Below are 115,343 nucleotides of genomic sequence, written 5' to 3'. Positions count from 1 at the left end.
CCCGCCGCTTCCACCAGCGTGTAGCCGAACCCCTGGTAGCGGAACATCACCTCGACGATCACGACGCCGGTGAGCAGCCACGGGAATTGCAGCATGATTACGGTGAACGGCGCGATCAGCGCGTTGCGCAGTGCGTGCTTGACGACGACGCTGCTGAAGGAGAGCCCCTTGAGGCGGGCAGTGCGGATATATTGCTGCGTCATCACCTCGACCATCGAGGCGCGTGTCATGCGCGCTATGTAGCCGGTGCCGTAGATGGCCAGCGTCATCACCGGCAGGGTGAAATTATAGAAGGTGAGGCCTTGGCTTGCCGAGGCCGCCGAGCCGTTCAGCCAGCCGAGCCACGAGGCGAAGATGACGGTGAAGATGACGCCCGATACATATTCAGGCGTCGCCGTCGAGGCGATCGAGGCGACCGACAGCGTGCGGTCGGTGCGCGAGCCCTCGCGCATGCCGGCGAGTATCCCGACAAGCAGCGAGATCGGCACCATCACCGCCAGCACCCAGAACATCAGCAGCCCCGTGGCGCCGAGCGCCGGGAACAGCTTCGCGCCGACCGTCGTCTTGAATTTGGTCGAGCAGCCGAAATCACCCTGCAGCACGCCGGAGAATTTCGGCTCCACCGGATCGTTGCAGAAGGAGAAGCGCTGCGCCGGCTTGCCCGTCGCCGGATCGGTGATCGGCTGCTTGGGCAGGATCCCCAGCCACTGACCATAGCGGACGAAGAAATTCTGCCGGTAGCCATGGTTGACCAGCCAATCCTCGAGCTGCTCGGCCGAGGTGTGCATTTCGGTCTGGCTGATCGCCAGCTTCTTCAGGTTCGGGTTGAGATTGATCAGAAAGAAAACGACCAATGTCAGGCACAGCATCGTCAATGCCATCGTGCCAAGGCGTCTGAGGATGAAGGATAGCATGGCGGCCCCTGCCGGTCTGGTTGGGGGTTGGAGCCTGTCTAAAATCAACCCGGCCGTTAGCGTCCAGGCTGATTGTCGACGGACCCTCGGATGCGATCAACCCTGTTTGTTACATGCCGTTGCCGAAAAATCCGCGCGCTCTTGGAGCGGCGGCTTCCGGTTCCAGCATTGTGTATGGGAGTGAGGGGAAGGGGCAAGAGCCCCTTCCCGATCGGCTCCAATCACGCCTGGTCGAGCCAGACCTTGCCGTAATCGCGTTCGAAGGTCGGATGCATTTTGTAGTTCTGCACCGCCTTGACCGAGTGGCTGTAGAGCTTGCGCCAGTAAGGCTGGATGATAATACCGGAATCCTGCAGGATCTGCTCGATGTCCTTCATCATCTCCTTGCGCTTGGCGGCGTCGGCGACGGCCAGCGCGGCGTTGAGCTTGGCATCCCAGTCGGGATTCGACCAGGCGGTCTCGTTCCATGCTTCGCCGGTGCGGTAGCCGATCGCAAGAACCTGCACGCCAAGCGGACGCATGTTCCAGTTGGTCGTGGACAAAGGATATTTGGTCCAGTCGTTCCAGAAGGTCGAGCCCGGCAGCACCGTGCGCTTCACCTTGATGCCGGCGTCGCGCATCTGCGCGGCGATCGCGTCGCCGGTGTTCTTGTGCCAGTCCTCGTCGACCGTGATCAGCTCATGCTCGAAGTCGGCCTGGCCGGCTTCCGCCAGCAGCGCCTTTGCCTTGGCAGGATCGCGAGCGACCTTGGCCAGTTCGTAGTATTCCGGGTGAATCTGGCATACGTGATGGTTCTCGGCCACCGTGCCGGCATTGCCGTAGCCGAGTTGCAGGACGACACTGTTGTCGACCGCGAGCTGCAGCGCGTTGCGGACCTTCTGGTTGTCATACGGCTTGTTGTTGACATTGGTCCGGCACACGATCGTCGAGGCCGTTACCACTTCCGACTTCACAAGGTCCATGCCGTCGAGGATCGACACATAGTCGGCCGACGTCTCGAAATTGGTGTGGACTTCGCCAGCCTCGAAGGCGCTGACCATCGCTCCCGGGTCGGTGCCGTAGTCGATGAACTCGATGCCGTCGAGGAACACCTCGCCGTCCCACCATTTGTTGTCTTCGCGGCGCTTGTAGACCACCTTCTGGCCGACGTCGTAGGAGACGAGCTCGAACGGGCCGGTGCCGATCGGGCAGGCTTTGAAATCGCCGCCCTTCTCGTCGAAGCTCTTGTGAACGATCAGGCCCGGATAGTCGCACATGTTCGGGATCAGCGCGATGTCGGGCTTGCCGAGTTTCAGCTTGATAGTCATGTCGTCGACCTTGGTCACGGCGCTCTCGTCGAGCTTGTCGTCCTTGACCAGCGTGCCAAGACGGCCGGGCATCGAATTGCCCTCGGCCTTCTTGTCGGCCCAGCGCTTGAGGTTGAAGATGACGTCATCGGCAGTAAAGGTATCGCCGTTCGACCAGGTCACGCCCTTGCGCACATGCAGGGTGTATTCGGTGGCGTCATCGTTCACGTCCCAGCTTTCCAGCAGATAGGGGCGGAAGGTGTATTCGGTTGTGTACTTGACCAGCGGCTCGAGCGCCTGGCGCTCGGCATTGGCGATTTCCGACCAGTCGGACTTGCGCGGATCCTTCGGATCCTTGATCCATTGCGCGACCTTCAGCGTGCCGCCCTTCTTGCCCTGAACGTCCTCGGCTCTCGCCGGGGTCGGGTCAGCGAGACCGAGCAGGCCGTAAGCCATCGCCGTGGACGCTCCGAAGACGCTGGCCAGAGCCAGGAATTCGCGGCGGTCGACGTTTCCTGCCTTGGCTTCTTCGGCCAAGGCCAGGATGTGATCCGGAACGCGGTCGCTGTTGCTTTTGTAGATTGCCATAACTGACTCCCATTGTTGGCTTTCTGCCTTTTAACATTCCGCATCCAGACCATCATGTCAAAGAGGGTATTGGAATGGGAACATGTTAGGGAATGTGCAACTTTGGAATGAGGCCGGTTCGCGCGATAGCGACAGTCTTGACGCAAATTTGTTAGTGCACCGCACATTTCCGAAAAATCGACAGACGATTAAATCAAGACATTTTAGGTGGATAAGGGCCGTGCGCGCGCCGTAAAAGCTCCCTTGGCTCCGCCCGAGGCGAGTGCCAAGTCATCAGTACTCGCGCTCGTAGAAGACGCCGCCTTTGGCTTCGCCGGCGTCGTTGGCCTCGCCGCGCAGCTTGACGCCGCGCCCGACATTGAGGTCGATCGTCGCCTTGCCGGAGCCCGGTTTGTCGCCCTTCTGGATCGTCACATAGGTGCGGTCGTTGAGGTATTTGCCGGCGGAAACCGCGGTGCCGCCCTTCTCGTCCGTCGTCACGTCGAGATCGTCGACGCCGATGGCGCTGCGCAGATTGTCGAGCAGCGATGTCGAGCCGCCGGCGCCCGCCAATTGCGCGGCGGCATCGGCAAGCTGGGCGATCTGCAGCGGCGAGAGGTTCGACATCGAGCGGCCGAAGATGAGCTGCGCCAGCACCTCGTCCTCGGGGAGCGCCGGCACCGAGGAGAAGTTGAATTTGGGATTTGTCGCCTCTCCGGAGACAACAATCGTGACGGTGGCGCTGCTCGTCGTCGTGGTCGCCGTCATGTTGAGGTAAGGCACCAGCGACCCCTGGAACCCGACCGTGCCCTCGGTGAAGGTCAGCCGCTTGGCGAGGATCGTCAGCCGCCCCCGCTGCAGCGTGAAGGTGCCGACCGCCTGCGGCGAGGACGCCGGGCCGGTCAGCTTCAGCGATCCGCCGAGTTCGGCGTCCAGGCCCCTGCCCTGGATGAATATCTGGTTCGGCGCGTTGACCTTCACGTCGAGGACAAGACCGCTGCCGCCATTGCCGCCGCCGGATGTCGGCGGGTTCAGCGCTCTGTCCTGCGCCCGCACGGCGCGCGGCGCATTCTTGTGCTTGACGTCGAGTGCCGAAAGCGAGCCCGGCAGCTTTTCCGGAACGGTGATGACGGTCTTGGCCAGATTGATGGTGCCGGCGATCACCGGCGCCGAGACCAGCGGACCCTTGATGGTCAGGTCGCCGCCGAGATTGGCGGTCACCACCCTGCCGTCGGTATAGCGGCCGTCGGTCAGCTTGATCGAAAGGTCGGCCGGAAAACCTTGCGCCGGGTTGATGCCGACCGTGCCGCTGGCCGAAAGGCTGCCGCGCGTCGACAATGTGCCGGTCAGGCGATTGATCCTGGCGACGCCGCTGCCGATCGAGACATCGGCCGCGATGTCGTTGACGGCAAGCCCGGAGCGCGCGTCGACGAGGCGCGCGCCCGAGGTGGTCACCGTGCCTCCGATGACCGGCGAGGACGCCGGGCCGCGCACCTGCACGTTCACATTGGCCGTGCCGGTAAGCCCCAGGCCTTGCGCCGCGAGCTTGGCGGCGAGGAAGGAAAACGGCACCTTGCCGTTGAAGTCGAGCGCCAGGGCCGGCGTGCCCGCGGTCGTAACCGTGCCGCCGCCCTTCAGGCCAAGACCGGCGCCGTCGCTGATGTTGGCCTCGAAGGCGAGCTTGTTGCCGGCAAAGGTTCCCGACGACGATACGTTCATGCCGCCGAGCCCGGCGCCGCGCGTCTGCGAGGTCTGCACGCCGGAAGCGTCCACGTTGAAGGCGACCGACGGGCTCGCCGGCGCGCCGCTAACCTTGACCGTGCCCGAGATCGAGCCGGCCGCATCGAGGCCGGGCGAAAAACTGTTGGCGAGCGACATCGGCACCCTGGCCAGATTGGCATTGATGTCCAGCGCTTGCCCGACCTTGCCCGTCACCGTCGCCGTGCCGCCGCCGAGATTGAGCACCAGCTTGTCCAGCGTCGTCGCGCCGTTGGCGATGGTCACGGTCGAGGCCTGCGCGATCGCCGCCTTGATGCCCTGCACCGTCGCCTGGCCGGACGACAGCTCGATGGTTGTCGTGCCGTTCGCCACTTTCACCCGGCCGGCCGCTTTTGCCGGAATGTTCTTGACCGTGGCGCCGCCGGAGAACCCGGTCCAGTCGCCGTCGCGCTTCAGGTCGACATCGATGCCGGTGACGGTGGTTCCGCCCGATATCACATTGTCGGCGCGGATCTTGCCGGCTATGACAGGCGCGGCCAGATAGTTGGCGATCTGCGCATCGATGGCGACGTTCTTGGCCGAGAGATCGCCGCGCTTGATTGCCGCCGTGCTTGCCTTGACGGCAACGTTCGGTCCATTGCCGGCCTTCGAGAACGCGATCGTGCCGCGCACGTCGCCTTCCGCCTTTTCCAGCGCCAGCGCCGCCAGCGGTCCGATGTCGGGCAAGTCGAGCGACACGGTGCCGACCGGAACGAATGCCTCGTCGAGCGCGAGATCGCCGGAGATCTTGTTCTGACCCAGCGACAGCAAAAGCCCGTTGATCGCGCTCTTGCCATTGGTGGTGGCAAGCACCGCACTGCCCTGCAGCGGCTGCCCGGCGACATTGCCGGTCAGTTGCACATTGGCCGCCGGATTGGCGGCATCCGCCTTGCCGGTCGCGGTCAGCTTGAGGCCCGTGATCTCGCGCGCCGCCACCGAAAGCCGGTCGCTGTTCACGGTGAGCGAAAGATCCGGCGCCGCGGCGGCGCCCTGCGCGTCGAGCGCGAAGGTGATGGCGCCCTTGGCATCCTTGGACAGCAGCGAAATGTTCGCCAACGCGCCTTTGATGGCAGCGTTAAGCGTGTTGTCGGCGATGCTTGCCTGCCCGTCGGCGGTGAACGCGCCCGATGCGACCTTCACCGGCCCGACGCTGACATTGCCCTTGGCGTCACGCTGCGTCGTGGCGCTGAATTGCGTGCGCTCGGCAAGCACGCCGCGCGCTGCCGCCGGCAACGCCGCCGAAAGCACATCGGCCTTGACGGTGAAGTCGACGGAACCGTCGGCAAACGACACCCGGCCGTTGAAGGCGCCATCCACCGCGCCGCTGGTCGCCGAGCCGCTGTTGATGGTGAGGGCGTCAGGGGCAAGGCTGCCGGCGACCTTGGCCGTGACCTTGCCGGCGACGAGCGGCGCAACCGTGGGATTGTCGAGATCGATCTTGTCGGCCGCGACCGTGCCGGAGACCGGTCCGGTCCGGCTCTTGACGTCGAAGCCGTCCGAATGCAGCGCGAGCGCCAGGCCTTCCACCTTGATGTGGTTGGCCGTGGCGGAGGGCAGCGTGGCCGAGATGTCGAGCCGCGGCGTCGCGCCCTGCCCGGCGGCCTTCATCGACAAAGTCTGCATTTCCAGCTCGACCGGGCTTTCGGCGGTGCCGAATTTGAGCGGCAGGCTCGGCCCGTTCGAGGCGAGATCGAGCGAGAAATCGCTGGCGCCGTTCGGATTGATGGTGCCGGCGGCCTTGCCCGAGATCTTGTCGCCGGAAAGCGTCGCCTGATCGATGACGAGGCCGCCCGCCGTCGAAGCGCTGCCGGCGACATCGAGATTGAGCGGGCCAAGGCCCGCCTGGCGTGTCTGGCTGGTTTCCGCGCCGGCGAGTTTGGCGTTGAACCGCACATCGGGGTTGGACGATGGACCCGTGACATGCGCCGTGCCTTCCAGCGTTCCAGCTGCATCGAGGCCAGGCACGAAATCATTGGCGAGCGCCGCCGGCAGCTTGGCGAAATTGGCCGTCAGGTCGAGGGTTTGGCCAGCGTTGCCCGAAAGAGCCACCGAACCACCGCCGAGATCGAGCGCGAGTTTCTCGACGGTAGTGATGCCGCCGGCGATCGAAAGGCTCGAAGGCTCCGCGATCGCCGCCTTGATGCCACGCACGGTCGCTTCGCCTGACGCGATCTCGACGCTGGTCTTGCCGCCGGCAATCTTCACGCGTCCGGTCGCGGTGGCCGGAATGCCCGACGCCGTCGCGCCGCCGGAAAAATTGGTCCAGTCGCCATCGCGCTTCAAATCGATGCCGATGCCGCTGACCACGGTAGCGCCGGAAGTCACGCTGTCGGCCTTGATCGTGCCCGAGATCGCCGGCCCCTTGAGATAGTTGGCGATCAGCGCGTTGACGGTGATGGTCTTCGCGGCCAGGTCGCCGCGCGCGATCGAGGTGCTCGCCGCATTGACGGTGACGGTCGGAGCCTCGCCATCCTTGGCGAAGGCGATCGTGCCGTTTATGTCGCCGGTCGCGTTTTGCCCGCCGAGAGCCGCCAGCGGCGCGATGTCGGAAACGGCCAGCGTCAGGGTGCCGAGCGGCAGGAGCCGATCGTCGAGCGCGAGATCGCCCGAAACCTTGTTGTCGCCGAGCGCCAGGCTGAGCCCCCTGATCGAACGCTTGCCGTCGGCGGTGACCAGCGAAGCCCCGATGTCGAGCGGCTGCTCCTCGACGCTGCCCGTCAGCGAAACATCGGCCTGCGGGTTGGCGATGTCGGCCTTGCCCTTGGCCGAGAGCTTGATGTCCTTCACCGTGCGGCCGGCCGCCGTCAGGCTGGCGCTGTCGGCCGACACCGAAAAGTCCGGCGCCCAGCGCGGGCCGCTCGCGGTCAGCGCGAAATTGACCCCGCCGGCAAGCGGCGTGCCGGCGAGCGACGACAGCGCCGAGACATCGCCCAGCGTGCCTTTCACATTGGCCTGGATATCCGAGCCTTGCGCGCTGGCGGTGCCGCTGGCGCTGAGCGAGCCGGAGGTGAGTTCCAGCGAATTGGCAGCGAAGGCGCCTTGCGGATCGCGGGTCGCGGTGGCCGAGAATTTCACCCGTTCGCCAAGCAGCGAGCTGATCTGCGGCGGCAAAGCCTTGGACACGGCGTCGGCATTCATCTTCAGCGTCATCGACAGATCGGCGAGCGAGACACCGGCCGTCAGCGCAGCATTGAGCGCGTCGCTGCGCAGCGTGCCCTTGTCGATGGTGACGTTATCGCGGCTGATCGAACCGGAAAGATCGGCCGCCAGCGTGCCCGTCACCAACGGCGCCAGCGTCGCCACGTCGGTCTTCAGGCCAGCGGCGGCGAGCTTCACGCTGACCGGGCCGCTGCGATTCTCGACATCGAAGCCGTCGGAATGGATTTGTCCCGTCACATTGTTGAGCTGCGTGCCGCCGACGGCGATCGAGGCCAGCGACGTGCCGATATCGACCATCGGCGCCTTGCCGTCGCCAAAGGCGCGGGCGGTCGCCTTCTCGACCGCGACCAGGATCGGCACCGCGCTGTTGCCGACATCGATCGTGACAGGCTTGTCCTTGGCCGAAAGCTCGACGGCGAGGTCGCTGGCGCCCTTCGGGTCGACATTGCCGGTGGCCGTGCCATGCACGGCGCCGCTCTCTATGGTGGCATGCTCGATATCGACCCCGCCAGCGTTGGTGGCGGTGCCGGCGACGTCGAAGCTCGTCTTGCCTGCAAAGAGCGACTTGAACTTTTCCGGCAGGAAGCGCTCGAATTCGCCGTCGCCCTTGGCTTCTATATAGTGCCCCTTGTCGCTCAACTGGTGGCGACCGGTAAGCTGGGTGACGATCTTGCGGTCGACGACGAAGGTGCCGACGCCGTTCCAATTGGCGAGTGGCCCGGTTCCGGAAACGACGATGTCGACGGGTGGCGCATCAGGCAGCTTGAGCAGGTTGGCGATGATGCCGCCCGCTGGCTCCGACGCCTTGAGATCGAGGTCGAGCTTGTTGTCGGCCGGCGCGAAATGGATCTTGGCGTCGACATTGCCCTGCTTGCCGTCGTGGCGGGCGACGTTGAGCACAGTCTCGACCGCCAGCGGCGATGGGTCGGCCTTGAGCGAGCCCTTGGCGGCAAGTTCGGCAATGCCGCTGCCCGCGAGCTGCTGCCCGAGCGCGATCTCCGGCAGGTCGATCTCTCTGACGTCGATCGAGACCGGCAGGCTGGTCGAGCCGCCTTGCGACGGCTGTTGGCTGGCTTGCGGCAGCCGCGCCAGCTCGATGCGCTCGGCTCCGATGCGGTCGGCGTTGAAATTGCGTGACAAGAGCGCCGTCGGCGACCAGTCGAGCGCCACCTTGCGCGCCACCAGCCAAGGCCCGGCGCGATCCTCCAGCACGACGTGATCCAGCCGCAGCGCGCCGGACCAGATGCCTTCGATGCCGCTGACGGTGACCTTGCGATCCTCGGTCGAGGCCATTTTTGAAATCAGGCCGGCGAGATTTTGCCGGCCGCCTTCAGTGCCGGTCAACACGACGAGCGCGCCAATCACCGCCACCAGCAGCAGGAGCAGCGCGTAGAGGCAAATGCGAAGGATGCGCCAGAAGATCTTCATCGTCAGAACGCCTGGCCGATGCCGGCATAGATGCCGAAATGCGGATCGCTCGGATCGCGGTTGAGCGGCACGGCGGCATCGATGCGCAGCGGTCCGAATGGCGTAAGATAGCGCAAGCCGACGCCGGCGCCGACCTTGACGTCCGAGAAATCGGGAAAGGATTTCGTCGAGACCGTGCCGGCATCGACGAAAGGCACGATGCCGATCGTGTCGGTGATGGCAATGCGCATCTCGACCGAGGTCTCGAAGAAGGACAGGCCGCCGATCGGCTGGCCGTCGATGTCCTTCGGGCCGATGCCCTGATAGGCATAGCCGCGCACCGAGCCGCCGCCGCCGGAATAGAAGCGCCGGTCGGCCGGGACATTCTGCAGGCCGGTGCCGACGATGGACCCGAGCGTGGCGCGTTCGGCGAGAACGAATTTGCTCGCCGTGTCGAGCGACTGGTAGGCGGAGCCTTCGCCTTTCAGCTTGAGGAAGGTCGCACCGTTCAGGATATCGTAGCTTGGCTCGGCATAGGCCAGCGCCCGGAAACCCCTGGTCGGATTGAGCTTGTTGTCGCGGCTGTCATAGACATATTGCAGCGGAACACTGGCGATCAGATAGGTGTGCTTGCCGAAGGTGTCGGTGATCCGCGAATAGTCGAGCGCGAACTCCGCCGAGACCCTCTGCCTCTTGTCGAGGTCGTAGGAGACGCCGATGTTGCCCTTGACCGAGAAATGGTCATAGGCATCAGGGTGTTCGAACACCGTCTTGATGCCGGTGAAGAACTTCGATGTCGGCCCGAGCACGCCCGGTTTCTCGAACATGACGCCGGCATTGTAGTTCAGCGCGGAAAAGCTGTTGCTGCCGATGCCGCTGATGGAGCCGTCGATGCGCAGCTTCTCCGCCTGGCCGAATAGGTTGCGATGGCCCCAATAGCCTTCGAGCCCCAGCCCTTCCGTATTGGAAAATGTCCCGCCAATGCCGAAAAAGCGCGGCTTGCGCTCGCTGACCTGCACGTCGATCGGAATATTGCCCTGGCCATCGAGGCTGTCGCCTTCCTTGATGGTCACGCTGTTGAAAACCTCGAGCCCGAGCAGCCGATCACGAGCATCGTCAATCTCTTGCGGCGAATATTGCTGACCCCGCTTGAGACCGGTCATGTATTCGGTGAAGTCGCGATCGACCTTCTCCGTGCCCTCGACAATGGTGTCGCCATAGCCGGCGACAGGGCCGGCCGCCACGGTCAGCGTGACGTCGAGCGTCGAGGTTGCGTGATCGGCGACGATCTCGCGATCCGTCACCTTGGCGAGCGGCCTGCCCTCTTCCTTAAGCGCCCGTACGATTGCCGCCTCACCCTTGAGCACGGCTCCCGATCCGGCATCACCGCCCGCGATCAAGCCGAAATCGGCGCTCGCCAGGCCGGCCGCGTCGCCTTTCAGCCTGATGTCGCCCAGCGTGAATTTCGGCCCGGCGGCGATGCTGACCACCACCGGGATGGGCTGCGGCCCCGTGAATTCGGCGTCCGGCGGCAGTTCGTCTATGGACTTGCCCTGGATGGTGATGGTGACGACGCCTTCGTAGCGGGCGTCGGCGTAAAGGGCGGCAACGAGCTGCTCGCGGTCGCTGCGCGCCTTTGCCATCAGGCCGAGCGACCCCGACACCGGATGTTCCTCGTCGTTTTTGAGCGCCGAGGCGTTCTCGAGCTTCTCGACCAGATCCTTGTCGGCGTCCGGCGCATCGATGGTCACCGAATAGCGCAGCGGATCGACGATATCTGCGTCCTCGTCCTTGGATGAACCCCAGAGCTTGATGCCGAATATCTCGAAGGCGGCCGCCGGCCGGGCTCCGCCGGCGAGCATGGCCGAGCAGAAAAACGCCAAAAGCAGGACGCGCGGAAGCCCGCGCCCTGGCGCGATCCCTCCTGACATCTGCGTTTCACACGCCGGCATTAACTCAACCTAGTCGACAAAACTAAAATTGGAATGAAGTTCTGAAACGCTCGTAAAGGGGCCACAATCCAATTGTCTGAAATGGACCGGGCTTGGAATTCACACCTTTTGCACCTTCGCAAGAATGTGTGATCCATCTCATAGAGGTTCTGTCGAAATACCGGCCTTTGGCCGGAATGGAAACCGTTGGCCGGTTGAAAACCTGCCGCGTTCCGGCGTTGACAAGCCCGCTTGATGCTTGATCATGCCCGGACGCTGCAATGTCGGGAGGGTGATATGGCAATGCGCGCGGCTCGTGGTCTCTCTTTCCTTCTCCTTATCTTTTTCGCCCCCATCTTCCTCGCATCGGGCGGCGCGGCACTTGCGGCCGAAGCCCGGCGAATCGTGACGACCGACAATTCCGACTATTTCGGCTTCGACCTGAGGTCGGACCAGAATGTCAGCCTCGACCAGTGCAAGACTACATGCCTCGGCGACCCTGCCTGCCGCGCCTTCACCTACAACACCAAGGCCAAATGGTGCTTTCTCAAATCCGACTATAACCAGTTGAAACCGTTCAGCGGCGCCGTCGCCGGCAAGATCGCCAATGTCGATGGCGACCCCGATATCGGCGCCCCGCCTGCGCTTGCCTTCTTCCCCAACTGGATGGCCGACCAGGCCCAGCAGTTCCGCAACAAGCTGACCGATCCGGCCTATGACAAGCCCACTGAAGGGCTGGCAGCGCTCCAGGCCGCGGCCGAGCAGGCGGCGCTGACCGGCGACCATCGTCTCGCCATGCAGAAATACCAGGCCGCGCTGTCCGTCCTGCCGGACGACGGCGCGCTCTGGCTGGCGCTGGCGCGCGAAACGCTCGGCGTGCAGCCGGCTTCGAACACCTCGGAGCCATCGACCTTGCCGGCAAACGTCACCTCGGCCGCCTTCAACGCCTATAAGCTGGTGCGCACCGCAAAGACCCGCGCCGAGGCGCTGGCCCTGCTTGCCGCCGGCCTCGACAAGCGCGACCTCTTCCGGCCGGCCATCCAGGCCTATGAGGCAAGCCTTGCGCTGGTGAACTCGCCCGCCGTGCAGGCCGACTATGCCGACCTCAAGGCGCGAAAGGGTTTCCGCGTTATCGAACACACGGTTGATGCCGATTCCTCTTCGCCGCGCATCTGCGCCCAGTTTTCCGAGGAACTGGTCAAGACCGGCGTCGACTATTCGCAGTTCGTCACCGTCGACAATGCCGCGCCCAAGGCCGTCGAGGCCAAGGACAAGCAGATCTGCGTCGAAGGACTGGAACACGGCCAGCATTATGACGTGACCTTCCGTGCCGGCCTGCCGGCCGCGATCGGCGAGACCATCGCCGCCCCGGTCGTGCTGTCGATCTATGTCCAGGACCGCGCCCCGTCCGCCCGTTTCACCGGCGACAGCTTCGTGCTGCCGGCCGGCGCCCGCCGCGGCATTCCGGTCGTCACCGTCAACATGAACGCCGCCAAGATGAAGCTCTATCGCATCGGCGACCGGTCGCTGGCGCAGCTTCTGTCCGGCTATCAGTTCCTGCATCAGCTCGACGGCTATGACATTTCCACCATTTCCGACCAGATGGGCGAGCCCGTCTGGGAAGGCACGCTGGACATCGCCAACGACCTCAACAAGGAGGTCACCACCTCCTTCCCGGTGGACGAGGCGATCCCGCAGCGCAAGCCTGGCGTCTATGTGCTGACCGCGCAGCCGGTCGACGACAAGAGCGACGACTACAACTCACGCGCCACCCAGTGGTTCGTCGTTTCCGACATCGGCTTGTCCACCTACACCGGCCAGGACGGCCTCAACGTGTTTGCCCGTTCGCTCGGCTCCGCCAAGCCGATCGCCGGCGCCGAACTGACGCTGCTTGCAAAGAACAACGAGATCCTCGGCACGGCGACATCCGACGCCGAGGGCCACGCGGTCTTCAACCCTGGCCTCACCCGCGGCGAAGGTGGCATGGTGCCGGCCGTGCTGATGGCCAAGCAGGGCGACAACGACTTCGTCTTCCTCGACATGGGCCGCGCCGGCTTCGACCTGTCGGACCGCGGCGTTGCGGGGCGCGCCGCGCCCGGCGCGCTCGACGTCTATGCCTGGACCGAGCGCGGCATCTACCGCGCCGGCGAGGATGTGCATGTCGCCGCCCTTGCCCGCGACGGCGCCGCCAAGGCGGTCGAGAACCTGCCGCTGACCTTCATCTTCACCCGTCCCGACGGCGTCGAGAACCGCCGCGTCGTCAGCGACGGCACCTCCGCCGGCGGCCATGCGGTGGACCTGCCGCTCGAGCCCAACGCCATGCGCGGCACCTGGACGGTGTCGATCTTTACCGACCCCAAGCAGGCGCCGGTGGCGAGCCAGATGTTCCTGGTCGAGGATTTCGTGCCGGATCGCATCGAGTTCGACCTGACGGCCGACAAGAAGGAGATCGCCCAGGACGAGACCGCCAATGTCAGCGTCGACGGCCGTTTCCTCTACGGCGCGCCGGCCGCCGGCCTCGCGCTCGAAGGCGAGATGACGTTGTCGACCACGAGCAGTTGGGACCGGTTCAAGGACTTCACCTTCGGCCTCGCAGACGAGCAGTCGGCCGAACCGACGGTGACGCCTTTAGCCAACCTTCCCCTTGTCGGCGACGACGGCAAGGCGACCTTCCCGGTTTCGATCGACCAACTGCCCTCGACCACCAAGCTGGTCAACGCCAAGGTCACCGTGCGCATGCGCGAAGCCGGAGGCCGCGCCGTCGAGCGCTCGCTCGACATCGCCGTCCATCCTGAGAAGGACATGATCGGCATCCGCCCTGATTTCGAAGGCGGCGAGGTGCCGCAAGGCGGAACGGCGAAGTTCAGCATCATCGCCGTCGATCCGAACGGCAAGCGCGAGGAACTGAAAGGCGCGCAGTGGTCGCTGGTCAAGGTCGAGCGCAATTACCAATGGTACCGCTCCAACAATTCCTGGAACTATGAAGCGGTGAACCTCACCAAGGCCGTCGCCAACGGCCAGATCGACCTCAACGCCGAGGGTGACGCAACCGTATCGCTTCCCGTCGACTGGGGCCGCTACCGGCTCGAAGTCGAGACGGCCGATCCGGACGGCCCGGCGACAAGCTACGAGTTCGACGCCGGCTGGTATGTCGCCTCGACCACCACCGAAACGCCGGACGGCCTGGAGATTGCCCTCGACAAGGATACTTATGCCGCCGGCGAGGTCGCCAAGCTGAAGGTCTCGCCGCATTTTGCCGGCGAACTGCTCGTCACCATCGGTGCCGAGAAGCTGTTGAAGACCGTCACCGCCTCGGTGCCGGCCGGCGGCAGCACCGTCGACATTCCGGTCGGCGACGACTGGGGCGCCGGCGCTTATGTCACGGCGACGCTGTTCCGGCCGGGCGATGCTGAGCAATCGCGCATGCCGGCCCGCGCCATCGGCGTCAAATGGCTGACCGTCGATCCCGGCTCGAAGAAGCTTGCCGTCACGCTGACGCCTGAAAAGACCGCGCCGCGCCAGCAGCTGTCGATCCCGGTCGCCGTCAACGGCGCGCAACCCGGCAGCAATGCCTATGTGATGGTCGCGGCCGTCGATGTCGGCATCCTCAACCTCACCAACTACAAGGCGCCCGATCCAGAGGACTGGTTCTTCGGCCAGCGCATGCTGGGGCTTGAAATCCGCGACCTCTACGGCCGCCTGATCGACGGCTCGCTCGGCACCACCGGCAAATTGCGGACCGGCGGTGATGGCGCCAACATGCAGTCGCAAGGCAGCCCGCCGACCGAAAAGCTGGTCGCCTTCTTCTCTGGCCCGGTTGAGCTCGACGCCGACGGCAAGGCGCGGGTCGATTTCGACATCCCGCAGTTCAACGGCACGGTGCGCGTCATGGCCGTCGCCTGGACCAAGGAAGCGGTCGGCCACGCCGAGACCGATGTCATCGTGCGCGATCCGGTGGTGATCACCGCCGGCCTGCCGCGCTTCCTGGCGCCCGGCGATGCCGCGACGATGCGGCTCGACATCGCCGACACGGACGGGCCTGCCGGCGACTACAAGCTCTCGGTCGCCACCACCGGCGATCTGTCGACCGGCGACAAGCCCCTGCCCGAGAAGCTGACGCTGACCCAGGGCAAACGGCAGACGCTCTCGTTCCCACTGATCGCGCGAACGGCGGGCGATGCTTCGATCACCGTCAAGCTCGCGCATGACAGTGGGACCGAGGTCGAGCAGACGCTCTATCTGCCGGTGCGCCCGGCGCAGCTTCCGGTCACCAACCGCATGGTGGTCGACCTGAAACCCAATGGCGGCGCGCTTCGCGTCGACAAGGAGCTGCTCGCCGCAAGCGTTCTCGACGGCGCTTCGGTCAGCGTCGGCATCTCCCAGGCAGCTGCCTTTGACGTGCCTTCGCTTCTGATGAGCCTCGACCGCTACCCCTATGGCTGCGCCGAGCAGACCACCAGCCGCGCCATGCCGCTGCTCTATGTCAACGACATGGCCACCAGCATCGGCATGGAGAGCGATCCCGAGCTGCACGGCCGCATCCAGGACGCCGTCTACAAGGTGCTGAGCTACCAGGCCTACAGCGGCAGCTTCGGCCTTTGGGGTCCCGGCTCCGGCGATCTCTGGCTCGACGCCTATGTCAGCGAGTTCCTGACCCGGGCGCGCGAGCAGAAATACGACGTGCCGGCGCAGGCGATGAACCAGGCGCTGAACAACCTGCAGAACTCGCTGGGCTACGACCAGGACGTCCAGGATCGCGGCAGCGAGATCGCTTACGCGCTCTATGTTCTCGCCCGCAACAAGAAGGCCTCGATCGGCGATCTGCGCTACTACGCCGACACGCAGCTCGAAGCCTTCTCCAGCCCGATGGCGGTCGCGCAACTGGCGGCGAGCCTTGCGCTCTATGGCGACACGCAGCGTTCGGAAGCGACCTTCCAGACGGCGCTGCGGCTGGCAAAGGCGAGCACCGAGTACGATTATTATCGCTCGGACTACGGCTCGCCGCTCCGCGATGGCGCGGCGATGCTGGCGCTGGCGGCGGAATCGAAGCCGGTGCCGAGCATCGTGCCGCAGTTGATCCGGCTTGTGGGCCGGGAGCGTGCCGACGCCCGCTGGACGAGCACGCAGGACGAATCCTGGATGCTGCTCGCCGCGCGGGCGCTGAAGGAAGGCAATGATTCCATCACGCTTTCCGTCAACGGCGCGCCGCATTCCGGCGGCTATTCCGACCGTGTCTCCGGCAGCGACCTTGAGGGCCGCCCGCTCACCATCGCCAACACCGGCAAGACGCCGCTGCAGGCGGTGGTCACCGCGGTGGCGGCGCCTGTCGAGCCGCTGCCGGCCGGCGGCGACGGCTTCACCATCGATCGCACCTACTACAGGCTCGACGGCACCGAGGCCAACGTCACCGAGGCCAAGCAGAACGAGCGCTATGTGGTCGTGCTCAAGGTCTATGAGCAGAACAACTGGCCGTCGCGCCTGTTGATCACCGACCTGTTGCCGGCCGGCTTCGAGATCGACAATCCAAGCCTGGTCTCCAGCGCGCAATTGGCGAACTTCTCCTGGCTGGCGCAGACCGACGCCGCTCATCTGGAGTTCCGCGACGACCGCTTCGTCGCCGCCTTCAACCCCAATGAAGGCGACGGCGACCGCAACATCACGCTGGCCTATGTCGTGCGCGCCGTGACACCGGGCACCTTTGCCCATCCGGCGGCGACGGTGGAGGACATGTACCGGCCGCAATATTCGGCCCGTACCGCCTCCGGCATGATGGAGGTCAAGGCGGAGTAGCGATGAAGACGTCGCTGGAATCTTCCTTCTCCCCGTCCCTATACGGGGAGAAGGTGCTGGCAGGCGGATGAGGGGCAGCGCCATGCTCTCCAGAAAATTCCTCAGACGCACTGCGATTGCAGGCATTTCGTTTGCCTGCCTCGCCGCCCTTTCCGTCGCCGCCCTCTGGGAGCTCGACCGCGCCTTCCCGCCGCCGCTGCCGGCCACGCTGACGGTCTCGACCGAGGTGCAGGACCGCGACGGCCAGCTCTTGCGCGCCTTCGCCACGCCTGACGGCTACTGGCGGCTCGAAACCCGCCTCGACCAGGTCGACAGAGAGTTCATCGACATGCTGGTCGCCTATGAGGACAAGCGTTTCTGGGACCACCGCGGCGTCGACGTTCTGGCGCTTTGCCGCGCCGCCAGCCAGTTCGCCACCAGCGGCCACATCGTCTCCGGCGGCTCGACCTTGTCGATGCAGCTTGCCCGGCTGATCGAGCCGCGCGACAGCCGCAGCCTCGCCTCCAAGGCCAAGCAGATCCTGCGCGCTATCCAGATCGAGCGGCGACTGTCCAAGCAGGAAATCCTCGAGCGCTATTTGACCCTGGCGCCCTATGGCGGCAACCTCGAAGGCGTGCGCGCCGCCTCGCTTGCCTATTTCGGCAAGGAGCCGAAGCGGCTGACCGTTTCGGAATCCGCCCTCCTCGTCGCGCTGCCGCAACTGCCCGAAAAACGCCGGCCCGACCGCAACCTCGACATCGCCCATGCCGCGCGCGACCGGGTGCTCGACCGCATGGTCTCGTCCGGCCTGCTTGGCGAGCGCGAGGCTGCGCGCGCCGCCCTCGACGATGTCTCCGGCCTGCGCCGCAAGCTGCCGGCGCTCGCTGCGCACGCTTCCTACGCCATGCTGCCCAAGGCGGAGCCCGGCAAGCCGCTGCAGCTCACCATCCGCAAGAGTGTTCAGCAGGGCCTGGAGCAGGTAGCGAGGGAGGCCGCCAGGAAGCTCGGGCCTAAACTATCCGTCGCCATGGTGATGGCCGATGCGCGCACCGGCGACATTCTTGGCGAGGTAGGCTCGGCCGATTTCTTCGACGCCAGCCGCTCCGGCTGGATAGACATGACCAAGGTCGTGCGCTCGCCCGGCTCGACGCTGAAGCCGTTCATCTACGGGTTGGCATTCGAGCAGGGTTTGGTGGCGCAGGAGACCATCATCGAGGACAGCCCGGCCGACTTCGGCGGCTATCGGCCGAAGAATTTCGATATGGGCTACCAGGGCGACGTCAGCATCAGGCAGGCGCTGCAATTGTCGCTCAACGTGCCGGCGATCCGCGTGCTCGACGCCGTCGGTCCCGCACGGCTTACCGCGCGCTTCCGCCAGGCCGGCGTCAACCTGGTCCTGCCGCTCAACGAAGCGCCCGGCCTTGCGATCGGCCTCGGCGGCGCCGGCATAACCTTGCGCGACCTGGTGCAGCTCTATACGGGGCTCGCCAATGGCGGCAAGATGCACACGCTGCATGACGGCACCGAGCCGGCCAATGCCGAGCGCGCCACCGCCACCATCCTCGACGACCAGGCCGCCTGGCAGATCGACGACATCCTCTCCGGCGTGAAGCCGCTGGAAGGCGCCATGCAGGGCGGCATCGCCTACAAGACCGGCACCTCCTATGGCTATCGCGATGCCTGGTCGGTGGGCTTCGACGGCCGCTATGTACTGGGTGTCTGGGTCGGCCGCGCCGACGCCAGCCCGATACCGGGTCTGTCCGGCTATGTGTCGGCCGCGCCGATCCTGTTCGAGGGCTTTGTCCGTTCCGGTTTGGCCAGCGTGCCGCTGCCCAGCCGGCCGCCTGGCGTCTTCAACCCCAAACGCGACGAACTGCCGGTGACGCTCGCCCGCTTCGGCGCCGGATCGGACGGGCTGGTGCAGGCAACGCCGACCGAGCCTGCGCCCACCATCATCTTCCCGCCGGACGGCGCGCGCGTCGATCTCGGCACCAATTCGGCCGACGCCACGCCGCTGGTGCTGAAGCTTCAGGGCGGCCGGGCGCCGTTCCGCTGGCTTGCCAACGGCAAGCCGCTTGCCGGCATCGACCGCCGCCGCACCGCGACCTGGCAGCCCGACGGCACCGGCTATTCGACGCTGACCGTGATCGACGCCGTCGGCCGCGCGGCCAGCGTGAAGGTTTTCGTTGAATAGAGTGCGGCAAGCGATTCAGCGCATTGCGCTTCTTGGCCGGATGTCCGGTGCGAGGCACCCCCCTCTGGCCTGCCGGCCATCTCCCCCGCAAGGGGGGAGATTATTCGCTTCGCTGCCTTCGCCAATCTTCAACGTCAGAAAGATAGAGTCGGCATCGAAGCTGCCAATCTCCCCCCTTGCGGGGGAGATGGCCGGCAGGCCAGAGGGGGGTGCCTCGCGCCAACCTTGGCTGGGAGCAGCCACAATCCTCGCAACGCTGGCTCTCCTGCCAGCAATCTCCGTCCCCGCCCGCGCCGATCCCCTGCCCGCCGGCTTCGTCAGGCTCGCCGATGTCGATCCGACCATCCGTCAGGATATCCGCTATGCCGGTATCAAGAACTTCCTGCGCCGCAAGGTGGATGGTTACGAAGCCCCCGGCTGCATCCTGACAGAACAGGCGGCAAAGGCGCTCTCCAGTGTCCAGAAAGCATTGAGCGCCAAAGGCCTGACGCTCGTCGTCTTCGACTGCTACCGCCCGGCGCGCGCCGTCGCCGACATGGGGAGATGGACGAAAGAAGGCGGTCCGCCCGACCCGCAATGGTACCCGACGGCCAAACGCGGCGATCTCATTGCCAAGGGTTATGTCGGCGAACTGTCCAGCCACTCGCGCGGTTCGACTGTCGACCTCGCCTTCGCCGCCATGGACAAGAAAAGCGCCGCTGATCCCGCCTGCGGCGCCCCCGATGCGGTCACGCTCGATTTCGGCACCGGCTTCGACTGTTTCGACCCGACGAGCGAGACGGCCCACCGCCCTCTTCCCGCCGAAGCGGCAGCCAACCGCAAGAGGCTGCTGTCGGCCATGCGCGCCGCCGGTTTCCGCAATTATGCGCGCGAATGGTGGCACTTCACGCTGCGAGACGAACCGTTCGCCAAGCAGCGTTTCGACTTTCCCGTCACCGCGCCATGAAAGGGCGGATCGACCCCAACGCAAATCTCACGCTGCTCAGACCTTGCCGCCACGCCAGCCGTCTCTAGATGGCGTCGGACAGGCGCAGAGCCTGCTCTGGCTAATATGAGGAAAATGTTTCCCGAATATGCCGGCCGTCGGCGAAAAATTGCTTTGATGGGGCAAAAAAGGCAACATTGAATGCATCTAAATTCTATCAATTCGGTAGAGTTCGGCCGTCATCAACGGAGGCGGAAATGACCAACCCTCATTTCAGGAAACTGCTCGGCGCGCTGGTCGCCACATCTGTCCAGTTCGGCACGCTCGGTTTCGCGTTTGCCGATACGACCATTCTGAACGTGTCCTACGACCCGACCCGTGAGCTCTACAAGGCCTATGACGAGGCCTTCGCCGCGCACTGGAAGGCCGAGACTGGCGAGACCGTCACCATCCAGCAGTCGCATGGCGGATCGGGCGCACAGGCCAGGGCGGTGATCGACGGTCTCGACGCCGATGTCGTGACGCTGGCGCTCGAAGGCGATATCAACGCCATCGTCTCGAAGACGAAGAAGATCAACCCTGACTGGCGCACCAAGTTCGAGAACAACTCGGCACCCTACACTTCGACCATCATCTTCCTGGTGCGCAAGGGCAATCCCAAGGGCATCCACGACTGGAGCGACTTGGTTAAGGACGGCGTCCAGGTGATCACGCCGAACCCGAAGACGTCCGGCGGCGCGCGCTGGAACTATCTTGCCGCCTGGGCCTATGCCAACGCCAATGACGGCAAAGACGAAGCCAAGACCAAGGAATTCGTCGGCAAGCTTTACGCCAATGTCCCGGTGCTCGATACCGGCGCGCGCGGCTCGACGGTGACCTTCGCGCAGAAGGGCCTCGGCGACGTGCTGATCGCCTGGGAGAACGAGGCCTATCTCGCGCTTGACGAATTCGGCGCCGACAATTTCGACATCGTCTACCCGCCGACCTCGATCCTTGCCGAGCCGCCGGTCGCCGTCGTCGATGCCAATGTCGACGCCAAGGGCACGCGCAAGGTCGCCGAGGCTTATCTCGGCTGGCTCTATTCCAAGGAAGGCCAGACCATCATCGCCAAGAACCACTATCGTCCGGCCAAGCCCGACCTGGTGCCCGCCGAGGACCTTGCCAAGCTGCCGGCAATCAAGCTTGTCACCGTCGACGATCCGCAATTCGGCGGCTGGAAGAAAGCGCAGCCTTACCATTTCGGCGACGGTGGTGTATTCGACCAGATTTATAAGCCGGCCCAGTAAGCTAGGATATAGATCAGGACGACATGACCACAGCACCCGCCCAGGCGGGGTGGCGGTTCAGACAGCCGAGCGTCATTCCGGGTTTCGGATTGACGCTCGGCTTCTCGCTTGCCTACCTCACGCTCATCATCCTCATCCCGCTCTCGGGGCTGGTCTGGCGTTCGGCCGCGCTCGGCTGGACCGATTTCTGGGCGATCGCCGTCGACCGCCGCACCCTCAACGCGCTGAAGATCAGCTTCGGCACCGCTTTCATCGCCGCCGCGGTCAATGTCGTGTTCGGCACCGTCGTCGCCTGGGTGCTGGTCCGCTATCGTTTCCCCGGCCGCCGCATCGCCGATGCGATGGTCGACCTGCCCTTCGCGCTGCCCACGGCGGTCGCCGGCATCGCGCTAACCACCCTTTACGCACCGAACGGCTGGATCGGCCACCTTCTGGCACCGCTCGGCATCAAGGTTGCCTACACGCCACTCGGCATTGTCGTGGCGCTCGTCTTCATCGGGCTGCCTTTCGTCGTGCGCACTGTCCAGCCGATCATGGAAGAACTCGACAAGGAGGTCGAGGAGGCGGCGGCCACGCTGGGCGCCAACCGCTTCCAGATCATCACTCGCGTGCTCTTCCCCGGACTGGCGCCGGCCATCATCACCGGCTTCTCGCTCGCTTTCGCGCGCGGCGTCGGCGAATACGGCTCGGTCATCTTCATTGCCGGCAACCTGCCCTTCAAATCGGAGATCGCACCGCTTCTGATCGTGATCAGGTTGGAGGAATACAATTACGCCGCGGCGACCGCGATCGCCGCGATCATGCTGGCGCTGTCCTTTGTAATGCTTTTGGTCGTCAATCTCGTGCAGTCATGGAGCCGCAAGCGCTATGGCTGACCCCGAGATCAAATCCTACGAGCCGCTTCACGAAAGCCAGTCGGCGGCGGTCACCGAAAGCCAGCCGGTGCGCTGGGTGGCTATGGGGATTGCCTTTGCCTTCCTCGCCGTCTTTCTGCTTCTGCCGCTGATCGTCGTCTTCCACGAGGCGCTTGCCAAGGGCATCGGCACCTACACGGAAGCGCTTGGCAGCCCCGACACCAGATCGGCGATCCGCCTGACGCTGCTTGTGGCCGCTATCTCGGTGCCGCTCAACGTCATTTTCGGCATCTCGGCCGCCTGGGCGATCGCCAAGTTCGAGTTCAAGGGCAAAGCCTTCCTCACCACGCTTATCGACCTGCCCTTTTCGGTCTCGCCGGTCATTTCCGGCCTGGTCTATGTGCTTCTGTTCGGCGCACAGGGGTTGCTCGGCGAATGGCTGAAGGCGCACGGCATCCAGATTTTGTTCGCCGTGCCGGGCATCGTGCTCGCCACCGTTTTCGTCACCTTCCCCTTCGTTGCGCGCGAGTTGATCCCGCTGATGCAGGAACAGGGCAATGGCGACGAGGAAGCCGCGCTTTCGCTGGGCGCCAATGGCTGGCAGACCTTCCGGTATGTGACGCTCCCCAACGTGAAATGGGGTCTGCTCTATGGCGTGCTGCTCTGCAATGCCCGCGCCATGGGCGAGTTCGGCGCGGTGTCGGTGGTGTCCGGCCACATACGCGGCCTCACCAACACCATGCCGCTGCATGTCGAAATCCTCTACAATGAGTACAACGCCGTCGGCGCTTTCGCCGTCGCTTCGCTGCTTGCCGGCCTAGCGCTGGTGACACTGGTCTTGAAAACACTTCTCGAGATGCGCTACGGCGCCGAGATCGCCGCGACGCGCGGACACTAAGATGCATGTCGCCCAAAAGTGTGTAGCGGTTTTGGGACAACGACATGCATCAACTAACTGAGGGATCTGTATGGAAGTTCGCGTTGTCAACGTGCGCAAGGAGTTTGAGCTGTTTCCGGCGCTCCACGACGTGTCGCTCGACATCAGGTCAGGCGAGCTCATCGCTCTGCTTGGACCGTCCGGCTCCGGCAAGACGACCCTGCTCCGGCTGATCGCCGGTCTTGAGCGTCCGACCAAGGGCGCCATCTACTTCGGCGAGGAAGACGCCTCGCAGAAGTCGATCCAGGAGCGCAATGTCGGCTTCGTCTTCCAGCATTACGCGCTGTTCCGCCATATGACGGTTGCCGACAACATCGGCTTCGGCCTCAAGGTCCGGCACGGCGCCGCACGCCCCTCCACGCAGGAGATCCGCCGCCGTGCTTCCGAATTGCTCGACCTTGTCCAGCTTTCGGGCCTGGAAAAGCGCTATCCGGCACAGCTCTCCGGCGGTCAGCGCCAGCGCGTGGCGCTGGCCCGCGCCATGGCGATCGAGCCCAAGGTGCTCTTGCTCGACGAGCCGTTCGGCGCGCTCGACGCCCAGGTGCGTCGCGAACTGCGCCGCTGGCTGCGCGAGATCCACGACGCCACCGGCCACACAACCGTCTTCGTCACTCACGACCAGGAAGAGGCGCTGGAGCTTGCCGACCGCGTTGTCGTGATGAGCCAGGGCCGCATCGAGCAGGTCGGCTCGGCCGACGAGATCTACGACACGCCGAACTCACCTTTCGTCTACAGCTTCATCGGCGAATCGAGCTCGCTGCCGGTCAAGGTCGACAATGGCGAGATCTGGCTCGCCGACCGGCCGATCGGCCTGCCGGCGCCGAACGCTCCGTCCGGCGAGGCACTGCTCTATTTCCGTCCGCACGATGTCGAGCTGCTCGACGGCTGCAGCGGCTGCATCGCCGGCACGGTCGCCGCCAGCCGGCGCGTCGCCGGTACCAGACGAGTAGAGCTCGAGGTGGGCGGCGAGCGCCAGCGCGTCGAGATCGAGCTGCCTATCGACCATCCCGCGGCGCAGAAGAGCCGGGTGGCCTTCAGGCCGGGGCGCTGGAAGCTCTTCCCGACTGCCTGACACATCTTTCTGCCTGCCGCTCTCCGCTGGCGCCCGCCGGCGCCGCGATGAATCTGCTTGGAAGAAAATCCCGCCAAACAGCTGTTTGGGCGACGCTTTTTCCTGGCGCCTGCCATCCACCCGGACCGCGTGCCTCGTCGGACCAGACTTTCCTTCTTATGGTCGCATTATAGTTTCTGACTGTTCCGAAGGAGACCTGTTTTCATGAAGCGCCTATTGCTCGGCATCGCCGCTCTCGCCGGCCTCGTCCTCGCCTCCTCCCAAGCCTGGTCGGCCGACAAGCTGTTGAATGCCTCATACGACGTTGGCCGCGAATTGTTCGCCGACATCAACAAGGCCTTCATCGCCAAGCATCCTGGCGTGACGGTCGATCAGTCCCACGCCGGCGCCTCGGCGCAGGCGCGCGCCGTCGCCGATGGCCTGGGTGCCGATGTCGTCACCTTCAACCAGGTCACCGACGTCGATTTCCTGGTCAACAAGGGGCTGGTCTCGGCGGATTGGCAGAAGGATTTCCCGGATAACGCCTCGCCCTTCTATTCGCTGCCGTCCTTCCTGGTGCGCGCCGGCAATCCCAAGCACATCAAGGACTGGAGCGACCTGGTGCGCGACGACGTGCAGGTGATCTTCCCCAACCCGAAGACATCGGGCAACGCGCGCTACACCTATCTCGCCGCCACCGCTTACGCCAAGGAGGCTTTCAAGGGCGACGACGCCAAGGTGAAGGAGTTCATCACCAAGCTGTTCAACAACGTGCCGATCTTCGACACCGGTGGCCGCGCCGCCACCACCACCTTCGTCCAGCGCGAGATAGGCGACGTGCTGATCACCTTCGAATCCGAAACGCGCGGCATCCGCAAGGAATATGGCGACGACAAATTCGAGCAGGTCACGCCTTCGGTCAGCCTGCTCGCCGAATTCCCGGTGGCGATCGTCGACAAGGTCGCCGACGAGCACGGCAGCCGCGATCTCGCCAAGGCCTATCTCGACTTCCTCTATTCGCCGGAGGGTCAGGACATCGCCGCCCGCAACGGCCTGCGGGCTCGCGACGCCTCGGTTGCCGCCAAATACAAGGCCGATTTTCCCGACGTCCGCCTGTTGACGGTGGACGAGGTCTTCGGCGGCTGGGACAAGGTGCAGAAGGAGCATTTCGCGGCCGGCGGCCTGCTCGATCAGGCCTACGCCGGCCACTAGCTCCTCAATCATAGAGCGCAGGAGAGCCGGCCTTTGTCGGCTTTCTTTGTGCCGGCGGGCGGGATTGAATCGCCGGCCGAATCCCGAGTCCTCTGTGAAGAACGTTACGAAGAATCAACGCGTTTGTGCCTAAACCTGTGCTCGCAAATTGTTGGGCCAAACAACATTCAGGGGCCAAACTGTCATGATTTGCACACAAACAACCGCCAGATGCAGGCGATTGGGGTTTGATGAACTGAATCGGGCATGCTGACCAAAAAAGGCAAATACGGCCTCAAGGCCCTCGTGCATCTTGCCAGCCTGCCGGTTGGCCAGCTTGCATTCGTCAACGACATAGCGGTCGCCAACAACATCCCGAAGAAGTTCCTGGATGCCATCCTGGGCGAACTGCGCAACGCCGGCTTCGTGCAGAGCCGCAAGGGCAAGGAAGGCGGCTATCGCCTCGCCAGGCCCGCGTCCGAGATCAAGATCGGCCATGTCGTGCGCGTGCTGGACGGGCCGCTGGCGCCGATCCCCTGCGCCAGCCGCACGCAATATCAGCGCTGCGAGGATTGCGACGAGGCGACATGCCAGGTCCGCCACATGATGCTGGAAGTGCGCCAGGCGATCGCCGAGGTTCTCGACAATCGCAGCCTCGCCGCCATGCGCGATGCCGCCAATGACGATTTCCCGGCCGAACTGACGTCGCAGATTTAGAGGCAATTCCAGGAAAGTGCGCGGCGATTTTCCGTCCGGAATCGCGCAAGCAGAGCCGTCGCTCGCCTTAACGCTCCCTGCCGCTGGTTGCTTGCCCGCCTTGGAGGCAGTAAAGCGGCTGAAGGATTGAACGGGGCTTTGAAGCATGAGGCTGCCTTGGCTTGGCAATTTCCGCAGGGCCAAACGGCAGCCGTCATCCGCCAGCGTCTATCATACCGAGATCATCGCCGACGTGCTGGTGCCGGAGCGTGGCGAAACCGTCCGCTTCTTCAGCCGCAAGCTCGTCCGTCCCGGCAAGCTGCGCCGCTTCTCCAACAAGGATCTGCGCGAAAGCCTGCTGTCCTGCTTCTATCTCGGCGTGGCGGCGGTCCTGCCTGTCATCTCGTGGGCGCCGATCTGCGACTGGGTCTCAACACTTCGGCGCAAGCGCCATTTTCGCAAGGAATTCGCGCGCTACGACGTCGCGATCAAAGCGGTGCTTGGCGATGGCGCCGACACGCAAAGCCTTTTCAGGGGTCACCTTGCCGCCGCGCATCGCCGCCGCCTGATGTTGGCCGCCCATCTGGTTCCGCGCCGCTGGTCGCCCGCAATCCGGCTGGAAGGCGTCGACGGCTTGCGCGAGGCCCTGCGGCGCGGCCGCGGCGCCATTGTCTGGTGCGATCAGTTCATCGCCCAGACCATCATGGGCAAGCGCGCCCTCTTCGAAGCCGGCATCGAAGCGCACCAGGTCAGCGTCAACTTCCACGGCTTCTCGGAAAGCAAGTTCGGCCTGTATGTGATCAACAGGCCGCTGGTCAAGGTCGAGAACCGCTTCCTGAAGAGCCGCATCGTCTTCGAGCGCGCCGACGCCTACCAGGTCACGGCGCGCATCCAGAAGACGCTGAAGGAGAACGGCGTCGTGCTGATGACCAACACCGTCCACGCGGGCTCCACCTTCACCGAAGCTGCCATGGGCGAGCATGGCTGGACCCACCTCGCCTCGGCGCCGGCCAATTTCGCGGCGCGCGCCGGTGCTGCGCTGTTTGCCATGTCGACCTTGGAGACCGTGCCCTTTCGCGAATACCGGGCGATCGTCAGCCCCGAGCTGAAGCCCATCACCAGCCAGCCGGCAACCCTGCCGGCAAAGGACGTGGCGGCAAAGAACCTCGTCCTGCAGGCGGCCTATATCCTGCTCAAGCGCGACCGTCTGCTGGAAGCGGTCAAATTGCATCCGGAACAGATGATGGCCTGGTCGGGCGCCCACCGTCTCACCGGGCGGCAGGATCAACCCGCGATCGGTAGCGATGTCGGTTAGCCGAGTGCTTGCCTTGCGATCCCGGCGACAGTCCGCGTCGCGTCCACGGTTACCGCCTGCTCGTCCCTGCCCGGCTCTTCCAGGGTTGCGAACTGGCTGTCGACCAGGCTGGCCGGCATGAAATGACCCTTGCGGGCCGCAACCCGTCGCCAGGCGGTCTCGCGATCGATCTTCAGGTAGAGGAAGACGATGCCCGGACAGAAGCGGCGCAGCCGGTCCCGGTAGCTGCGCTTCAATGCCGAGCAGGCCGCCACGGCCCTCTGTCCGTCGGCGATGGAGGCCGCGATGCGTTCGCCGATCGCGTCGAGCCAGCCCTCGCGCAACGCATCCGTCAGCGGCTCGCCGCGCGCCATGCGCGCCACGTTTTCCGGCGGATGCAACCCGTCGCCCTCAATGAAGACTGCGCCCAGCGACTTGGCCAGCGCTTCGCCGACGACCGTCTTGCCGCAGCCGGCAACCCCCATCACGACGATGGCCGGCGCTGACCGGATCTCGTTCAATCAAGCCTCCGATGGTTTTGGCCTTGCCGACCCTTCATCCGCGATCAGCGGCTTGCCGGCGCGCGGCCATAGAGCAGAAGCATGGCGACGATCACGACGCCATAGATGATCTGCCGTCCCGCCTCCGGCATCTGCATGACCGACAGGATCGATTGCAGCAGCGTGATAAGGATCACGCCTGCAACGGTTCCGAGATAGGAGCCGCGCCCACCGAGGATCGAGGTGCCGCCCAGCACCACCGCGGCGATCGACGGTAACAGATAGGCGTCGCCCATCGACTGCGCGGCCTTCGATGCATAGCCGGCGAGCAGGACGCCGCCAAAGGCCGAGAGCCCGCCGGACACGGCAAAGGCAATCATCACCACACGGCGCGTGTCGATGCCGGAGAGATAGGCGGCGCGCTCGCGGTTGCCGATGCCGTAGACGGCGCGGCCGAAACTGGTGCGTGTCAGCACGAAAACCATTGCGGCCCCTATCAGCGCCCAGATGATCACGGCGTTCGGCACCCCCGGTATGGCAAAACCGGTCGCGAGGTAACGCATCGCCGCCGTGGCCGAATCCTGCGGCGAGAACCCGCCCGTATAGACCACCATCAGCCCCTGCGCGACAGCGTTGGTGGCTAGAGTGATGATCATCGAGGGAATGCGCAGGTAAGCGACGCCGATGCCGTTGACGATGCCGATCGCCACGCCGCACAGGATGCCGAAAGGAATGGCCAGCGCGATGCCGGCCGGACCGTAGGCGGCGGCCGCGCAGGCCATCATGGCGCCAGTCGCAACGGCCCACGGCACGGACAGGTCGATCTGGCCGAGCAGGATCACCAGCATCATACCGGTGGCGATCACGCCGAGAAACGAGGCGACCTTCAGTTGCTGCAGCAAGTATTCCGGCGACAGGAAGCTGCGCGAATAGAGGCTGCCCACCAGAAGCAGAAGCAGGATGCAGGCAAAGGCGGTGATCACCGCGGGGTCGGCGCGGCGGAGGAATTTCGGCATACGGCCGGCGATGCCGCCAAGCGTCGTTTCGCTCACAGGAACCACTCCAGCCGGTTGCGCACCCGAAACAGCGCGAAGGCGCCGAGGCTGACCGCGATCAACAGGATAACGCCCTGGAACAGCGGCTGCCAGAGCGGATCGAAGTCGAAGACGAACAACAGGTCGCCGATGGTGCGGAAGGCGAGCGCGCCGAAGATCGCGCCGATGGCGCTCCCCTTGCCGCCGAACAGCGACACGCCGCCGAGCACGACGGCGGCGATGGAAAACAGCGTGTAGGCATTGCCGCTGGCATAGGCCGCCTCCCCCGTATAGGTGAAGAAGGTGAGGAACAGGCCGCCGATCGCGGCAAGCAGGCCGGCCAGCGTATAGGCAAGGAACTTGCCGCGGCGGATCGGCACGCCCGACATATAAGCCGCCGTCTCCGAGGAGCCCGCCGCATAGGCGGCGCGGCCGAATTCGGAGCGGCTGAACGGCACCCAGACTATGAGCACCACGACGAACAGTGCCACCAGGCTTGCTGGCACGACGCCGAAGAAGCGCCCGGTCAGGAAATCGGCGAGGTCTTCATTGACCGAACCGCCGGGCACCGGCCGCAGCAACAGCGCAAGGCCGAAATAGACAGCACCCGTAGCGATGGTGGCGACGATCGGCTGCAGGCGGCCATAGATCACGATGGCGCCGTTGACAGCCCCGCAGATGAGCCCGGTGCCAAGCACGGCAGCCACACCGAAGGCGGTTTCGAGCCCGGTGCCGATCACCAGCCAGGAAGCCATGCAGTTGGTCAGTGTAAAGATCATGCCGACCGACAGGTCGATGCCGGCGGTGATCACCACCAGCGTCTGCGCCATCGCAACGAAGGCCAGCAGCACGCCCTTGTTCGCCGCCGTCTGCACGACATTGGCGGTGAAGCCGGCCGGATGGTTCGCGCTGTAGATCGCGAACATGACGATGAAGATGCCGAACGCGAGCAATGTTCCGCGCTGCTCGGCCAGCCAATAGCGCCAGTCCTTCACGCCGCGCCCCCTTTCACCACGTTCTCGCTCCTGGCACTTTCTCCGTGGATGTTCAGCGCGCTGGCGATCAGCGCGTGCTCGGTGATTTCGGCGCCGACCAGCTCGCGCTTGACCGCGCCGTCATAAAGCACAAGCACGCGGTCGCAGCAGCCGATCAGCTCGTCATAATCGGTCGAATAGAACAGGATCGCGGCGCCTGCATCCGCGAGCTTGCGCATCAGTTGGTAGAGCTCCTGCTTGGTGCCGACATCGATGCCGCGCGTCGGATCGTTGAGCAGGATGATGCGCGGCTGCCGCATCAGCCATTTGGCGATCACCACCTTCTGCTGGTTGCCGCCGGAAAGCGCGCCGACCGGAATGTCGAGGCCCGCGGTCTTGATCGCCAGCAGCCCGACCATGTCGTCGATCAGACGCTGCTCGGCGCCGCGATCGATAACGCCGGCCTTCGACAGCCTGTCGAGCGCCGCGAAAGACAGGTTTTCGCGCACCGTCATCGGCAGCATCAGCCCTTCCGTCTTGCGGTCTTCCGGGATCAGCGCCATGCCCACGCGGTCATCGCTCGCGGCTGCTGGGCTTGCGATCGAAACCGGCTTGCCGTCGACGAGGATCTGCCCGGAAAGACCGCGCAGCACGCCGAAGAATGCAAGCAGCAATTCGCGCTGGCCCTGGCCGTCGAGACCGCCGAGCCCGACGACCTCGCCGGCTCCGATCGACAGCGAGATATTGTCCAGCCGACCGCTCCATGAGAGGCCGCGCGCCTCCAGAACCGGAACTGCGCCGGGTTGGTGACGAACCGGCTTCGGCGGGAAGATGTGGCTGTATTCGCGGCCGATCATCAGTTCGACCACTTCGTTGTCGCTCTTCGACCCTGCCGCGTAGCTGGCGACATTGCGGCCGTTGCGGAACACCGTGCACTGGTCGGCCAGCTCGGCGATCTCGTTCATGCGGTGCGAGATGTAGAGCAGCGCCAGCCCTTCCTCGCGCAGCCGCTTCAGCACGCCGAATATCTTGGCGACATCCGCCGCCGTCAGCGCCGAGGTCGCTTCGTCGAGGATCAGGATGCGCGGCTTCCTGGCCAGCGCCTTGGCGATCTCGACCATCTGCCGACGCGACAGCGGCAGATCCTTTACCAGCGCCAGCGGATGGATGTCTGAAGCGCCCGCCCGGGCAAGCGCCTGTTCCGCGATGCGCCGCTGCGCCTTGCGGTCGATCATGCCGAAGCGCTTGGGCGGGTCGGAAATGACGATGTTGTCGGCGACGCTGAGTTCCGGGATGAGCGACAGTTCCTGGAAGATGCAGACGATGCCGGCCTGGTTCGCGGCGGCCGGTGAGGCGAAGGTCACCTCGCGCCCATCCAGCGTCATGCGGCCTTCGTCCGGCGCGACGACGCCGGCCATGACCTTGATCAAGGTCGACTTGCCGGCGCCGTTTTCGCCGAGGATGGCGTGGATGCTCCCGGCCGTCACGGAAAGGTCGGCCTTCTCCAAGGCCCGAACGCCGCCATAGCGCTTGGATATGCCTTCCATCTGGAAGAGCGGTGCCGCGCCGTCCATCAGCCCTCCCCAGGCCAGTTCGCGATTGGCATCAAGAGCATGTCTCCCGAAAGTGGGAACCGGTTTCGGGACAAAGACATGCGTAAAATCAAAAGCCTAAAGCGCATTGAGCAAATCTGAAAGATCGCGACGCGCTTTGGCGGCCGGCGCCGCGGATCTCCCGCGGCGCCGGTTGGATCAGGCTACTTGTTTTCCTTGGTCTGGCCCATGATTTCCTGCGCGGTGAAATTGATGCCGCAGGTCGGGAAGGAGTTGCCGACGAAGAAATTGTCGGACTGGTCCGGGAAGAAATCCTGCCCCGCCTTGAAGTTCGGATCCTCGACGATGGCCAAAGGCAGCTTGACCGACTGCGGCACGACATTGCCTTCGAGCGCTGCGATCGCAGTCTTGATGGCGACCGCGACCTGGGCCGGGCCGGTGCCGGCCGAAGAGCATTTCAGTCCATCCGCCGCATGCGCGGCGCAGAACTTGCGGAAGCCGTTTTCCGTCTCGCCGCCGAACGGCACGAACGGATGCTTGGCGTCGATCATCGCCTGCACGATGCCGGTGTCGCCGCCCTGTCCCGTGATGCCGTCGAACGGTCCGCTGGTGGCGATCGCGTCGGCGGTGGCCTTCTGCGCCACGCCGTCATCCCATTTTCCGACGACCTCGGTGACATCCCACTTCTTGCCGGACCCATCGAGCACCTCATGGATGCCGTTGTGGCGGTCGGTGTCGACTGAGGTGCCGGCCACGCCGCGCACCTCGAGCACCTTGCCGCCATTCGGCACATGCGAGACCAGCCACTTGCCCCACAGCTCGCCGAGGCCCTTCTGATCGACATTGACGTTGATGGCGTCCTTGGTGTCGAGGATGTTGTCGAAGGCGACGAGAATGACGCCGGCTTCCTTGGCGCGCTTGATCACCGGCCCGAATGCGGTCGGGTTCTGGGCGTTGACGACGATGGCGTCAAAGCCGGAATCGATGAAGTTGTTGATCGCCGAAATCTGCGCCGGCACATCCTCGCCGGTCGATACCACCTTGAATTCCTTCAGCTTCTTGGCGACGTCCGGCTGCGCGGCGTAGGCCTTGGCGGTCTGAATCATCTGGATGCGCCAAGTGTTGGCGATATAGCCGTTGGCGAGCGCGATCCGGTACGGACCATCTTTCTTCGGATATTTGAAGAACTGTGTGTCGGCCGCCCAGGGCGCGAAGCAGTCGGGCTCGGCCGCCGGCCCTTTGACAATTTCCGGATCGGCGATCGCCGAAGAACTCAGCATGACAAATGCAGTGGCGGCAATGACGCCGCCAACGAGTGACTTGATCATCGGTATTCCTCCCAGTTGCAGTTCTGCTTGTTAAATGTGTTGGCGGTCGGCCGGCACCCTCCTGCCAATCCGATACGCTTGCGAGGTGGCTTGTGCCGTCCCTCTTTTCCCCCTCTCGGCCCTCCAAGCGGCTCATGAAACTATCATATTATACATAATAAACAAGCATGAGCTGTTGCTTATGTATAATAAACAGGCTTCATGCTTTAATGGTAGCGCTACCATTAAAGGCTGTAAACCGGCATTTGCACAGTCGCCTCTGTGTGTTTCAGCGAGCGGTGCTCTCGCGGCGTATTAGCTCGAAACCGAGGTCGACGACCCGATGCTGCGGCCTTTGGCCCGCGATCGCCGACAATGCCATGGCAACCGCCTGGCGGCCGATTTCATAGCGATGCGTGCGAATGCTGGTGACCGACGGGAAAGCCGCCTGCATCATGTCGAGGTCGTTGAAGCCGACAATGCCGATTGTTTTCGGCACAGCGATCGCGGCGCGGTGGCATTCGAACAGAACGCCGAGCGCAATATCGTCATTGTTGCAGAAGACGCCGTCGAGCGCCGGCATCTTGGCCAGCGCATCGCGCAGAAGCTCACGTCCGAGCGTCACGCTGGACAGCAGCGGCGTGGTCGTGACCAGACGGAGGTCGAACAGGCCTGCCGCCTCCATCGCGGCGCGATAGCCGGCAAGGCGCCGCTGCGAACGCGGATCCATGCGGGCGCCGATGAAGCCGATCCGCCGGTAGCCCATTTCGATCAGGTGCTCGGTGGCCGTGCGGCCGCCGTCGAAATGCGAGAAGCCGACCAGCATGTCGACCGGATCGGGCCCGGTTTCCATAACCTGCACCACCGGACAGCCGGCCGTCTCCAGCAGCTTTCGCGACAGCGGCGTCTGGTCGATCCCGGCCACGATCAGCGCGGCCGGTCGCTGCGAGGCGAACAGCTGCAGCAGGCGCTCTTCCTCCAGGCCAGAATAATGCGTATTGCCCATCTGGATGCGGATCGGGCTGTCCGAAAGGCTGTCGTAAATGCCGCGCACCACCTCGGCGAAGACGTTGTTGGTAAGCGACGGCACCAGCACGCCGAAGACCTCCGCGCGCGCCGAAGCCAACGCGCGTGCATTGGGATCCGGGATATAGCCGAGCTCGTCGACGGCGACCTGTATCTGCCGGCGCAGATCTTCCGAGACCCGCCCGGGCTCGCGCAGGGCGCGCGACACGGTGATGGCGCCCACACCCGCCTTGCGCGCGACATCGGCAATCGTCGGGCGACCGCCACCCCGGCGCGAGCGCGGCCTTGTCACGCCCCTGCCCTTTTTGCACGAAAGGAGCGCAGCGGCGGGTTGACAATCAAGAGCTTAGCCACAGCAACCATGTTCGCAGCCCCATCCCATTCCGGTCTGGGTCGCGCAGGCCATGGCCATTGTCAAGCCGACGAATATTGGTTCAGCCCTGGTAGAGGCGATAAGCCCTCAGGCCAACGCCTCGGTGGTCAGACCGCCCTCGCCTGATCGGCCGTAAGCGCCTGCTCCCGCGTGCCGGAGACTATGATCTCGAGGACCTCGTGCTCGTCGGTGTTCCTGACGTGACGGTCGCCGACATTCTCGCCGCGCTTGAGCACCATGACACGGTCGCCTACGGCGAAAATGTCGACCAGCCGGTGCGAGATGATGATCTGGGCAACACCCTGCCTTTTCAGCTCCAGCATAGTCTCGAGGAGCCGCTCGGTCGCCATCACCGAGAGGTTGGCGGTCGGTTCGTCGAGGATCACGACGCGTGGCTCGAACGAAATCGCGCGGGCAATCGCCACGGACTGCTGGCGACCGCCCGACAGGCTCTCGACCTTCTGGAAAACGGAGTTAACGTCCACCTTGAGCCGCTTCAGCACGCTGTCGGCTTCCGCGTACATCTTGCGGCGATTGATAAAAGGGCCTTTGCGCGGCCAGCGGCCAAGAAAGATGTTCTGGCCGACATCCATGTTTCCACAAAGAGCGAAATCCTGGTAGATCATCTCGATGCCCGCATCGCGGCTCTCATGCGGACTCTTGAAGTGCACCGGTTGGCCGGCGACGAGGATTTCGCCGGCGTCGCGCTGATAGGCGCCGGTGAGGATCTTCATGAGCGTCGACTTGCCGGCCGAGTTGTCGCCGACCAGTCCAAGGATCTCTCCGGGATAGAGCACCAGATCGACTTTCCGAAGCGCCTGCACGGCCCCGAAGGCTTTTTCGATGCTTCGCATTTCCACGATCGGTTGAGGCAACGCAACGTCAGGCATGAATGGTTTCCCGGGTTCGTGCGCGTCGCGCGAGGCGGGCTCGCAGGCGACCGAAGATGTTGGCCTGGCGTACCCAGATGTCGATCAGCACCGCGGCAATGAGGATGACGCCGATGAAGACGTTGATCCAATGCTGCGGCATGCTGAAGCCCTGGACATTGAGCTGCAGGAGCGCCCTAACGAGAGTGATCACGGCTGCACCGGCCAGAGAACCAAGCATGGTGCCGTAGCCGCCGAATATCGACCCGCCGCCGATGATCACCGACGCGATGGCGTCGAGTTCGCGGAACTGGCCTGCAACGGGGTTGAAGCTTCGGAAATAGGCGACGTTGATGATCCCGGCCATCGTCGCGCAGAACGCCGCCAGCATGAGCGAGATGAAGCGCGCCCGGTTGGTGTTGATGCCGGCATAGGCGGCGGCGCGGATGTTGCCGCCGGTTGCATAGACCTTTTGCCCGAACGGCGTGTAGGCGAGCACGATGCCGGCAATCAGGGCGACGAAGATCATCCAGACCGTCTGCACGCTGACCACCTCGGCCAGTGTTTTGAGGATGCCATCCGGAAGCACGATGCCGAAGTGAAGGAGGATGTCGTTCACCTTGCGGCCGAGCAAGTTGTAGCCCTCCGGCCAGCCGGTAAGCTGCTGGCCGGCGACGAACCACGCCGCGAGGCCGCGGGCGATGTAAAACATGCCAAGCGTTGCGATGAAGGCCGGGAGTTTCAAGCCAACGGCGACGACGGCGTTGACGAGGCCGGCAAGCATTCCCGCAAGCAGGCCCATCGCGACAGCGGTGACGGGGTCGGCGCCAAGGACCTTCAGGAAATAGGCCGCCGAGCTGCCGGCGAGCGCCAGGACGGCTCCGACGGAGAGGTCGATATCGCCGGCCGCGATGACGTAGGTAAGCCCGACCGTGATCAGCGCCAGCTCGGTGTAGTTGAGCAGGATCGCGAAAGTGTTGGACAGGTTCCACCAGTAATCCGGCCTGAGGAAAAGACCCGTGAGCCACAGCACCACCGTCAGGATGACGGCGAGGGCGTCGCGCCGGGCGAGGAACTTGCCGAACCCGGTCGCCGACAATGCGATGTCGGTCGCCATCGCGCCCTTGGTCACCACGCCCTCGAGCGCGACGCCGCCAATCTCGAAGGCCGGCGGCGGCGGCCTGCCGCGCAGCCATGCCCAGAAGCGCGCCGCGATCTGGCGGCGGATGAGATAGGGTTCGATCAGCACGGCGATGACAAGCAGCAGCCCGAGGAAGACCGGCACCGCGCCCACCGGCAGGGAGTAGACGGCGTTGACGGTCACCTCCTCCTCGCCGATCTTGATGGTGCGCGTGATCGGCAAACCCTCGCGCAGCACCTTGTCGAGCAGAACGACCAGCGTGGCGCCGAGGCAGGACCCGGCGACGCGGCCGCGACCGCCGAGAATGGAAGCGCCGCCGATGATCACCGCTGCGATGACGGTCAGTTCGCCGCTGACGCCGTAAAGCGGGGTCACGCCCTTGTCCTGTGCAGCCGACAGAAGGCCGGCAACGGCGGCGCAGAGCGACGAGAGCAGATAGGCACGGATGCGCACCCAGTTCGTCGGTATGCCGGCATAAACCGCTGCCTGCTCGTTGCCGCCCGTCGCAAAGGTCTCATAGCCCCAGCGAGTGTTGGCGAGCACGTAGGCGCCGATCACGGCAACGACGGCGAAGATCGCGATCTGGTTGTTGAAGCCGAACACGTTCGTCTCACCGAGGTGGAAGAAGAACGGAGCCTCCTTCGCCTTGCCGGGATAGTAGATCGCCTGCCCTTGCGTCAGCGCAAGCACGAAGCCGCGGCCGATCAAAAGCGTGGTCAATGTGGCGATGAACGCCGGCACTTTGAGGATGGTAACCAGCACGCCGTTGACAAGGCCGATCACCACGCCAAGAAGGACGCAGACGGTCACCGACGTGACGATGTCGAGATCGGCAAAGCTTGGCGCGAACAGCCTGGCAAAAACCACGGCGACCAGGCCGTAGATGGAGCCGACCGAAAGGTCGAGGTCCTTGTTGACGATGACGAACGTCATTCCGACCGCAATGATGGCGACCCGCGAGGTGTCGCGCAGCAGCGCATGGAACGCCTCCAGCGAGCCGAAGAAGGTCGGATTGACGACAGCGCCGCCGAGATAGATCAGCGCCAGCAGGGCAAGCAATCCCGCTTCCCAGCCCCCGACGAGCTGGGATGGAAGGCGGCGGGCGGGAGCTTCGGCGGACATGTTGATAACTGGGTTCCGAAGGTAAACCGCGCGGAAATATCCTGAAGCGCGTCGCGCCAGAAGGACGACGCGCTTCAGTTTCTTGTTTTATGCATGTCGTTGTCCCAAAACCGCTGCGCACTTTTGGGCGACATGCATTGGTTCAGTTCTCGAAGCGCTTGCCGACCTTTGTCACGGTCTCCTTCGTCACAAGTTGGGCACGCGTATCCAGATTGGCGGCCGCGATGCCACGATCGATCTGCAGATAGAGCTGCATGACCGGATAGAAGCCCTGCAGGAAGGGCTGCTGCCCGAGCGCGCCGGTCAGGTCGCCGCTCTTCAGCGCATCCTGCTGGGTCGGGCCGATGTCGAAGCCGTAGGCGCAGATCTTGCCGGTCTTGCCGGTCTGGGCGACGGCCTTGGCGAGCGCCGGCGTGAACACGTTGTTGCCGGCGAAGGCGCCGACAACGTCACCGCGCGATTCGAACAGCGTCACGATGCCGTTCACCGGATCGTTCGGATTGGTGTCGATGCCGGTGTTCTCAGGCCCCGCGTCGACCTTGAAGGCCTCGAGCTTGCCGGCGGCCTTCAGGCCCTTGACGATCGCGTTGAAGGCCGAGGTGACTCGATTGTTCACCTCGATGTTGCCCATCGCGGTCGATGACGGCAGGACGATCGAGCCCTTCTCGATACCCTTGTCGGCCAGGCACTTGACGAGTGCCTCGCCGGCGATCGCCGCGGCGGAGGCGTCCTGACCGGTGTGGCTGATGCCGCTGCGGTCGAGGATCGTGCCGTCGAAGGAATTGGTCGTTGCTACCGGTATGCCCTTGGCCTCGGCGGCCTTGACGATGTCGTTATAGGCGCCGACCTGGGGCGTTGTCATGATCAGCCCGTCGATCGTCGGATCCTGCACGATCTGATTCAGGATTTCGATCTCGCGGGCCGGGTCGTCGGTCGGAGATTCCGAGCCGAGCAGCAGTATCTTGGCGCCGATCAGATTGCCGGCGGCAGTTGCGCCGACATAGACCGGATCGAAGAAGCCGTTGCCGGCCGTATGTGTGACGATGGCGAAGGTGAGATGGCCATCGGCCGAGTGGAAATCCTTGGTGGTGGGGGCTTCCTTTGCGGCTTCCTCGAAGCTGTAGCCGCCGACTGCTTTCTCGACGCCGCCGGACTGCGCGAAGGCGGAGGGCACGCCGAGCAACAACGCCGCGGCGGATGCCGCGAGCGGGAAAGTACGTCTCATGATTATCCTCCCTTGCATTCAACGGGCGGAAGCCGTTCGAGCGCAATTATTCAGGAGATTTTCCGAGTGCTTCCTCCCACTTCGCAATATTCCGCCCAAAGCCTGTCCAAGTAAATAGCCTCGACGTCATGCGAAAGAGCACGGACGAGTTCGGCCGCCTCCCACCTAGCCCCTCCTTTGCACCGGTTGACCACCTTGCAATGGCCAGGTTGCTGGCGGACATCAGGCCAGCGCTTCAGCACCTCGCCTTGCCTTCCACATAAGCAGCAAGATGGCGGCGAGATTCACCAGGTTCCAGGCGATGCCGTTGAGGAATGCCGCCGCGTAGGAACCGGTGAGATCGTAGATCCAGCCCGACATCCAGCCGCCGACCGCCATGCCGAAGATGGTCGCCATCAAGACGATGCCGACGCGCTGGCCGGCTTCCTTGGCCGGCATGTAGTCGCGCACGATGATGGCATAACAGGGCACGATGCCGCCTTGCGAAAGGCCGAAGACGAGCGAGACGACATAGAGCGAGACCAGCCCGTCAAAGGGGATATAGAAGAACAGCGACACGCATTGCAGCACCGAACCGACGAGCAGCGTCTTCACCGCGCCGATGCGATCGGCGAGAAAACCCGACCCGATCCGGCTGACGACGCCCGCCGCCAGCATGATCGACAGCATGTCGGCGCCGCGCGCGACGCCATAGCCGAGATCCATGCAATAGGCGACGATATGCACCTGCGGCATCGACATCGCCATACAGCAGCCGAAGCCGGCGACAACCAGCAGCGTCTGCAGCGCCGCCGGCGACAGCGAAATCGGCTGAACCGGCCGACTGCCCGGCGAGCCCGAAGCAGCCTCGCGCGGCGCGCCTCGCCGCAGCATCAGCACCAGCGGCACCATGGTCGCAAGGCAGAACACACCGATCGCCGCATATGTGAAACGCCAGCCTTCGCCCTGCATGACATAGGGAATCACCATCGGCCAGACTGCACCGGCCAGATAGCTGCCGGACGCGGCTGCCGTCACAGCGACCCCGCGGCGGCGGTTGAACCAATGCGAAATATCGGCGATCAGCGGCCCGAAGATCGCCGAGGTGCCGACGCCGATCAGCAGCCCTTGGGCAAGGGTGAAGCCCAGGATCGAATTGGTGAGCGAAGCGAGCAGAAAGCCGGCACCGAGCGCAATCGCCGATGCGAATGCCGGAATCCAATAACCCATGCGGTCGATGGCGCGTCCAACCAGCACGTTGCCGGCGGCAAAGCCCACCATGGTCGCGGTGTAAGGCATGGACGCAGCCGCGCGATCGATGCCGAACTCGGCCTGCACGGCGGGCAGAACCACGACCACCGCCCACATGCCGACACCGCCGATCGTCGCCAGCAGCAAGGAAATGCCAAGCCGCATCCATGCATGGAGGCTGTCGATGCCGGCACTGGTTGCAGTGTTTCCGGGGATTGTCGTCAAGTCGTTCCTGTCCGCGATTCTTCGAGATCGGGCGGGTTTTCAGCCCACTATCGGCGCATTTCCGCCGCCGAGCAGCGCCACGAGGGACAAATCCGTGGCTCCAGCGATTGGAACCTGACCTGCCGCCCGGAGTTCAGCACCTAAAGCGCGAAAGGAGTTCGCCAATGACCGCCAAAAAGAAATGGTCGGCCGAGGTGACCGAGCACAGCGATGCGCTGGATCTCGAAGAGCACGTCTTCGAATCCGACGATGCCAGGAAGATCGCCGCTTCGCTCAAGCGCTCGGCCGAGCACAGCCACCGCCGCAAGGCGGAGCCGTTCCGGTCCGCAATGTCGATGCTGAATTTCTACATCAACCGCGCCGGCAGGAACCTGCCGGAAGCGCGAAAGCGGGTGCTGGAAAAGGCGAAGGACGAATTGCGCGTCGCCTTCGGGCGCGAGAAGCAGGACTGAGGCCTGTTGGGATTCAAGGTCAGGCCGGCCTCACCTGAATATCGACAGGCCTTAACGCGAGCGGATGACGTCGTCGGTATTGGCGAGCAGCTTGCGCACGGCATTGCGCGCCGCATCCGGCCGCTGCAGCCGGATGTTCCTCTCGATCGCTTCGTGCAGTTTCTGGGCGTGCTGCAGGTCGTCCAGTTCGCGTGTCGTATAGGCAAAGAGGTGGTCGAAGGCGGATTCGATGAGGACGCCGAGCGGCACCAAGAGGTCGTTGCCCGAGGCACGGAGGATGGCGAGGTGGAAGCGCGTGTCGGCGCGGGTGCGCTCCTGCAGGTTGGTCGCCTCGCCCATCTCGCGGCAGGCCTGGCTGATCTCGGCCATCTGTTCGTCGGTGCGCCGCATTGCTGCGAAAGCCGTCGCCTCCGGCTCGATGATGTGGCGGAACTCCTGCACCGTTCGCAGGAACACGTCGCGGTCGGGCGAGGTCGCGTACCAGGCGAGCACGTCCCGGTCGAGCAGGTTCCAGCGCTCTTTCGGCTCGACCCAACTGCCGATCTTGGGCCGCGACGCCAGAAGGCTCTTTGCCATCAGCATCTTGATCGCCTCGCGCACCGCCGAACGGCTGACGTCGAAGGTTTCCGACCATTTCGCTTCGTTGGGCAGGATGGTGCCGGGCGGATAGTCGCCGCGCACGATCCGAAGGCCGATTTCGCTCGCCAGCGACGTGTGCACACTGGCGCCAGGGATGCGTGGCGAGTTGGGCCGCCGGACGCCCGCCGGACGCTCGGCGGATGCCGCTTTCTTCGGCTTTTTTTCGTTGTTCGGCTTTGCGTCCCGCATATGTCCAGAAAGTCCGGTTTTCAGAAGCTGTCAAGCCGGGCAAGCCAGCTTTGCCTCAGGGCACGCGGATGTGCACAGCTCAACCAGCATTTGTCTCCCCTCACGCGGCCTTGACGTATTTGCGCCAGCTGTGTTCGGGCCGGAAGCCCAGCACATCGCGCGCCTTACGGTTCGACAGCAGCGTCTCGAATTCACCGAGCTCGGCTTTCACCGGCACGCCGGGATAGAAGCGCTTCAGGAGCTCGGCCGTCGGCAGGTCGGACGAGGTGTCGTCATTGGCCGCGTTGAAAACCTGATAGCCCAGCCCGTCCTTCTCGATGGCGCGAAGCGTGATCTGGCCGAGATCGCGGGCGTCGATGTAGCTCCAGGCGATGCGCTTGCGGAAGCCCGGATCGGCGAACCATTTCGGGAACAGCGCATATTCATGCGGCTCGATGACGTTGCCGATGCGCAGCGCATAGATGTCGAAGCCGCTGCGCAGCGCAAAGGCGCGCGCCGTCTTCTCGTTGACGATTTTCGACAGCGCATAGCTGTCCATCGGATCGACGTCGTAGTCCTCGTCGAGCGGGAAATGCGTCGGGTTGCGCGGCTCGTTGGCGAAGACCAGGCCATAGGTCGTCTCGCTGGAGGCGATGATCACCTTGCGGATGCCGAGCTTCACCGCCGCTTCGATGACATTGTAGGTGCCCATCGCGTTGATGCGGAACACCTCGTTGTCGGGCGTGATCATGATGCGCGGGATGGCGGCGAAATGCACCACGGCATCGACCGGTTGCGCCCGCAGCGACGGATCGAACTCGTGCAGCCCCGCATAGCTCGACAGCGCGTTGAACACCTGGCCGCTGTCGGTGATGTCGGTGATTAAAGTGCGCACCTTCGGGTTGTCGAGCGGCCTGGCATCGATGTTGAGCACCTGGCAGCCATGCTCGACCAGATACTGGACGACATGACGGCCGGCCTTGCCGCTGCCGCCGGTGAACATGATCCGCTTCGTCATTTTGCTCTCCACATTGCTCAAAAATTATGCGTATTGTCAGACAATATGGCATTCCGCAATCGCCCGCCACCGCCAAGGCCCGCGAAAAACCTTCATGGCAAAGCGCTCGCCGGCCGGTCGGGTCGGCGCCGATCATCAAGAATGACAGGGACGAAACGACATGACCACCACCGCTGCCCGCGAAAACATCGGTTTCATCGGCCTCGGTCTGATGGGGCACGGCATCGCCAAGAACATCGTCGACAAGGGCTATCCGCTGACCTTCCTCGGCCGCAAGAACCGCAAGCCGGCGGAAGACCTGATCGGCCGCGGCGCCAAAGAAGCATCGAGTTCTCGCGATGTGGCGGCTGCCTCCGACATCGTCTTCATCTGCGTCACCGGCTCGCGCGAGGTCGAGGCGATCATCCGCGGCCCCGCCGGACTGAAGGAAGGCTTGAGACAAGGCTCCGTGGTGGTCGATTGCTCGACATCCGATCCGACGTCGACCGTGGCTTTAGCCGCCGAGCTCAACGCGCTCGGCGTCGACTATGTCGACGCGCCGCTGAGCCGCACGCCGAAGGAGGCCTGGGAGGGCACGCTCGACGCCATGGTCGGCGCGCCCGACGCGGTGTTCGCACGGCTGAAGCCCGTGATCGAGACCTGGGCCGGCCGCATCGTCCATATCGGCGACACCGGCGACGGGCACCGCATGAAGCTGCTCAACAATTTCATCTCGCTCGGCTATGCCGCGATCTACTCCGAAGCTCTTGCCTTGGCGCAGAAGGTCGGCATCTCGCCGCCGCGCTTCGACAGCGTGATCCGCAACGGCCGCATGGATTGCGGCTTCTACCAGACCTTCATGCGCTGGACGCTTGAGGGCGACCGCGACGCGCACAAATTCTCCATCGCCAATGCGTTCAAGGATCTGACCTATCTGGAATCGATGGCGGGTGCTGCCGGAATTGCCAATCCGCTGGGCAACGCCACCAAGAACTCGTTCGCGACCGCCTTCGCCGCGGGGCCGGCCGACCAATATGTGCCGATGCTGGCCACGCATGTCGGCAAGCTCAACGGCGTCGACCTGATGCCGTCGAAGGATGGCGTGAAGCAGAAGATCTGACAGTCACCGGCGCGAGCACTCCCTCTCAGCGCCGCGACCGCCCGATCACCTCGTCCGTGTTGGCGAGCAGCTTGTGCACGGCACTTCTCGCGGCGGCCGGGCGCTGCAGGCGGATGTTCCGCTCGATCGCCTCGTGCAGGGACTGGGCCCGCCGCTGGTCGCTGTGCTCGCGCGTGACGAAGACGAAGAGATGGTCGAGCGCCGACTCGATCAGCACGCCAAGGGGCACCAGCAGCTCATTGCCGGAGGCGCGCAGTATGGCGAGGTGAAACCGCGTATCGGCGCGCGTGCGCTCCTGGATATGCATCGCCTCCCCCATCTCGCGGCAAGCCTGGCTGATCTCGACCATCTGCTCGTCGGAGCGCCGCACCGCCGCAAAGGCGGCCGCCTCGGGTTCGATGATGTGGCGGAACTCCTGCACCGTCCTCAGGAACACCTCGCGGTCGGGCGAGGTCGCGTACCAGGCGAGCACGTCCCGGTCGAGCAGGTTCCAGCGCTCTCGTGGTTCGACCCAGCTGCCGATCTTCGGCCGCGACGCCAGAAGGCTCTTGGCCATCAGCATCTTGATGGCTTCGCGCACCGCCGAGCGGCTGACGTTGAAGGTTTGCGACCATTTGGCTTCATTGGGCAGGATGGTGCCGGGTGGATAGTCGCCGCGCACGATCCTGAGACCAATCTCGCCGGCCAGCGAGGCATGCACGCTGAGACCGGCGATCCGCGTCGCCTCGAGCTTACGAACCGTGGCCGGCTGGACTGGCTCGGCCAAGCGCTTCCCTGACTTTTCCCGTGGCATCCGCGTTCCGGTGCCTCCCGTCGCGGGCAGAAGTCGCCCGCAATCATCCGCTAAGAAATTTCGGGCGCATGAAGCCTCTCGCCTGTTGCCGGAGGCAAAGGCCGCGTTCATGATCCGAGCGGAAAAGGGTGAAGGGCGCCCACGAGGGGCGCCCCACCTATCGAAGTCTACTTCTGGATGCAGGTGTCGACGGTGTCCTTGGTGCATTCGTCGAGGCCGGTGAAGACCGGATCATCGACCTTCTTGCCGCCGATGAGGTCGAGCATCACCGAAGGCGCCTTGTAGCCCATTTCGAACGGCCGCTGGCCGACCAGCGCGGTCACCAGGCCGTCCTTGGCGATCGCCACTTCGTCGCCGATCGTATCGGCCGCGCCGATGACGAACTCGTTCTTGGCGATCTTGTCGGCCATCGGCTTGAACAGGTCGCGATAGGGCTGCGGGGCGCCGAACAGCGGCCAGCCGCCCATGATGCCGAAGGCGTCGAGCTTCGGATTGGCGGCGAGGATGTCGGTCATCGCCTGCACGCCCTTGGCGCCGTCGTCATTGGTGAACACCGGGCAGCCCGCCACCTCGGTCCAGCCGCCTTCGCCGGCTAGCGCCGACAGGCCTTCCTTGCCCGACAGCGCGTCGCGCATGCCCTGCGCGCGGCGCAGGATGTTATCGGCCGCGGGATTGCCTTCGATGGTGCAGATCGTGCCGCCGTTCGGCTTGGCCTTCTTGATGTATTCGCCGATCTTCTTGCCCATCAGATAATTGTCGGTGCCGAGATAGGTCTTGCGAACCGCTGCATCTTCCTTGGCAAGGTCGGCGTCGACCGTCATGATCGGGATCGACGGATTGGCGCTCTTGATCGTCTGCGCGATCAGCGGCGCGTTGGACGGCGAAATGGCCATTGCGACCGTGTCCGGCTTGCTCAGCATATCCTGCACGATCTGGGCTTCGCCGGCCTCGTCCGAGGTCGATGCCGGGCCGGTGTAGAAGCATTCATATTCGGAGCTGGCGTTTTCCTTGTTCCATTTCTCGCAGCCCTGGTGGATGGCTTCGAAAAACGGGTTGTCGAGACCCTTCACGACAATGACGAGCTGTTTCTTGGCCAAAGCCGGCCCGGCGCCCAACGCCATGGCGGCGACGGCGGCGAGCAAAAGTGATTTCCTCATATCAGTCCTCCCTTGAAACCAGACGGACACGACGTGCCCGCCACACCGATCGACCCGGATGCAACGAACACGGCAGTCGCCTCGAATGCTCGTGTCTTAACCCGGGCCGATAAGCATTTGCCGATCCGTTCCAGCTCGAATGAGCGCTGGCGTTGCCGGATCCTGACCGAATCCCTGCCGACCGCTTCCATTGAACAGCGATTTGCGAGGGCAAATTCTTCCTCCGACGCTAGCTAATAACGGCTCGCAGCCAACGTCAATTCCTATTTGTCCTACAAAACCGATTTTTCGACGAGTTTCGAAATTAATCATCCGACAGTTGATTGACGCCCATGCGGGCTTTTGCCTAAATGCACCGATCGCGCCCGCTCGGGAGGAGTTGGAGGCGCTAGGTCCATACGGCGTCGACAGTCATGTCGGAGGATGGCCGCAGGAAGAAAATGGGGAGGCTTAAGGCTGGTGTCGGTTCTCGAACTCGCCAACATCTCGAAGCATTTCGGCGCCATCCAGGCGGTGAACGATGTTTCGTTCACGCTGGAGGCCGGACAGGTCGTCGGTCTGATGGGAGACAACGGCGCCGGCAAGTCGACGTTGGTCAAGATGATCGCCGGCAACTTCCGCCCGAGCCATGGCACCATGCATATGGACGGCAAGGAGCTGATCCTGCACAAGCCGGCCGAGGCTCGCCAGCACGGCATCGAGATCGTCCACCAGGATCTGGCGCTCTGCAACAATCTGACGGCCGCCGCCAATGTCTATCTCGGCCGCGAGCTTCGCCGAGGCATCGGACCGTTGCGCATTCTCGATTATGCCGCGATGTACAAGCGCGCCGGCCAGCTCTTCGCCGAACTGAAGTCCGAGACGCGCCCGCGTGACCTCGTCAAGCAGATGTCGGGCGGCCAGCGGCAGGCGGTGGCGATCGCCCGCACCATGCTGTCGCAGGCCAAGATCGTGCTGATGGACGAGCCGACGGCGGCGATCTCGGTCAGGCAGGTCGCCGAAGTGCTGAACCTGATCCGCCACTTGCGCGACCAGGGCATTGCCGTCGTGCTGATCAGCCACCGCATGCCCGACGTCTTCGACGTTGCCGACCGCGTCATCGTCATGCGGCGCGGCAGGAAGGTCGCCGACAAGAAAATCGCCTCGAGCTCGCCCGAGGAAGTCACCGGGCTGATCACCGGCGCCATCGAACAGGTCGCATGAGCGCCGCAACCCCGGAACTCGCCGCGCGGACGCGGCCCATCACCGGCAGGAAAGGTCGATAATGGCAGTTACCCTTGACCAGACGATCGCGCAGAAGCAGCACAGCTTCCTGTCGCGCATACTGTCCAGCCAGACCTTCTGGGTGGTGATCGCGGTCATTCTGGCCTGTCTGTTCCTGTCCGTTGCCACCGACGCCTTCGCCACGCAGAAGAACCTCTACAACATCACCCGCAACATCACCTTCGTCGCCATCGTCGCGCTCGGCATGACTTTCGTCATCATCACCGGCGGCATCGACCTTTCGGTCGGCTCGGTGCTGTGCCTGTGCTCGATGGTGCTGGCCGTCACCATGCATGCCGGCTATTCGATCGAGGTCGGCATCCTGGCCACGATCGTCACCGCGCTCGCCATCGGCGCCTTCAACGGCGTGCTTATCGCCTATCTCGACTTCCCGCCTTTCGTGGTGACGCTCGGCATGCTCTCGGTCGCCCGCAGCCTCGCCATGGTCGCCTCAAACAACACCGTTGTCTTCCAGTTCGGGCCGGACCACGACAAGCTTCTGGCGCTGGGCGGCGGCGCCTGGCTGTTCGGCATCGCCAACCCGGTGCTCTACATGATCATCCTGGCTCTGATCACCGGTTTCATCCTGCGCTGGACCAAGTTCGGCCGGCACATCTTCGCCATCGGCGGCAATGAGCATGCGGCGACGCTGACCGGTGTTCCGGTGCGCCAGATCAAGGTCGCGGTCTACATGATCTCGGCTTTGTCGGCGGGTCTGGCCGGCATCATCGAGACCGGCTGGCTCGGCGCCGTCACCACCAATATCGGCACCGGCATGGAGCTCCAGGTCATCGCCGCCACCGTCATCGGCGGCGCCAACCTCGCCGGCGGCGTCGGCACCGCCTTCGGCGCCATCGTCGGCGCCGCACTGATCGAGGTGATCCGCAACAGCCTCGGCCTGCTCGGCATCAACGCCTTCTGGCAAGGCACCTTCATCGGCGGCGCCATCCTGCTCGCCGTGCTGTTCGACCGCATCCGCAACTTCCGGCGCAGCGACTGAGGCGCAATCTTCCCTTCTCCCCTTGTGGGCTAGCGTGCGCACACATTTGCTTCGTGCTGTGGTCAAGCGTGAAGAGGCGCCGTCGGAAAATGGCTTGAAGCGGTTGAATTGTATGTGATTCTGTAGCCGCCATTGTTGATTCTGGAGGTTTTGACGATGGCTTCGTTGCTTGGCTACTTCGGCGACCTGCGCCTGCAAAAAAGGGGAGCATGGTTCTGGAGCGCATGTTTGCGCGTGTCAGCACGGGCATGCGCCGGCTGGCCGACACGCGCGCCGAGAAGGTCGCATTCACACGCCTGTTTCGCAATCGCCACGTGAGCACGCAAGAGATCATCCGCACGGCGGCGGCGCGAACCGCCGAACTGGCCGCCGGCCGCCACGTGCTGATCATCGAGGACAGCAGCGAGATCAACTATGAAGCCAAGGCTTCGCGCAAGCGCGGCCTCGGTCGTGTCGGCAATGGCACCGATATCGGGCTGTTCGTGCATCCGGCGTTGGCCGTGGATGCCGTGGACGGCTCGGTCCTTGGCCTTGCAGGCGCCACGATCTGGCGGCGCGAGGCAGAGAAGGCGGATGACTACCAGGCGCTGCCGATCGAAGCCAAGGAAAGCCACAAGTGGATCGGCACCGCCAAGGCGGCATGCCAGGCGCTGACCGACGCGCCGCAGATGACGGTGATCGGCGACCGCGAGGCCGACATCTACGAAGTGTTTGCAAGGCTGCCCGACGAGCGCACCCATGTGCTCATCCGCGCTGTACGGGATCGGGCCTTGGGCACGCGGGGCGAGCGCCTGTTCGGCGCGATCGCCAAGACGCCGGAAGCCGGCCGCATTGCCTTCGAACTGCAGGCCCGACCCGGCCGGCCGGCCCGCACCGTCGAACTGGCCGTTCGCTTCACCGCGGTGAGCTTGCGCCAGCCCCGCCTTGGCGCCGACAGCCGCGATCCGCGCGAACTCACGCTCAACATGGTGGAAGTGCGTGAGATCGATCCACCTTCGGCCAAGGACGCGGTGATCTGGCGGCTGTTGACCACCCACAGCGTCGAAACGCTCGCCGATGCCTGCCGCATCGTCGACCTGTATCGCTCGCGTTGGAGCGTCGAACAGCTGTTTCGGACCGTGAAGTCGCAGGCCATCGATCTGGAGGAAAGTCTCATCGCCGACGGCGATGCACTCGAACGTCTGGCCGCCACCGCTCTGGTCGTCGCCACCAAGGTCATGCAACTCGTACACGGGCGTGGTTCGCCGGGCCAGCGCTTCCAGGCCGCACACCTCTTCGATCCCACCGAGATCACCGTCCTGGAAGTGCTCATCGCCAAGCTTGAAGGCAAGACCCAAAAGCAGAAGAACCCGCACCCCACGCACACGCTCGCCTGGGCCGCCTGGTGTATCGCCAGGCTCGGAGGCTGGAACGGCTACGAAAAGGAACGCCCGCCAGGGCCCATCACCTTCACCCACGGCCTCAGACGCTTCAACGCCATCACACACGGCTTCGTTCTGGCCTCGCAAAAATGAGCCCGAAGCAAATGTGTGCGCACGCTAGCCCCTTGTGGGAGAAGGTGGATCGGCGCGATAGCGCCGAGACGGATGAGGGGTATTCCAGCGAAGTGAGACGCTGGCGTTCCCTGGAGCACCCCTCATCCGTCGCCTTCAGCGACACCTTCTCCCACAAGGGGAGAAGGGACGCCCCCTATCGCTCAGTCTGAAAATCCACCCGGACGGGCGATGCGAGGCTCCCGTCGTTCCGGCACACCTTGACGCAAGCCGGACGCCGGTCGCAAAATCCCCGGGCAGGCGAAGGGAGGCCAGTCGCCTGCGGGAGGAAATAGACCCATGACGGACGCGATCAGGCTCTATTGGGGCCGGTTCGGACATGTCTCTGTCCTGAATGTCGCCAACGACTTCGTCACCCATGCCCATTGCGAGGCGCATCTCATCATCTGGCTGGAAGGCACGGCCGGGGAAATGACGATCGGCCGCGAGACGGTGCGGCTCGGACAGAGCACCGCGGCCGGCATCAACTCGTTCCAGCCGCACAGCCACGCACTTTCGCGCGACGGCAGGCCCGGCCTTTTCCTCGCCTTCTACATCGATCCCGACTGGGCGCGCCGGCGTCGCGACCTCCCATCGTCGGCGCCGCTGTTTACGCAAGCGGCAATCACGCTGGAACCGTGGCTGCACCAGGCGGCGGCGAACCTGCTCGATCATCTGACCGACAATGAGAGCATCGACGACGTCGCCAACTACGAGATCGAACGCTTCATCGACAGCGTGCTCGACGCCGCCGATGCCTCGGCGCCGCCGGCGGCGCGCGCTCGCATCAACACGATGCTGGATTTCCGCGTCCGCAAGGCGATCCAGTTGATGAAGGCCAATGTCTGCGAGCGCATCTCCTTCGACGACGTGGCGCGCAGCGTCGGCCTGTCACGGCCGCACTTCTTCGCTTTGTTCAAGGAACAGACCAACCTGACGCCGAACGTCTACTGGAACACGCTGCGCATGGAGGAAGCTGTGCGCCAGTTGCAATGGTCGCAAGAGCCGCTGATCTCTGTCGCTTGCAATCTCGGCTTCACCACCCAGGGCAATTTCTCGCGCTTCTTCCGCGATCATGTCGGCGTGCCGCCGACGCTTTATCGCGAAGCGGCCCGGGCAATGTCCTGAGAGGACGTTTTTCAGACTGATTGATAGGCGCGCAAGACGCGTTGATAAGCGCAATACGGCCGACCGCCCTAGCCTTCTTCCCATCTTCGCAAGGGAACGAGCATATGGCGAAAGTCACCATTTCCAGCGTCATCGACGCGCCGGTCGAACAGGTCTGGGCGCGCGTCCGCGATTTCAACGGCCTGCCGAGTTGGCACCCGCGCATGGTGGAAAGCCATATCGAGGACGGCAAGGACGCCACCACGATCGGCTGCGTGCGCAACTTCCAATTGGTCAGCGGCGCGCGGCTGCGCGAAAAACTGCTCGACTTTTCCGACGAGAATTTCCTGGTCAGCTACGCCATCCTCGAAACGCCGCAGCCGATCACCAACCACAAGGCCACACTGCAATTGCGGCGAGTGACAGACGGCGACCGCACCTATGCCGAATGGACCGCAAGCTTCGATGCAGCCCCCGAAGAAGCCGACAAGCTGGCCGAAGGCATGGGCGCCAATGTCTTCCAGGGCGGCTTCAATGCCCTGAAGAGCCATTTCGCCGGCAACAGCTAAATCGGGGAGCGGCCATGTCGCTTGCGCTGCAGACCTTCTCGACGGTGAAAGACGCCAATGCGGCCCTGCAAGCGTCGGGCACCCGTTATCTCGGCGGCGGCACGCTGGTGGTTCGCGGCGCCAATGAGGGCGATGTTTCCGTATCAAGCCTCGTGCGCGTCACCGAGCCTTCTCTGTCGGCGATCACCGTTTCCGGCGGCAGGGTCCAGCTCGGCGCTTCGGTCACCATGGCCGCGATCGCCCGCCATCCCGATCTTGCCGCCGTTGCACCGGCCGCGCGCGCTGTCGGCGGCCCGGCGATCCGCAACATGGCGACCGTCGGCGGCAATCTGTTCGCCCCTGCCCCTTACGGCGATTTCGCCGTGGCGCTGCTGGCGCTCGATGCAACCGTCACTGCCGGGACCGGCGAGACGCCGATCGAAGCCTTTCTGGCCGGCCGCGACGACAGCCGCGCCATCGTCACGGCTGTCGGCTTCTCCCTGCCCAAGGCGGATAGCTTCCGCTTCCTCAAGGTCTCGCGCGTGAAGCCGAAAGGCATCTCGGTGCTGAGCATCGCGGCACTCCTGCAGCGCGCCGCCGACGGCACGGTGACGTCCGCCCGCATCGCGCTTGGCTGCATGGCTGATCGGCCGATGCGGGCCAAGACCGCGGAGAAGGCGTTGCTTGGCTGCAAGCTCACGTCCGAGGAGATCGCGCCGGCGCTTGCCGCTGTTGGCGAAGGAATTGCACCGATCACCGACCCGATCGCCAGCGCCTGGTATCGAGCCGAGGTGCTGCCGGTCCATCTCGGGCGCCTGCTGCTGAGTTAAACATTCGTGGGGGACGCGCGTCTGTCCGGTCATTCGGGCAGGCGCGCAGGGAGGAAGAATGGCAAAGGTCCCGGTTCAGTTCACGCTCAACGGCTCCGAAAAAGCCGAATTCATCGAGAGCGGCACGACGCTGCTCCACGCGCTCAGGGACAAGATCGGCGATACCTCGCCTAAGGGCGGCTGCCACCAGGGCACCTGCGGCGCCTGCTCGGTCATCATCGACGGCGAACTGAAACTCTCCTGTCTGACGCTGGCCGAGACCTGCAACGGCGCCGACATCAGGACCACCGCCGGTCTCGCCGAAGCTGGTGTCCTGCATCCGCTGCAGCGCGCCTTCCTCGATGCCTTCGCCACCCAATGCGGCTTTTGCACGCCGGGTGTGATCATGGCCGCCAAGGTGCTGCTCGACCGCACGCCGAACCCCAGCCGCGAGGACGTCGTCGAGGCGCTGTCCGGCAACATCTGCCGCTGCACCGGCTACGAGCCGATCATCCAGGCGGTGCTCGCCGCCGCGCGCGCCAACTCGCAGAACGCCGCCTGAGGGGACCAGACATGGAGCTGCGCAAGGATTATTTCGCCGATGTCCGCAAGGACGGCCTCAACGAGATCGGCCAGCCGCGTCCTCGACTGGACTCGCCAGGGCATGTCACCGGCAAGACCGCCTATTTCTCCGACCGCAATTTTCCCGGCATGCTGCATCTGAAGATGGTGCGCAGCCCGCATCACCATGCCCGCATCCGCTCGATCGACACGTCGGAGGCGGAAAAGCATCCGGGCGTGGTGAGGGTGCTGACAGCCAAGGACGTGCCACACAACGTCTACACCATCCTGATCCTGATCCAGATCGGCCCCGAGGACGAAACCGTGCTTGCCGACGGCAAGGTGCGCTGGAAGGGCGAAGCGGTAGTGGCGGTGCTGGCCGAGACCGAGCGCGCGGCGCAGGAAGCCGCCGCCAAGGTCAAGGTCGATTACGAGGTGCTGCCGGCCGTCTTCGACATGGAGGAAGCGCTGAAGCCCGGCGCGCCGATCGTCAACGAATATCACGGCCAGAACTATTACCTCTATGACAGCGGCGAGTGCCGCAAGGTGCGCTTCGGCGATGTCGAGGCAGGTTTTGCCGAGGCCGATCACATCCTCGAGCAGACCTACCAGTCCTCGCCGATCGAGCACGCGCCGACCGAGACCACCGGCTGCGTTGTGGCGCCCGAGGGCAATGACCGCTTCACCTGCTACACCAACACGCAGGCGATGTTCTTCACCCTCGACAACGCCTCGATCATCCTGCAGATGCCGGGCTCGAAGCTGCACTTCGTCGGCGGCACCGTCGGCGGCGGCTTCGGCGGCAAGGTCGACGTCATCGTCGAGCCGATCGCCATCCTCGGGGCCAAGCTAACAGGACGCCCGGTCTGTTTTATCTACAGCCGCGAGGAAGAGATGCAGATCTCCTCGCCCCGCGCGGCCGAGAAGGTCGTCATCAAGGACGGCGTGATGAAGGACGGCCGCATCGTCGCGCGCAAGGTGACCGGCTATACCGATGCCGGCGCCTATTCGCGCCATTCGCCCTATGGCGCGCAGAAGGGCGCCGCGCACTATCCCGGGCCCTACACGATCCCGAATGTCTGGATCGACACCTACTGCGTCTACACCAACCGCACCCCTTCCTCAGCCATGCGCGGCTTCGGCGTCACCATCGGCGACTTCGCGCTGGAGGTGCAGATGGACAAGCTGGCGCGGCTGATCGGCATGGACCCGCTCGAATTCCGCTTCATCAACGCCTATCGCGACGGCGACATGAAGGCACATCGCCAGCCGACAGAGGGCGCGGCGCTGATCGAGTGCATGCAGGAAGCCTCGCGCGCCGCCAACTGGCCGGTGGCGGAGAAGTTCATGGCGATGTCCTCCTACAGGAAGGGAGCTTGAGATGGCGATACGGCGCGGACGCGGCGTCGCCGCGATCAACTATCCGACCGGCATGAATCTCGGCGGCGACCCGACCCAGGCGCTGGTGCATTCGACGCCGACCGGCAATTTCATGGTGACGCTCTCCAGCGTCGATCTCGGCCAGGGCATGAAGCAGATCATGGCGCAGATCTGCGCCGAGACCATCGGCGTGCCGACCGACCGCGTCGTCATCGACACCGCCGACACCGACACCGGCCCGCACTGCATGGGCACCTTCGCCTCGCGCGGCACGCACCGCGCCGGCAACGCCGTCATCCAGGCGGCCAGGGAAGCCCGACAGGTTATGCTGGAAGTGGCGGCCGAGGAGCTGGAGGTGAATGCCTCCGACCTGGAGACCGATGGCCAGGGCAACATACTGGTGAAAGGTGCGCCGCAGCGATCGATCTCGATCTTCGATGTCGCGCTTTCCGCGCATTTCAAGCGCGGCCGCTCGATCTCCGGGCGCGGCATGTTCTTGATCCCGCGCTCCTATCCGGAAAAGGAGACCGGCGCGATGAAGCCCTCGACCTGCTACGCCCATGCCTGCACGGTGGCGGAGGTCGAGGTCGACGACGAGACCGGCGAGGTGACGGTGCTCACCGTGAAGAACGTCTTCGAGATCGGCCGTGCGCTTAATCCGAAGATGGTCGAGCAGCAGCTTGTCGGCGGCTCCTGGATGGGCATCAGCCACGCGCTCTATGAGACGACCGAGCCCTATTATCCGAGCCGGGACCATGGCGGCACCGACTTCAACCAGTACCTGATGCCGGGACCTGGCGATCTCGCCGAGACCGAGATCATCGTGCTGGAGCGCCCTTCCGCCGACGGCCCGTTCGGCGCCAAGGGTCCGGGCGAGATGTGCGCCAATCCGCAGATCCCGGCCGTCGCCAACGCCGTCTTCGACGCCGTCGGGGTTCGCGTCGATACCTTGCCGATCACGCCCGAACGCATCCTGCGCGCGCTGAAGGCGCAGGCCGCAGGCTGAGCGGAAGATGACCCGCGCCGATGCAATTGAGGTGGCGGCTTCGCCGGAGGCCGTGGCCACGCGCCTCGCCGCTTCACGCTATCTGGCCGACGACGGCCTCGCAACCGCGATCTTCCTGGCGATCCGCTTGGGCAAGCCGCTGCTGCTCGAAGGCGCGCCGGGCGTCGGCAAGACCGAAGCGGCGAAGGCGGTTGCGGAACTGCTCGGCCGCGAGCTGGTGCGTCTGCAATGCTATGAAGGCATCGACGCCGCGCATGCGCTCTACGAATGGAACTACCAGCGCCAGTTGCTCGCCATCCGCCATGCCGGCGAGCACGAGATCGACATCTATGACGACCGCTTCCTGATCGCGCGGCCGCTGCTGCAAGTCTTGCGCGCGCCGGACCAGCGTGTGCTGCTGGTCGACGAGATCGACCGTTCCGACCATGAGTTCGAAGCGCTGCTGCTCGAATTCCTCTCCGATTTCCAGATCAGCATCCCGGAGCGCGGCACGATCCGCGCTGCGACCCAGCCGATCGTCATCCTGACCTCGAACCGCACCCGCGAGCTCGCCGAGGCGTTGCGCCGGCGCTGCGTCTATCACTGGATCGGTTATCCCGACGCCGCGCGCGAGGCCGAGATCATCATGCTGCGCTCGGGCCACGTCGCCGAGGCGACCGCGCGCGCGGTGGCGAATGCCGTGCAGCAGATACGCGCCCGCCCTCTGGCAAAGCCGCCGGGCATCGCCGAAGCCGTCGAATGGGCCAACGCCGCGACCATTCTCGAAAAGGGCGGCAGCCCATGGCCGGAAGCCTTCCGCCGCGCCATAGGGGTGCTGATCAAGGACGAGGAGGATATGTCGGCGATCGCGCCGGAGCTCGGAAGGATCGTCGAGGAGGCGCTGGCGTGATGAGCAATCGCAACGCGCTAGCGCGATACCCTAGGGCTAATGCGCGACGCTGGCGGGACAGCGCCCCCCTCTGTCCTGCCGGACATCTCCCCCTCAAGGGGGGAGATCAGACGTCACGCCGGCTTTCGCCAATCTTCAACGTTGCAGGATTGAGCGGAGCGTCCAAGCTGCCAATCTCCCCCCTTGAGGGGGAGATGTCCGGCAGGACAGAGGGGGGCGCGAAGGAATGATGCGTGGGGAAAGCTTGCCTCGCGCCGCAGCGGCGTTCCTCGACTTCGCCCGGATGCTGCGCCGTCATGCCTTCGCCATCGCACCCGAACAGGTGACCAGCTTCATGCAGGCGGCGGCGCTGCTCGGCCCGCGCTCGATGAACGATATCCGCGAAGCAGCACTCGCGACGCTCGCGCCCCCGCCCGATCGCCGTGTCGAATTCGAGGCGCATTTCCGCGCCTATTTCTATGGCGACGCCAAGCCTCCGATCGACGGCGAGAAGGACGACGAAACCCGCATCAAGGACGATCGCGGCACACGTCAAGAAGAAAGCCAGACCATCCGCAACGAGAAAGGCGGCGAGCTGTCCTCGGCGCTCGAGCAGTTGAGCAGCCGCGATTTCCCGCATGACGCCGACGGCCTGAGCTCCTTCCACCGCCGGCTCGCTTCCGCCCTGCCCGCGCGCCGTTCCTTCCGCACCGCGCGCACCCGCTCGCGCGGCACGCTCGATCTCAGGCGCTCGCTCAGCGAGATCGTCAGCGCCGATGGTGACATCCCCGCGCCGCTGCTGCGCCGCCGCCAGATCGTGCCGCGGAAACTGCTCCTGCTCATCGATGTCTCCGGCTCGATGAAGCTGCACACCGCCGATTATCTCAAGCTGGCGCACACTACGGTGCAAGGCGCGGACCGCGCGGAAGTCTTCACCTTCGGCACGCGGCTGACCCGCATCACGCCGGTGCTGCGCATCCGCGACCGCGACCAGGCACTGGCCCGCGCCGCGGCGCTCGTCGACGACTGGGATGGCGGCACCCGCATGGGCCAGACATTGCTTGCTTTTCTTTCGGTGCCGCGGTTCTCCGCCTTCGCGCGCGGCGCCTGCATCGTGATCCTGTCCGACGCATTGGAGCGTGGCGACCATTCCGACCTCGAAACCGCGATGCGCCGGCTCAGTGCCCGCGCCTTCCGGCTCTCGCTGGCGACGCCGCTCGCCGGCGATCCGCGCTTCAGGCCGGCGACGGCAGCGCTCCGCGCCATCCTGCCGGTGCTCGACGATCTGGTCGACGGCTCGTCTCTGAAGAGTCTCTCCGATTTCATCCTGTCGCTCGCCCGCCCCGCTCCGGCGGCCGAAGCCATCTGGAAAAGGGTATCGTGATGCGGAAAGCCATCGACGCGCATTTCCACATCTGGCGCCAGCAGGATCAGCCCTGGCTGGTCGGGCCGATGGTGCCGCGCATCTTCGGCCCTTACGAGCCGATCCGCCGCGACTATCCGATCACGGAATTCCTCGACGACCAGAAAGGCTCCAGCGTCGAGAAGGCCGTCTATGTCCAGACCAACTGGGCCAAGGAGGATTTCGAGAAAGAGGTGGCGTTCCTGCAGAAGACCGCCGAGGAAACCGGCTGGCCGCACGCCATCGTCGGTTACGCCGACATGACGGTGGATGACGTGCGGCCACAGATCGATCGGCTGATGAAATACAGGCTGCTGCGCGGCGTGCGCATGCAGCTTCACTGGCATGAGACGCCTGCCTTCCGTTTCGCCTCGTCAGCCGACCAGGTGATCGATCCCAAGGTGCGGAAAAACGTGGCGCGGCTGAAGGACTATGGCCTCTCCTTCGACCTGCAGCTCTTCCCGGCGCAAATGAAGGACGGGCTGATGCTGGTCAGCGAAAACCCTCAGACGAATTTCATCCTCACCCATGCGGGCATGCTGACCGGCATGGAGCCGGAAACGACTGAAGCATGGAAGGTAGGCCTGCGCACTCTTTCGGCAGCGCCCAATTTCTACGCCAAGCTGTCGGGGCTCGGCACCTTCGTGCACCGCAACGACCCGGAACTCATCGCCTACATCATCCACAATGCGATCGAAATCCTCGGCAGCGATCGCCTGATGTTCGGCTCGAACTTCCCGATCGAGAAGCTGTGGACCAGCCACGCCGAACTGATCAAGGCGCACCGCGCGGCGGTGGCCAGGCATGGCTCGAAGGCTGAGGCGGATATATTCTGGAACACGGCAGAGAAGGTCTATAGGCCGGTGTGAGCGCGAGGTCGACCATTCCTCGCGGACGACGGTCGGTTCACAATGAGCGGCCCAAGACTTGAACCATGTGCTGTTTGGTGCCGATGGCAATTGGCCCGGCCATCCGCTCTGGCTCGAAGTTCTGTAGTCGCCAAAAACGAAGTGCTGGCTCATTCTCGACGAGCACGCCGAGTTCTACTCTTTCGACCGCCTGGGACTTCAGCCATGTGAAGAAGCCGTCGCAAAGCGCTCGCGCCAACCCTTTCCCGCGAAAGGCTTTGTCGATCATGAGCAACGCGATCCACCAGCACCCTGCCCGGGGATAGTCGCGGTCACAGGCCAACAACCCCACGAGTTCGCCGTCGGCTGCCTTCAGCCCGAATACGAACTTGTCGGCTTCCGTCCTGCCCGGTGGGAAGTTCTCGAATTCCTCGTTCGCGCTGGCGGCATCGGGCGGCTGGCCGCGCTCCAGCACGACATAGTCCGAGCAGGCCCGATAGAGTGGCACCAGTCGAGGTGCGTCTATTCCGATCAGCCCTTCGATCTCGTATCCGGAAAGCGAAATTGGGAATTTTGTCATTTTGTCCACGGGAGTCTGACCTCGTCAGTTCGCCGCCAAATGGCCTGAGACCTCCGCTCCGGCGGATGGCGGCAAGACCATGAAACGCAACGATGCCACGAGTCCGATCAGGCCGATCGCGAGGAAAGCCACTCTGAAGTCTGCGAGGTCGGGCGCCGCTTCGCCTCTGGTAATTTGCGACAGGTTGAGGAGCGCGGCCGCCACGGCCACGCCGAACAGCATCGATACTTGCTGCAGCATGCTGGAAAGCGTCGCGGCCGAGCTTCGCTGCGCCCCGCCGATATCGGCGAAGGCGAGTGTATTCAGCGCGGTGAACTGCATCGAGCGCGAAAGCCCGGCGATCAGCATCAGTGCCACCACCAGCGCCAGCGGCGTCTGCGGCGAGATCGCCCCGCAGGCCATGATCGCCAGCGAGGCGATCAGTCCGTTGACGATCAGCACGCGGCGGAAGCCGAAGCGCCTCAGCGTCGGCGTGGTCACCGCCTTCATGCCGAGATTGCCGAGGAAATAGGCGAGGATCAGCAAGCCCGCATCGACCGGCCGCATCCCGAAACCCACTTGGAACAGCAGCGGCAAAAGGAAGGGCGTGGCGTTGATCGCGACACGGAAGATCGTGCCCGCCGACAGCGTCGAGACGGCAAAGGTCAGCACCTTGAAGGCGGAAAGATCGAGCAGCGGATGCGGCGCCCGCAGGAGTTGGCGCACCGCCAGCCAGCCGATTGCAGTGCCGGCGGCAATCATACCCACCGTGGGCAGCACGCCGTTCTCGGGATGCGCGAGGCGCTCCAATCCATAGAGCATAACCGCAAGGCCGAGCGAGGTGAGGAAAAAGCCAGGCCAGTCGAGCGGTCTTGTCTCGGCGTCGCGATCGCCCGGAACGAAACGGGCGACCAGCAGTAATCCGGCCAGCCCAAGCGGAACGTTGATGAAGAAGTTCCAGTGCCAGGAAAGGTAGGTGGTGATGAAGCCGCCGAGCACCGGACCGACCACCGGCGCGAACAAAGCCGGCCAGGTGATCAGCGCCGTGGCGTTGAGCAGTTCCGATTTGGCGGCGTTGCGCAGCACCAGGATGCGACCGACCGGCGTCATCAGCGCACTGCCCAGGCCCTGGACAATGCGGGCGGCGACAAACTGCGTCAGGCTCTGAGAGAAACCGCAGGCGATCGAGGCCAGCGCGAACAACGCGATGGCGCAGAGAAAGACGTTGCGTGCGCCGAAACGGTCGGCGAGCCAGGCCGACAGCGGCACGAACACCGCCATCGCCAGCATATAGGCGGTGATGCCGATGCTCATCGCCACCGCCGGCACGCCGAAGGACTGGCCCATCTGCGGCAGCGACGTCGAGATGATCGTCGAATCGAGCAACTGCATGAAGAAGGCTACGGCGACGATCAGCGCCACGCGCCGTGCCTGGCGCGCCGCCGTCGGCACGGGCTGGGACAATGCCTCGTTGTCGGGAATGCTGGTCATGACGCGCTGGTTGAACAGCATAAGGCTGAACCAGTCCAGAGTTTATCCAACAAACTTTCGTGTCGTCTCGCCGCCTGTTATGGATGAGCGCGGGCCGGCCGAGGGAAATGCATGAAGCCCATCTATATCGACTATCTCAACGCTCTCGACATCGAAGCTCTTGCCATGAGCGATGCCGAGATCATCGGCGCCGTCGAAGCCGGGCTCGTCGCCCAGGGCAACGGCCAGACGGTGATCGAGCCGCGCGTCCATCTCGAGCCGGATCCGTCCTTCCACGGCCACTTCAACGTGCTTCGCGGCTATGTGGCACCGCTCGACGCGGCCGGCGTGAAGATCGTCGGTGACTATGTCGACAACTATCTGCACGGCCTGCCGTCCGAATTCGGCATCCTCAACCTCTTCGATCCGCGCACCGGCACGCCGCGCGCCATCCTCGACGCCACCGTCATCACCGACATGCGCACCGGCGCCGTCACCGCCATCGGCGCCAGGCACCTGGCGAAGAAGTCATCAAAGGTGCTCGGCCATATCGGCGCGCGCGGCACCGCCTACTGGAACGTGCGCCTGCTCGACCACCTCTTCGACTTCGACGAGATCCGCGTCCATTCGCGCCGGCCGGAAAGCCGAGACGCTTTCGCCGCGAAACTGGCCGCCGACCTCGGCAAGCCGGTCATGGCCGTGGCCGACTGGAAGAGCTGCGTCGAAGGCGCGGACATCGTCGTCGAGGCCTCGCGGCTGCCGGAACCGCAACCATTGCTCAAGACCGAATGGATCAAGCGCGGCGCGCTGGTCGTGCCCTACGGCACTATGAGTGCCGTGGAGCTGTCGCTCACCGAGATCATGCAAAAGATCGTCGTCGACGACTGGGGTCAGTGCAAAGGTGGTAAGTTCGGCTCGCTGCGCGCTCATGTCGAGACGGGGCGGCTGAGCGAGGCGACGCTGCATGCCGAGCTCGGCCAGATCGCCGCCGGCCTGAAAGCCGGACGCCAAAGCGACGGCGAGACGATCCTGTTCTGGCATCGCGGCCTCTCGCTTTCCGATATCGCGCTCGGCAAGGCGATGCTGTCCAAGGCCGCGGAACAAGGCATCGGCCAGAGGCTGCGCTTCGCATGACCCCGCTCGTTCTCACCGGCGCCGGCGTCAGCATCGAGGATGTGGCCGCCGTTGCGCGCAATACAGGAAAGGTCGAGGTCACGCCTGCGGTCATCGAAAGACTGGGCAAGGCGCGCAAGGTGCTCGATGAGGCCGCCGCCGGCGGCCAGCAGATCTACGGGCTGAACACCGGCTTGGGGGCCAATCTCGGCGCGACAGTCGAAGGTGATGCCGGCGCGTTCCAGCGCCAGCTTCTCGACGGCCGCGCCGCAGCGGTGGGGACCGCATTGCCGGCCCAACTGGTGCGCGCGGCAATGTTCGCCCGCGTCGCCATGCTATCGGCCGGCGGCTCCGGCCTGTCGCCGCCTGTCTTCACCGCGCTTGTCGACCTGCTCAACGCAGGCGTCCATCCGGTGATGCCCTCGCTCGGCTCGATCGGCGCCGGCGACCTGGTGCTGATGACGGCGATTGCCCATACGCTGATCGGAGAAGGCGATGCCGACTACCAAAGCCGGCGCATGCCGTCAGCCAAGGCATTGATGATGGCGCGCCTTGTCCCGGTCAGCCTGGCGCCGAAGGACGGCCTCTCGCTGATCAACGCTTCCGCGGTCTCCACCGGCGTCGGCGCTCTGGCTCTCGTCGACGCTTTGTCGGCGCTCGAACAGCAGCAGCAGGCCGGCGCGCTGACTATGGAGGCGTTGGGCGCCAACCGCACCATCCTCGATCCTCGTCTGCACCAGGCACGGCCGGGCGCCTGCCAGCAGGTCGCGGCAAAGGCGCTGCGCGAGCTGCTCGCCCGCGAGGACGCACCCGTGCCGACCACCATTCAGGATCCGCTGTCGATCCGCTGCATGCCCTCGATCCATGGCGCGCTGATCCAGGCGATCGACCATGCGCGGCTCGCCGTCGAGATCGAGCTCAATGCCGCCGCCGACAACCCGCTGGTGCTCGTTGATGACGCTCAGGTTTTGTCGACCGGCAATTTCCACACCGCATCGCTGGCGCTGGCATTCGAGACGCTCGGCCTCGCGATCGCCCAATGCGCGGCGGCATCCGCTGCCCGCTTTATCCAGCTCACCGGCTCGACCCGCCACGGCCTGCCGAAATATCTGTCGCCGGTCGGCGGCGCCTCCGCCGGCTTCGTGCCGCTGCAGAAGACGGTGACGGCGATCCTGGCCGGCATCCGCCACAAGGCCAATCCTGTGATGCTCGACTTCCTGCCCGTATCCGAGGGCGTGGAGGACCACGCCACCCAAACGCCGCTTGCCGTCGCCAAATGCGCCGAGATGATCGCGCTGTGGCGGCGCCTGATCGCCCTCGAACTGATGGCGGCGGCGCAGGCGGTCGACCTGCGCGAAGGGCTGACACTGGCGCCGGCCACCGGCGTGATCCACGCGGCTGTGCGCGCGCATGTGCCGACGCTCAAGGAAGACCGGCCGCTCGGACCTAACGCCGACGCGCTCCATGCCGCGCTCGCCGATGGGAGTTGGCAAGCCTAGCGACAGCAGGCCAAACGCCGCCCGCTCAAGCCTTTCCGTCCATCTTCTTCATGAAAAGGGTGAGCTCGCCGGGATCCATATGCACGATATGCCTGTCTTCCGGATAGGCGCCGCTGTTGACGTCGGCTACATATTCGGAAAACGCCGCGATGCGTTCCTGCTGCAGCCGATCGTATTCGGCGGCGAAGTTGCGGTAGACCTTCGAGTGGCGAGGCATGTGACCGCGATTGGTGCCGAGAATGTCTTCTGCAAACAGGTACTGCGCGTCACAGCCAGTACCGGCGCCCATCGACAGCATGATCAGCGAGGTGCGCTCGGAGATCGTCTTCGCCACCTCGACCGGCACGACTTCGATCTCGGCGCCGATCGCGCCGGCGGCCTCGAGTTGCTTCACCGCATCGAACACCTGCATGGCGGTATCGGCGGTCTTGCCGACGGCCCTGAAGCCGCCGGTCCAGGTTGCGCGGGAAGGAATGAGGCCGACATGTCCGATGACGGGGATTGCGTCGTCGGCCATGCGCTTGATCGTGGCGTAGCCGGCGCTGCAATAGACCGCGTCGGCGCCTGCCTTGTAGAGGCGGAAGGCCCAGCGCAGGAAATCGTCCGCCGTGCCGATCTCGTAGAAATTGTCGCCCGGCATCGTGAAGAGGCTGGGGGCGGCGTCGCGGTACTGTGGATTGAGCACCAGTTCGGGCGGCACCGAGACGATGTCGATGCCGGCGCGCTCGGCGGCTTCGGCCTCGTCGAGCGTCAGCACGCGCAGCATGGTCAATTGCCGCTTGCCCTTCATGGCGCGCAGGTCGGCGACGGTCGGTCTCTTTCGGCTCATCGGTATATCCTGTCTTTTCTGTCTGGCGGCTTTCAATCGATATTGATCATCACCTTGTCGGCCTCGATCTTCACCGGATAGGTCCTGAGGTTGACGCAGACCGGCGCGCCCTTGGCCTGGCCGGTCTTGTAGTTGAAGCGGCCATTGTGCTTGGGGCACTCGATAATGTCGTCCATCACCAGCCCGTCGGCCAGATGCGCCTTTTCATGCGTGCAGAAGCCGTCGGTGGCGAAGAACTCGTCGTCAGGCGAGCGGTAGATCGCGAAGGTGCGGCCGCCATGGTCGAAGCGGATCACGTCCTCCTCATCCACGTCGTCCACCGCGCATGCTTCAACCCACACCGCCATCGTCTTTCTCCGAGCTGCAACGCGCCACCTATTTGGCGGCGGCCGTCGCCATATCGACCTCGTGGAACTCGCCGCGATAGGGCCTGGCCGTAGGCGGCAATTCGCGCTTGAGGTAGTAATCCTCATATTTGAGCTGCCTGAGCAGCACCGGCCAGACCTCGCGATAGGCGTGCCACATCGACGGGTTCGGTTTCGGCAGGTCGTGCTTGATCAGTTCGTGGAGCTTCGGCAGCGCGTGATAGGGCACCATCGGGAACATGTGGTGCTCGACATGGTAGTTCATGTTCCAGTAGATGAACCGGCTGACCGGGTTCATGTGGACGGTGCGCGAGTTGAGCCGGTGGTCGACGACGTTGTCGGCCAGCCCGATATGCTGCAAAAGCCCGGTCATCACCATGTGCCAGGTGCCGTAGAGCCGTGGCAGGCCGATCAGCACCAGCGGTATCCATGATTTAAGCGCGATCGCGGCAGCGATCGTCGCGGCATACACGACCATATGCCAGCGCGCCGCTACCACCGCCTTATGCTGCTCCATCTCCGGGATGTAGCTCTTCTCGTCATCCGACAATTTGCCGAAGGCCTGGCGCACGAGCGTCGGCAGCGAATAGCGGAAGTCGAGGATGCCGGTGAAGGCCAGCGCCGCCTTGATGAGGTCCGGCGGGCGCATCACGGCGATCTCGGCGTCGCGGCCGACGATGATGGTGTCGGTGTGGTGGCGGGCATGGCTCCAGCGCCACTGCACCGGATTGCGCATCAGCATGAACGAGGCGATGTGGTAGACGACGTCGTTCATCCAGCGCGTGCGGAAAGCGGTGCCGTGGCCGCATTCGTGCCAGCGCGAGTCGCTCGACGAGCCGTAGAGCACGCCATAGACGAACAGGAACGGCACGACCCACCACGTGCCCCAGAACCAGACGATGCCGCCAGCCGAACCCAGGATCGCGGCAATCCAGATGATGGTGTCGCGGATCGCCGGCCCGTCGGAGCGCTGCATCAACTCCTTCATCACCTTGCGCGGCACGTCCGTGTGGTACCACTCAGCCGAGGCGAGTCCGGTCTCGATCGCGTGCCGAGTGCTTTCGCCGACAAGGCTGTAGTCGCGCTTCGCGCTGGCGGTCCTGGTCATCATCACCTCCCCGGGCGTCAAAGTCCGTTGGCGCGGAATTTCCCGTCGAGGAATTTTTTGGCGCGCGGCACGTCGTCCTCTGAGAGATGCTCGATGATGACCGGGATGTTCGGGTGCTTTTCGCTGAGCCGCTTGAGATAGAGATCATAGTTGAGGGCACCGAGGCCCGGCGCCGGCAATTCGATCTCGCCGACGCCCCGGAACGTCAGCCCCTCATGCGCGTCCGCGTCACCGATGTCGGCATGCTTCTCGGTCTTGTCGGTCCCTGAGCGCTTCACATCCTTGGCATGCGCGATTTTGATCTTGTCGGTCAGCGTGTCGAACACCTGGTTCAGCACCTGGTCCATGCGGTCGATATTGTGCGCCTCGAAATAGTTGGTCGGGTCCATCAATAGCCCGAGGCCGGGATGGTCGACCTGCGCGAACATTCTGACCGTCTCCTCGACCGAACCGACGACATTGTTGACATAGGTTTCGAGCAAAAACACCGCGCCATGGTCATAGGCTGTCTGGGCAAGATCGGAGATCACCTTGCGGCACTCCTCGAACCCTTCCTCGGTCTTGTTCCTCGGATCATGCACCCAGTCGGACTCGGTGTTGTAGGTGCCGGTCTCCGAGATCACGTAAGCGCTGCCGAATTCACGCGCGTTGCGGATGATCTCCTTCAGATAGGCGAGCCGTCTTTCGCGCTCGGCTTTGTCCGGATGGATGATGTTGGTGTAGCCGGACACGCAGCAGACCGGCAGATTGTGGTCGCGGAACGTGTCGCGCACCTTCCTTGCCTTGTCCCTGGTGATCTGCCCGGCCGCGAGGTCGATATCCTTGAAATGCAAGTCGAGCTGCACCGTGTTGAAACCCAGCGCGCGGATGCGCTTCGCGACCTCCTCAAGCTCATAGGGGAAATAGCCTGTGAAGATACCTGCCTGCATCATGAGGTGAAGTCCTCCCGGTAAGCGATTCTGTCGTCGTGTCTTTCGGCTGCCTCAGTCGATGCGGATTTCGGACAGCTTGACGGTGCGACCCTCGGCTATCGACCTGTAGCCGGCCTCGACCAAGGCCATCGTCTTGACGTTGTCGGCGACAGACAGCGCCGGCGGCGTGCCGGCCTTCAGCGCGTATTGGAGCTGTTCCATCACGCCGATGAAGGCATGCGGGAACCACATCGTGTCCCAGCTTGGCGTGACCCATACCCCGCCTGTCGTCTCGGTCGAGGCATAGGTTAGTGTCGAGGCGACGCCCTTCGGCCAGCCGATCGTGCCCTTGGCGACGCCCTTGGTGCCGTCGACGCGCCAGGCGATGTGCTGATCGTCCTGGTAGCCTTCCTGGCGCGGGCCGGACCAGACATCCTCCAGCGAGACGGCAAATACGCCGGAGGGAAAGCGGAGCGTCGACACCGTGATGCCGTCGGAATGCTGGAACTTGGTGCGTGGGTCCTTGCGCGTCAGCGTGGTGATCTCATCCGGATCGCCGAACAGGAAGCGCAGCACGTCGAGGTGGTGCACGCTCATATTGGCGAGCGTCAGCCGGTCATAGCCGGCCAGGAACGTCTGCCAGTGCGGGATCGCATGCATGTCGATCTCAGCGAAGACGATCTCGCCCAGCGCGCCGCTGTCGATGATCTGCTTCAGCACACGCATCGACTGGTCGTAGCGCATGTTCTGGTTGACCGAGAGGATCTTGCCGGCGGCCGCCGCTTCGTCGCGCAGCTTCACCGCTTCCGCGACCGAGAGCGCCAGCGGTTTTTGCGCCAGGATCGCCTTGACGTGCGGCTGCTTCAACGCGCGACGGATCAGCGCTGGCTGCTGATCGGGCGGGAAGGCAAGGTCGACGATCTCGACACGGCTGTCCCCGATCAATTGCTCCGGCGTGTCGTGGACGGTCGAAATTCCCCAGCGGGCGGCGACCTTCTCGGCATTCGCCTTTGTGCGCGAGGCGATCGCCACCACCGGGAAGCCGGCTTGCGCGTAGGCGGCGAGATGGCATTCGGCCATGATCATGCCGGCGCCGACGCAGCCGATCCGGTAGTCCTTGACTCGGACCTTCACGTCCGGCTCGAAACCCATGCTCGCCATCCATTCCTCCGTCGAGAACTGGATATAACGCCATGGTCTGGTGGTCAGCCAAGGCCGGCGCCATCATTTCCCATCAGCACCACTCGTCAGCTCGCTGCGATCAGCACGGTGCTTTCCGGCGACCAGCTGAGCATCATGGGCTCGCCTTCGGCGAGGCGCTCGGCTCCGGTGTTCTGAACGATCACCTTGAGCGTCTGGCCATCGCGGTCGACGAAATAGGTGCTGTTGTTGCCGGCGAAGATACGTTTGGAAACCCGCCCCTTGAGCGTGTTGGCATTGCCAATATCGAGCCTCGCTGCGCCAGTCGAAATCTGGATGCGCTCCGGCCGCACGGCACAACTTGCCTTGGCTCCGGCCGCCAGCGAAGGACCCGAGGCAGCAGCGATAGCTGTGCCGTCCGGCAGCCGGATCCCGGTGCGGGTCGCGGCGCCGCGAAAGATGTTGGCATCGCCGAGGAAGGTCGCGGCGAACTCGCTTTGCGGCCTGTCGTAGATCTCCTCCGGCGGCCCCTCCTGCACCAGCCTGCCGTCGCGCAGGATGCCGATGCGGTCGCTCATCGTCAGCGCCTCCTCCTGGTCGTGGGTGACGAAGATGGTGGTGATGCCGATCTCGCGCTGGATGCGCTTCAACTCGATCTGCATGTCGACGCGCAGCGCCTTGTCGAGCGCGCCGAGCGGCTCGTCCAGCAACAGCACGCGCGGCTTGGTGACGATGGCCCGCGCCAACGCCACGCGCTGGCGCTGGCCGCCGGAAAGCTGGTGCGGACGGCGGCCGCCGAGCTTGCCGAGCTTGACGAGGTCGAGCGCGCGCTGCACCTCAGTGGCGATCGTCGCCTTGGGCTCACCGCGCACCGACAGGCCGAAGGCGACATTGTCGGCGACGCTCATGTTGGGAAACAGCGCGTAGTTCTGGAACACCATGCCGATGCGCCGCTTCTCGACCGGCACGCGCTCGACGCTTTCGCCGCCGATGGCAATGCGCCCGGCATCCGGAAAGTCGAAGCCGGCGATCTGGCGCAGCAGCGTGGTCTTGCCGCTGCCTGAAGGCCCGAGCAACGCATAGAAGCCGCCGTCCGGAAAGTCGATCGAGACATTGTCCAGCGCCTTGTGCGCGCCAAAACTGCGGGAGACGTTCGCGACCTGGACGCCTGCCATTACTTCTCTCCGCCGAACTTGAAGAAGCGCGCCGTAAGCAGCATCAGCGCCATCGACACGACAATGATGATCGTCGAGACCGCATTGATCTCGGGCGTGAAGCCTTTGCGGATCGCGGCATAGATTTCGACCGGCAGCGTCGTCTGGCCGGGTGTCGACAGGAAATACGAGACCACGAACTGGTCGAACGAAACGGCGAAAGCGAACAGCCCGCCGGCGATGACGCCGGGCATGATCCAGGGCAGCGTGACGCGGTTCGTCACCTGCCACTGGTTGGCGCCGAGCGAGCGCGCCGCTTCCTCGAGCTCAGGCGCGAAGGTCTGCAGCCGGGCCGACACGACGACGATCACATAAGGCAGCGCCAGCGCGACATGGCCGAGTAGGATGGCGATGAGCCCGCGGCCGATGCCGAAGAAGAAGATCAGCATCGCCGTGCCGGTGATCAGCCAGGGAATGGCGATCGGCGGAAAGAGCAGCGCCTGCAGGAATTTCTTGCCGCGGAACTCGTAGCGATAAAGCGCCAGCGAAGCCATCGACCCCAGCACCGTCGAGATGATGGTGGTGATGACCGCGATCTCGATGCTGTTCCAGGTCGCCGCGATCAGCTGGTCGTTCTGCTGGAGCGAGGCATACCAGTCCGTCGTCCATTCGAGGGGCAATTGGTAGAAGGGCGAGGCGTTGAATGACATCAGCGCCATGATGATGATCGGCAGGTAGAGGAAAGCGAGCAGCAGCACGATGTAGAAGCGCCCGAGCCATTCGAGCATGCGCGTCGTCGCCATCAGCCGGCTCTCCGCAAGATCGGCGCCGCCAGCGCCAGGTGATCAGCACCACCGCGAGCAGGATGAAGGACAGCGCAGCGCCGAGCGGCCAGTTGAAGACGGCGACGAACTGGTCCTCGATGATTGTCCCGTAGAAGGTGCCGGTGCGCCCGCCGAGGATGCGCGGCTCCATGAAGGAGCCGACGACCGGCACGAAGATCAGCGCCGCGCCTGCGATCAAACCAGGCATCGACAGCGGGATGATCACCCGCCACAGCACCTGCCGCCGCGAGGCGCCGAGCGAACGCCCGGCCTCGATCAGCGAGTCGTCGATCGCCTGCAGCGTCAGGTAGCAGGTCAACACCATATAGGGCACATAGGAGTGCACCAGGCCGATGATGACGGCTGGATAGGAATACATCAGGTCGATGTTGATCTTGAACGGCAGCACGGCGTTGAGCGCTGTGTCGAGGATGCCGCCCTCGCGCAGCACCATCGCCCAGGAGAAAATGCGCACCAGGCCGTTCGACCAGAAGGGCAGGATGACGAGCAGGAAGATCGCCTCGCGGCTGCGCCCTTTCAGCACCTTGGCCAGCACATAGGCCGCCGGATAGCCGATGACGACGCACCACAGCGTCACCTCGAGCCCGAGCCGCAAGGAGGCGAACAGCAGTGTCGAGTAGAGGCTTTGCGAGAAGAAGGTCGCGTAGTTGCCGAGCGTGAACGCCCATTCCTTCCCGGCCAGCGGCAGGTCGGTCATGAAGGAGAAGAACATCATGGCCGACAGCGGCAGGAAGAGCGCCACCGTCAGCCAGAGATAGGCAGGAAGAAGAAGCGGCAGGGCGGGCTTCAGTCCGCGGCGCGAACCGGTCGCGAGCTGGTCAGCCATGATGCCTCTCCTCCCCGAAAGACGCCAACTACTTCACGTTGACCTTAAGCTCCTGCCAGAGCCCCAGATATTTCTCGCGCTGTTCGTCGGTGATCGGCGCCTGGAACTGGATGCGCTTGGCGACCTCGGGGCTTCCCATGACCTTGCGGTTGAAGGCATCCTCGGGCAGAGCCTCGACGGCCTTGGTGTTGGCCGAAACCGGCGCGCCGACCTCGGTGACCCATTCGACATAGAATTTCGGATCGATCATGTAGTTGATGAAGGCCTCGGCGCCGGCAACGTTCTTGGAACCGGCGGGAATTGAGAAGGCGTCGAGCCAGGCGACGGCGCCTTCCTGCGGGATGACCAGCGAGACCGGCAGCTTGAAATGCGTCTTGGCGCGGTCGGCCGAGCCGCTCCAATAGGTGCCGATGTCGATTTGGTTGGAGGCGACCATCTGATTCCAATCGTTCTCCGAGCTCCAGAAGGTCTTGATCTGCGGCATCAGCGAGGTGAGCTTCGTCTTGACCGCTTCCATATCCTTGATGTCGTTGATGTTCTGGCCGCTGGCGATAGCCCCGAACTGCACGGCTTCGACGGCGTCGTCGCGAATGATGACGCGGCCCTTATGCGCTGGATCCCACATCTCGGCGATGCTCGTCGGCGGCTTGTCGAAGGACTTTTCGTTGATGGCCAAAGCGGTCAGGCCCCAGACCCACGGCACGCCATAGGCCTTGCCGTCATGGTTGAGCATCGGCGAGCCGGCCTTGTCCTTGGCGATGTCGGCATAGTTGGAGAGCTTCGACGTGTCGATCGGCTGGATCAGCTTGCCGGCCATCGCCTGATCGTTGAAGGCGGCGTTGATCATGACGACGTCATAGAGGCCCGGATTGGTCCTGAGCTTCGTCAGCATCTCCTGCTCGGAATTGAAGAAGTCGTTGACCACCTTGAAGCCGGTCGCCTTCTCGAAATTGGCGACAGCCCACGGCTCGTCGGCGCCGTAGCCCTTCCAGTTGAGCACATGCACTTCTTCGGCAGCCTGGGCGGAGAGCGTGAGTGCTGAAACGAAGACGGCGGTCGCCGCCAGAAAAGCGGTCAGTCTGGGCATGCGCATGTTTGTTTTCCTCTCATTGTTGGCCCGGTTGATGGGCTTGTTAAGTTGCAGTCGCTTCCTCCCAGTCATGCGCGATCGTTGCTTGATCGCGATGGCTCAGGAATCCCTGGATCTCTGTGTCCGTCGGCGCCGAAGACCCGCCATGGCGGGTGACGGAAAGGGCCGCTGCCGCATTGGCGTAGCGGGCCGCTTCGCAAGGCGACAGGCCACGCGACAATGCGCTGACGAAGGCGCCGATATGCGTATCGCCGGCGCCATTGGTATCCACGGCGTGGACCGCGAAGCCGGGGATCGCCCGCGTGCCACCGTCGGCCATCCGCACCAGGCAGCCATGCGCACCGGCCCGAATGACGACGCCCTCGGCCTTCGGGCAGTGCTCGGAGAGCAACCGGACGGCGACGGTCTGTGCATCACCGGCGCCGGCGATTTCGGCGGCCTCATCGGTGTTGCAGCTCAGCCATGTCGTGCGCGCGAGCACCCTGTCCAGGATCGGCCGCGGAATCTCCGCGATCACCGGTGTCGGATCGAAGACGAATGGAATTTCCGCCGGCAGCGCCTCGATCCAGTCGGCGAGGGCTTCGCGGCTGCCGGGATAGCTCAGCGTGTAGCCGGAGGTGAAAACCCAATCGCCCGGAATGACTTGGACGGGCGTCATCATGTCCGGTGTGAGCACGCTCTCTGCGCCTGGCCAAGAGACGAAGGTTCGCTCGGCGTCGCCGCTGATCATGGCGACGCAATTGCCGCTGTCCATGAGCGGCGATGGCGGCGTCAGCGTCTCGATGCCTTCGGCGGCGAAAGCGGCGCGCAGGAAATCGCCATCAGGTCCCGTTCCCAACTGGCCGCCGAATACAACCTTCATGCCGGTGCGGCTCGCCGCCACCATCATGTTGAAGCCGCCGCCGGGGACACGCGCGTAGCTCGACGCGGTCTTTTCGGTGCCGGGCGCCGGCAAGGTATCGATGCGGTAGACATAGTCCACCACGGCGCTGCCGATATGGACGAGACGCCGGCTCATGCCGCAGCCTCCTTGCCGGAACTGCGCGCGACCCTCGCCGAAACAAGATCGTTGGCCAGAGCGCGGACCTCCGCGAGGTCGATGCCTTTCAGCCTTGCGACGCGATCCTGCGGCAGGCGAGACAGGCCGGCACAGGCGCCGGCCATGCCGGCGGCAATGGCGCCGATCGTGTCGGTGTCGCCGCCGAGATTGGCGCTGATGACGGCGGACCGCCAAGCATCGCCTTCAGCAACCTCCAGTACGGCGAATGCCGCCGGCACCGATTCCTGGCTGGCGACGCCCGTGCCGATCAGGTCGACAATCAGCTTGATTGCATCCCGCTCCACCTTGCCGCGCACGAGGTCCTGCGCCCAGGCAATGCGGGCCGCAATATCGCCGCCGGTGACCCAATGGCCGAGCGTCGCTCCCAACCCTGCCGCCGCGACGGCGCGCTCGGAAGCCGCGCGCCAGTCGCCGCCGGCGACGCCACTGCTCACAGCCGCCGCAACGGCAGCGGCGGAGGCAATGGCGATCGAGGTGTTGTGCGTCGCCCGGCAGGTTTCCGCCACCTTGGCGACCAGCGCGTCGAGCGGCTCTAGCGGCATCATGATGCCGACCGGCGCGATACGCATCGCCGCACCGTTGGTGTCGCCGCTGCGTCCGGCCTCTTCCGCCGGCACGCCCTCGTTGATCGCGTCGATGGCGCGTTTGGTCGAAGGTCCAAGCAGGTCGTAGCTGCCGCGCGCCTTCACGTCGCGCTCCCAGTCGAGCAGCGCGTTGACCCAGCGCGCGTGGTCGAAGCGATCGCCGGAGCTGACCAGGATGCGGCCGAGCAGCAGTGCCTGTTCGGTGTCGTCGGTAATGGCGCCGGCCGGCAGCCCCTTTGACACCGGATGGTCGGCGACGGGCGCGACGAAATCCTCGACATGGCCGTAGAACTCGGCGATGCGGGCCGGGGACAGAAGCTGCGTCGGCATGCCCAGCGCATCGCCAAGCGCTCCTCCGATCAGCGCACCCATTGCCCGGTCCTTCATCCCGGCTGCGTCCACCATGCTCAGAACTCCAGATGCAATGCGAAATGCGCCGGGTTGAGCAGGCTGGTGACGAATTCGATGGCGCGCCCGTCGGCGGCACGCGTCAGGCGGCGCGTACGCAGGAAGGGCGTGCCTGGAGCGCAATCGAGAATGGCTGCGTCGGCGGCGCTCAGCATCTCGATGTCGACCCATTCCTCGCCATGATCGGGCACCAGCCCTGCCCCACGCAGCGTCTGGTGCAGCGAGCCTTCTCGAAGGCCGCGCAGCGGCACGTCTTCCAGTTCCGGCGACAAGGGCAAGCGGCTGCGCTCGATCGAAATGGCGTGGCCGTCATCGGCATTGCTGCGCACACGGTCGACGGCGATGAAGGACGGGTTCCTAACACCGAGTCTTGCCGCGAGCTCGGCGTCCTCGATGATCTCGAGCCTCAACGTCCGGGTCTCGGCATTGGCGCCTGCATTGGCAAGCGCGCGCGACCAGCCGATCGCGTCATCGACGGGCATGCCGTCGAAGGTGACGAAGGAACCGATACCGACCTTGGTGGTGATGAGCCCGCGACTGGAAAGCTCCTCCAGCCCTTTGCGGACGGTATTGCGGCTGACGGAGAAGCGCTGGACCAGCTCGTTCTCGCTCTGCAGGCGGTCGCCGAAGCCGAGCACGCCGGAGCGGATCTCATGCTCCAGAACCGTCGCGATCTGCTCGGGCTTGCCCGTGCCGGGGGTGAGTTGCATCGCGCGACGGGCCATATCGATACCTGTTCAATGAACCTGTATAATCCTGTTCAATATTGGGTTTGAAGGGCGACGTCAATCACGAAAAATCCGCAGGGCAACGACAGTCTTCGATTCTGGAACGCAGCAGACGCCTCAGCGTTCTTCCGGCGGCTTCAGCCCCCGGAACTGCACCAGCAACAGCAAATCGTAGGCGATCTTCAGCGCCCCGCAGATCAGCAGCGGCCACGCCCGGAACGATGCAGCGAAGAGAGCGCCGGCCAAGGCAGGGCTGGCCGAGGCGGCCAGGCTGCGCGGCACCGACGTGAAGCTCGCGGCAGCTGCCCGCTCCCCCTCTGTGACAACGGCCATGACGTAGGACGAGCGGGTTGGCACATCCATCTGCGACAGAGCGGCCCGGATCGACAAAAAGACAAGCGCCAAGGGGAGCGTTGGCGCCAGCGCCGCGAACATCAGAGCGATGCTGGACGGAATGTGCGTGAACACCATCGTGTTGATCAGGCCGATGCGCCGCGACAGCCGGGCGGCCACAGGAAACGAGAGCGCCGACAGCACGCCCGACCAGAAGAAGAAAACACCTGCCTGCGAAAGCGACAGGTTGAATTGCTCGAAGAGCCAAAGTGCGAGCAACGATTGGACGACGAAGCCTCCCGCGAAGGCATCGAGGCTGAACAGGGCCGCAAGCTTGAAGACAACGTAGCGCGAGGGGCCGAGCGCGGCGGCTGTGCCGGCAGCCAACGCCGGGCGGCGCGGGATGCACGCATAGAACGAACCGCCGAGCAGACCGAGAAGCGCGTAAAGGACGAACATGGCCTTGATGCCGGCAAGTCGGTCGAGGCCAACCGGCGCCAGAAGGTCAGGCATCCCTGCAGCGAGTCCGCCTGCGGCGCCTGCGAACGCGCCCACGAGACTGTAGCGTGCGAACATCCTGGTACGCTCACGCTCCGTGACCTCGCGCGTCAGCACGGCGTGCTCCAGCGGCACGAAGACACTGACACTGCCGGCCGAGGGATTGATCGTGCCGGCGAGCGCAACGACCAGAAGCAACGCGTAGTCATGGACAACGGCAAAGGCCACGCCAGTGGCAATCATCAAACCAGCGCCAGCCAGCAGGAGTTGACGATGATCGTGTCTGGCGCCGAGGAACCCGACACCTATGGTCAGCAGCGCGGAACCAAGCAGCGATGCCGTGGCGATGACACCGACCTGCAGGGGAGTGAATCCGAGGGCGAGCAGGTAGACGGGCAACAGCACGGCCACGAAGCCGTCGCCGAAATCCCGCAGGGCGCGGGCGGCAAAGAGAAAAATCGCCGGATGTATCCGTTCCACCGGTCCAGTCTCTCGACGGTTTGCTTCCAGCATCAGCGTCGTGGCTTTGCAGCCAGGCACCTACCCGGAGCCGAAGATATCATGCTGGAGGAGACTTAAACGTGCCAGCCAGCGGTATTGGCCGCCTTCAAACGAAGAAAAACTCCTCCACACGCTGCTTGGCTTTCCGCAGCACCGGAAGGATCTCGCGCTCCATCGCCTCGACCGAGAAACGCGCCGACTGGGTCGAGACGTTGATGGCGGCGACGGTACGGCCGGCGCGGTCGTTGACCGGCACGGCGATCGAGCGCAGGCCGAGCTCCAATTCCTCGTCGACGACGGCGAAGCCATCCACCCTCGCCTTGTCGATGGCCTTGCCCAGCGCGGCACGGCTGGTGATCGTCTTCGGCGTCCGTCGCTCGATCGTCGCTTCGCCGAGAAAAGCCTTCAACTCGTCCGCTGCCAGGCCGGAGAGCAGCGCGCGACCCATCGAGGTGCAGTAGGCAGGCAGCCTCGTGCCGATGTCGAGCGCGACGCTCAATATCCGGCGGCCGGGGATGCGCGCGACATAGACGACGTCCTCGCCCGACAGCACTGCCGCATTGCAGGCCTCGTCGAACTGCCCGGCCACCTCACGCATGATGGGCGTGGCAAAGGTCCATAGTGAAGCGCCGCCGAGCCATGTTCGGGCAACGGTCAACAGGCGCGGCGACAGCGAGAACAGCCGGCCCGATTGCGTCGCATAGCCAGTGGCTACCAACGTCAGCAGGAAACGGCGTGCGCCGGCGCGCGTCAGGCTCGCCTCCTCGGCCATCTCCGTCAGCGTCATGCCAAGCGGATGGCGAGCGAGGATCTCCATCACCGCCAAGCCGCGTTCCAGCGAGCCGACATGATCGCGTGATACTGGCTCGTCTTCCATGGGCGTTCCCAGGCTGGCGTTGACTCTGCACAAAGCGCCGAGTTAGAAATATCTCATATAGAACTTATGTTCGCAATGCGAACTTTTTCAATCTCCGGAGCCGCCACGATGGTCAAGTTCCTGCCGCTGAAAGAGGCCGTTGCGGAGAATTTGCATGATGGCGACGCGGTCGCTTTCGAAGGCTTCACCCATCTGATCCCGACCGCCGCCGCGCATGAAGCGATCCGCCAGGGCTTTCGCGACCTGACCCTGATCCGCATGACGCCCGACCTGATCTACGACCAGATGATCGGCATGGGCATCGCCAAGAAGATCGTCTTCTCCTATCTCGGCAATCCGGGCGTCGGCCTGCTCAGGCGCGCCCGCGACGCCATCGAGAACGGCTTTCCGCGCGCGATCGAGGTCGAGGAGCACAGCCATGCCGGCATGGCCAACGCTTACGAGGCGGGTGCCGCCGGCCTGCCCTGCGCGGTGTTTCGCGGCTATCGCGGCGCGGGTCTTGCCGCGGTCAATCCGAACATCAAATCCATCACCTGCCCGTTCACCGGCGAGGTGCTTGCCGCCGTTCCGGCGATCCGGCCCGACGTCACCTTCATCCACGCGCAGAAGGCGGACCGCAAGGGCAACGTGCTGGTCGAGGGCATCATCGGCATCCAGAAGGAGGCGGTGCTGGCGGCAAAGCGCGCAGTGGTGACGGTCGAGGAAGTGGTCGACAATTTCGACGACCTGCACCCCAACCTCACCGTGCTGCCGAGTTGGACGATCGCGGCGATCTCGGTCGTGCCTGGCGGCTCGCATCCCTCCTACACGCATGGCTATTACGAACGCGACAACGCCGCCTATCTCGAATGGGACGAAATCGCCGCCGACCGCGACCGCTTCCAGGCCTGGATCAAGAAGAACGTCATCGAGAGCACGGCGGACGACTTCGCCGCCCGCGTCGAGCATCTGAGGAAAGCCGCATGAGCGACGCCGACAATCCGGGCTTCACCCCGAACGAGATGATGACGATTGCCGCAAGCCGCGCGCTGAGAAACGACGATGTCTGCTTCGTCGGCATCGGCGCGCCATCGGCGGCCTGCAACGTCGCGCGGCTGACGCATGCGCCGGACATCACGCTGATCTATGAAAGCGGCACCATCGGCACAGCGCCCGACGTTCTGCCGCTGTCGATCGGCGACGGCGAATTGTGCGAGACGGCGGTCACCACGGTCGCGGTGCCGGAGATGTTCCGCTACTGGCTGCAGGGTGGCCGCATCTCGATCGGCTTCCTGGGTGCGGCCCAGCTCGACAAGTTCGGCAACATCAACACCACCGTCATCGGCGACTACGCGCATCCCAAGACCCGCCTGCCCGGCGGCGGCGGCGCGCCGGAGATCGCGACCTCGTCAAGAGAGGTTTACATCACCATGGCGCAGTCGAAGCGCAGCATGGTCGAGACGATCGACTTCTTCACCTCCTTCGGCCATGGCGACGGCGGCGATCATCGCCAGCGCCTCGGCATCGACACGGCCGGCCCGACGCTTCTGATCACCGACCTCGCTGTCTGGAAGCCGGACCCTGTTACCAAGGAATTCACCGTCGTGTCGCTGCATCCCGGCGTCACCCGCGAAGAGGTGCAGGCGACTTGTGGCTGGACGGTCAAGTTTGCCGAGGCCCTTGACGAGACGCCGGAGCCGACGGAACTCGAGCTGAAGACATTGCGCGACCTCCAGGCCCGCACCAAGGCGGCGCATCAAGGGACCGCCAAAGGGAAAGCTGCATAGATGACCGACGCCTTCATCTGCGACTACATCCGCACGCCGATCGGCCGCTTCGGCGGCGCACTGTCGTCGGTGCGCGCCGACGATCTCGCCGCCATCCCGCTCAAGGCCTTGATCGAGCGCAACGCCGGCGTCGACTGGGCGGCAATCGACGACGTCGTCTATGGCTGCGCCAACCAGGCCGGCGAGGACAACCGCAACGTCGCGCGCATGGCGCTGCTGCTTTCCGGCCTCCCGCAGGACGTTCCGGCTTCGACCGTCAACCGGCTGTGCGGCTCCGGCATGGATGCCGTCACCATCGCCGCGCGCGCCATCAAATCAGGCGAGGCCGAGCTGATGATCGCCGGTGGTGTGGAATCGATGAGCCGCGCACCCTTCGTCATGCCGAAGGCCGACACGGCCTTTTCGCGCAATGCCGAGATTTACGACACCACCATCGGCTGGCGCTTCGTCAATCCGCTGATGAAGAAGCAATACGGCGTCGATTCCATGCCGGAGACCGGCGAGAACGTCGCAGAAGATTTTTCCGTCAGCAGAGCCGACCAGGACGCTTTTGCCGTGCGCAGCCAGGACAAGGCGGTCGCGGCGCAGGCCAATGGCCGGCTGGGTAGGGAGATCACGCCGGTCACCATCCCGCAGAAGAAAGGCGAGCCGGTTCTAGTATCGAAGGATGAGCATCCCCGCGTGGGCACGACCATCGAGGCGCTGGCCAAGCTGCCGACGCCATTTCGCCAGGGTGGCACAGTCACCGCCGGCAATGCCTCCGGCGTCAACGACGGCGCCGCCGCCCTCATCGTCGCCTCGGAAGCAGCGGCGAAGAAGCATGGCCTGACGCCGATCGCCCGCATCCTCGGCGGTGCCGTCGCCGGTGTCGCGCCACGCATCATGGGCATCGGCCCGGCGCCGGCCACCAAGAAGCTCTGCGCCCGTCTTGGCTTGACGCCCGACCAGTTCGACGTCATCGAATTGAACGAAGCCTTCGCCTCCCAAGGCATTGCCGTGCTCCGCCAGCTCGGAGTTTCCGAGACGGCGGAGCATGTCAACCCCAACGGCGGCGCCATCGCGCTCGGTCATCCGCTCGGCATGTCCGGCGCACGCATCACCGGAACGGCGGCGCTGGAGCTCGGCGAGCGAGGCGGCAAGCTGGCTTTGGCCACCATGTGCATCGGCGTCGGTCAAGGCATCGCGATCGCGCTTGAGCGGGTCTGACGGCTTCCGCCGATCAATAGGGAAGGCCGACGTAGTTTTCGGCGAGCGCCGTAGAAGCCGCCTTGGAATGCACGAGATAGTCGAGCTCGGCTTCCTGGATGCGCTGGCCGAACTCGCCCGTCTCGGGAAAGCGGTGCAGGATCGTCGTCATCCACCAGGAGAAGCGCACCGCTTTCCACACACGCGCCAGCGCCTTGGCTGAGTAGGCGTCGAGCCCGGCTTCCGACCTGCCGGAGTAGAATTCGCGAAGCCCGGCAAAGAGATAGCGCACGTCGCTGGCAGCGAGGTTGAGACCCTTGGCGCCGGTGGGCGGCACGATATGGGCGGCGTCGCCGACCAGGAACAGCCTGCCGAAACGCATCGGTTCGGCGACGAAGGACCGCAGCGGCGCGATCGACTTCTCGAAGGACGGCCCGGTGGTGACGGCGGCCGCCGTCTGCGGCGGCAGGCGGCGCCTAAGTTCATCCCAGAAGCGGTCGTCCGACCAGGCCTCGACGCGCTCATCGGCGGGAACCTGCACATAGTAGCGGCTGCGGTGCGGCGAGCGCATCGAGCACAGCGCGAAGCCCCGCTCGTGATTAGCATAGATCAGTTCGTGATCGGCCGGCGGCACCTCCGCCAGCACGCCCAGCCAGCCGAACGGATATTGCCGCTCGAAGGTCTTCAGCGCGTTTTCCGGCACCGATCTGCGGCTGACGCCATGATAGCCGTCGCAGCCGGCGATGAAGTCGCAATCGATGCGATGCGCAGCCCCATCCTTGTCGTAGGTGACGAAAGGCGATACCCCGCCAAAATCGTGCGGCGCGACGTTCGCCGCTTCGTAAACGGTGACGAGCCCCGCCGCCTCCCGCTTGTCCATCAAGTCGTGCGTCACCTCGGTCTGCCCGTAGACGGTGACGTGCTTGCCGCCGGTCAAGCCCGTGAGGTCGATACGATGCAGTCGCCCGCCGAAGGCAAGCGAAATGCCCGCATGCGGCAGGCCTTCGGCATGGAGCCTGTCCGCGGCGCCCGCCTCGCCGAGCAGATCGACCGTGCCCTGCTCAAGCACGCCGGCGCGCACCCGGCCGAGCACATGCTCGCGGCTCGACCGCTCCAGGATGATCGTCTCGACGCCGATGGTGGCAAGCAACTGGCCGAGCAAGAGGCCGGACGGTCCGGAGCCGATGATGGCGACCTGCGTGCGCATTAGATCCCTTCACACATGTCATTCTCCCAAAACCGCAGCGCACTTTGGGCGACATGCGTTAGTGGCCGATGCTCTCGATCCGACCGGCAAGCTCGGCGGCGAGCCTGAGCGCGGCTGCCGTCGCCACCACCATCTGCGGCAGGATGAGCCATTCCAGTGTCCAGGCCGCGCCCGAGCGTTCCTGCTCGTGCACCAGCGCCTGATGCACGCCGGAAAGCTGCGTGGCGCTGAAGCGGGCAAGCGCCACCAGCGCCTCGGCCTTCACCGGATTCTGCTTGTGCGGCATGGCCGACGAGCCGCCAGCACCGGCGAGCTTGATGTCGGATTCGCCCTGCGCCATCAGCGCGATGTCCTGGCCGAACTTGCCGAGGCTGCCGGCGACCAGCGACAGCCAGCCGGCGAATTCGGCGAGCGCATCGCGCTGGCTATGCCATTGCGGCGCGTCGGCAAGACCGAGTTTGGCGGCAAGCGCCGCGCGCACGGCCGGCGCCTTGCCGCCGAGCTTATCGAGTATCCCGGCCGCACCACCGAATTGCACAACAAGCAGCCGGTCGGACTGTTCCTTGAGACGATGCTGGTGACGCTCGAGCGGCGCCCGCCACGAAACGATCCGGTCCGCCGCCGTGATCGGGATTGCCGGCTGCATGCGCGTCACCGCCATCAGCGCCCTGCCTCCGAATTCCTCTTCGAGTCCGGCGAGCCTCACGATGTTCTCGCTGAGCAGCAGGCCGATATGCTCGACCGCCTGGCGCAGGCGCAGCATCAGCGAGGTGTCGATAACGTCCTGGCTGGTCGCGCCGAGATGAACGAATTCGCCATGCGGCTCGCCAACCGCCGCCCGGAGCTGGCGCACCAGTTCCGGCACCACGACGCCATCGTTCGTGACGCCGGCGCGCAGCTTCGCAGTGTCCGGCCGGAACGAAGCCAATGCTTTGACGATCGCAGCCTCGGCCTCGTGCGGGATCACACCGCATTCGGCTTCCGCCTCGGCCAGCGCGCGCTCGAAACCAAGCATCGCGGCGATGTCCGCTTCCACGGAGAAATGCCTCGCCGCCTCTTCGTCGCCGAGCAGGCCGGAAAGCAGCGGATGATCGAAAGGCGAAACGGTCATGTCGGTCACGGTCAGCTGTCGAAGAAGACCGTCTCCTTCTCGCCTTGCAGGTGGATGTCGAAGACGTAGGTGTCGCCCTGGCGCTCGGCGATCAGCGTCGGCGCGCGAACCCGATGCTCGATGCGGGCAAGGATCGGATCCTCGGCATTGGCCTTTTCCTCGTCGGAGAAATAGAGCCTTGTGTGCAGGCCGATATTGATGCCGCGCGCCACGATCCACAGTGTGATGTGCGGCGCCATCAGCCGGCCGTCGCGGAACGGCACGCGGCCCGGCTTGATCGTCTGGAACAGGCAGACGCCGGTTTCCATGTCGGTTGGCTGCCGGCCCCAGCCCTGGAAATTGGGATCGGCCGCGCCGCGCAGTTCGGTGGGCGAATTGTAGAGCCCCTTGGCGTCAGCCTGCCAGATCTCGATCAGCGCGTCCTTGAGCGGCGTGCCGGTGCCATCGAGCACGCGGATGCGCAATTCGATGCGCTCGCCCTTGGTCTGGTCGTTGACCATCGTGGAGCCAAGGTCATTTTCGTAGACGCCGCCGATGCCGCAGAAATTCGGCGTCAGCCCGATATGCACATAGGGCCCGGCGGTCTGCGAAGGGCTCTCCTTCAGCCGGTCGAGCGACTGCGCCATCAATTGCCCTCCAGCCTGTTCTCGAACAGCGTCGAGCGCCGCCCGCGCAGCACGATGTCGAACTTGTAGGCAAGCGCGTCCATCGGGATCGTCGACTGCATGTCGAGCGCGGCAATCAACGCGTCCACGGCTCGCTTGTCGGAGATGCCGCCGACGATCGGGCAGCGCCAGATCAGCGGATCGCCTTCGAAATACATCTGCGTGATCAGCCGCTGCGCGAAACCGTGGCCGAACATCGAGAAGTGGATATGCGCCGGGCGCCAGTCGTTCGGGCCGTTCGGCCAGGGATAGGGTCCGGGCCTGACGGTGCGAAAGCCATAGCCGCCGTCCTCGCTGGTGATGGCGCGGCCGCAGCCGCCGAAATTCGGATCGAGCGGCGCAAGATAGCCGTCCTTCTTGTGGCGGTAGCGGCCGCCGGCATTGGCCTGCCAGAATTCGAGCAGCACACCGGGCACGCCCTTGCCCCGCTCGTCGAGCACGCGTCCGTAAACGATAATGCGCTCGCCGATGGCGCTCTCGCCGGGTTTCGCGAAATTGTGGATCAGGTCGTTGTCGAGCTCGCCGAGCATGGCATGGCCGAAGACCGGGCCGGTGAGTTCCGACAGCGTGTTGTCGAAGGCGACCAAGGCCTTCTGCGGCGAGCGCAGCACCGAGCTCTTGTAGCCCGGCGTGAACGCCGGCGGGTGCCATTGGCGGTCGCGCGGGAAGAAGGCGCCGGTTTCCGGCGTCCGGTTGGAGCCGGCCTCAGGCATGGGCATCGTCCATCTGCGAGAACACCTCCTTGGCGATCTTGAAGGCGCGGTTGGCGGCCGGCACTCCGGCATAGATTGCGACATGCAGGAAGGCTTCGCAGATGTCGTCGCGGGATGCGCCGGTGTTGGCGGTGGCGCGCACATGCATGGCCACCTCCTCGTCATGGCCGAGTGCTGCGAGCAGCGCCAGCGTCACGATCGAGCGCTCGCGCTTCGACAGGCCGGGGCGCGCCCACACCGTTCCCCAGGCGGCCTCGGTGATCAGTTGCTGGAACGGCCGGTCGAAATCAGTGGCGGCATCCTCGGCGCGGTCGACATGCGGATCGCCGAGCACGGAGCGGCGGACTTCAAGCCCGGTCCGGTACCGGTTCTCTTTCTTGGAGACATCATCCATGGAGTTGCTTTCCCTTGGGAAGCGAAGCGACGAAGTCGCGGATCAGGGCGGCAAGCGCGTCGGGCTGCTCGATGCAGGGGATGTGCCCGGCGCCGCGGACCACCTCGAAGCGCGCGCCGGGGATCAGATCGGCCAGCGCGCGGACAAGATCGGGCGGCGTCGAGCCGTCCTGGTCGCCGACGATGCAGAGCGTCGGCACCGCTATTCGACGCGCGCTGTCGGTGAAATCGGCATCACGGACCGCGATGCAGGTGCCGATATAGCCGGGCAAAGCCTGCCTGGTCAGCATGTTGCGGCAGCCGGCGAGATCGGCCGCTCGCGCTTGGTGGAAATCCGGCGTGAACCACACCTTCATTATGCCGTCGGCGATCGCCTCGATGCCGTCGCGCTCGATGGTTGCAATACGGGTATTCCAGCTTTCGGCGGTGCCGATCTTGTGCGCGGTGTCGCTGAGGATCAGCGCCTCGACAAGCTCGGACCGCCGCGCGTAAAGCCCCTGCGCGACCATGCCGCCGACGGACAGGCCGCAGAGCACCACCTTGCCGAAGCCGAAGTGATCGATGAGCGCGCTCAGATCGTCGGCGTGGTCGTCAATCGAGCGCACGCCGCCGCCGATATCGGAGAGCCCCTGGCCGCGCTTGTCGTAGACGAGCATCGGCATTTCTCCGGCAAGCCGCGCCACGATGTCGTCCCAGATCCGGAAGTCGGTGCCGAGCGAATTGATGAAGATGATCGGACGCAAAATGCCCGTCGCCTCGATATAGCGGTGGTGCAGCGTCACGCCGCCTATGCTGACGAATGGCACGATTTCGATCCTCCAAACGCACATTGCACGAGCTATTTGGTTCGGTAAAATGATATTTTGCGGCGTTTCATTAACTTTGAGGTTATCAAACCGTGGCTGACAGCCGGATCCGCTTCCGCCATCTGCAGACGTTTCTCGAAGTTGCGCGGCAGGGAAGCGTGGCGCGCGCGGCCGACTTCCTGCATGTCAGCGCGCCGGCCGTGACCAAGACCTTGCGTGAGCTGGAAGAGGCCCTTGGCATCGCGGTGGTCGAGCGCGACGGCCGCGGCATCCGCGTCACAAGGCTCGGCGAGATATTCCTTAGCCATGCCGGCTCGGCGATCTCGGCGCTGAAGCGCGGCGTCGATTCCGTCAGGCAGGACGGCGCGATCAACCGCCACCCGATCCGCATCGGCGCGCTGCCGACCGTCTCGGCGCGGGTGATGCCGCTGGCGATGAATCTCTTCCTCCAAGAGAACACGAGCGCCGCGATCAAGATCGTCACCGGCGAGAACGCGGTGCTGCTCGAGCAGTTGCGCACCGGCGCGCTCGACCTCGTCGTCGGCCGCCTCGCGGCGCCGGAAAAAATGACCGGCTTCTTCTTCGAGCATCTTTACTCCGAGCAGGTGCTGTTCGTGGTGCGCGCAGGGCATCCCCTGTCGGAGCCGGGAGCGGACATTTTCGCGCGTCTCGACGAGTTTCCCGTGCTGATGCCGACCCGGGAATCCGTCATCCGGCCTTTCGTCGACCGTCTCTTCATCACCAACGGCATGACCGCGCCCGCCACCGAGATCGAGACCGTTTCGGATTCCTTTGGCCGCTCCTTCATGCGCCAGAGCAACGCAGTGTGGATCATCTCGGCCGGCGTCGTCGCCAACGAGATCGCCAGCGGCGCCTTCGTCGTCCTCCCGGTCGACACCGAGGAAACCAAGGGGCCGGTGGGCTTGACCATGCGCACCGACACCGCCCCCTCGCCTGCCTTCACGGTCCTCCTGCAGACCATTCGCGAGGCGGCACGGCACCACGCCTGAAGCTTCCGCAATTCCACGAAAGGCGTGGCAATTTCCGCTCTGGAATTGTGTGAAAACAAACCGTTACTGCAGTTCGCTGGACTGCTCCAACGCGCGTCGGGCTGAACCGGACTCAGGCGACGCGCTTTAGATGCATGTCGTTCGCCAAAACCGCTGCGCACTTTTGGGCGACATGCATTAAGCGACCGAATGCGGTATCGCTGCCACGCCGAGCAGACCTTCGACGGTTTGCGGGCTGGCACGTAATGCGGCAGGCGTTCCCGACCAGGCGATCCGGCCGCGCTCGAGGATGAGCACATGATCGGCGAAATCCAGAGCGGCGCGGATCCTTTGCTCGACAAGCAGGATGGTCATGTCGCCGCCGGAGGCGAGGCGCGTCAGCGCGGCCATCAGCTCGTCGCAGATCACCGGAGCCAGTCCCTCCAGCGGCTCATCGAGCATCAGGATGGACGGGCGGCCCAGTATGGTGCGCGCTGTTGTCAGCATCTGCTGTTCGCCGCCCGAGAGCTGGTTGCCGTAGTTGCGCCTACGCTCCTTGAGCCTCGGAAACATCGCGTAGGCCTCGTCCACTGCCGATCGTTCGCGATCCTTCAACCCGACGAAAAGGTTTTCCTCGACGGTCAGCGACGGAAAGATGCAGCGCTCCTGCGGGACGTAGCCGAGACCCTGCCAGGCGCGCGACGCACCGTCCATTCCGGTAATGTCGATATCGCCGAGCTTGATTGCTCCGGCGTGCCGCCGCGTCTGGCCGGCGATGGTGGCGAGCAGCGTCGACTTGCCGACACCGTTTCGCCCGAGCACGGCCAGCCGGGCACCTGCTTCCGCCTCGAACGATACGTCCTCGAGCACTCGCGTCTGGCCGTAGCCTGCGCTTAAGCCCGAAACCTCAAGCCGCGCCGCGGTCATCGGCATAACTCCCGAGATAAGCTTCCCGCACGCGCCGATCCTTCGCTGCGTCACTGGGCGTGCCGTCGAAGATGATCCTGCCCGCTGCCAGCACGATGACCCGTCTTGCAAATCGGAACACGAGGTCCATGTCGTGCTCGATCATCAGCACCGCCAGATCCGCGGGAAGCCCGGCAAGCGCGGCGTCGATGCGCGGCGTCTCGCTCTGCGGAACGCCCGCCGCCGGCTCGTCCAGCAACAGCACCTTGGGCCTCAGCGCCAGCGCGAAGGCGATCTCCAGCAGCCGCTGCTGCCCATAGGCGATCTCTGCCACCTTGCGGTCGGCGGCGCTCTCCAGGCCAAGCGTGGCCAGGAGCGCCCCGCTCTCCGTGAGCACGTCGGGCATTGTCCAGAACGTCCCGAACATGCGGCCGGTCCGGCCCTGGCGTTGCAGGATAGCGAGCGCCAGATGTTCCCGAGGCGTCATCTCGGGAAAGAGGCGGGTGACCTGAAAGGATCGCACCAGGCCGCGCCGGACACGTTGCATCGGGCTCATGCCGCCAAGTTCTTCGCCCGCGAGCCGCACAACACCGGAGTCGGGCTTCAGATGGCCCGTTACGAGATTGACGAAGGTGGTCTTGCCGGCTCCGTTCGGCCCTATCAGCGCCACGCGGTCGCCGGGGGCCATCGTCAGCGACACGGCCTGGGTGACCGCCAGCCCGCCGAAAGAACGCGTCAGTCTCTCGACCTCGAACACCGGCGTCATCGGCGCCTCGATCGTTCAAGCAGCCGGACAGAAGTGCCGAAGATGCCCCTGGGCGCAAACAGCACGACCAGGACCAGCAGCGCACCGACGATCGTCAGCCAGTGGAATGGGTTGGCGGCCGAGACGAAGTCCTCGAACAGCATGAAGACGACCGTTCCGACAATCGCGCCATAGAGCGAGCCTGTCCCGCCGAGCACCAGCATCACCAGCGCCGAAGCCGACAGGGTGAAGCTCACGCTGTCCAGCCCGACCACTTGGGTGGAGATCGCGTTGAGCCCCCCGCCAACGCCCGCGACCAGGCCCGAGACGACATACATTGCGAGCAGCGTCTTGCTGACGGGCGCCCCCATTGCCGCGACCCGGATCGGATCCTGCCGGATGCCGCGGCAGAGCATGCCGAACGGCGAGCGGGCCAACCGCTGCAGCAGAAACAGCACGATCAGCAGCAGTGCTACGCCCAGCGCATATGCCGTGTGTCCCCAGAGATCGAAGGCGAAGACGCCGAAGAGTGGCGTCGGCGCAATATCCGTCAGGCCATCGCTGCCGCCCGTCCAGCCGGCGGCCTTGTTGGCCGCTTCGTGGAACAGATTGACGATGGCGATCGACAGCACGAGCTGCCCGAGCCCATGGCCGCGCAGGATGACGAAGCCGGACAAGAGGCCGGCGAGCGCCCCGCCGGCACTGCCCGCCGCGATCATGGCGACCGGGTCTGAAATGCCGAAATGCGCAGCGGCGATCCCGGCCGCATAGGCGCCCGCGCCGAATAGGGCTGCATGGCCAAGCGTCGCCACGCCGCAAAAACCGGTCACGAGATCGAGCGACAGCACCAGCATGATCATGCCGATGATGCGTGTGAGCAATGCCAGATTGTCGGGGAACAAAAGATAGCCTGCCCCTGCCGCCGCGAGCACGGCCGCAAGGCCGATCCAGTCGGCGGAGGCGGAGAACCGTGGTCGGGCGACTGGCCTGGCGGCGCCTGTGAGGTGGTCGGCGTTCATGCCTTAGGCCCTTCCGAGAAGGCCGCGCGGAAAGGCGCAAACGATGAGGATGACGGCCAGGTAGAAGAAGAACTCGCCATAGTCCGGCATCAGGTACCGCCCCGCGGTGTCGACCGCACCGAGCACGAGGCAGGCAAGCAAGGCTCCGCCGATCGAGCCGGCGCCGCCCACCGCGACCACGACCAGGAAGGTCACCATGTAGCGCAGCGCGTAATATGGCTCGATCGGCAGCAATTCGGCCCCCACGACACCGCCGAAGGCGGCAAGCCCGGCCGAGACCGCGAAGCTCGCTGCATAGACGGATTTCGTCCGGACACCCAGCGCGGCGGCCATCGGCGTGTTATCCACGGAAGCGCGCAGCTTCACGCCAAAGGAGGTCCGCTCGACCAGGTACCAGAGGGCGGCGGCAACGGCGAAGCCGCACAGGATCGCAAAGAGTTTGTGGGCAGCAATCGAACGGAAGCCGAGATCGACCGGCCCGCTCAGCAGCCCCGGCAGTGGGATGGTCTTGAGCGTCGGTCCGAAGGTGTAGTTGGCGATGCCGATGACGCAGAAGGTGATGCCGATCGTCATCAGCACCTGGATGAGTTCCGGAGCATTGTAGATGCGGCGGTAGAGCAGCCTTTCGATCGGCGCCGCGATGACCACGGTTCCTGCGACCGCGAGCACGAGCCCGACGACATAGCCGAGGCCGAGATCGCGCATGGCATAGGAGGCCAGATAGCCTCCCACCATGGCGAAAGCTCCGTGCGCCAGGTTCACCACCCGCATCAGCCCCATGGTCAGCGACAGGCCGATCGAGATGACGAAAAGCACCATGCCGTAGGCAAGGGCGTCGACCGCGACGCTGAGCACGCTTTGCATGGTTCACTCCGGAGGCCGCCCGCAGGCTGCCGCCTGCAGGCAAGAACATGGACGCTGAGGGCTTGCCTGCGCAAGGCTATTTGGCGGCGGCGAGACCCGGGTCCGTCATGTTGGGGAAGGTCTGGATCTCCTTGTTGTAATAGGTGCCGTCCTCGGCCTTGGCGACCTCCCGCAGATAGATGTTCTGCGTGATATGGCGGCTTTCGGGGTCGATCGATACCGGTCCTCGCGGACTTTCCCAGGCCATTCCCTTGACGGCATCGACGGCCTTCTTGGCGTCCTGCTTGCCGCCCGTCGCCTCGATCATCTTGTAGATGACCCTCATGCCGTCATAGGCGCTGACCGACGGGAAGGACAACTCCGCCGGATTGCCGATCGCGGTGCGCGCCGCCGCGACGAACTTCTTGTTCTCGCCGGAGTCGTGCGCAATCGAGTAGTGGAAGGTGGTCGTGACGCCGAGAGCCGTATCGCCCAGCGCCGGAAGATCGGATTCCTGCGTCAGGTCGCCAGGCGCCAGGAACTGGATGCCGGCCTGCTTGAGGCCGTTCTCGTTATACGACTTCAGGAAGCCGAGCGTGGTCGGGCCGGAGGGCAGGAAGGCAAAGACCGCCTCGGCGCCGGAATCCTTAACCCGCTGCATGATCGGGCTGAAATCGGTCGTCGACAGGGGCATGCGGATCGACTCGACGATTTGCCCGCCATCCGCCTTGAAGGTGGTCGCGAAAGCCGTTTCGGCATCGACGCCGGGCCCATAGTCGCTGACGGCGGTAATGACCTTCTTGATACCGCGCTGGGCCGCCACCTTCGCCATCGGCACCGACGTCTGCCAGAGCGTGAAGGACGTGCGCACGACGAGCGGACTCTTGGTCACGATCGCCGAGGTAGCCGCATTCATGATCACCATCGGCACGTTGGCCTGCTCAAGAAGTGGCGTGACGGCCATGGCATCGGGTGTGAAATAGAAGCCTGCGAGATACTGGACGTGCTCCTTGACGACCAGATCCTGGGCAAGTGATTTGGCCTGCGCGGGATTTGCCGCCGGAAGGTCGCGATAGACGATCTCGACATCATCATTGCCGACCTTGGCGCCGTTCAACGCCGTCCAGGCATCGATGCCGGCCTTGAAATTCTTGCCTTGAATGGCGAACGGGCCGGAAAACGGGCCGATCACACCGACCTTGATCGTATCCGCCAAGGCGGTTCCGCCGAGTGCGATCGCCGCAACCGCGGCCAGCAGCATGCGCCTCATAGTTCTCCTCCCTCGCGCGGCCGCCCAGCTTTAAACGGGGATTTTTCAGCCGCATCGTCTCGGTCTCTCATGCCGAAATGGTAATGTAAAATGAAAATCAGTCGCCGATTATTAACCTCCCGGATATGATTCGATCGAAATCCGGCGCACTTGCATCGTTTCCCTTTGCGGTGCGTGCGTGCCGGCAGCGATACGCTCTCTCATCGAACCAGATCGAGGATTCTGGCGGCCTATCCGGTCGGATCTGCCGACGATATAACGCCTTCGAGGCGATGATGGCATCCTCACCGCGTTACCAAGGAAAGCCGCTCCGACGGATAGCTATGACTTCAAAACGCAACGTCCTTTTCATCATGTGCGACCAGCTGCGGTTCGATTATCTGAGCTGCGCCGGACACAAGAGCCTGAAGACGCCGAACATCGACCGGCTAGCCGGCCGCGGCGTCCGCTTCACCAACGCCTATGTGCAATCGACGGTGTGCGGTCCCTCGCGCATGAGCGCCTATAGCGGCCGCTATGTCCGCTCGCATGGCTCGACCCATAACGGCGTGCCACTGAGGGTCGGCGAGCCGACGCTGGGCGATCACCTGCGCGAGGTCGGCGTGCGCACGGCGCTGATCGGCAAGACGCATATGACAGCCGACGAGGAAGGCATGGAGCGGCTTGGCATCGCCCGGGATTCGATCATCGGCGTGCGCGTCGCGGAATGCGGCTTCGAGCCGTTCGAGCGCGACGACGGCCTGCACCCCTCGACCAGCTACGACCCCGATCCGGCCTACGACACCTACCTGCGCGAGCACGGCTTCAACGCCGAAAACCCCTGGGAGCATTGGGCGAATTCCGGCGAGGGCGAGAACGGCGAGAACTTCAACGGCTGGCTCCTCGTCCACGCCGACAAGCCGGCGCGCATTCCCGAGGAACATTCCGAGACGCCTTACATGACTCGCCGCGCCATGCGCTTCATCGAGGAGGCCGAAGCCAAGGGCGAGGCCTGGTGCGCGCATCTCTCCTACATCAAACCGCACTGGCCCTATATCGTGCCGGCGCCTTACCACGATATGTATGGCAAGGCGGATATCCAGCCGCCGGTCCGCAGCGAGGCGGAGCGCATCTCGCCAAATCCGATTTTCGAGGCCTTCCAGCAGGAGCGCTACTCAAAGAACCTCTCGCGCGACGAGGTCCGCGAGACGGTCATCCCCTGCTACATGGGCCTGATCAAGCAGATCGACGACCAGCTCGGCCATTTGTTCGACTTCATGGAGAAGCGCGGCCTGTTCGGGAACACGCTTGTCGTCTTCACCTCCGACCATGGCGACTATCTCGGCGACCATTGGCTGGGCGAAAAATACCTGTTCCACGACGTCGCGGTGAAGGTTCCGATGATCGTCTACGATCCGCGCACGGAAGCCGACGCCACGCGCGGAACCACGTCAGACGCGCTGGTCGAGATGATCGATCTCGCGCCGACCTTCCTCGACTACCTCGGCGGCAAGGCCAAGCCGCATATCCTCGAAGGCCGCTCGCTGCTGCCGCTCACTTCCGGCGAACGGAAAAGCCTGCGCAACTTTGCGATCAGCGAATACGACTTTAGCGGCGATGCGGCGCGGCTGAAGCTCGCCATGCCGGTGTCGGACTGCAAGCTCTACATGGTGACCGACGGCCGCTTCAAACTCGTCCATGGCGAAGGCGTGCCGCCGATGCTCTTCGATCTCCGGACTGACCCCGGCGAGCTGCGCGACCTTGGCAGCGAGCCGTCGGCGGCCGCCGATATCGAGCGGCTGCGCAAAGTGCTGATGCGCTGGCTGGCGCTTCCCAACAACCGCATCACCGTTCCCGACGAATGGCTGACCGAGATCGACGACAAGATCGAGCATTTCGATCCGATCGTCGGCTCGGGTGTGCTCATCGGCTACTGGGACGAGGCAGAGCTTGCCGAGCAGCAGGAGGCGCGCCGCCGCTGGCTGGCGCGCCAACGTAGCGAGTAGAAGGCCCGCTTATCCCAGCGTCAGTCCGGCCTTCTTCGCCTCCTCTCGCAGGAAGGGCAGCCCGACCTCGATGACGTCGCGCGGGTCCTCCGCCACCGGGCGCCACACCGCGAGCCCGCCGGCAATGTCGACATCGACATGGTTCATGCTTTCGAGCGTGATCGCGCCTTCATAGCCGATGTCGGCGATCGCCTTCATGCAGGCCGCCCAGTTGAGCATGCCCCGCCCCGGCACGCCGCGATTGGCCTCCGACACATGGACATAGCCGAGGAAGGGCGCCGACGCCTCGAAGCCGGCGGCAAAGCTCTCTTCCTCGATATGCATGTGGTAGGTGTCGAGATGGATGAAGATGTTGTCGGCGCCGATCCGCTCGATGATCCGCGCCGCGTCGATGCCGCGGTTGATCAGATGCGTCTCGTAACGGTTGCAGGGCTCGATGCCGAGCTTCAGGCTGCGCGACTTCGCCGACTTCGCCGCCCGTTCGAGGAAGCGGCATATGCCGTCGATCTCCCTTTGCGTCGTCGCCCGGCCGGTCGTCTTGCCGATCGTGCCGTAGGTGACGCCGCCGAGCGCCTCACTGCCCACCTCGTTGCAGACCTTGAAGGCCGGCTGCAGGAAGTCGAGCGCCTCATCCGGCCGTTCGACCACGTCGAGCGCGCGCGGCAGGCCGAGCGACGGGATGAGCTCGACGCCATAATGGTTGGCGAAGCCGCGCGTGCGCTTGGTGTCGATCTCCTCGGGGCGCAGCAGCGGGATCTCCATCAGCCCGATGCCAAGCTCCTTTAGCCGGTCCATCTGCGGCTCGATGCGGCCAAGATCCCAGACCGGAGCGATGGCGAAAGTGTGCAGTCCAAATGTATTCATAAGCTCAGCCTCGTTGTTCATGCGCCGCGGCGGCGGCGATATCGCCGCCGCCGACGATGCGGCTGACGACTTCGTTCATGTTGGTCCTGGCGGTGACGAGATCGGCATCCGCCCTTCCGTGGCGCAGCACCACGATGCGGTCGGTGACCGAAAGCACGTCGTTCAGCCGATGCGAGATCAGGATGACGGCGATGCCTTCCGACTTCAGCCGCCGGATGAGATCGAGCACGCTTTGCACCTCGCGCACGGCGAGCGCCGCCGTCGGCTCGTCCATGATGACGAGCTTCGGATTGAAGGTCAGCGCGCGGGCGATCGCTACCGTCTGCTGCTGGCCGCCGGAGAAGGAGCCGACGGAGCGGCTGATCGACGGCAGATGTGCGCCCAACCGCTCGATCATCCGCGCCGCCTGGCGGTCCATCTCCGCCTTGTCGACGAAGCCGGGAAACAGGCCGAGCAGCCTTTTCGTCGGCTCGCGTCCAAGGAAGATGTTCGACGCCACATCCTGTTGTTTAGCGAGCGAAAGATCCTGGTAGATCATCTCGATGCCGAGGCGGCGCCGCTGGCCGGGATCGAGCGCAAGGATGTCCTTGCCGTCGAATTCGATCGAGCCGGTGTCGGCGCGGTAGATGCCGGTGATGGTCTTCATCAGCGTCGACTTGCCGGCGCCATTGTCGCCGACCAGCCCGACCACTTCGCCGGCCGCGACCGACAGGTCGACGCCATGCAGCACGTCGACCGCGCCGAAGCTTTTGCGGATGCCGTGGAGCGAAAGCAGGGTCATACGCGCGACTCCTTCCGCACCTGGTACTGGTCGATGAAGACCGCGAGGATCAGCACCGCGCCGATCGCCATCTGCTGGTAATAGGACTGCACGGCTAGCAGCGTCAGGCCGTTCTGCAACACGCCCATGATCAGCGCGCCGATCATGGTTCCAAGGATCGAGGCGCGGCCGCCGAAGAGGTTGGTGCCGCCGATGATCGCAGCAGTGATTGCCGTAAGCTCGTAATTGATGCCGGCGGTCGGATCGCCGGCATTGACGCGGGCGGTGAAGAGCAGACCGGCAAGGCCGGCGAGCGCGCCGGACAGCGTATAGATGATGCGCCGGTGCTGCTCGACGCGGATGCCGGCCGCGCGCGCGGCACCCTCGCTGTCGCCGAGCGCCAGCGTGTGGCGGCCGAAGCGCGTATAGGCGAGCACCGCATGCGCGACGATCGCCGTCAGCACGAAGATGATGACCGGCATCGGAATGCCCAAGGGCCGTCCTTGCCCGATATAGACGATCTCGGGCGGCAGGCCGTAGATCGCCCTGCCCTGCGAGATGACCAGCGCCAGCCCGCGCGCCAGGCCCAGCATGCCGAGCGTGACGATGAAGGCCGGCACGAAGGCGCGAGTCACCAATTGCCCGTTGATATAGCCGGCAATCGCGCCGGCAAGGATGCAGGCGATCACGGCGAACACCGACGGCCAGCCGAGATTGACGGCAACGAAGGCGCCGGCCACGCCGGCGAGCCCCATGACCGATCCGAGCGAAAGGTCGAGCCCGCCCGAGCCGATGACGAAGGTGGCGGCAATCGCCAGCACGCCGATCGTCGAGGTCGCGAGCAGGATGTTGAGGAAATTGCTGAGCGACAGGAAGAAGGGCGACAGCAGCGCCATCGCCGCACTCAGCGCCAGAAGCACGACCAGGGACTCCAGCCTGATGTGGAGCCTCTCGACGGATGCGCGCTGCACCCGAGCCCAGAAACCGGGCTGCGCCGTTTCGGAAGACATGTTTTTTACCCTTCGGGTAGGGGTTAGGCAGTGGGGATTAGGGACTAGGCACCCCTACTGCCTACTGCCTCATTTCACATATTGCAGCATCGGCTCCTTGCCCGCGTCGAGCACGTCCTTGGTCAGCACCAAGGTGGGCACCGCGACGCTTTCCTCGACCTTCTCGCCGGCCAGCGCCTTCTTGACGTTCTCGACCGCCTGCTTGCCGACGAGATAGGGAAGCTGCGCGACGGAAGCGTTGAGACGGCCTTCCTTGATCGACTTCACCGCATCGACATTGCCGTCGACGCCGATCATCGTCACCTGCTGGCCTTTGCCCGCAGCGTAAACCGATTCCACGGCGCCCAGCGCCATGCCGTCATTGGCGCAGAAGATGGCGACGAGATCGGGATGCGCGGTCAGCGTGTCTGTGGCGATCGAGGCCGCCTTGCCGCGATCCCAGTCGCCCGGCAGCGAAGCGACGATCTGCAGCCCTGGCGCCAGTTCCTTCAGCTTGTCGGCGAAGCCCTTGGCGCGCTTCTCGCCGGTGATGTTGCCGGAGAGACCTTCGATCACCAGCACCGGACCCTTGGCGTCCTTGCCGAGCTTGGAGACGAGATATTCAGCACCCTGCGCGCCCGCCGCGACATTGTCGGAGCCGATATGGAAGGTGACCTTGACGCCTTCCTTGTCGAGAACCGCCTGGTCGAGATTGTTGTCGAGATCGACGATCTTGATGCCGGCGTCCTGCGCCGACTTCAGGCAAGGCAGGAGGTTGGTCGAGTTGATGGCCGCGGTGATCATCGCCACCGGCTTGCGTTCCAGCATCGTGTTGCAGAGGTTGAGCTGCGGCTCGGCCGCCTGGTCGCTTTCGGCCGCTTGCTGGAAGTATTTCACGCCGGCTTCCTTGGCGCCGTCGGCGACGCCCTGGGCCATCGCGCCCCAGAACGGATTGGCCAGCGTCTTCATCAGCACGCCGTATTCGCCGTCTTCTGCCCTGGCGGCGCCGACCGCTGACATTACCAAGGCGACGCCCAATGCAAGAGTAAATCGATTTATCTTCAGGATAAGCGATGTCATTCCAATCCTCCGTTTGTTTGCGCCGGGTGTCTGGGCCAGGGCCGGCGCTTTTCTTCCGTTGTCGACAATGGGGGCTATTGTCGGTCTCCTCCCCCGGAATGCGGGACGCTGCCTGGCGAGCCAACGGATTCCCGCATCAACACCTTGCAAGGTTCGAGCCGCGCCCTCGGCGGGCCGCCCTCGCCTTCGATCCTGCGAAACAAAACTTCCATTGCGTTGCCGGCGATCTCGCGCACCGGCTGCACCACGGCGGCGATGGCCGGCCAGGTCACCTGCATCCATTCGGCATCGTCGAAGCCGACCAGCGAGATGTCGTTCGGGCAATGCCAGCCGCGTCGCCGGAATTCCGACAGCGCCACCAGCGTGCCCTTGAGGAACAGCGAATAGACCGCCGTCGGCCGCTCGCCCCTGTCAGCCCCCTTGGAGAAATAATCGTGAAGCAGCGCCCGCAAAGGCTCGACCTCGCTTTCGGAAAGCACAACGTCGATGCGGATGTCGGGCGCAAGTTCCAGCGCGGTGCTGCGGAACCCCTCAAGACGGGCACGCACAGTCGCCGCCTGCTGGCCGAGGCCGACCACGAGGATATGGCGATGGCCCTTGCCGACCAGCGCGCGCGCCACTTCGGCGCTCGCCGCGGAACTGTCGGCCGAAACCGTGTCGAAGGCATCGTCGGCAAGCACGCGGTCGATCAGCACCCCGGTCATGCCGTTCGCCTTCATGAAGGCGGCCGCGGGACCATGCTCGTTGCGCACAGGCGCCAGCACGACGCCGGCGACGCGCCAATCATGCATGCGGGCAAGGATCTCTTTCTCCCGCGCCTCGGATTCACGGCTCGACGCCGCCACCAATGTGTAGCCGCGCTGCTCGGCAAGGCCCTCGAGTTCCGTGACCATCTGGCCGAAGAACTCGCTTTCGAACTCGGGCATGATGGCGCCGATGATGCGGCGCTTGGCCCGGCGCATGTCGGAGGCTAAAGGGTCGACGCGGTAGCCGAGCAGTTCGACGGCATCGAGGACGCGCTGCGCGTTTTCCGGCTTCACCGTCGTGACGCCGGCCAGCACCTTGGAGACGGTCGCCGCGGACACGCCGGCATGGCTTGCCACATCGTGGATCGACGGGCGCCGCTGCTGGGCTTCCTGTTGCGCCATTAATCTCCTCCCGCGGGCGGCTGGCCGCAAACCCTCTTGCTAATGTAATCGATAAATCGATTTTTCGCTGTTGTAAATCGTTTCATCCGGAGTAAAAAACGCAGTTGTGATTGACGCAATCCAGTCGCGCCGGGAGGAACATCATGTCCAACAAAGCCTCGCCGCTGGTGATCAGCGCGCCCGAACCGCGCACGCTCGACCTGATTTTCACGCCGCCGCAACTGGCGCTGTTTCGCAAAAAATATCGCATCGTCGAGACAACGCCCGAAGGCGTGGCTGAGTTGCCTCCGAATGTGCTGGCCGAAGCGCGCTACATCGTCGGCCAGCCGCCGATCGCGCCGGACACGTTGGAGAAATTGAAGGCGCTGCGCTGCATCTTCAATGTCGAGACCAACCTCATCAACAACATGCCCTATGAGACGCTGTTCGCCCGCGGCATCCACGTCGTCACCACCGGCCTGGTGTTTGCGGAACCGGTTGCGGAGCTCGGCCTTGCCATGGCGCTCAACCTGGCGCGCAACATCGTCGATGCCGACCTCGCCTTCCGGCAAGGCAAGGAGCTGTGGGGCGGCGACGGCAACCAGAAAGCCCGACTGCTCTCGGGCGCCGATGTGGGCATCATCGGCTTCGGCGATCTTGGCCGCGCGCTCAATCGCCTGCTTTCCGGCTTCCGCACCCGCACCAGGGTCTATGACCCATGGCTGCCGCCTTCCGTACTTGTCGAGCACGGCGTCGAACCGGCCTCGCTCGACAAGGTGCTGTCGGAAAGCGATTTCGTCTTCGTCGTCGCCTCGGTGACCAGCGAGAACCAGGGTTTCCTCGGCGCCGATGCCTTCGCGAAGATGCGCAAGGGCGCCGCCTTCATCCTCCTCAGCCGCGCCGGTGTCGTCGATTTTGCGGCCTTGATGGCGGCGGTGAAGAGCGGCCACATCGTCGCCGCCAGCGACGTCTTCCCGGAGGAGCCGTTGGCGAAGGACCATCCGGTCCGCGCCCTGCCCGGCTTCCTGCGTTCGGCCCACCGCGCCGGCGCGCTCGACGTCGCTTTCAAGCGCATGGGCGACATGGTGCTGGAGGACATGGACCTCGTCGATCGCGGCCTGCCGCCGATGCGCTCCAAGCGCGCCGAGCGCGAGACCGTTTCCCGGATGCGCTCCAAGCCGGTCGACAGAAACTGAATGACCGGCGGCCGACACATTCTCCGTATGGCTAAAGCAATTCCAGGAAAAGTGTGAGCGGTTTTCCGTCTGGAATTGCGTCAAAACAAGGGGTACAGCGGGTCGCCGTTTCCGTGAAACGGTGAACCGCTCTAGGTAGGCAATGCCGAACTGCGGCGGATGATTTCTTCTTCATCGGTTGTGCCGAAATTCGCCTCGAGCCAGGCGATCGCGCTGGCGACGTCGGCGATGGCGAAGCGTGCCGCGGTCTCGCCCTGCGGCTTCACGCGGATCGAGATCCCGCCCGCGGCATTGACGGTCTCAAAGCCGTTCTCGTCCGACGTGTCGTCGCCGAGGAATACCGGACGCCGGCCGCTGAACGGATCGAGCTGCATGAAGCGCCTGATCGCCGCCCCCTTGGCGGCTTCGAGCGGCATCAGCTCGACGCCGGCATTGCCGGCGATGACCCGGTATCCTTCCGGCAGGCGGGCAAGCGCCGCCTCGACCAGTTCCGTCGCGCGGGCCAGCAAATGCGGCGCCGCCCTTGTGTGAATAGCGAGCACCGGGCCCTTGCGCTCGATATAGACGGCCTTGCTTGCCAGCTCGAGCTCGATCTCGTCGGCCAGTGCCGCCATATCCTCCGGCTCGTCGGCGGCCTCGATTTGCCCGTCCGGCGTCAGCCTGTGTTCCAGCCCATAGAGGCCGGCGATCCGCAGCTTCAAGGGGTCGAACAGGCCGTCGACGGCCGCGATCGAGCGGCCGGTGATGAAGGCGAGCGCGCCGTCCAGCCGCTGGTCGATCGTCTCCAGCAGGAGGCGCAGCCCCTCGCCGACCGACACGCTGTCCGGATGGGCCGCGTGTTCCAGCAAGGTTCCGTCAATGTCGAGGAAAAGCGCCCATCGACCTTCGGGGAGTCGTGGCGTCAAATCTGTCTGTAAGTTCATCGGAATCCGACTGCCTGTTTGCGTTCGAATATGGAGACGACATTGTCGCCATTCAGCGACCGGTCGGATAAAGCCGTGACCCGGTCGAGCTCGTCGCGCTTCCTGAGCCGCGCCGCGTCGAGCAGCATGCTGCCGGCCCAGCGATAGACGTTGTTGTCGCGGACGATCTCGCGCATGCGCCGCATGCGCTCGTGCTGCTCTTCCGGCCCCATGGTGAGTGCCTGCAGCATGGTCTCGCTCATCATCGCCGCGTCATAGGGATTGACGATCAGCGCCTCCAGCAGCTCGCGCGAGGCGCCGGCGAAGGTGCTGAGCAGGAGCACGCCCTGCTCGTCATCGCGGGAGGCGACAAATTCCTTGGCGACGAGGTTCATTCCGTCATGCAGGCTTGTGACGAGGCAGATGTCGGCGGCCCGATAGATTTCGTAGACACCCTTCTGCGAGTGATGCTCGGCCACCAGCACCACAGGGTGGTAATGCTCGTTGCCATAGCGCTCGTTGAGCTCCTCGGCCAAGCGCAGGCATTCCTCATGCAGTTGCTTGTAGGCCGGCAGCGAGCCGCGGCTGGGCGCGGCGATCTGCAGGAACACCACCTTGCCGATCGTTTCCGGATGGCGGATGAACAGCTCGTCCAGCGCATGGAAGCGGTCGAGGATGCCCTTGGTGTAGTCGAGACGCTCGACGCCGACGCAGAGCTTGGCATCGGCCGGAATGCCGAACCGCTCGCGGATGTGTTGTCGCGAGTCCTCGACCGAAGGCAGGGCCTTCAACAACTCGACGGGCCATTCGATAGAGATCGGATAGGCATGCACCAGCGTCGTTTGGCCGCCATAGGATATGGCGGCGTCGGCGCGCTCGATCCGGCTCTCCATGAAACGATCGACGCTTTCGGTGAAGTTGTTGGCGTGGAATTGGGTATGGAACCCAATGATCGAGCTGCCGAGCAGCCCGTCGAGGATGCGTTCGCGCCATGGGCAGATGCTGAACACTTCCGAATTCGGCCACGGAATGTGCCAGAAAGTGATGACGATCGCGTCCGGCAAGCGCTCGCGGATCATGCGCGGCAGCAGCGCGAAGTGATAATCCTGGACCAGCACGATCGGCCGCTCGTTGCGGGCCTCGGCGACCACCGTATCGGCGAACTTGCGGTTGACAGCCTCATAGGCTTCCCAGTCAGAATCGCGGAAGGTCGGGCGGGTGAAGGCGACATGGCAGAGCGGCCACAGCCCTTCATTGGCGAAGCCGAGATAGTAGCCCTGATATTGCTCTTCGGTCAGCCAGACCCGGCGCAGCGTGTAGGAGGGATTGCCAGGCGGCACCTGCACCCGGTCATTCGCGTCGACCACGACGTGGTCTGCGCTGCCGCCGCCATAGGCGATCCATGTGCCGGCGCAGGCGCGCGTGATCGGCTCCAGTGCCGAGACCAGTCCGCTCGCCGGTACGACGAGTTCGACATCGCCGTTCTTGTCCTCATTGTGGATGTAGGGTTCGCGGTTGGAAACGACGATGACCTGTGCGTCCGGCAGGTCCTCGGTGAGGATCTTGCGCAGCGTCTCCGGCGACCAGGTGACGAGGGCGGCGTCGACCGACTGCCCGTTCTTCTCGAATTCGCGCAACACCTTGCGCGCGGCTTCCGAGGCGACATCGTCACCCGGGGCAGGCGTGTTCACACCCTTTGGATGCTGATGACGGTGCCTAGATACTGAAACGAAGATCGCGAGAGCGGAAAGTCCGAGACTTACAAGGATAAGGACCCACAAGAGGTCGACGCCGTATTGTGTCATTGAATGCCAGGTTGCCTCCGGCTGTCCGCTATTTTGTTTTTCGTTCTTGCCGGCTGCGGATGGATAGGCCGGTACCAGTTCGCAACGCACAAAGTCGCGATCGGTTCCGACATTTTTCGGTTGCCGGACGCAACCTTGCCGGCCTTTGTTCTAGGTTCGCACGATAAGCGGCACCATGCCCTCGTGCCGGTCGGACAGGAAGGCGACGACGCGGTCGCCGACCCGTTGGAAAGCGAGGTCGACGGATTTGTCGCCGACGCTGAGATGCCGCAGCGTGAGCGTATCGATGCCGATCGGCAGCCTTGGGCGCGTGACGTGCAGTTCGCCTTCCCATCCATCGATTTCCAGGCCGAGGCAGGCCTGCATCAGCATGAAGGTGGAGCCTGCCGACCAGGCCTGCGGCAGGCAGGCGACCGGATAGGCGATCGGCGCCTCGCCCGGCGCCCGGGTGAAGCCGCAGAACAATTCCGGCAGCCGCATGTTGAAATGCACGGCCGACTCGAAGGTGCCGCTCATCATCCGAACCACGCTGTCGCGCTCGCCGTAACGCGCCAGGCCGACGCCGCAAAGCGCGGTGTCGTGCGGCCAGATCGAGCCGTTGTGGTAGGACATCGGGTTGAAGAAGATCGCATCGTCCGCGAGCGTCCTCAGCCCCCAGCCGGAATGGAAAGAGGCCGACAGCAACTGGTCGGCGACCATCTTTGCCCGCTCCAGCTCCGGCAACCCGACATAAAGCAGATGCCCGGCATTGGAGGTGCGGACCTTGCAGGGTTCGCCCTCGCCATCGATGGCAAGGGCGTAGAAGTTGAGATCGTCCATCCAGAAATCGCGCTCGACGGCCAACCGCATTTCCTCGGCGCGGTTTTCCCAATGCTCGGCATCGGCGAACTCGCCGCGGCGGCGCGCGAGCGAGGCGAGGCCCCGATAGGCGGCAAAGACATAGCCCTGCACCTCGACCAGGGCGATCGGTCCCTTGGGAATCCGTCCGTCGGCATGGAAGACGGAATCGATACTGTCTTTCCAGCCCTGGTTGGCAAGACCGGACTCGGCCGCGCGCTGGTAGGTGACGAAGCCCGTCGCCCGGCTTGCCTCTTCCGTCCACTCGGCGGCCGCCTTGAGCGACGGCCAAAGTGTGTCGACAAAGGCCATGTCGCCGGTGCGGTCGGCATAGGCGCAGGCGAGATGAATGTAGAGCGGGGTCGTGTCGACACCGCCATAATAGCGGCCGAAGGGGAGTTCGCGCAGCGCCGCCATCTCGCCCTTGCGCGTCTCATGCATGATCTTGCCTGGCTGGGAATCGATGAAGGGCGACGTCTCCGTCGCCTGATGCTCGGCAAGAAACGCCAGCACACCGCGCGCCAGGCCGGGATTGAGCCACAGCATCTGCAGCCCCGAAATCACGCCGTCGCGGCCGAAGGCCGTCGAGAACCACGGAATGCCGGCATAGGGATAGGGCCCGGTCGAGAGTTCGGTGGTGAGCAGCGCGACATCGGCGCGCGCGCGCTCGACCCAATCGTTGAACACGCGGCCCGAACTGTGCACCGTGGCACCATGCCGGCGCTTGGAGCGCATGCCGAAACGGGCGCGGGCCGCGGCGGCGCGGAAGCGGTCGCGCCCGGGTGTATCCGCGATCTCCGGGCCGACTTCGACATAAAGCACCTTGCTGCTGCGCTTGGTGACCGCGATCAGGAAGTCGGCGCGATTGTCGCTCAACCGGTCGGGGGCCTGCGAGAAGGAAATCGCCGACAGGCGCGGCAACCCGTCGAGACCGTCATAGCCGAGCAGCACCGATGCCTTCTCGGTCCTGGCGACATGGACCGTTCCGCGTTTCGGCCGCGTCGAGCCGCGCACCTCGAACATGTCCCGGAAGTCGGCGGCGAAATGCAGCGAGACGGCAATGGTCGAGTGCTCGCGGCTGTAGTTGGAAAGCGTGATGCGATCGAACAGCCGGTCCTGCCAGATCAGCCTGACGCGCTCGATATGGATCGCGCCTTGCGGAATGTCGCGGCCGGCGGCGCTCTGGATCGGCAGGTTGGTCAGGTTGCTGGTGAACAGCACATTGTCCTGGCTGAGCGAGGCGCCGAGCAGCGACATCTGTCTGCCGCCGACCGTCAGGCGGAACTCGGAAAGGACGCGCGTATCGTCGCGAAAGAAACCGTCGCCGGCGCCTCTGATGTCGCCATAGGCGTCCGTGACGGCAAAACAGTCGCCCTGCTTGAGCGCGAACAGCCGGTGCGGCTCCCGCGGCGCCGTTTCGTCAAGCGAGGCAAGGGCTACCGCGGGATCGAGCTTGCGCTCGTCGAGCTGCGTCATTCGTCACCTCTTCGTTTGTCCCGCCCGAAAGACAATGCCGATCAGGAGGCCTTCGCCTCCCGGATGCCGATCAGGCGCATATAGGCGGCGAGATAGTCGCGCGCCATCCTGGTGACCGAAAACCGCTTTTCGAAGACCGCCCTCACCTGCCGCCGATCAAGCTCGAGAAGGGCCGGCATTGCAGCGACAGCCTCATCGACGGTGTCCACGGCAAAGCCGGTCACGCCCTGGTCGATGATCTCCGGCAAGGCGCCGCAATTCCAGGCGATGACCGGCGTGCCGCAGGCCATGGCCTCGATCGGCGCCAGGCCGAACGGCTCCGGCCAATCGATGGGAAACAGGAGACCGGCGGCGTTGCCGAGAAATGCCGCCTTCTCGTCCTCAGCGATCTCGCCGACATAGTCGACGCGGTCGCCGTCGATGAGCGCCTCGATCTCGTCGTGAAAATAGGCGCGGTCATCGTCGCCGATCTTGGCCGCCAGCTTCAGCTTCAGCCCGGAACGTCGCGCGATATCGATCGCGCGGTCCGGCCGTTTGTCGCGCGAGAGGCGCCCGAGAAAGGCCAGATACGGCTCTTCGGGTGACGGGTCATATGTGGGCTGATAGGCATCGACCGGGATCCCGTGATGGATCGTGGCAATCCAGTTGGCGTCGGGCAATCCCCGCTTCTGGCTGTGCGAGATGGAGATCATCGGGAAGCGTGGGAAGCGCCTGTAGGCCGGTGCCAGGTCGACATAGTCGAGCCGGCCATGCGGCGTCGTCACCGTTCGTCCCGCCATGTGCTCGAAGAACGGAAAATGCGCGAAATGGCTGAGATGGAAGTGGATGACGTCGAACTCGCCGGCCCGCTCGCGCACGTCAGCAAGCATCGCGAGATGGGCCGCGATCTCCGATTTCTTCGGCCGCGGGTCGAGCCTGATCGCCTGGTCGCGGCCGGGCACCAACCGCGCCGAGGTCTCGCTGTCGCCGCTGGCGAACAGCGTCACATCGTGCCCCAATTCCACCAGCGCTTCGGTGAGATAAGAGACGATGCGCTCGGTGCCGCCGTAAAATCTCGGGGGGACGGACTCATAGAGCGGCGCGACATGGGCAATGCGCATGGATTCCCTCAAACTGTTGATGGGAACCAAAATGCGTCAGCCGCGAGATCGTTCCTCCCAATCGGCAGGAACCGGAGAAAGCGCCCGGCGGGGGTGAGCGCGTGGCTGGACGGAGCTTTCCGGCCACGCCCAGGATTCGACGGCCAGCCGGAACCTACCGCCGGCCGCCGGCAAGCTTGAGCGCCGACCGATCGGCCCGCAGCGCCAGCATTGCGGCGGCGCCGATGGCCGGACCAGGCACCAGCAACAGGAACGCCCAGCGCCAGCCGCCGATGGCCTCGCCGAACAGCGGCACCATCCAGATGGCGGCGATGGTGATGGCAAAGCCGATACCCATCTGGAAGGCCAGCGCCGATCCGACGAGATGCGGCTCGGCAAGTTCCGTCACGGCGGCCGAGAATTGCGCGGAGTCGGCAACGACCGAGACGCCCCAGACCAGGGCGACGGCGACGAACAGCCAGGACGGACCGTCGAAGAAGACGCCGATCAGCAGTGCGCACGCGCCGGATAGCGCCATCGACAGCGCCGTTGTGTTGCAGCGGCCGACACGATCGGCCAGCAGGCCGCCGCCGGCGGCGCCGAGCGCGCCCACTGCGATCACCGCGAAGGTGAGCAGCGAAACATTTCCGGAAAAGATCGGGTTGCCGGCAGCAAGCGCGGCTCCCGCATAAGCCAGGAACCAGCCCCACATGGCGTAGAGCTCCCACATGTGGCCGAAATAGCCGAGATTGGCGAGCATGACCGGGCGGTCGCGGATAATCGCCCCGACCTGGCGTGGGTCGACGACCGATCGCGCAAATGGAAACGGGCCTTCATGCAGGGCGCGTCCGAAGATTGCCGCGGAGACGAACGCGCACAACGAGCTGGCGCTCACGACGACGCGCCAGTCGACCCCGGCGCCGATGGCCCGCACCAAATGCGGCAGCGCCGAGCCGAGCGTCAGCGCCGCGATCAGCAGGCCGAGCGCCAGGCCGCGCTCCTTGCGAAACCAGGTCGCCATCAGCTTTATCGCCGGCGGATAGACACCCGCCAGCGCAATGCCGGTGACGAACCGGGCGAGGACCGCAACGACAGCGCCGGGCTCGATCAGCAGGACCAGGTTCGCCGCCCCTGCCAGCGCCGCCGCGCCCGCCATCATGCGATTGAGCCGCCAACGGTCCGGCAGCCCAAGGATCGACGAGGTCAGCGCTCCGATGACGAAGCCCGCCTGCACGCCGTTGGTCAGCCAGGCCGCTGCGGCGGCGCCAAGCTGCCAGCGCGTCTCGAGTTCGGGAATCACCGCCGTTGCCGAAAACCAGGTGGTGAGCGAAAGAACCACGGCCAGGCAAGCCAGCGCGAGGAACGACCAGCGCCTCGCCTCGCCCGACATCCTCACAGCCCCTGAAGCGGTGTTGTGCAGGTGATCGGCGCCTCGGTCAGTTTGCAGATCGACTTTTCCGCATCCATCTCGGCTACCCCCCAACGCAGCTATGACGGCCAACACCCGCTGCCCTCATGAACTCCCATTCTACACTGAGAAACATCGTGCCGGTCCAGGCAATTCCTCGGCGAAGGCGGCTTCCGAAATGCCGGTAGCCCACCTCCAGGACTTGCTTGCCGAAGGCCCCCTTCGCCGAGAGCACGGCGACGGCTGCCGCGGCCTGAAGCCTCACCCCCGCTTCAGCTCATCCAGTTGCCGCCGTCCACATTAAGGGTTTGCGCGACGACATAATCGGCGTCGCTCGAGGCCAGGAAAATGGCCGCGCCCCGATAATCGTCCGGATCGCCCATGCGCCCTGCCGGCACCGCCAGCCCGACCTGCCGCTTCTTCTCGCCGATCGGCAGGTTCTCGTAGCGCGCGAACAGCGCGTCGACCTGGTCCCACATCGGCGTGTCGACCACGCCCGGCGCGATGCCGTTGACGTTGATGCCGTGCTTGATGAGCGCAAGTCCGGCCGATTGCGTGATGTTGATCACCGCGGCCTTGGTCGCGCAGTAGACAGCGACCAGTGCCTCGCCGCGCCGTCCGGCCTGCGATGCCATATTGATGATCTTGCCGCGGCGCCCTTGCGCGACCATGCGCTTGGCCACTGCCTGCAGCGTGAACAACAGGCCTTTCACATTGACCGAGAATTGCAGGTCGAAGCTCCTTTCCGAAATCTCCAGCAGCGGCCCCATGTCGAAGACGGCGGCGTTGTTGACCAGGATGTCGATGCCGCCATGCGTCCTCGTCACGCTATCGACCATCGCCTCGATCGAGGCGAGGTCGCGCACGTCGAGCTGCACGGCTGTTGCTTTGCCGCCGAGCTCGCGCGCCAGCGCGTCCGCCTTGTCGATCGCCATATCGGCGATGACGACATGGGCGCCTTCGGCGGCGAAGCCGCGCACGATGGCCGCCCCGATGCCTTGCGCGCCGCCGGTGACGACGGCGACCTTATCCTTGAGTTTCATACCGGTTCTCCTGCCTCGGCGAGACTATATCAGCGCGTCGTATAGCCGCCATCGATGACCAGCACCTCGCCGGTTACATAGCTCGCGGCGGGAGAGCACAGGAAAAGTGCGGCCGCCGCAACCTCCTCCGGCCGGCCGACGCGACCCATCGGCGTCATGCCGCGCCAGATCGGGAACCATTCGGGGTTTTCGATGCCGCCGCGCGACATGTCCGTCTCGACATAGCCGGGCGCCACGGCGTTGACGCGGATGTTCTCGGCCGCGACCTCGCTGGCGAGGCTCTTGGTCATCATATGCACCGCAGCCTTGGAGCTGTTGTACGCGACCTGGTTCTGCGGAATGTTGGAGACTATGCCGGAGATCGAGCCGACATTGAGGATCGCGCCGCCGCCCTGACGCCGCATCGGCCCCAGCGCCGCCCGGCAGCAGCGGAACACGGCATCGACATTGATCGCCATCGTCCTGCGCCAGATGTCCTCAGGATAGTCACCGCTGTCGCCATGCACCGCAATGCCGGCACTGTTAACCAGGATGTCGAGCCGACCAGCCTTGGCGAGCGTATCGGCGACCAGCCTGTCCGGCGCCTTCTCGTCCAGCATTTCCGCGGCGAGGAAATCGAAGGCAAGACCCGCGAGTTCCTGCCGTGCGTCGTCCTTCATGGTCCGGCCCGCAACGACGACATGCGCGCCGGCTTCCCCGAGCGCCTTGGCGATGGCAAGGCCGATGCCGCGTGTGCCGCCGGTCACCAGCGCCACCTTATCTTCCAGTCGGAAGCGGTCGAGGATCATGATTGCGGCTCCATCGCGTTGGAGGGGCGGTTCAGATGTCCACGCTCTGCGGCAGGATGACGAGGTCGCGAATGGTGACGTTGCGCGGCCGCGTCAGCATGAAGAGCACGGCGTCGGCCACCTCCTTGGCCTCCATCAAGCTGCCGGCGGCCAGCGCCTCTTCCATCTTGGCCTTCGGCCAGTCGCTCAGCAGCGCCGTCACCACGGGGCCGGGCGCGACCGCGCCGACGCGGATGCCGTGCTTCAGCACCTGGCGGCGTACCGTATGCACGAAGGCCTGCACGGCGAATTTCGAGGCGGTGTAGATCGGCTCCCAGACAACGGGGACGAAGCCGGCGACGGAACTGGTGACGATGATGTCGCCGCTCTTCTTCTCGATCATATGCGGCAGCACGGCATGGACGGTGCGGAAGACGGCGTTGATGTTGAGGTTGAGCATCTTGTCCCATTGGTCGGGATCGCCGGACGCCACCTCGCCGCCGACATAGGCGCCGGCATTGGCATGAAAGATGTCGAGAGTGCCGGCCTTCTCCAGGATCTCCGGCATCATGCGGTTGACGCTCGCCGGGTCGAGCAGGTCGGTGACCACGGCGCAAGCATTGTCGCCGAGCTCGGCGACAAGCTCCTTCAGCCGATCCTCGGCCCGGTCGACCAGCACGACCTTTGCGCCGACGGCGAGCATGGCGCGGGCGCATTCCAGCCCAATGCCGGAGGCAGCACCAGTGATTGCGGCAACCTTGCCGGAGAGACTTTCAGACATTGCGATCCTCTTCAATGAGCCGTCAGGCGCGGCCGTGTGAGACACGCGAGCGGCGGGCGAGAGAATCGACGATGACCGCGATCGCCAGCACACAGCCGGTGATCATGTACCGGAGCGAGGATGACAGATCGAGCAGCGTCAGGCCGCTTGCGATGGACTGGATGACGATGATGCCGAGCAGCGCCGAATAGGCGCTGCCGCGGCCGCCGAACAGGCTGGTGCCGCCGATGACGGCCGCCGCGATGGCGTTGAGGTTGACGTCGCCGGTGCCGGCCTGCTGGCTGGCGGTCGCCAGACGAGCGGCCGAGAGCAGGCCACCAGTCGCCGCCAGCGTGGCGCAGAGCGCGAAGGCGCTGGTGTAGATCAGGCGCACATTGATGCCGGCGCGACGCGCCGCCTCGCGGTTGCCGCCCACGGCAGTCATCGAGCGGCCCCACTGGGTCCGCTTCAGCGCGTAATTCATGGCCACGACCAGGCCAACGAACAGGGCGAACATCCAGGGCACGCCGCGCGACAGGTTGAGGTAGTAGGCCACCAGTTCGAGCGCGAGGGTGATCGCCACGGCCTGGAGGAGAAGCCCGCCGAAGGAACGCGACGACAGCCCGGCGGCCTGGCGTCGCTGCGCCTTGCGGTAGCCGAGAACCAGGGCGAGCACGCCAGGCACCACGGCCAGCGTGTACGACACCCAGTGCGGCATCACCAGGAGCTGGCCGAAATTCACCAGTGGCGAGTCGTAGGGCAGATTGATCGAGCCGGTCGGGCCGAGGATGTAGAGCTGCAGCCCGAGGAAGGCGAGCAGGCCCGACAGCGTCGACACGAAGCTCGGCATGCCGAGCCTGTTGAGCAGGAACGCATAGACGCAGCCGGTCACGAACCCGACCGCCATCGCCGCCAGCATCGCAAGCCCTACCGGCCAGCCCCACTGGACCCACAGCACGCCGAGCAGCGCCGAGGACAGGCCGCTGACCGAGCCGACGGACAGGTCGATCTCGCCGACCATCAGAACGCAAACGATGCCGAGCGAGATAATGCCGACCGTCGAGCAGTCGAACAAAAGGTTGACGAGATTGTTCGGCGACAGAAATACCGGGTTGAGCGTCTGGAAGATGGTGCAGATCAGCACCAGCCCGACGACGACGGGCAGCGAGCCGAGATCGCCGGACCGGACGCGGTCGAGAAAGCCCTTGATGGCGCCCTTCGCGCCGCTGCGATCCTTCAGCCGCTCGTCGCTGCGGTCGAGCAGCGCGCCGGGGTTGCGGTCGGAAGCCGTCGTCATGGCCGTTCTCCCTCAGCCTTCACCTCGGCTGTGCGCTTGCCGCGCCTCGACACGGCATTGTCGTCGGCGCCGGTTATTGCGGTCACCAGTTCCTGGTTGGATGCGCCGGGCAGGAAGATGCCGTTGTTGCGGCCGAGCCTCAGCACCACGATGCGGTCGGCTACGGCGCGCACGTCCTCCATGTTGTGGCTGATCATGACGACGCCTAGGCCGCGATCCCGCACGCGCTCGATGAGGTTGAGCACCTCTGCCGTCTGCGCGACGCCAAGTGCCGCGGTCGGCTCGTCGAGGAGGATCACGCGCGGCTCCATCAGCAGCGAGCGGGCGATCGCGACCGTCTGCCGTTGGCCGCCCGACAGCGACGCCACCGGCTCGCGCACGCTGGGAATCCGTGCGGAGAGCTCATTGAGCAGCGTCCAGGCGCGGACCTCCATCGAGACTTCGTCGAGGCGAAGCGGATGGAGCTCACGGCCAAGGAAGATGTTGGCCACGACGTCGAGGTTTTCGCAAAGCGCCAGATCCTGGAAGACGGTGGCGATGCCGAGCTTCAGCGCCGCGGCAGGATTGGCCAACGTCACGGGCTGGCCGTCGAACGTGATCGAGCCGGCGCTCGGCATGTGCGCGCCGGCCAAAATCTTCACCAGCGTCGATTTGCCGGCGCCGTTGTCACCGACCAGGGCGACGATCTCTCCCGCGTTGATATCGAGATCGACATCGGTGAGGGCCGACACCGCGCCGAAATTCTTCGAGATGCCGCGCAGGCTGAGCACCGGCGGGCGGCTTGTCGTGGACGGCGTGTCGGGTATTGCCATGGCCTGTCTCTCTTCCCGCGTTTTGGTCGGTATGTCCGGCCGCCAGGAGGTAGCGGCCGGACACGGCTGTCACCTTGGCGACGTTGCCGAGCATATCGCAGGCGACGCGATTTGGCCGCGTCGCTTCTGGGGACGATGCGGCTGACGCCGCATCGCTCCGGAGACAATGCCGCCTGCGCGGCATTGCTCCTTATTCAATGCCGAGCTTCTTGCAGCCTTCGGCGTAGCGGTCGGTGCAGAGCTGGGCTGCGGTCTGGATCTTCTTGTCGATGATCTCGGCCTTGAGGTTCTCCTGCATCACCACCGCCGGCACGAAGAGCTGCGAGGGCGTGTCGTAGAGCGTCGTCTCGGCTTTCGGAGCCTCGCCCTTGAGGAGCTGCACCGCAACGTTCGCGGCTGCTGCGGCGACGATCTCGCTGGGCTTCGAGATAGTGTTGTACTGGTCGCCGGCAATGACGAGCTGCAGCGCGGCGATCGTGGCGTCGTTGCCTGTCACCGGCGGCACCGGATCGACGCCGGCGGCCTTGAGCGCCGCGATGGCGCCGCCGCCCGTGCCGTCATTGGCGGCCACCACGCCGACGATCTTGTTACCGAAGCGCGAGATCTGCCCCGCCGCCCATTGCTGGGCATTCGAAGGCGCCCAGTTCGGCGTGTCGAACTCGGCGAGCGTCTTGTAGCTGCCGGTCTTGAGGCCGTCATGGATACCGTCCTTGATCAAGCCCGCCGCGGCATCGGTCGGCGAGCCGTTGATCTGCAGCACGCCGACATCGCCGTCGCTCGACACGCCCTTGGCCTTGAGATGCTCGACCAGCGAGGCGGCGATCGCCTTGCCGATGGCCTTGTTGTCGAACGACACGTAGAAATCGGCCTTGGCGTCCGGAATCGGACGGTCATAGGCGATGACCTTGACGCCCTGGGCCTGGGCGTTGTGCACCAGCGACGCCGCCGCCGCGGAATCCACCGGATCGAGCACGATCACCTTGGCGCCCTGGGTGATGACCGAGTTGAACTGTTGCTGCTGCTTGGTGACGTCGGCGTCGGCGTTGAGGTAGAGCACCTTGCAGCTGTCGCAGAGTTTCTTCATCTCGGCGACGAAGCCGGGGTGATCATGCTCCTCGTAGCGCGTCGAACCCTGGTCGGGCATCAGGAACGCGACCGTGGAGCCGGCGATATCCTGCGCATTGGCAAACGTCGCGCCGAGGGCGAGGCTCGAGACGGCCATCGCGGCCGCGGTCAATCTGGACATGTATCTGGACATAAGGTCTTCTCCATTCCCGTTGTTTGATGTAACAGACTCCGCCGCAGGCTGCGGATGTCTGCTCGCGCTGCCCGATCGGAAATCTAGCGAACTCGTGCAGCAGCCTAACGGCTTCCTCCCGCTGGCATGACACGAGGCAATACTCGTCCATCGCTGGTTCGCTTACGCGATCCATCGCTTCGTCTTGGTTCTTGCTTAAGGCTTGTTTCTCCTCCCGAACTCCTTTCTATGCGGCGCGCGCGGCCGCGAAATTGTCCGCAACCAATCGTCTGAACTGCGACGGCGGCATGCCCTTCTCGGCCAGGAACTGGCGGTTGAAGTTCGACAGATTGTTGAAGCCGACCTCGAAGCAGATGTCCGAAATCTGCGCCTCTTCATCGCTCATCAGGATCTGGCAGGCGAGATTGATGCGCAGGCGCTTGATATATTGCAGCAGCGACATGCCGGTGTGCTTGCGGAACGAGCGCGAGAAGGCGCTCGGCGTCTGGCCGGCGATCACTGCAAGGTCGCCCTCATTGAACGGCTGAGTCAGATTCTCGCGGATATAGGCCAGCGCCTGGTTCATGCCCGCCGACATATATCCCGACGGATCCGGCAGATAGTTTTCGCTGGCGAGAACGCGCGGCGCGCTCTCACGGCTGAGCGCCTCCATGATCGACATGAACAGGCTGATCCGGTGCACGCCGTAAGCATGCGTGATTTCCGCCAGCAGCGGCATGACCTCCCTGCTCACGCCCTTGCTGAACAGGACGCCGCGCCGCGACAGGTCGAGCAACGGGGAAACGGCGCCAAGCTCGGGAAAGGTCGTGATCGCGCCGCCGATGAATTCCTCGCTGAACTGGACCAGCCTGCAGCGCAGCGGAACTGACTGGCCTTCCGGAACCTCGCTGATCCAGTTGTGCGGCAGGTTGGGACCGGCCAGCACCAGATTGCCGATCTCGAACTCGCCGATGAAGTCGCCGACGAAATAGCGGCCCTTGGTCGCGACGATCTGGTGCAGCTCGTATTCCGGATGAAAGTGCCAGCGCACCGTATGGTACGGATAGCCGTGCCACTTCACCGCGAACGACTCGCCAGGCCTTATCTGTATGACTTCCAGATCGGGTCCCATGCTTCCTCCCGGAGGCTGTCGGGTGTTTTCAGCCTTCGAACCGCGGCCGTTTGTTTGGCTCATCTAGGGTCAGGATAACGGTCGCCAAGAATGTCCGCCACCTCGCCACGCCGCGCCGACTGATACGTTTTTGACCGTTTTGGGCCACGAAGATCGCATCTTCGAAAATTAGACGCCACGAACATTCAAAGTTGGCGAACGGGGCATGGGCGCGGGAAAAGTTCGCTTCGGGCTACGCTACCGCATTGCACAATTCCGGTCTGGCTGCACAATAGGCGCATGTCCGCCGGTTCGTTGGCCATCCTTGTTATCGACGAGAACCGCATCCGCGCCTCGATCATCGAGGCGGGATTGCGGGACGCCGGCCATCGCCATGTCACGGTGGTCCACGACGTGGCCGGCATTGCCCGGCGCATCGCCGAGATCGAGCCGGACGTCATCGTCATCGATCTCGAAAATCCAAACCGCGACATGCTGGAGAACATGTTCCAGCTTTCGCGCGCGGTGAAACGGCCGATCGCCATGTTCGTCGACCGCTCCGACCAGGCCTCGATCGAGGCGGCCGTCGATGCGGGCGTGTCCGCCTATGTCGTCGACGGGCTGAAGAAGGAGCGCATCAAGCCGATCCTCGACATGGCGATCAGCCGCTTCAATGCCTTCTCGAGCATGGCGCGCGAACTGGAGGAGGCGCGCAGCGAGCTCGAGAACCGCAAGGTCGTCGATCGGGCCAAGGGCATATTGATGAAGTCGCGCGGGCTGAGCGAAGAGGCGGCCTACGCGCTTCTGCGCAAGACCGCCATGAACCAGAACCGCAAGATCGCCGAGATTGCCCAGAGCCTGGTGACCGCGGCGGGATTGCTTGGACCGCTGGAGGGCGAATGAGCACGACTGCCTCGCACCAGGTCACTGCCGGCTTCATGCCGCTCTTCGACAGCGCCGTCCTGGTCGCGGCCGACGAGATGGGCTTTGCCGCCCGCGAGGGCATCGCGCTCAAGCTGCATCGTGAGACCTCCTGGGCCAACATCCGCGACCGCATCGCCATCGGCCATTTCGATGTCGCCCATATGCTGGGACCAATGCCGCTCGCCTGCAGCCTCGGCCTCACGCCGCTCGCCTCCGAGACCATAGTGCCCTTCTCGCTCGGGCTCGGCGGCAACTGCGTCACGGTTTCCAATGCGGTATGGGAAGGCATGGCGGCGCACGGCGTCGTGCCGGACCTCGATCCGGCACGTGCCGGCGCAGCGCTCGGTGCGCTGATCCGCGAACGGGCAGCCGCCGGCCGCGAGCCGCTGCGTTTCGCCGTCGTGCATCCGCATTCGGGGCACAATTACGAGCTGCGTTATTGGCTCGCCGCCTGCGGCATCGATCCCGACCGCGATATCGAGATCGTCATCGTGCCGCCGCCCTTCATGACCGACGCCTTGGCCGCCGGCCGCATCGATGGCTATTGCGTCGGCGAGCCGTGGAACAGCGCCGCCGTCGCAGCCGGCATCGGCCGCATCGTCACCGTCAAGGCGCTGCTGTGGCGCAACAGCCCGGAAAAGGTGGTCGGCGCGCGCAGGTCATGGGCCGAGGAAAACCCGGAAACGCTGGCGGCGCTGCTGAGGGCGCTGCATCATTCCGCTCGCTGGTGCCAGGCCCCGGCAAACCGAAGCGAGCTGGCGGCGCTGATGGCCAGGCCCGACTTCCTCGGGCAGCCCGAGGCAATCCAGATGCCGATCCTCACCGGACAGCTTCAACTGGGCGCAGGCGAGGCTCGGAACGTCGAGGATTTCTTCCTGCCCTTCGACAAGGCGGCGAACTTTCCCTGGAAGAGCCACGCGCTCTGGTTCTACACGCAGATGGTGCGCTGGGGCCAACTGGCGCACACGCCGCAAAACCTTGCGATCGCCCGCGACTGCTACCGGCCCGACCTCTACCGCTCGGCGCTGAAACCGCTCGGCGTGGCCCTGCCCGGCGCCAATGCCAAGGTCGAGGGCGCGCTGAAGGTCGCGACGCCAGTCGGTTCGGCGGGGGCGAGCCTTGTCCTTGGCCCGGACGGATTTTTCGACGGCCAGATCTTCGATCCCGACCGGATCGATGCCTACATTGCCGGCCAGAAACGCGCCTGATTATTTTCGCGCCACTCTTGTGCACTGCACAATAATTGTGCGCGCGCTTGCGCTAATGGGCAATCTTTGGCCTGCTCGCTTAGTGGTCCGGCGCGCTGCCAACTATAGCATATAATTGATTTCATTTGTATTTTTGGCACAGTCTGGAAACTGGCATGGTTCCTGCTTTGTAATAGACAGACTCTTCGCAGGGTCACGGAACAGGCGTCCAATGGCGGGCGCCACAGGCAAAGCTGCCGCTCAGGTCAACACGCGATCCCGGATGTAAGGACGCGCGCGACCTGGCCGGCGGCTTTTTTGTTTTTGACCGAACACGCAATCGACGGCGCCGGTCTCAAGCGGCGCCCAACCGGAGATGACGATGACGAAACGGATCGGAACTGGAACGACGCCGAAGGACCTGACCCGGCGCGACTTCCTTGCCAGAAGCGCGCTCACTGCTGGGCTGTTCGTGGCGGCGCGCAAGCTCTTGCCCTCGGGCGCTTATGCCGCCGCGGCCGCTCCCGAGGTGACCGGCGCCAAGCTCGGCTTCATCGCGCTGACCGACGCTGCACCGCTGATGATCGCCAAGGAGAAGGGACTGTTCGCCAAATACGGCATGCCCGATGTCGAGGTGCTGAAGCAGGCCTCCTGGGGCGCTACGCGCGATAATCTTGTGCTTGGCGGCGAAGCCAACGGCATCGACGGCGCCCACATCCTGACGCCGATGCCCTACCTCATGCACACCGGCAAGGTGACCCAGAACAACCAGCCGCTGCCGATGGGGATCGTCGCGCGGCTGAACTACGACTGCCAGGGCATTTCCGTTGCTCAGGAATACGCCGCCACCGGTGTCGGCCTCGACGCGTCCAAACTGAAGGAGGCCTTCGCCGCCAAGAAGGCCGCCGGCAAGGAAGTGAAGGCGGCCATGACCTTCCCGGGCGGCACGCACGACCTCTGGCTGCGCTACTGGCTGGCCGCCGGCGGCATCGATCCCGACAAGGATGTCTCCACCATCGTCGTTCCGCCGCCGCAGATGGTGGCCAACATGAAGGTCGGCAACATGGACGTGTTCTGCGTCGGCGAGCCGTGGAACGAACAGCTTGTTCACCAGGGCATCGGCTTCACCGCCGCCACCACCGGCGAGTTGTGGAAGGGCCATCCGGAAAAGGCGCTCGGCCTGCGCGCCGCCTTCATCGACAAATACCCCAACGCCACCAAGGCAATCCTGATGGCCGTCATGGAAGCCCAGCAATGGTGCGAGGCCATGGAGAACAAGGAGGAGATGGCCTCGATCATCGGCAAGCGGCAATGGATGAACGTGCCCGTTGCTGACATCATCGGCCGCCTCAAGGGCGACATCAACTACGGCAACGACCGCGTCGCCAAGGGCACCGACCTCTACATGAAGTTCTGGAAGGGTGGGGTCTCCTATCCCTTCAAGAGCCATGATGCCTGGTTCCTCACCGAGAACATCCGCTGGGGCAAGTTGGCGCCGACCACCGACATCAAGGCGCTGGTCGACCAGGTCAACCGTGAGGATCTCTGGCGCGAGGCGGCGAAGGATCTGGGCGTCGCGGCAGGCGACATCCCTCAATCGCCCTCGCGCGGCGTCGAGACCTTCTTCGACGGCAAGACCTTCGATCCGGCCAATCCGTCCGCCTATCTCGACAGCCTGAAGATCAAGGCATCGGCTTAAGCGCAAACGGCGCATTGCGCCGTTTGTCGCAGCG

The 115,343-nt window shown here is 64.6% G+C and carries 96 protein-coding genes and 1 pseudogene (1 of these 97 cut by a window edge); 35 read left to right on the top strand and 62 right to left on the bottom strand.

What is annotated here, in order from left to right:
- From EJ070_RS20835 to EJ070_RS20820, 4 genes are all read right to left on the bottom strand, one after another.
- Positions 1-914, bottom strand: the 5' portion of a protein-coding gene (locus tag EJ070_RS20835; protein ID WP_126093015.1) for an ABC transporter permease. Its footprint begins 121 nt before the window's first position; only the first 914 of its 1,035 coding nucleotides appear in the window; it begins with the start codon at positions 912-914; the stop codon falls past the left edge of the window.
- A 221-nt stretch (positions 915-1,135) separates the two neighbouring features.
- Positions 1,136-2,788 carry an ABC transporter substrate-binding protein gene (locus EJ070_RS20830; protein ID WP_126093014.1) on the bottom strand — a complete coding sequence of 551 codons (1,653 nt, stop codon included), beginning with the start codon at positions 2,786-2,788 and terminating at the stop codon, positions 1,136-1,138.
- Positions 2,789-3,061: 273 nt separating this feature from the next.
- On the bottom strand, positions 3,062-9,112 hold the full coding sequence (locus EJ070_RS20825) for a translocation/assembly module TamB domain-containing protein (RefSeq protein WP_126093013.1): 6,051 nt from the start codon (positions 9,110-9,112) through the stop codon (positions 3,062-3,064).
- A 2-nt stretch (positions 9,113-9,114) separates the two neighbouring features.
- The gene (locus tag EJ070_RS20820) at positions 9,115-11,043 is read right to left on the bottom strand and encodes an autotransporter assembly complex family protein (RefSeq protein ID WP_126093012.1); all 1,929 of its coding nucleotides are present in this window, start codon (positions 11,041-11,043) and stop codon (positions 9,115-9,117) included.
- 276 nt (positions 11,044-11,319) lie between these two features.
- Between EJ070_RS20820 and EJ070_RS20815 the strand changes: the two genes are divergently transcribed.
- The 10 genes from EJ070_RS20815 (at position 11,320) to EJ070_RS20770 (ending at position 27,240) form a co-directional block, all read left to right on the top strand.
- Positions 11,320-16,812: an alpha-2-macroglobulin family protein gene (locus EJ070_RS20815; protein WP_126093011.1), complete on the top strand. Its 5,493-nt coding sequence runs from the start codon at positions 11,320-11,322 to the stop codon at positions 16,810-16,812.
- Positions 16,813-16,894: 82 nt separating this feature from the next.
- A complete protein-coding gene (gene pbpC, locus EJ070_RS20810) occupies positions 16,895-18,985 on the top strand; it encodes a penicillin-binding protein 1C (protein ID WP_245464640.1) in 2,091 nt (696 codons plus the stop codon).
- A gap of 187 nt (positions 18,986-19,172) precedes the next feature.
- Entirely contained in the window at positions 19,173-19,931 is a 759-nt protein-coding gene (locus EJ070_RS20805) for a M15 family metallopeptidase (protein WP_245464639.1), read from the top strand.
- 236 nt (positions 19,932-20,167) lie between these two features.
- A complete protein-coding gene (locus EJ070_RS20800) occupies positions 20,168-21,196 on the top strand; it encodes a sulfate ABC transporter substrate-binding protein (protein WP_126093009.1) in 1,029 nt (342 codons plus the stop codon).
- Between the two features lie 23 nt (positions 21,197-21,219).
- On the top strand, positions 21,220-22,071 hold the full coding sequence (cysT, locus tag EJ070_RS20795) for a sulfate ABC transporter permease subunit CysT (RefSeq protein WP_126093008.1): 852 nt from the start codon (positions 21,220-21,222) through the stop codon (positions 22,069-22,071).
- The gene (gene cysW, locus EJ070_RS20790) at positions 22,064-22,948 is read left to right on the top strand and encodes a sulfate ABC transporter permease subunit CysW (protein WP_126093007.1); all 885 of its coding nucleotides are present in this window, start codon (positions 22,064-22,066) and stop codon (positions 22,946-22,948) included. The genes cysT and cysW overlap by 8 nt, the downstream gene beginning before the upstream one ends.
- A 70-nt stretch (positions 22,949-23,018) precedes the next feature.
- Positions 23,019-24,059: a sulfate/molybdate ABC transporter ATP-binding protein gene (locus EJ070_RS20785; RefSeq protein WP_126093006.1), complete on the top strand. Its 1,041-nt coding sequence runs from the start codon at positions 23,019-23,021 to the stop codon at positions 24,057-24,059.
- 204 nt (positions 24,060-24,263) lie between these two features.
- Entirely contained in the window at positions 24,264-25,250 is a 987-nt protein-coding gene (locus tag EJ070_RS20780) for a sulfate ABC transporter substrate-binding protein (RefSeq protein ID WP_126093005.1), read from the top strand.
- Positions 25,251-25,496: 246 nt separating this feature from the next.
- Positions 25,497-25,946: an Rrf2 family transcriptional regulator gene (locus EJ070_RS20775; RefSeq protein ID WP_126093004.1), complete on the top strand. Its 450-nt coding sequence runs from the start codon at positions 25,497-25,499 to the stop codon at positions 25,944-25,946.
- 145 nt (positions 25,947-26,091) lie between these two features.
- Positions 26,092-27,240: a hypothetical protein gene (locus tag EJ070_RS20770; RefSeq protein WP_126093003.1), complete on the top strand. Its 1,149-nt coding sequence runs from the start codon at positions 26,092-26,094 to the stop codon at positions 27,238-27,240.
- Here EJ070_RS20770 and EJ070_RS20765 read toward each other — a convergent pair.
- The 10 genes from EJ070_RS20765 to EJ070_RS20720 form a co-directional block, all read right to left on the bottom strand.
- A complete protein-coding gene (locus EJ070_RS20765) occupies positions 27,237-27,704 on the bottom strand; it encodes a gluconokinase (protein ID WP_126095850.1) in 468 nt (155 codons plus the stop codon). The genes EJ070_RS20770 and EJ070_RS20765 overlap by 4 nt on opposite strands.
- An 80-nt stretch (positions 27,705-27,784) precedes the next feature.
- Positions 27,785-28,771, bottom strand: a complete 987-nt coding sequence (locus tag EJ070_RS20760; RefSeq protein ID WP_126093002.1) for an ABC transporter permease — start codon at positions 28,769-28,771, stop codon at positions 27,785-27,787.
- Complete coding sequence (locus EJ070_RS20755) at positions 28,768-29,748, bottom strand: ABC transporter permease (RefSeq protein WP_126093001.1); 981 nt, start codon at positions 29,746-29,748, stop codon at positions 28,768-28,770. Before EJ070_RS20755 ends, EJ070_RS20760 begins: the two co-directional genes overlap by 4 nt.
- Positions 29,745-31,301, bottom strand: a complete 1,557-nt coding sequence (locus EJ070_RS20750; protein ID WP_126093000.1) for a sugar ABC transporter ATP-binding protein — start codon at positions 31,299-31,301, stop codon at positions 29,745-29,747. Before EJ070_RS20750 ends, EJ070_RS20755 begins: the two co-directional genes overlap by 4 nt.
- Positions 31,302-31,483: 182 nt before the next feature.
- Positions 31,484-32,608, bottom strand: coding sequence for a sugar ABC transporter substrate-binding protein (locus EJ070_RS20745; RefSeq protein ID WP_126092999.1), 1,125 nt, complete (start codon positions 32,606-32,608; stop codon positions 31,484-31,486).
- A gap of 268 nt (positions 32,609-32,876) precedes the next feature.
- A complete protein-coding gene (locus tag EJ070_RS20740) occupies positions 32,877-33,905 on the bottom strand; it encodes a LacI family DNA-binding transcriptional regulator (protein ID WP_126092998.1) in 1,029 nt (342 codons plus the stop codon).
- A 188-nt stretch (positions 33,906-34,093) separates the two neighbouring features.
- The gene (locus EJ070_RS20735) at positions 34,094-34,876 is read right to left on the bottom strand and encodes an ATP-binding cassette domain-containing protein (protein ID WP_126092997.1); all 783 of its coding nucleotides are present in this window, start codon (positions 34,874-34,876) and stop codon (positions 34,094-34,096) included.
- On the bottom strand, positions 34,869-37,118 hold the full coding sequence (locus EJ070_RS20730) for an ABC transporter permease (protein WP_126092996.1): 2,250 nt from the start codon (positions 37,116-37,118) through the stop codon (positions 34,869-34,871). Before EJ070_RS20730 ends, EJ070_RS20735 begins: the two co-directional genes overlap by 8 nt.
- 142 nt (positions 37,119-37,260) lie before the next feature.
- Positions 37,261-38,343 carry a substrate-binding domain-containing protein gene (locus tag EJ070_RS20725; protein WP_126092995.1) on the bottom strand — a complete coding sequence of 361 codons (1,083 nt, stop codon included), beginning with the start codon at positions 38,341-38,343 and terminating at the stop codon, positions 37,261-37,263.
- A 222-nt stretch (positions 38,344-38,565) separates the two neighbouring features.
- Positions 38,566-39,738, bottom strand: coding sequence for an MFS transporter (locus tag EJ070_RS20720; RefSeq protein ID WP_126095849.1), 1,173 nt, complete (start codon positions 39,736-39,738; stop codon positions 38,566-38,568).
- 224 nt (positions 39,739-39,962) lie between these two features.
- Here EJ070_RS20720 and EJ070_RS20715 point away from each other — a divergent pair, with 224 nt between their 5' ends.
- Complete coding sequence (locus EJ070_RS20715; protein ID WP_126092994.1) at positions 39,963-40,250, top strand: DUF3175 domain-containing protein; 288 nt, start codon at positions 39,963-39,965, stop codon at positions 40,248-40,250.
- A gap of 51 nt (positions 40,251-40,301) precedes the next feature.
- Here EJ070_RS20715 and EJ070_RS20710 read toward each other — a convergent pair whose 3' ends face one another.
- Both EJ070_RS20710 and EJ070_RS20705 read right to left on the bottom strand, forming a co-directional pair.
- The gene (locus EJ070_RS20710) at positions 40,302-41,078 is read right to left on the bottom strand and encodes a FadR/GntR family transcriptional regulator (RefSeq protein ID WP_126092993.1); all 777 of its coding nucleotides are present in this window, start codon (positions 41,076-41,078) and stop codon (positions 40,302-40,304) included.
- 100 nt (positions 41,079-41,178) lie between these two features.
- Positions 41,179-42,075 carry an NAD(P)-dependent oxidoreductase gene (locus tag EJ070_RS20705; protein WP_126092992.1) on the bottom strand — a complete coding sequence of 299 codons (897 nt, stop codon included), beginning with the start codon at positions 42,073-42,075 and terminating at the stop codon, positions 41,179-41,181.
- Between the two features lie 160 nt (positions 42,076-42,235).
- Here EJ070_RS20705 and EJ070_RS20700 point away from each other — a divergent pair, with 160 nt between their 5' ends.
- Entirely contained in the window at positions 42,236-43,174 is a 939-nt protein-coding gene (locus EJ070_RS20700) for an NAD(P)-dependent oxidoreductase (RefSeq protein WP_126092991.1), read from the top strand.
- A 25-nt stretch (positions 43,175-43,199) separates the two neighbouring features.
- Here the strand turns inward: EJ070_RS20700 and EJ070_RS20695 are convergent, their stop codons facing one another.
- Both EJ070_RS20695 and EJ070_RS20690 read right to left on the bottom strand, forming a co-directional pair.
- Positions 43,200-43,967: a FadR/GntR family transcriptional regulator gene (locus EJ070_RS20695; protein WP_126092990.1), complete on the bottom strand. Its 768-nt coding sequence runs from the start codon at positions 43,965-43,967 to the stop codon at positions 43,200-43,202.
- A gap of 167 nt (positions 43,968-44,134) precedes the next feature.
- Complete coding sequence (locus tag EJ070_RS20690; protein ID WP_126092989.1) at positions 44,135-45,124, bottom strand: sugar-binding protein; 990 nt, start codon at positions 45,122-45,124, stop codon at positions 44,135-44,137.
- Positions 45,125-45,583: 459 nt separating this feature from the next.
- Between EJ070_RS20690 and EJ070_RS20685 the strand changes: the two genes are divergently transcribed.
- From EJ070_RS20685 to EJ070_RS20625, 12 genes are all read left to right on the top strand, one after another.
- Entirely contained in the window at positions 45,584-46,327 is a 744-nt protein-coding gene (locus tag EJ070_RS20685; RefSeq protein WP_126092988.1) for an ATP-binding cassette domain-containing protein, read from the top strand.
- A 61-nt stretch (positions 46,328-46,388) separates the two neighbouring features.
- Positions 46,389-47,387 (top strand): ABC transporter permease, encoded by a 999-nt coding sequence (locus EJ070_RS20680; RefSeq protein WP_126092987.1) that lies wholly within the window; start codon positions 46,389-46,391, stop codon positions 47,385-47,387.
- A 209-nt stretch (positions 47,388-47,596) separates the two neighbouring features.
- The gene (locus EJ070_RS20675) at positions 47,597-48,901 is read left to right on the top strand and encodes an IS4 family transposase (protein WP_126090313.1); all 1,305 of its coding nucleotides are present in this window, start codon (positions 47,597-47,599) and stop codon (positions 48,899-48,901) included.
- A gap of 318 nt (positions 48,902-49,219) precedes the next feature.
- Positions 49,220-50,047: an AraC family transcriptional regulator gene (locus EJ070_RS20670; protein ID WP_126092986.1), complete on the top strand. Its 828-nt coding sequence runs from the start codon at positions 49,220-49,222 to the stop codon at positions 50,045-50,047.
- Positions 50,048-50,151: 104 nt separating this feature from the next.
- Complete coding sequence (locus EJ070_RS20665; protein WP_126092985.1) at positions 50,152-50,595, top strand: SRPBCC family protein; 444 nt, start codon at positions 50,152-50,154, stop codon at positions 50,593-50,595.
- Positions 50,596-50,609: 14 nt separating this feature from the next.
- Positions 50,610-51,404 carry an FAD binding domain-containing protein gene (locus tag EJ070_RS20660; RefSeq protein ID WP_126092984.1) on the top strand — a complete coding sequence of 265 codons (795 nt, stop codon included), beginning with the start codon at positions 50,610-50,612 and terminating at the stop codon, positions 51,402-51,404.
- A gap of 58 nt (positions 51,405-51,462) precedes the next feature.
- A complete protein-coding gene (locus EJ070_RS20655; RefSeq protein ID WP_126092983.1) occupies positions 51,463-51,945 on the top strand; it encodes a (2Fe-2S)-binding protein in 483 nt (160 codons plus the stop codon).
- 11 nt (positions 51,946-51,956) lie between these two features.
- Positions 51,957-53,324 (top strand): xanthine dehydrogenase family protein molybdopterin-binding subunit, encoded by a 1,368-nt coding sequence (locus EJ070_RS37470; RefSeq protein ID WP_126092982.1) that lies wholly within the window; start codon positions 51,957-51,959, stop codon positions 53,322-53,324.
- A gap of 1 nt (position 53,325) precedes the next feature.
- Complete coding sequence (locus EJ070_RS37465; protein WP_126092981.1) at positions 53,326-54,330, top strand: molybdopterin cofactor-binding domain-containing protein; 1,005 nt, start codon at positions 53,326-53,328, stop codon at positions 54,328-54,330.
- Between the two features lie 7 nt (positions 54,331-54,337).
- The gene (locus EJ070_RS20640) at positions 54,338-55,219 is read left to right on the top strand and encodes a MoxR family ATPase (RefSeq protein ID WP_126092980.1); all 882 of its coding nucleotides are present in this window, start codon (positions 54,338-54,340) and stop codon (positions 55,217-55,219) included.
- A gap of 226 nt (positions 55,220-55,445) precedes the next feature.
- On the top strand, positions 55,446-56,582 hold the full coding sequence (locus EJ070_RS20630) for a VWA domain-containing protein (RefSeq protein WP_126092979.1): 1,137 nt from the start codon (positions 55,446-55,448) through the stop codon (positions 56,580-56,582).
- The gene (locus EJ070_RS20625; protein WP_189349976.1) at positions 56,582-57,469 is read left to right on the top strand and encodes an amidohydrolase; all 888 of its coding nucleotides are present in this window, start codon (positions 56,582-56,584) and stop codon (positions 57,467-57,469) included. Before EJ070_RS20630 ends, EJ070_RS20625 begins: the two co-directional genes overlap by 1 nt.
- Before the next feature lie 37 nt (positions 57,470-57,506).
- Here the strand turns inward: EJ070_RS20625 and EJ070_RS20620 are convergent, their stop codons facing one another.
- On the bottom strand, positions 57,507-58,028 hold the full coding sequence (locus tag EJ070_RS20620) for a GNAT family N-acetyltransferase (protein ID WP_245464954.1): 522 nt from the start codon (positions 58,026-58,028) through the stop codon (positions 57,507-57,509).
- A 24-nt stretch (positions 58,029-58,052) separates the two neighbouring features.
- Positions 58,053-59,498 carry a DHA2 family efflux MFS transporter permease subunit gene (locus EJ070_RS20615; RefSeq protein WP_126095848.1) on the bottom strand — a complete coding sequence of 482 codons (1,446 nt, stop codon included), beginning with the start codon at positions 59,496-59,498 and terminating at the stop codon, positions 58,053-58,055.
- 111 nt (positions 59,499-59,609) lie between these two features.
- Between EJ070_RS20615 and EJ070_RS20610 the strand changes: the two genes are divergently transcribed.
- A complete protein-coding gene (locus EJ070_RS20610) occupies positions 59,610-60,611 on the top strand; it encodes an ornithine cyclodeaminase family protein (RefSeq protein ID WP_126092976.1) in 1,002 nt (333 codons plus the stop codon).
- Positions 60,608-62,089 (top strand): histidine ammonia-lyase, encoded by a 1,482-nt coding sequence (gene hutH, locus EJ070_RS20605; protein ID WP_126092975.1) that lies wholly within the window; start codon positions 60,608-60,610, stop codon positions 62,087-62,089. The genes EJ070_RS20610 and hutH overlap by 4 nt, the downstream gene beginning before the upstream one ends.
- Positions 62,090-62,114: 25 nt before the next feature.
- Here the strand turns inward: hutH and EJ070_RS20600 are convergent, their stop codons facing one another.
- The 14 genes and pseudogenes from EJ070_RS20600 to EJ070_RS20535 form a co-directional block, all read right to left on the bottom strand.
- Positions 62,115-62,918 (bottom strand): 3-methyl-2-oxobutanoate hydroxymethyltransferase, encoded by an 804-nt coding sequence (locus tag EJ070_RS20600; RefSeq protein WP_126092974.1) that lies wholly within the window; start codon positions 62,916-62,918, stop codon positions 62,115-62,117.
- Between the two features lie 32 nt (positions 62,919-62,950).
- Positions 62,951-63,265 carry a MocE family 2Fe-2S type ferredoxin gene (locus EJ070_RS20595; protein ID WP_126092973.1) on the bottom strand — a complete coding sequence of 105 codons (315 nt, stop codon included), beginning with the start codon at positions 63,263-63,265 and terminating at the stop codon, positions 62,951-62,953.
- 28 nt (positions 63,266-63,293) lie between these two features.
- Positions 63,294-64,391: a fatty acid desaturase family protein gene (locus EJ070_RS20590; protein ID WP_189349974.1), complete on the bottom strand. Its 1,098-nt coding sequence runs from the start codon at positions 64,389-64,391 to the stop codon at positions 63,294-63,296.
- A 17-nt stretch (positions 64,392-64,408) separates the two neighbouring features.
- Positions 64,409-65,323: a sugar phosphate isomerase/epimerase gene (locus EJ070_RS20585; protein ID WP_126092971.1), complete on the bottom strand. Its 915-nt coding sequence runs from the start codon at positions 65,321-65,323 to the stop codon at positions 64,409-64,411.
- Between the two features lie 51 nt (positions 65,324-65,374).
- Positions 65,375-66,463 carry a Gfo/Idh/MocA family oxidoreductase gene (locus EJ070_RS20580; RefSeq protein ID WP_126092970.1) on the bottom strand — a complete coding sequence of 363 codons (1,089 nt, stop codon included), beginning with the start codon at positions 66,461-66,463 and terminating at the stop codon, positions 65,375-65,377.
- A gap of 86 nt (positions 66,464-66,549) precedes the next feature.
- Positions 66,550-67,617, bottom strand: a complete 1,068-nt coding sequence (locus EJ070_RS20575; RefSeq protein ID WP_126092969.1) for an ABC transporter ATP-binding protein — start codon at positions 67,615-67,617, stop codon at positions 66,550-66,552.
- Complete coding sequence (locus EJ070_RS20570) at positions 67,617-68,399, bottom strand: ABC transporter permease (protein ID WP_126092968.1); 783 nt, start codon at positions 68,397-68,399, stop codon at positions 67,617-67,619. Before EJ070_RS20570 ends, EJ070_RS20575 begins: the two co-directional genes overlap by 1 nt.
- Positions 68,399-69,267 (bottom strand): annotated as a pseudogene (locus EJ070_RS20565) (ABC transporter permease). The gene EJ070_RS20570 and the pseudogene EJ070_RS20565 overlap by 1 nt, the downstream one beginning before the upstream one ends.
- A gap of 28 nt (positions 69,268-69,295) precedes the next feature.
- Positions 69,296-70,360, bottom strand: a complete 1,065-nt coding sequence (locus tag EJ070_RS20560; protein WP_126092967.1) for an ABC transporter substrate-binding protein — start codon at positions 70,358-70,360, stop codon at positions 69,296-69,298.
- A gap of 40 nt (positions 70,361-70,400) precedes the next feature.
- Positions 70,401-71,375 carry a PfkB family carbohydrate kinase gene (locus EJ070_RS20555; protein WP_126092966.1) on the bottom strand — a complete coding sequence of 325 codons (975 nt, stop codon included), beginning with the start codon at positions 71,373-71,375 and terminating at the stop codon, positions 70,401-70,403.
- A complete protein-coding gene (locus EJ070_RS20550) occupies positions 71,372-72,406 on the bottom strand; it encodes an ADP-ribosylglycohydrolase family protein (RefSeq protein ID WP_126092965.1) in 1,035 nt (344 codons plus the stop codon). The genes EJ070_RS20555 and EJ070_RS20550 overlap by 4 nt, the downstream gene beginning before the upstream one ends.
- Before the next feature lie 2 nt (positions 72,407-72,408).
- Entirely contained in the window at positions 72,409-73,134 is a 726-nt protein-coding gene (locus tag EJ070_RS20545; RefSeq protein WP_126092964.1) for a GntR family transcriptional regulator, read from the bottom strand.
- Between the two features lie 120 nt (positions 73,135-73,254).
- Positions 73,255-74,481 (bottom strand): MFS transporter, encoded by a 1,227-nt coding sequence (locus tag EJ070_RS20540; RefSeq protein WP_189349972.1) that lies wholly within the window; start codon positions 74,479-74,481, stop codon positions 73,255-73,257.
- A gap of 94 nt (positions 74,482-74,575) precedes the next feature.
- On the bottom strand, positions 74,576-75,346 hold the full coding sequence (locus EJ070_RS20535; RefSeq protein WP_126092963.1) for an IclR family transcriptional regulator C-terminal domain-containing protein: 771 nt from the start codon (positions 75,344-75,346) through the stop codon (positions 74,576-74,578).
- A gap of 108 nt (positions 75,347-75,454) precedes the next feature.
- On the opposite strand from EJ070_RS20535, the gene EJ070_RS20530 reads away from it, so the two are divergent.
- Genes EJ070_RS20530 through pcaF form a run of 3 tightly spaced genes read left to right on the top strand, consistent with a single transcriptional unit; the run spans position 75,455 to position 78,318 of the window.
- The gene (locus tag EJ070_RS20530; RefSeq protein WP_126092962.1) at positions 75,455-76,312 is read left to right on the top strand and encodes a CoA transferase subunit A; all 858 of its coding nucleotides are present in this window, start codon (positions 75,455-75,457) and stop codon (positions 76,310-76,312) included.
- The gene (locus tag EJ070_RS20525) at positions 76,309-77,112 is read left to right on the top strand and encodes a CoA-transferase subunit beta (protein WP_126092961.1); all 804 of its coding nucleotides are present in this window, start codon (positions 76,309-76,311) and stop codon (positions 77,110-77,112) included. The genes EJ070_RS20530 and EJ070_RS20525 overlap by 4 nt, the downstream gene beginning before the upstream one ends.
- Positions 77,113-78,318, top strand: a complete 1,206-nt coding sequence (pcaF, locus tag EJ070_RS20520) for a 3-oxoadipyl-CoA thiolase (RefSeq protein ID WP_126092960.1) — start codon at positions 77,113-77,115, stop codon at positions 78,316-78,318.
- A gap of 13 nt (positions 78,319-78,331) precedes the next feature.
- Here pcaF and pobA read toward each other — a convergent pair whose 3' ends face one another.
- From pobA to pcaD, 6 genes are read right to left on the bottom strand one after another with little or no spacing between them, the layout of a single operon-like run.
- Positions 78,332-79,504: a 4-hydroxybenzoate 3-monooxygenase gene (gene pobA / locus EJ070_RS20515; RefSeq protein WP_126092959.1), complete on the bottom strand. Its 1,173-nt coding sequence runs from the start codon at positions 79,502-79,504 to the stop codon at positions 78,332-78,334.
- A 58-nt stretch (positions 79,505-79,562) separates the two neighbouring features.
- The gene (locus EJ070_RS20510) at positions 79,563-80,615 is read right to left on the bottom strand and encodes a 3-carboxy-cis,cis-muconate cycloisomerase (protein ID WP_126095846.1); all 1,053 of its coding nucleotides are present in this window, start codon (positions 80,613-80,615) and stop codon (positions 79,563-79,565) included.
- 11 nt (positions 80,616-80,626) lie between these two features.
- Positions 80,627-81,241, bottom strand: a complete 615-nt coding sequence (pcaG, locus tag EJ070_RS20505; protein ID WP_126092958.1) for a protocatechuate 3,4-dioxygenase subunit alpha — start codon at positions 81,239-81,241, stop codon at positions 80,627-80,629.
- Positions 81,241-81,993, bottom strand: a complete 753-nt coding sequence (pcaH, locus tag EJ070_RS20500) for a protocatechuate 3,4-dioxygenase subunit beta (protein ID WP_126092957.1) — start codon at positions 81,991-81,993, stop codon at positions 81,241-81,243. Before pcaH ends, pcaG begins: the two co-directional genes overlap by 1 nt.
- Positions 81,986-82,387, bottom strand: a complete 402-nt coding sequence (pcaC, locus tag EJ070_RS20495; RefSeq protein ID WP_126092956.1) for a 4-carboxymuconolactone decarboxylase — start codon at positions 82,385-82,387, stop codon at positions 81,986-81,988. The genes pcaH and pcaC overlap by 8 nt, the downstream gene beginning before the upstream one ends.
- The gene (pcaD, locus tag EJ070_RS20490; RefSeq protein WP_126092955.1) at positions 82,380-83,192 is read right to left on the bottom strand and encodes a 3-oxoadipate enol-lactonase; all 813 of its coding nucleotides are present in this window, start codon (positions 83,190-83,192) and stop codon (positions 82,380-82,382) included. The genes pcaC and pcaD overlap by 8 nt, the downstream gene beginning before the upstream one ends.
- A gap of 92 nt (positions 83,193-83,284) precedes the next feature.
- Between pcaD and pcaQ the strand changes: the two genes are divergently transcribed.
- Positions 83,285-84,202, top strand: a complete 918-nt coding sequence (gene pcaQ / locus EJ070_RS20485; protein ID WP_126092954.1) for a pca operon transcription factor PcaQ — start codon at positions 83,285-83,287, stop codon at positions 84,200-84,202.
- 177 nt (positions 84,203-84,379) lie between these two features.
- Here pcaQ and EJ070_RS20480 read toward each other — a convergent pair whose 3' ends face one another.
- The 5 genes from EJ070_RS20480 to EJ070_RS20460 all read right to left on the bottom strand — a co-directional run bounded on the left by EJ070_RS20480 (position 84,380) and on the right by EJ070_RS20460 (position 88,964).
- The gene (locus EJ070_RS20480; RefSeq protein ID WP_126092953.1) at positions 84,380-85,108 is read right to left on the bottom strand and encodes an ABC transporter ATP-binding protein; all 729 of its coding nucleotides are present in this window, start codon (positions 85,106-85,108) and stop codon (positions 84,380-84,382) included.
- Positions 85,089-85,853, bottom strand: coding sequence for an ABC transporter ATP-binding protein (locus EJ070_RS20475; protein ID WP_126092952.1), 765 nt, complete (start codon positions 85,851-85,853; stop codon positions 85,089-85,091). Before EJ070_RS20475 ends, EJ070_RS20480 begins: the two co-directional genes overlap by 20 nt.
- Entirely contained in the window at positions 85,850-86,851 is a 1,002-nt protein-coding gene (locus EJ070_RS20470; protein WP_126092951.1) for a branched-chain amino acid ABC transporter permease, read from the bottom strand. Before EJ070_RS20470 ends, EJ070_RS20475 begins: the two co-directional genes overlap by 4 nt.
- Positions 86,852-86,854: 3 nt before the next feature.
- Positions 86,855-87,715 carry a branched-chain amino acid ABC transporter permease gene (locus EJ070_RS20465; RefSeq protein WP_126092950.1) on the bottom strand — a complete coding sequence of 287 codons (861 nt, stop codon included), beginning with the start codon at positions 87,713-87,715 and terminating at the stop codon, positions 86,855-86,857.
- A 76-nt stretch (positions 87,716-87,791) separates the two neighbouring features.
- The gene (locus tag EJ070_RS20460) at positions 87,792-88,964 is read right to left on the bottom strand and encodes an ABC transporter substrate-binding protein (protein WP_126092949.1); all 1,173 of its coding nucleotides are present in this window, start codon (positions 88,962-88,964) and stop codon (positions 87,792-87,794) included.
- Between the two features lie 323 nt (positions 88,965-89,287).
- Between EJ070_RS20460 and EJ070_RS20455 the strand changes: the two genes are divergently transcribed.
- Positions 89,288-90,949 (top strand): sulfatase-like hydrolase/transferase, encoded by a 1,662-nt coding sequence (locus tag EJ070_RS20455; RefSeq protein WP_126092948.1) that lies wholly within the window; start codon positions 89,288-89,290, stop codon positions 90,947-90,949.
- Positions 90,950-90,958: 9 nt separating this feature from the next.
- Here EJ070_RS20455 and EJ070_RS20450 read toward each other — a convergent pair whose 3' ends face one another.
- The 5 genes from EJ070_RS20450 to EJ070_RS20430 all read right to left on the bottom strand — a co-directional run bounded on the left by EJ070_RS20450 (position 90,959) and on the right by EJ070_RS20430 (position 95,790).
- A complete protein-coding gene (locus EJ070_RS20450) occupies positions 90,959-91,813 on the bottom strand; it encodes a sugar phosphate isomerase/epimerase family protein (protein WP_126092947.1) in 855 nt (284 codons plus the stop codon).
- 4 nt (positions 91,814-91,817) lie between these two features.
- On the bottom strand, positions 91,818-92,594 hold the full coding sequence (locus EJ070_RS20445) for an ATP-binding cassette domain-containing protein (protein ID WP_126092946.1): 777 nt from the start codon (positions 92,592-92,594) through the stop codon (positions 91,818-91,820).
- Positions 92,591-93,583: an ABC transporter permease gene (locus tag EJ070_RS20440; RefSeq protein ID WP_126092945.1), complete on the bottom strand. Its 993-nt coding sequence runs from the start codon at positions 93,581-93,583 to the stop codon at positions 92,591-92,593. Before EJ070_RS20440 ends, EJ070_RS20445 begins: the two co-directional genes overlap by 4 nt.
- A gap of 69 nt (positions 93,584-93,652) precedes the next feature.
- Positions 93,653-94,642: a substrate-binding domain-containing protein gene (locus EJ070_RS20435; protein WP_126092944.1), complete on the bottom strand. Its 990-nt coding sequence runs from the start codon at positions 94,640-94,642 to the stop codon at positions 93,653-93,655.
- Between the two features lie 74 nt (positions 94,643-94,716).
- On the bottom strand, positions 94,717-95,790 hold the full coding sequence (locus EJ070_RS20430; RefSeq protein WP_126092943.1) for a LacI family DNA-binding transcriptional regulator: 1,074 nt from the start codon (positions 95,788-95,790) through the stop codon (positions 94,717-94,719).
- A 143-nt stretch (positions 95,791-95,933) separates the two neighbouring features.
- Here EJ070_RS20430 and EJ070_RS20425 point away from each other — a divergent pair, with 143 nt between their 5' ends.
- Positions 95,934-96,965 (top strand): hydroxyacid dehydrogenase, encoded by a 1,032-nt coding sequence (locus EJ070_RS20425; RefSeq protein WP_126092942.1) that lies wholly within the window; start codon positions 95,934-95,936, stop codon positions 96,963-96,965.
- Positions 96,966-97,096: 131 nt separating this feature from the next.
- On the opposite strand, the gene otsB is transcribed toward EJ070_RS20425, so the two are convergent.
- From otsB to EJ070_RS20365, 12 genes are all read right to left on the bottom strand, one after another.
- Positions 97,097-97,888, bottom strand: a complete 792-nt coding sequence (gene otsB, locus EJ070_RS20420) for a trehalose-phosphatase (RefSeq protein WP_126092941.1) — start codon at positions 97,886-97,888, stop codon at positions 97,097-97,099.
- Entirely contained in the window at positions 97,885-99,672 is a 1,788-nt protein-coding gene (locus EJ070_RS20415; protein WP_126092940.1) for a trehalose-6-phosphate synthase, read from the bottom strand. The genes otsB and EJ070_RS20415 overlap by 4 nt, the downstream gene beginning before the upstream one ends.
- Before the next feature lie 150 nt (positions 99,673-99,822).
- Positions 99,823-101,985 carry an amylo-alpha-1,6-glucosidase gene (locus EJ070_RS20410; RefSeq protein WP_126092939.1) on the bottom strand — a complete coding sequence of 721 codons (2,163 nt, stop codon included), beginning with the start codon at positions 101,983-101,985 and terminating at the stop codon, positions 99,823-99,825.
- Positions 101,986-102,026: 41 nt separating this feature from the next.
- Positions 102,027-103,085: a glycosyltransferase family 4 protein gene (locus tag EJ070_RS20405; RefSeq protein WP_126092938.1), complete on the bottom strand. Its 1,059-nt coding sequence runs from the start codon at positions 103,083-103,085 to the stop codon at positions 102,027-102,029.
- 154 nt (positions 103,086-103,239) lie between these two features.
- Positions 103,240-104,454 (bottom strand): MFS transporter, encoded by a 1,215-nt coding sequence (locus tag EJ070_RS20400; RefSeq protein WP_126092937.1) that lies wholly within the window; start codon positions 104,452-104,454, stop codon positions 103,240-103,242.
- Between the two features lie 290 nt (positions 104,455-104,744).
- Positions 104,745-105,515: an L-iditol 2-dehydrogenase gene (locus EJ070_RS20395; RefSeq protein WP_126092936.1), complete on the bottom strand. Its 771-nt coding sequence runs from the start codon at positions 105,513-105,515 to the stop codon at positions 104,745-104,747.
- 29 nt (positions 105,516-105,544) lie between these two features.
- Positions 105,545-106,303, bottom strand: a complete 759-nt coding sequence (locus tag EJ070_RS20390) for a glucose 1-dehydrogenase (RefSeq protein WP_126092935.1) — start codon at positions 106,301-106,303, stop codon at positions 105,545-105,547.
- Positions 106,304-106,334: 31 nt separating this feature from the next.
- On the bottom strand, positions 106,335-107,063 hold the full coding sequence (locus EJ070_RS20385) for an SDR family oxidoreductase (RefSeq protein WP_126092934.1): 729 nt from the start codon (positions 107,061-107,063) through the stop codon (positions 106,335-106,337).
- Between the two features lie 22 nt (positions 107,064-107,085).
- Positions 107,086-108,339: a sugar ABC transporter permease gene (locus EJ070_RS20380; RefSeq protein WP_126092933.1), complete on the bottom strand. Its 1,254-nt coding sequence runs from the start codon at positions 108,337-108,339 to the stop codon at positions 107,086-107,088.
- Entirely contained in the window at positions 108,336-109,151 is an 816-nt protein-coding gene (locus EJ070_RS20375; RefSeq protein WP_126092932.1) for an ATP-binding cassette domain-containing protein, read from the bottom strand. The genes EJ070_RS20380 and EJ070_RS20375 overlap by 4 nt, the downstream gene beginning before the upstream one ends.
- A gap of 190 nt (positions 109,152-109,341) precedes the next feature.
- A complete protein-coding gene (locus tag EJ070_RS20370) occupies positions 109,342-110,409 on the bottom strand; it encodes a sugar ABC transporter substrate-binding protein (RefSeq protein ID WP_126092931.1) in 1,068 nt (355 codons plus the stop codon).
- A 226-nt stretch (positions 110,410-110,635) separates the two neighbouring features.
- A complete protein-coding gene (locus EJ070_RS20365) occupies positions 110,636-111,520 on the bottom strand; it encodes an AraC family transcriptional regulator (protein WP_126092930.1) in 885 nt (294 codons plus the stop codon).
- 279 nt (positions 111,521-111,799) lie between these two features.
- Between EJ070_RS20365 and EJ070_RS20360 the strand changes: the two genes are divergently transcribed.
- From EJ070_RS20360 to EJ070_RS20350, 3 genes are all read left to right on the top strand, one after another.
- A complete protein-coding gene (locus EJ070_RS20360; protein WP_126092929.1) occupies positions 111,800-112,402 on the top strand; it encodes an ANTAR domain-containing response regulator in 603 nt (200 codons plus the stop codon).
- The gene (locus EJ070_RS20355) at positions 112,399-113,631 is read left to right on the top strand and encodes a CmpA/NrtA family ABC transporter substrate-binding protein (protein WP_126092928.1); all 1,233 of its coding nucleotides are present in this window, start codon (positions 112,399-112,401) and stop codon (positions 113,629-113,631) included. Before EJ070_RS20360 ends, EJ070_RS20355 begins: the two co-directional genes overlap by 4 nt.
- A gap of 361 nt (positions 113,632-113,992) precedes the next feature.
- The gene (locus EJ070_RS20350; RefSeq protein ID WP_126092927.1) at positions 113,993-115,309 is read left to right on the top strand and encodes a CmpA/NrtA family ABC transporter substrate-binding protein; all 1,317 of its coding nucleotides are present in this window, start codon (positions 113,993-113,995) and stop codon (positions 115,307-115,309) included.
- The last annotated feature ends 34 nt before the right edge of the window (positions 115,310-115,343 follow it).

The sequence above is a fragment of the Mesorhizobium sp. M1E.F.Ca.ET.045.02.1.1 genome (genome assembly GCF_003952485.1).
Classification (GTDB): Bacteria; Pseudomonadota; Alphaproteobacteria; order Rhizobiales; family Rhizobiaceae; genus Mesorhizobium.
This window is presented reverse-complemented; position numbering and strand designations above follow the sequence as displayed.

Coding starts and splice junctions, on each gene's coding strand:
- pobA (WP_126092959.1), bottom strand. CDS start 79,504: ATGCGCACGCAGGTCGCCATCATCGGCTCCGGACCGTCCGGCCTCTTG.
- EJ070_RS20355 (WP_126092928.1), top strand. CDS start 112,399: ATGAGCACGACTGCCTCGCACCAGGTCACTGCCGGCTTCATGCCGCTC.
- EJ070_RS20525 (WP_126092961.1), top strand. CDS start 76,309: ATGAGCGACGCCGACAATCCGGGCTTCACCCCGAACGAGATGATGACG.
- EJ070_RS20360 (WP_126092929.1), top strand. CDS start 111,800: ATGTCCGCCGGTTCGTTGGCCATCCTTGTTATCGACGAGAACCGCATC.
- EJ070_RS37470 (WP_126092982.1), top strand. CDS start 51,957: ATGGAGCTGCGCAAGGATTATTTCGCCGATGTCCGCAAGGACGGCCTC.
- EJ070_RS20705 (WP_126092992.1), bottom strand. CDS start 42,075: ATGACGAAGCGGATCATGTTCACCGGCGGCAGCGGCAAGGCCGGCCGT.
- EJ070_RS20510 (WP_126095846.1), bottom strand. CDS start 80,615: ATGACCGTTTCGCCTTTCGATCATCCGCTGCTTTCCGGCCTGCTCGGC.
- EJ070_RS20530 (WP_126092962.1), top strand. CDS start 75,455: ATGGTCAAGTTCCTGCCGCTGAAAGAGGCCGTTGCGGAGAATTTGCAT.
- EJ070_RS20430 (WP_126092943.1), bottom strand. CDS start 95,790: ATGGCGCAACAGGAAGCCCAGCAGCGGCGCCCGTCGATCCACGATGTG.
- EJ070_RS20540 (WP_189349972.1), bottom strand. CDS start 74,481: ATGCTGGAAGCAAACCGTCGAGAGACTGGACCGGTGGAACGGATACAT.
- EJ070_RS20395 (WP_126092936.1), bottom strand. CDS start 105,515: ATGAAACTCAAGGATAAGGTCGCCGTCGTCACCGGCGGCGCGCAAGGC.
- EJ070_RS20535 (WP_126092963.1), bottom strand. CDS start 75,346: ATGGAAGACGAGCCAGTATCACGCGATCATGTCGGCTCGCTGGAACGC.
- EJ070_RS20390 (WP_126092935.1), bottom strand. CDS start 106,303: ATGATCCTCGACCGCTTCCGACTGGAAGATAAGGTGGCGCTGGTGACC.
- EJ070_RS20400 (WP_126092937.1), bottom strand. CDS start 104,454: ATGTCGGGCGAGGCGAGGCGCTGGTCGTTCCTCGCGCTGGCTTGCCTG.
- EJ070_RS20440 (WP_126092945.1), bottom strand. CDS start 93,583: ATGTCTTCCGAAACGGCGCAGCCCGGTTTCTGGGCTCGGGTGCAGCGC.
- EJ070_RS20545 (WP_126092964.1), bottom strand. CDS start 73,134: ATGGCCCGTCGCGCGATGCAACTCACCCCCGGCACGGGCAAGCCCGAG.
- EJ070_RS20640 (WP_126092980.1), top strand. CDS start 54,338: ATGACCCGCGCCGATGCAATTGAGGTGGCGGCTTCGCCGGAGGCCGTG.
- EJ070_RS37465 (WP_126092981.1), top strand. CDS start 53,326: ATGGCGATACGGCGCGGACGCGGCGTCGCCGCGATCAACTATCCGACC.
- EJ070_RS20350 (WP_126092927.1), top strand. CDS start 113,993: ATGACGAAACGGATCGGAACTGGAACGACGCCGAAGGACCTGACCCGG.
- EJ070_RS20460 (WP_126092949.1), bottom strand. CDS start 88,964: ATGAGGCGCATGCTGCTGGCCGCGGTTGCGGCGATCGCACTCGGCGGA.
- EJ070_RS20700 (WP_126092991.1), top strand. CDS start 42,236: ATGACCACCACCGCTGCCCGCGAAAACATCGGTTTCATCGGCCTCGGT.
- EJ070_RS20625 (WP_189349976.1), top strand. CDS start 56,582: ATGCGGAAAGCCATCGACGCGCATTTCCACATCTGGCGCCAGCAGGAT.
- EJ070_RS20830 (WP_126093014.1), bottom strand. CDS start 2,788: ATGGCAATCTACAAAAGCAACAGCGACCGCGTTCCGGATCACATCCTG.
- EJ070_RS20385 (WP_126092934.1), bottom strand. CDS start 107,063: ATGTCTGAAAGTCTCTCCGGCAAGGTTGCCGCAATCACTGGTGCTGCC.
- EJ070_RS20475 (WP_126092952.1), bottom strand. CDS start 85,853: ATGACGCCGGTGTTCGAGGTCGAGAGACTGACGCGTTCTTTCGGCGGG.
- EJ070_RS20415 (WP_126092940.1), bottom strand. CDS start 99,672: ATGACACAATACGGCGTCGACCTCTTGTGGGTCCTTATCCTTGTAAGT.
- EJ070_RS20370 (WP_126092931.1), bottom strand. CDS start 110,409: ATGTCCAGATACATGTCCAGATTGACCGCGGCCGCGATGGCCGTCTCG.
- pcaC (WP_126092956.1), bottom strand. CDS start 82,387: ATGGATGATGTCTCCAAGAAAGAGAACCGGTACCGGACCGGGCTTGAA.
- EJ070_RS20655 (WP_126092983.1), top strand. CDS start 51,463: ATGGCAAAGGTCCCGGTTCAGTTCACGCTCAACGGCTCCGAAAAAGCC.
- EJ070_RS20820 (WP_126093012.1), bottom strand. CDS start 11,043: ATGCCGGCGTGTGAAACGCAGATGTCAGGAGGGATCGCGCCAGGGCGC.
- EJ070_RS20690 (WP_126092989.1), bottom strand. CDS start 45,124: ATGAGGAAATCACTTTTGCTCGCCGCCGTCGCCGCCATGGCGTTGGGC.
- EJ070_RS20550 (WP_126092965.1), bottom strand. CDS start 72,406: ATGGTGGACGCAGCCGGGATGAAGGACCGGGCAATGGGTGCGCTGATC.
- EJ070_RS20800 (WP_126093009.1), top strand. CDS start 20,168: ATGACCAACCCTCATTTCAGGAAACTGCTCGGCGCGCTGGTCGCCACA.
- EJ070_RS20405 (WP_126092938.1), bottom strand. CDS start 103,085: ATGCGCATTGCCCATGTCGCGCCGCTCTATGAGTCCGTCCCCCCGAGA.
- hutH (WP_126092975.1), top strand. CDS start 60,608: ATGACCCCGCTCGTTCTCACCGGCGCCGGCGTCAGCATCGAGGATGTG.
- EJ070_RS20585 (WP_126092971.1), bottom strand. CDS start 65,323: ATGATGCAGGCAGGTATCTTCACAGGCTATTTCCCCTATGAGCTTGAG.
- EJ070_RS20595 (WP_126092973.1), bottom strand. CDS start 63,265: ATGGCGGTGTGGGTTGAAGCATGCGCGGTGGACGACGTGGATGAGGAG.
- EJ070_RS20365 (WP_126092930.1), bottom strand. CDS start 111,520: ATGGGACCCGATCTGGAAGTCATACAGATAAGGCCTGGCGAGTCGTTC.
- EJ070_RS20570 (WP_126092968.1), bottom strand. CDS start 68,399: ATGGCGACGACGCGCATGCTCGAATGGCTCGGGCGCTTCTACATCGTG.
- EJ070_RS20575 (WP_126092969.1), bottom strand. CDS start 67,617: ATGGCAGGCGTCCAGGTCGCGAACGTCTCCCGCAGTTTTGGCGCGCAC.
- EJ070_RS20590 (WP_189349974.1), bottom strand. CDS start 64,391: ATGACCAGGACCGCCAGCGCGAAGCGCGACTACAGCCTTGTCGGCGAA.
- EJ070_RS20815 (WP_126093011.1), top strand. CDS start 11,320: ATGGCAATGCGCGCGGCTCGTGGTCTCTCTTTCCTTCTCCTTATCTTT.
- pbpC (WP_245464640.1), top strand. CDS start 16,895: ATGCTCTCCAGAAAATTCCTCAGACGCACTGCGATTGCAGGCATTTCG.
- EJ070_RS20695 (WP_126092990.1), bottom strand. CDS start 43,967: ATGCCACGGGAAAAGTCAGGGAAGCGCTTGGCCGAGCCAGTCCAGCCG.
- EJ070_RS20465 (WP_126092950.1), bottom strand. CDS start 87,715: ATGCAAAGCGTGCTCAGCGTCGCGGTCGACGCCCTTGCCTACGGCATG.
- EJ070_RS20765 (WP_126095850.1), bottom strand. CDS start 27,704: ATGGGGGTTGCCGGCTGCGGCAAGACGGTCGTCGGCGAAGCGCTGGCC.
- EJ070_RS20620 (WP_245464954.1), bottom strand. CDS start 58,028: ATGACAAAATTCCCAATTTCGCTTTCCGGATACGAGATCGAAGGGCTG.
- cysW (WP_126093007.1), top strand. CDS start 22,064: ATGGCTGACCCCGAGATCAAATCCTACGAGCCGCTTCACGAAAGCCAG.
- EJ070_RS20680 (WP_126092987.1), top strand. CDS start 46,389: ATGGCAGTTACCCTTGACCAGACGATCGCGCAGAAGCAGCACAGCTTC.
- EJ070_RS20580 (WP_126092970.1), bottom strand. CDS start 66,463: ATGGCGAGCATGGGTTTCGAGCCGGACGTGAAGGTCCGAGTCAAGGAC.
- EJ070_RS20450 (WP_126092947.1), bottom strand. CDS start 91,813: ATGAATACATTTGGACTGCACACTTTCGCCATCGCTCCGGTCTGGGAT.
- EJ070_RS20470 (WP_126092951.1), bottom strand. CDS start 86,851: ATGAACGCCGACCACCTCACAGGCGCCGCCAGGCCAGTCGCCCGACCA.
- EJ070_RS20455 (WP_126092948.1), top strand. CDS start 89,288: ATGACTTCAAAACGCAACGTCCTTTTCATCATGTGCGACCAGCTGCGG.
- EJ070_RS20445 (WP_126092946.1), bottom strand. CDS start 92,594: ATGACCCTGCTTTCGCTCCACGGCATCCGCAAAAGCTTCGGCGCGGTC.
- EJ070_RS20750 (WP_126093000.1), bottom strand. CDS start 31,301: ATGGACGGCGCGGCACCGCTCTTCCAGATGGAAGGCATATCCAAGCGC.
- EJ070_RS20425 (WP_126092942.1), top strand. CDS start 95,934: ATGTCCAACAAAGCCTCGCCGCTGGTGATCAGCGCGCCCGAACCGCGC.
- EJ070_RS20725 (WP_126092995.1), bottom strand. CDS start 38,343: ATGAGACGTACTTTCCCGCTCGCGGCATCCGCCGCGGCGTTGTTGCTC.
- EJ070_RS20435 (WP_126092944.1), bottom strand. CDS start 94,642: ATGACATCGCTTATCCTGAAGATAAATCGATTTACTCTTGCATTGGGC.
- EJ070_RS20480 (WP_126092953.1), bottom strand. CDS start 85,108: ATGACCGCGGCGCGGCTTGAGGTTTCGGGCTTAAGCGCAGGCTACGGC.
- EJ070_RS20665 (WP_126092985.1), top strand. CDS start 50,152: ATGGCGAAAGTCACCATTTCCAGCGTCATCGACGCGCCGGTCGAACAG.
- EJ070_RS20375 (WP_126092932.1), bottom strand. CDS start 109,151: ATGGCAATACCCGACACGCCGTCCACGACAAGCCGCCCGCCGGTGCTC.
- EJ070_RS20825 (WP_126093013.1), bottom strand. CDS start 9,112: ATGAAGATCTTCTGGCGCATCCTTCGCATTTGCCTCTACGCGCTGCTC.
- EJ070_RS20805 (WP_245464639.1), top strand. CDS start 19,173: ATGGCCGGCAGGCCAGAGGGGGGTGCCTCGCGCCAACCTTGGCTGGGA.
- otsB (WP_126092941.1), bottom strand. CDS start 97,888: ATGAACTTACAGACAGATTTGACGCCACGACTCCCCGAAGGTCGATGG.
- EJ070_RS20615 (WP_126095848.1), bottom strand. CDS start 59,498: ATGACCAGCATTCCCGACAACGAGGCATTGTCCCAGCCCGTGCCGACG.
- EJ070_RS20745 (WP_126092999.1), bottom strand. CDS start 32,608: ATGATCAAGTCACTCGTTGGCGGCGTCATTGCCGCCACTGCATTTGTC.
- EJ070_RS20780 (WP_126093005.1), top strand. CDS start 24,264: ATGAAGCGCCTATTGCTCGGCATCGCCGCTCTCGCCGGCCTCGTCCTC.
- EJ070_RS20660 (WP_126092984.1), top strand. CDS start 50,610: ATGTCGCTTGCGCTGCAGACCTTCTCGACGGTGAAAGACGCCAATGCG.
- EJ070_RS20775 (WP_126093004.1), top strand. CDS start 25,497: ATGCTGACCAAAAAAGGCAAATACGGCCTCAAGGCCCTCGTGCATCTT.
- EJ070_RS20710 (WP_126092993.1), bottom strand. CDS start 41,078: ATGCGGGACGCAAAGCCGAACAACGAAAAAAAGCCGAAGAAAGCGGCA.
- EJ070_RS20610 (WP_126092976.1), top strand. CDS start 59,610: ATGAAGCCCATCTATATCGACTATCTCAACGCTCTCGACATCGAAGCT.
- cysT (WP_126093008.1), top strand. CDS start 21,220: ATGACCACAGCACCCGCCCAGGCGGGGTGGCGGTTCAGACAGCCGAGC.
- EJ070_RS20630 (WP_126092979.1), top strand. CDS start 55,446: ATGATGCGTGGGGAAAGCTTGCCTCGCGCCGCAGCGGCGTTCCTCGAC.
- EJ070_RS20600 (WP_126092974.1), bottom strand. CDS start 62,918: ATGAGCCGAAAGAGACCGACCGTCGCCGACCTGCGCGCCATGAAGGGC.
- pcaF (WP_126092960.1), top strand. CDS start 77,113: ATGACCGACGCCTTCATCTGCGACTACATCCGCACGCCGATCGGCCGC.
- EJ070_RS20730 (WP_126092996.1), bottom strand. CDS start 37,118: ATGTCCGCCGAAGCTCCCGCCCGCCGCCTTCCATCCCAGCTCGTCGGG.
- EJ070_RS20785 (WP_126093006.1), top strand. CDS start 23,019: ATGGAAGTTCGCGTTGTCAACGTGCGCAAGGAGTTTGAGCTGTTTCCG.
- EJ070_RS20670 (WP_126092986.1), top strand. CDS start 49,220: ATGACGGACGCGATCAGGCTCTATTGGGGCCGGTTCGGACATGTCTCT.
- EJ070_RS20675 (WP_126090313.1), top strand. CDS start 47,597: ATGGTTCTGGAGCGCATGTTTGCGCGTGTCAGCACGGGCATGCGCCGG.
- pcaG (WP_126092958.1), bottom strand. CDS start 81,241: ATGGCGCAGTCGCTCGACCGGCTGAAGGAGAGCCCTTCGCAGACCGCC.
- EJ070_RS20770 (WP_126093003.1), top strand. CDS start 26,092: ATGAGGCTGCCTTGGCTTGGCAATTTCCGCAGGGCCAAACGGCAGCCG.
- EJ070_RS20720 (WP_126095849.1), bottom strand. CDS start 39,738: ATGCGGCTTGGCATTTCCTTGCTGCTGGCGACGATCGGCGGTGTCGGC.
- EJ070_RS20715 (WP_126092994.1), top strand. CDS start 39,963: ATGACCGCCAAAAAGAAATGGTCGGCCGAGGTGACCGAGCACAGCGAT.
- EJ070_RS20560 (WP_126092967.1), bottom strand. CDS start 70,360: ATGCGCATGCCCAGACTGACCGCTTTTCTGGCGGCGACCGCCGTCTTC.
- EJ070_RS20410 (WP_126092939.1), bottom strand. CDS start 101,985: ATGACGCAGCTCGACGAGCGCAAGCTCGATCCCGCGGTAGCCCTTGCC.
- EJ070_RS20735 (WP_126092997.1), bottom strand. CDS start 34,876: ATGCCTGACGTTGCGTTGCCTCAACCGATCGTGGAAATGCGAAGCATC.
- EJ070_RS20555 (WP_126092966.1), bottom strand. CDS start 71,375: ATGAGCCGGCGTCTCGTCCATATCGGCAGCGCCGTGGTGGACTATGTC.
- EJ070_RS20380 (WP_126092933.1), bottom strand. CDS start 108,339: ATGACGACGGCTTCCGACCGCAACCCCGGCGCGCTGCTCGACCGCAGC.
- pcaH (WP_126092957.1), bottom strand. CDS start 81,993: ATGCCTGAGGCCGGCTCCAACCGGACGCCGGAAACCGGCGCCTTCTTC.